The 115,065-nt window shown below is 62.8% G+C and carries 103 protein-coding genes (2 of these 103 cut by a window edge); 42 read left to right on the top strand and 61 right to left on the bottom strand.

The genetic code is table 11. The features are described 5' to 3' along the window. On the top strand, positions 1-180 hold the final stretch of the coding sequence (locus CGS25_RS01320; protein WP_101674297.1) for a homoserine kinase. Its footprint begins 765 nt before the window's first position; only the last 180 of its 945 coding nucleotides appear in the window; its start codon lies off the left edge, out of view; it ends in the stop codon at positions 178-180. On the opposite strand, the gene CGS25_RS01315 is transcribed toward CGS25_RS01320, so the two are convergent. Both CGS25_RS01315 and CGS25_RS01310 read right to left on the bottom strand, forming a co-directional pair. Continuing rightward, a complete protein-coding gene (locus tag CGS25_RS01315) occupies positions 177-1,262 on the bottom strand; it encodes a cellulase-like family protein (RefSeq protein WP_089033814.1) in 1,086 nt (361 codons plus the stop codon). The genes CGS25_RS01320 and CGS25_RS01315 overlap by 4 nt on opposite strands. 124 nt (positions 1,263-1,386) lie before the next feature. After that, on the bottom strand, positions 1,387-2,280 hold the full coding sequence (locus tag CGS25_RS01310; RefSeq protein WP_157933759.1) for a metal ABC transporter substrate-binding protein: 894 nt from the start codon (positions 2,278-2,280) through the stop codon (positions 1,387-1,389). 112 nt (positions 2,281-2,392) lie between these two features. On the opposite strand from CGS25_RS01310, the gene znuC reads away from it, so the two are divergent. From znuC to CGS25_RS01295, 3 genes are read left to right on the top strand one after another with little or no spacing between them, the layout of a single operon-like run. After that, the gene (gene znuC / locus CGS25_RS01305; RefSeq protein WP_089033816.1) at positions 2,393-3,205 is read left to right on the top strand and encodes a zinc ABC transporter ATP-binding protein ZnuC; all 813 of its coding nucleotides are present in this window, start codon (positions 2,393-2,395) and stop codon (positions 3,203-3,205) included. Then, positions 3,198-3,983, top strand: coding sequence for a zinc ABC transporter permease subunit ZnuB (gene znuB / locus CGS25_RS01300; RefSeq protein WP_101674295.1), 786 nt, complete (start codon positions 3,198-3,200; stop codon positions 3,981-3,983). Before znuC ends, znuB begins: the two co-directional genes overlap by 8 nt. A 24-nt stretch (positions 3,984-4,007) precedes the next feature. Then, on the top strand, positions 4,008-5,315 hold the full coding sequence (locus CGS25_RS01295; protein WP_101674294.1) for an MATE family efflux transporter: 1,308 nt from the start codon (positions 4,008-4,010) through the stop codon (positions 5,313-5,315). A gap of 137 nt (positions 5,316-5,452) precedes the next feature. Here the strand turns inward: CGS25_RS01295 and CGS25_RS01290 are convergent, their stop codons facing one another. From CGS25_RS01290 to rd, 4 genes are all read right to left on the bottom strand, one after another. Further along, positions 5,453-6,064, bottom strand: a complete 612-nt coding sequence (locus CGS25_RS01290; protein WP_101674293.1) for a hypothetical protein — start codon at positions 6,062-6,064, stop codon at positions 5,453-5,455. 265 nt (positions 6,065-6,329) lie between these two features. Beyond that, positions 6,330-6,710, bottom strand: a complete 381-nt coding sequence (locus tag CGS25_RS01285) for a hypothetical protein (protein ID WP_089033820.1) — start codon at positions 6,708-6,710, stop codon at positions 6,330-6,332. Between the two features lie 31 nt (positions 6,711-6,741). After that, the gene (locus tag CGS25_RS01280; protein WP_101674292.1) at positions 6,742-7,905 is read right to left on the bottom strand and encodes an FAD-dependent oxidoreductase; all 1,164 of its coding nucleotides are present in this window, start codon (positions 7,903-7,905) and stop codon (positions 6,742-6,744) included. 47 nt (positions 7,906-7,952) lie between these two features. Further along, positions 7,953-8,117, bottom strand: coding sequence for a rubredoxin (rd, locus tag CGS25_RS01275; protein WP_067608246.1), 165 nt, complete (start codon positions 8,115-8,117; stop codon positions 7,953-7,955). Positions 8,118-8,304: 187 nt separating this feature from the next. On the opposite strand from rd, the gene CGS25_RS01270 reads away from it, so the two are divergent. The 4 genes from CGS25_RS01270 (at position 8,305) to phoR (ending at position 11,996) form a co-directional block, all read left to right on the top strand. Further along, on the top strand, positions 8,305-8,838 hold the full coding sequence (locus CGS25_RS01270) for a chorismate--pyruvate lyase family protein (protein ID WP_101674291.1): 534 nt from the start codon (positions 8,305-8,307) through the stop codon (positions 8,836-8,838). A gap of 52 nt (positions 8,839-8,890) precedes the next feature. Beyond that, positions 8,891-9,778, top strand: a complete 888-nt coding sequence (ubiA, locus tag CGS25_RS01265) for a 4-hydroxybenzoate octaprenyltransferase (protein WP_089033823.1) — start codon at positions 8,891-8,893, stop codon at positions 9,776-9,778. A 112-nt stretch (positions 9,779-9,890) separates the two neighbouring features. Continuing rightward, the gene (phoB, locus tag CGS25_RS01260) at positions 9,891-10,595 is read left to right on the top strand and encodes a phosphate regulon transcriptional regulator PhoB (protein ID WP_089033824.1); all 705 of its coding nucleotides are present in this window, start codon (positions 9,891-9,893) and stop codon (positions 10,593-10,595) included. A gap of 105 nt (positions 10,596-10,700) precedes the next feature. After that, on the top strand, positions 10,701-11,996 hold the full coding sequence (gene phoR, locus CGS25_RS01255; protein WP_101674290.1) for a phosphate regulon sensor histidine kinase PhoR: 1,296 nt from the start codon (positions 10,701-10,703) through the stop codon (positions 11,994-11,996). A 97-nt stretch (positions 11,997-12,093) separates the two neighbouring features. On the opposite strand, the gene CGS25_RS01250 is transcribed toward phoR, so the two are convergent. Then, positions 12,094-12,300 carry a SlyX family protein gene (locus CGS25_RS01250; RefSeq protein ID WP_089033826.1) on the bottom strand — a complete coding sequence of 69 codons (207 nt, stop codon included), beginning with the start codon at positions 12,298-12,300 and terminating at the stop codon, positions 12,094-12,096. Between the two features lie 272 nt (positions 12,301-12,572). Here CGS25_RS01250 and CGS25_RS01245 point away from each other — a divergent pair, with 272 nt between their 5' ends. From CGS25_RS01245 to CGS25_RS01235, 3 genes are all read left to right on the top strand, one after another. Further along, positions 12,573-13,133 (top strand): TMEM165/GDT1 family protein, encoded by a 561-nt coding sequence (locus CGS25_RS01245; RefSeq protein WP_101674289.1) that lies wholly within the window; start codon positions 12,573-12,575, stop codon positions 13,131-13,133. 48 nt (positions 13,134-13,181) lie between these two features. Then, complete coding sequence (locus tag CGS25_RS01240; RefSeq protein WP_089033828.1) at positions 13,182-13,721, top strand: YaeQ family protein; 540 nt, start codon at positions 13,182-13,184, stop codon at positions 13,719-13,721. 99 nt (positions 13,722-13,820) lie between these two features. Continuing rightward, complete coding sequence (locus CGS25_RS01235) at positions 13,821-14,381, top strand: HdeD family acid-resistance protein (protein WP_089033829.1); 561 nt, start codon at positions 13,821-13,823, stop codon at positions 14,379-14,381. 102 nt (positions 14,382-14,483) lie between these two features. Here the strand turns inward: CGS25_RS01235 and arsH are convergent, their stop codons facing one another. The 9 genes from arsH to CGS25_RS01190 all read right to left on the bottom strand — a co-directional run bounded on the left by arsH (position 14,484) and on the right by CGS25_RS01190 (position 23,483). Next, a complete protein-coding gene (gene arsH, locus CGS25_RS01230) occupies positions 14,484-15,188 on the bottom strand; it encodes an arsenical resistance protein ArsH (protein ID WP_101674288.1) in 705 nt (234 codons plus the stop codon). 112 nt (positions 15,189-15,300) lie between these two features. Next, positions 15,301-16,590, bottom strand: coding sequence for an arsenic transporter (locus CGS25_RS01225; RefSeq protein WP_101674287.1), 1,290 nt, complete (start codon positions 16,588-16,590; stop codon positions 15,301-15,303). Positions 16,591-16,629: 39 nt separating this feature from the next. After that, a complete protein-coding gene (locus CGS25_RS01220) occupies positions 16,630-17,133 on the bottom strand; it encodes an arsenate reductase ArsC (protein ID WP_101674286.1) in 504 nt (167 codons plus the stop codon). 25 nt (positions 17,134-17,158) lie between these two features. Continuing rightward, entirely contained in the window at positions 17,159-17,476 is a 318-nt protein-coding gene (locus tag CGS25_RS01215) for a metalloregulator ArsR/SmtB family transcription factor (RefSeq protein WP_089033833.1), read from the bottom strand. 217 nt (positions 17,477-17,693) lie between these two features. Continuing rightward, positions 17,694-18,410 carry a phosphate signaling complex protein PhoU gene (phoU, locus tag CGS25_RS01210; protein ID WP_089033834.1) on the bottom strand — a complete coding sequence of 239 codons (717 nt, stop codon included), beginning with the start codon at positions 18,408-18,410 and terminating at the stop codon, positions 17,694-17,696. Positions 18,411-18,689: 279 nt separating this feature from the next. After that, complete coding sequence (gene pstB / locus CGS25_RS01205; protein WP_089033835.1) at positions 18,690-19,580, bottom strand: phosphate ABC transporter ATP-binding protein PstB; 891 nt, start codon at positions 19,578-19,580, stop codon at positions 18,690-18,692. A gap of 12 nt (positions 19,581-19,592) precedes the next feature. Then, the gene (pstA, locus tag CGS25_RS01200) at positions 19,593-20,861 is read right to left on the bottom strand and encodes a phosphate ABC transporter permease PstA (RefSeq protein WP_089034628.1); all 1,269 of its coding nucleotides are present in this window, start codon (positions 20,859-20,861) and stop codon (positions 19,593-19,595) included. 34 nt (positions 20,862-20,895) lie between these two features. Next, positions 20,896-22,284, bottom strand: coding sequence for a phosphate ABC transporter permease subunit PstC (gene pstC / locus CGS25_RS01195; protein WP_101674285.1), 1,389 nt, complete (start codon positions 22,282-22,284; stop codon positions 20,896-20,898). Between the two features lie 155 nt (positions 22,285-22,439). Further along, the gene (locus CGS25_RS01190) at positions 22,440-23,483 is read right to left on the bottom strand and encodes a PstS family phosphate ABC transporter substrate-binding protein (protein WP_101674339.1); all 1,044 of its coding nucleotides are present in this window, start codon (positions 23,481-23,483) and stop codon (positions 22,440-22,442) included. Positions 23,484-23,757: 274 nt separating this feature from the next. Between CGS25_RS01190 and CGS25_RS01185 the strand changes: the two genes are divergently transcribed. From CGS25_RS01185 to CGS25_RS01175, 3 genes are read left to right on the top strand one after another with little or no spacing between them, the layout of a single operon-like run. Continuing rightward, positions 23,758-24,321 carry a TRAP transporter small permease subunit gene (locus CGS25_RS01185; protein ID WP_232802191.1) on the top strand — a complete coding sequence of 188 codons (564 nt, stop codon included), beginning with the start codon at positions 23,758-23,760 and terminating at the stop codon, positions 24,319-24,321. Then, positions 24,312-25,682, top strand: a complete 1,371-nt coding sequence (locus CGS25_RS01180) for a TRAP transporter large permease (protein WP_089033837.1) — start codon at positions 24,312-24,314, stop codon at positions 25,680-25,682. Before CGS25_RS01185 ends, CGS25_RS01180 begins: the two co-directional genes overlap by 10 nt. Positions 25,683-25,690: 8 nt before the next feature. Further along, positions 25,691-26,086, top strand: a complete 396-nt coding sequence (locus tag CGS25_RS01175) for an acyl-CoA thioesterase (RefSeq protein ID WP_089033838.1) — start codon at positions 25,691-25,693, stop codon at positions 26,084-26,086. Between the two features lie 190 nt (positions 26,087-26,276). On the opposite strand, the gene CGS25_RS01170 is transcribed toward CGS25_RS01175, so the two are convergent. Both CGS25_RS01170 and uvrD read right to left on the bottom strand, forming a co-directional pair. Then, complete coding sequence (locus CGS25_RS01170; protein WP_101674284.1) at positions 26,277-27,437, bottom strand: TRAP transporter substrate-binding protein; 1,161 nt, start codon at positions 27,435-27,437, stop codon at positions 26,277-26,279. 57 nt (positions 27,438-27,494) lie between these two features. Then, complete coding sequence (gene uvrD / locus CGS25_RS01165) at positions 27,495-29,651, bottom strand: DNA helicase II (protein ID WP_089034631.1); 2,157 nt, start codon at positions 29,649-29,651, stop codon at positions 27,495-27,497. Positions 29,652-29,982: 331 nt separating this feature from the next. On the opposite strand from uvrD, the gene CGS25_RS01160 reads away from it, so the two are divergent. Then, positions 29,983-32,859: a putative bifunctional diguanylate cyclase/phosphodiesterase gene (locus CGS25_RS01160; protein ID WP_232802189.1), complete on the top strand. Its 2,877-nt coding sequence runs from the start codon at positions 29,983-29,985 to the stop codon at positions 32,857-32,859. 212 nt (positions 32,860-33,071) lie between these two features. Here CGS25_RS01160 and CGS25_RS01155 read toward each other — a convergent pair whose 3' ends face one another. Next, entirely contained in the window at positions 33,072-34,052 is a 981-nt protein-coding gene (locus CGS25_RS01155; RefSeq protein WP_101674282.1) for a hypothetical protein, read from the bottom strand. Between the two features lie 90 nt (positions 34,053-34,142). On the opposite strand from CGS25_RS01155, the gene CGS25_RS01150 reads away from it, so the two are divergent. After that, the gene (locus tag CGS25_RS01150) at positions 34,143-34,988 is read left to right on the top strand and encodes a metal-dependent hydrolase (protein WP_101674281.1); all 846 of its coding nucleotides are present in this window, start codon (positions 34,143-34,145) and stop codon (positions 34,986-34,988) included. Positions 34,989-35,756: 768 nt separating this feature from the next. Here CGS25_RS01150 and CGS25_RS01145 read toward each other — a convergent pair. Continuing rightward, positions 35,757-38,087: a mechanosensitive ion channel domain-containing protein gene (locus CGS25_RS01145; protein ID WP_232802187.1), complete on the bottom strand. Its 2,331-nt coding sequence runs from the start codon at positions 38,085-38,087 to the stop codon at positions 35,757-35,759. Between the two features lie 478 nt (positions 38,088-38,565). Between CGS25_RS01145 and CGS25_RS01140 the strand changes: the two genes are divergently transcribed. Both CGS25_RS01140 and CGS25_RS01135 read left to right on the top strand, forming a co-directional pair. After that, positions 38,566-40,305 carry an SDR family oxidoreductase gene (locus CGS25_RS01140; protein ID WP_101674280.1) on the top strand — a complete coding sequence of 580 codons (1,740 nt, stop codon included), beginning with the start codon at positions 38,566-38,568 and terminating at the stop codon, positions 40,303-40,305. 67 nt (positions 40,306-40,372) lie between these two features. Then, on the top strand, positions 40,373-41,215 hold the full coding sequence (locus tag CGS25_RS01135; protein ID WP_089033844.1) for a MerR family transcriptional regulator: 843 nt from the start codon (positions 40,373-40,375) through the stop codon (positions 41,213-41,215). Between the two features lie 6 nt (positions 41,216-41,221). Here the strand turns inward: CGS25_RS01135 and CGS25_RS18925 are convergent, their stop codons facing one another. Then, the gene (locus CGS25_RS18925; RefSeq protein ID WP_157933758.1) at positions 41,222-41,374 is read right to left on the bottom strand and encodes a hypothetical protein; all 153 of its coding nucleotides are present in this window, start codon (positions 41,372-41,374) and stop codon (positions 41,222-41,224) included. A gap of 233 nt (positions 41,375-41,607) precedes the next feature. Here CGS25_RS18925 and CGS25_RS01130 point away from each other — a divergent pair, with 233 nt between their 5' ends. The 3 genes from CGS25_RS01130 (at position 41,608) to CGS25_RS01120 (ending at position 46,971) form a co-directional block, all read left to right on the top strand. Next, complete coding sequence (locus CGS25_RS01130) at positions 41,608-44,715, top strand: penicillin acylase family protein (protein ID WP_101674279.1); 3,108 nt, start codon at positions 41,608-41,610, stop codon at positions 44,713-44,715. A gap of 96 nt (positions 44,716-44,811) precedes the next feature. Further along, positions 44,812-45,867, top strand: a complete 1,056-nt coding sequence (locus CGS25_RS01125) for a saccharopine dehydrogenase family protein (protein ID WP_089033846.1) — start codon at positions 44,812-44,814, stop codon at positions 45,865-45,867. Positions 45,868-45,993: 126 nt separating this feature from the next. Next, the gene (locus CGS25_RS01120) at positions 45,994-46,971 is read left to right on the top strand and encodes an NADPH:quinone oxidoreductase family protein (RefSeq protein WP_101674278.1); all 978 of its coding nucleotides are present in this window, start codon (positions 45,994-45,996) and stop codon (positions 46,969-46,971) included. A gap of 103 nt (positions 46,972-47,074) precedes the next feature. On the opposite strand, the gene CGS25_RS01115 is transcribed toward CGS25_RS01120, so the two are convergent. Continuing rightward, a complete protein-coding gene (locus tag CGS25_RS01115) occupies positions 47,075-47,527 on the bottom strand; it encodes an acyl-CoA thioesterase (RefSeq protein ID WP_101674277.1) in 453 nt (150 codons plus the stop codon). 8 nt (positions 47,528-47,535) lie between these two features. Beyond that, on the bottom strand, positions 47,536-48,738 hold the full coding sequence (locus CGS25_RS01110; protein ID WP_232802185.1) for an ABC transporter substrate-binding protein: 1,203 nt from the start codon (positions 48,736-48,738) through the stop codon (positions 47,536-47,538). Positions 48,739-48,972: 234 nt separating this feature from the next. Between CGS25_RS01110 and CGS25_RS01105 the strand changes: the two genes are divergently transcribed. Beyond that, entirely contained in the window at positions 48,973-50,583 is a 1,611-nt protein-coding gene (locus CGS25_RS01105) for a class I adenylate-forming enzyme family protein (RefSeq protein ID WP_101674275.1), read from the top strand. Between the two features lie 199 nt (positions 50,584-50,782). Here the strand turns inward: CGS25_RS01105 and CGS25_RS01100 are convergent, their stop codons facing one another. Together CGS25_RS01100 and mscL are read right to left on the bottom strand one after the other, a co-directional pair. Continuing rightward, positions 50,783-52,180 carry a phospholipase D family protein gene (locus CGS25_RS01100; protein ID WP_101674274.1) on the bottom strand — a complete coding sequence of 466 codons (1,398 nt, stop codon included), beginning with the start codon at positions 52,178-52,180 and terminating at the stop codon, positions 50,783-50,785. A 75-nt stretch (positions 52,181-52,255) separates the two neighbouring features. Further along, positions 52,256-52,693: a large conductance mechanosensitive channel protein MscL gene (gene mscL / locus CGS25_RS01095; RefSeq protein ID WP_089033852.1), complete on the bottom strand. Its 438-nt coding sequence runs from the start codon at positions 52,691-52,693 to the stop codon at positions 52,256-52,258. Positions 52,694-52,902: 209 nt separating this feature from the next. Here mscL and msrA point away from each other — a divergent pair, with 209 nt between their 5' ends. Next, positions 52,903-53,997, top strand: coding sequence for a peptide-methionine (S)-S-oxide reductase MsrA (gene msrA / locus CGS25_RS01090; RefSeq protein WP_101674273.1), 1,095 nt, complete (start codon positions 52,903-52,905; stop codon positions 53,995-53,997). An 8-nt stretch (positions 53,998-54,005) separates the two neighbouring features. Here msrA and CGS25_RS01085 read toward each other — a convergent pair whose 3' ends face one another. The 16 genes from CGS25_RS01085 to mnmG form a co-directional block, all read right to left on the bottom strand. Next, positions 54,006-54,677: a haloacid dehalogenase type II gene (locus CGS25_RS01085; protein ID WP_157933757.1), complete on the bottom strand. Its 672-nt coding sequence runs from the start codon at positions 54,675-54,677 to the stop codon at positions 54,006-54,008. A 67-nt stretch (positions 54,678-54,744) separates the two neighbouring features. Then, positions 54,745-56,574: a glutamine--fructose-6-phosphate transaminase (isomerizing) gene (gene glmS / locus CGS25_RS01080; protein WP_101674271.1), complete on the bottom strand. Its 1,830-nt coding sequence runs from the start codon at positions 56,572-56,574 to the stop codon at positions 54,745-54,747. Positions 56,575-56,598: 24 nt separating this feature from the next. After that, a complete protein-coding gene (gene glmU, locus CGS25_RS01075; protein WP_101674270.1) occupies positions 56,599-57,957 on the bottom strand; it encodes a bifunctional UDP-N-acetylglucosamine diphosphorylase/glucosamine-1-phosphate N-acetyltransferase GlmU in 1,359 nt (452 codons plus the stop codon). 151 nt (positions 57,958-58,108) lie between these two features. Further along, positions 58,109-58,534, bottom strand: coding sequence for a F0F1 ATP synthase subunit epsilon (locus tag CGS25_RS01070; protein WP_089033857.1), 426 nt, complete (start codon positions 58,532-58,534; stop codon positions 58,109-58,111). 21 nt (positions 58,535-58,555) lie between these two features. Continuing rightward, positions 58,556-59,941, bottom strand: coding sequence for a F0F1 ATP synthase subunit beta (atpD, locus tag CGS25_RS01065; protein ID WP_089033858.1), 1,386 nt, complete (start codon positions 59,939-59,941; stop codon positions 58,556-58,558). Positions 59,942-60,003: 62 nt separating this feature from the next. Next, positions 60,004-60,864, bottom strand: a complete 861-nt coding sequence (gene atpG / locus CGS25_RS01060) for a F0F1 ATP synthase subunit gamma (RefSeq protein WP_089033859.1) — start codon at positions 60,862-60,864, stop codon at positions 60,004-60,006. A 23-nt stretch (positions 60,865-60,887) separates the two neighbouring features. Further along, positions 60,888-62,432, bottom strand: coding sequence for a F0F1 ATP synthase subunit alpha (atpA, locus tag CGS25_RS01055; RefSeq protein WP_089033860.1), 1,545 nt, complete (start codon positions 62,430-62,432; stop codon positions 60,888-60,890). Between the two features lie 16 nt (positions 62,433-62,448). After that, positions 62,449-62,985, bottom strand: coding sequence for a F0F1 ATP synthase subunit delta (locus CGS25_RS01050; protein WP_089033861.1), 537 nt, complete (start codon positions 62,983-62,985; stop codon positions 62,449-62,451). A 19-nt stretch (positions 62,986-63,004) separates the two neighbouring features. Further along, positions 63,005-63,475, bottom strand: a complete 471-nt coding sequence (locus tag CGS25_RS01045; protein WP_089033862.1) for a F0F1 ATP synthase subunit B — start codon at positions 63,473-63,475, stop codon at positions 63,005-63,007. A gap of 64 nt (positions 63,476-63,539) precedes the next feature. Next, positions 63,540-63,761 (bottom strand): F0F1 ATP synthase subunit C, encoded by a 222-nt coding sequence (atpE, locus tag CGS25_RS01040; RefSeq protein WP_067607387.1) that lies wholly within the window; start codon positions 63,759-63,761, stop codon positions 63,540-63,542. Positions 63,762-63,809: 48 nt separating this feature from the next. Next, on the bottom strand, positions 63,810-64,718 hold the full coding sequence (atpB, locus tag CGS25_RS01035; protein WP_089033863.1) for a F0F1 ATP synthase subunit A: 909 nt from the start codon (positions 64,716-64,718) through the stop codon (positions 63,810-63,812). Between the two features lie 24 nt (positions 64,719-64,742). Continuing rightward, positions 64,743-65,123: an ATP synthase subunit I gene (locus CGS25_RS01030; RefSeq protein ID WP_101674269.1), complete on the bottom strand. Its 381-nt coding sequence runs from the start codon at positions 65,121-65,123 to the stop codon at positions 64,743-64,745. 501 nt (positions 65,124-65,624) lie between these two features. Then, complete coding sequence (locus tag CGS25_RS01025) at positions 65,625-66,542, bottom strand: ParB/RepB/Spo0J family partition protein (protein ID WP_101674268.1); 918 nt, start codon at positions 66,540-66,542, stop codon at positions 65,625-65,627. A gap of 13 nt (positions 66,543-66,555) precedes the next feature. Continuing rightward, positions 66,556-67,371, bottom strand: a complete 816-nt coding sequence (locus CGS25_RS01020) for a ParA family protein (protein WP_089033865.1) — start codon at positions 67,369-67,371, stop codon at positions 66,556-66,558. Between the two features lie 9 nt (positions 67,372-67,380). Then, complete coding sequence (rsmG, locus tag CGS25_RS01015) at positions 67,381-68,007, bottom strand: 16S rRNA (guanine(527)-N(7))-methyltransferase RsmG (protein WP_089033866.1); 627 nt, start codon at positions 68,005-68,007, stop codon at positions 67,381-67,383. Continuing rightward, entirely contained in the window at positions 68,004-69,890 is a 1,887-nt protein-coding gene (gene mnmG / locus CGS25_RS01010) for a tRNA uridine-5-carboxymethylaminomethyl(34) synthesis enzyme MnmG (protein ID WP_101674267.1), read from the bottom strand. The genes rsmG and mnmG overlap by 4 nt, the downstream gene beginning before the upstream one ends. Positions 69,891-70,110: 220 nt before the next feature. Between mnmG and CGS25_RS01005 the strand changes: the two genes are divergently transcribed. From CGS25_RS01005 to CGS25_RS00995, 3 genes are all read left to right on the top strand, one after another. Next, positions 70,111-71,817, top strand: a complete 1,707-nt coding sequence (locus CGS25_RS01005) for a potassium/proton antiporter (protein ID WP_232802183.1) — start codon at positions 70,111-70,113, stop codon at positions 71,815-71,817. Between the two features lie 223 nt (positions 71,818-72,040). After that, the gene (locus CGS25_RS01000; protein ID WP_101674266.1) at positions 72,041-72,859 is read left to right on the top strand and encodes an SDR family NAD(P)-dependent oxidoreductase; all 819 of its coding nucleotides are present in this window, start codon (positions 72,041-72,043) and stop codon (positions 72,857-72,859) included. Positions 72,860-73,037: 178 nt separating this feature from the next. Further along, positions 73,038-74,852, top strand: coding sequence for an acyl-CoA dehydrogenase C-terminal domain-containing protein (locus tag CGS25_RS00995; RefSeq protein WP_101674265.1), 1,815 nt, complete (start codon positions 73,038-73,040; stop codon positions 74,850-74,852). Positions 74,853-74,886: 34 nt separating this feature from the next. Here the strand turns inward: CGS25_RS00995 and CGS25_RS00990 are convergent, their stop codons facing one another. Next, positions 74,887-75,477, bottom strand: a complete 591-nt coding sequence (locus tag CGS25_RS00990) for an HAD family hydrolase (protein ID WP_101674264.1) — start codon at positions 75,475-75,477, stop codon at positions 74,887-74,889. 61 nt (positions 75,478-75,538) lie between these two features. After that, positions 75,539-75,916, bottom strand: a complete 378-nt coding sequence (locus CGS25_RS00985; RefSeq protein WP_232802182.1) for a MarR family transcriptional regulator — start codon at positions 75,914-75,916, stop codon at positions 75,539-75,541. A 354-nt stretch (positions 75,917-76,270) separates the two neighbouring features. Between CGS25_RS00985 and CGS25_RS00980 the strand changes: the two genes are divergently transcribed. The 3 genes from CGS25_RS00980 (at position 76,271) to CGS25_RS00970 (ending at position 79,267) form a co-directional block, all read left to right on the top strand. After that, positions 76,271-77,671 carry a WS/DGAT/MGAT family O-acyltransferase gene (locus tag CGS25_RS00980; RefSeq protein ID WP_101674263.1) on the top strand — a complete coding sequence of 467 codons (1,401 nt, stop codon included), beginning with the start codon at positions 76,271-76,273 and terminating at the stop codon, positions 77,669-77,671. Between the two features lie 208 nt (positions 77,672-77,879). Next, a complete protein-coding gene (gene cspE, locus CGS25_RS00975) occupies positions 77,880-78,083 on the top strand; it encodes a transcription antiterminator/RNA stability regulator CspE (protein ID WP_089033873.1) in 204 nt (67 codons plus the stop codon). A gap of 83 nt (positions 78,084-78,166) precedes the next feature. After that, positions 78,167-79,267: a glutathione S-transferase family protein gene (locus CGS25_RS00970; RefSeq protein ID WP_198588657.1), complete on the top strand. Its 1,101-nt coding sequence runs from the start codon at positions 78,167-78,169 to the stop codon at positions 79,265-79,267. Between the two features lie 6 nt (positions 79,268-79,273). Here CGS25_RS00970 and gdhA read toward each other — a convergent pair whose 3' ends face one another. The 5 genes from gdhA to CGS25_RS00945 all read right to left on the bottom strand — a co-directional run bounded on the left by gdhA (position 79,274) and on the right by CGS25_RS00945 (position 85,925). Further along, positions 79,274-80,611, bottom strand: a complete 1,338-nt coding sequence (gene gdhA / locus CGS25_RS00965; RefSeq protein WP_101674261.1) for an NADP-specific glutamate dehydrogenase — start codon at positions 80,609-80,611, stop codon at positions 79,274-79,276. A gap of 70 nt (positions 80,612-80,681) precedes the next feature. Next, positions 80,682-81,356 carry a M48 family metallopeptidase gene (locus tag CGS25_RS00960; RefSeq protein WP_232802180.1) on the bottom strand — a complete coding sequence of 225 codons (675 nt, stop codon included), beginning with the start codon at positions 81,354-81,356 and terminating at the stop codon, positions 80,682-80,684. Positions 81,357-81,358: 2 nt separating this feature from the next. Then, a complete protein-coding gene (locus tag CGS25_RS00955) occupies positions 81,359-82,456 on the bottom strand; it encodes an efflux RND transporter periplasmic adaptor subunit (RefSeq protein ID WP_089033876.1) in 1,098 nt (365 codons plus the stop codon). A 317-nt stretch (positions 82,457-82,773) separates the two neighbouring features. Next, entirely contained in the window at positions 82,774-84,408 is a 1,635-nt protein-coding gene (locus tag CGS25_RS00950) for a fatty acid--CoA ligase (RefSeq protein WP_101674260.1), read from the bottom strand. Positions 84,409-84,557: 149 nt separating this feature from the next. Continuing rightward, positions 84,558-85,925, bottom strand: a complete 1,368-nt coding sequence (locus CGS25_RS00945; RefSeq protein WP_101674259.1) for a class II fumarate hydratase — start codon at positions 85,923-85,925, stop codon at positions 84,558-84,560. Positions 85,926-86,154: 229 nt separating this feature from the next. On the opposite strand from CGS25_RS00945, the gene CGS25_RS00940 reads away from it, so the two are divergent. Continuing rightward, positions 86,155-87,411 carry a DUF2254 domain-containing protein gene (locus tag CGS25_RS00940; RefSeq protein ID WP_101674258.1) on the top strand — a complete coding sequence of 419 codons (1,257 nt, stop codon included), beginning with the start codon at positions 86,155-86,157 and terminating at the stop codon, positions 87,409-87,411. Positions 87,412-87,414: 3 nt separating this feature from the next. Here the strand turns inward: CGS25_RS00940 and CGS25_RS00935 are convergent, their stop codons facing one another. The 5 genes from CGS25_RS00935 to rpmH all read right to left on the bottom strand — a co-directional run bounded on the left by CGS25_RS00935 (position 87,415) and on the right by rpmH (position 92,533). Beyond that, positions 87,415-88,446: a GGDEF domain-containing protein gene (locus CGS25_RS00935; protein ID WP_157933756.1), complete on the bottom strand. Its 1,032-nt coding sequence runs from the start codon at positions 88,444-88,446 to the stop codon at positions 87,415-87,417. 233 nt (positions 88,447-88,679) lie between these two features. After that, complete coding sequence (gene mnmE / locus CGS25_RS00930; protein ID WP_101674257.1) at positions 88,680-90,053, bottom strand: tRNA uridine-5-carboxymethylaminomethyl(34) synthesis GTPase MnmE; 1,374 nt, start codon at positions 90,051-90,053, stop codon at positions 88,680-88,682. 124 nt (positions 90,054-90,177) lie between these two features. Then, on the bottom strand, positions 90,178-91,923 hold the full coding sequence (gene yidC / locus CGS25_RS00925; protein WP_089033882.1) for a membrane protein insertase YidC: 1,746 nt from the start codon (positions 91,921-91,923) through the stop codon (positions 90,178-90,180). A gap of 42 nt (positions 91,924-91,965) precedes the next feature. Next, positions 91,966-92,355 (bottom strand): ribonuclease P protein component, encoded by a 390-nt coding sequence (gene rnpA / locus CGS25_RS00920; protein ID WP_101674256.1) that lies wholly within the window; start codon positions 92,353-92,355, stop codon positions 91,966-91,968. 43 nt (positions 92,356-92,398) lie between these two features. Then, the gene (gene rpmH, locus CGS25_RS00915; protein WP_089033884.1) at positions 92,399-92,533 is read right to left on the bottom strand and encodes a 50S ribosomal protein L34; all 135 of its coding nucleotides are present in this window, start codon (positions 92,531-92,533) and stop codon (positions 92,399-92,401) included. 450 nt (positions 92,534-92,983) lie between these two features. On the opposite strand from rpmH, the gene dnaA reads away from it, so the two are divergent. The 5 genes from dnaA (at position 92,984) to CGS25_RS00890 (ending at position 99,698) form a co-directional block, all read left to right on the top strand. After that, positions 92,984-94,369, top strand: coding sequence for a chromosomal replication initiator protein DnaA (gene dnaA, locus CGS25_RS00910; RefSeq protein ID WP_089033885.1), 1,386 nt, complete (start codon positions 92,984-92,986; stop codon positions 94,367-94,369). A gap of 22 nt (positions 94,370-94,391) precedes the next feature. Further along, entirely contained in the window at positions 94,392-95,492 is a 1,101-nt protein-coding gene (gene dnaN / locus CGS25_RS00905) for a DNA polymerase III subunit beta (protein WP_089033886.1), read from the top strand. A 64-nt stretch (positions 95,493-95,556) separates the two neighbouring features. Continuing rightward, positions 95,557-96,657: a DNA replication/repair protein RecF gene (gene recF, locus CGS25_RS00900; protein WP_101674255.1), complete on the top strand. Its 1,101-nt coding sequence runs from the start codon at positions 95,557-95,559 to the stop codon at positions 96,655-96,657. Between the two features lie 10 nt (positions 96,658-96,667). Continuing rightward, positions 96,668-99,082 (top strand): DNA topoisomerase (ATP-hydrolyzing) subunit B, encoded by a 2,415-nt coding sequence (gyrB, locus tag CGS25_RS00895; protein WP_089033888.1) that lies wholly within the window; start codon positions 96,668-96,670, stop codon positions 99,080-99,082. Positions 99,083-99,293: 211 nt separating this feature from the next. Next, complete coding sequence (locus tag CGS25_RS00890; protein WP_101674254.1) at positions 99,294-99,698, top strand: OsmC family protein; 405 nt, start codon at positions 99,294-99,296, stop codon at positions 99,696-99,698. Positions 99,699-99,777: 79 nt separating this feature from the next. On the opposite strand, the gene CGS25_RS00885 is transcribed toward CGS25_RS00890, so the two are convergent. The 6 genes from CGS25_RS00885 to glyQ all read right to left on the bottom strand — a co-directional run bounded on the left by CGS25_RS00885 (position 99,778) and on the right by glyQ (position 105,625). Beyond that, a complete protein-coding gene (locus CGS25_RS00885; protein ID WP_089033890.1) occupies positions 99,778-100,140 on the bottom strand; it encodes an H-NS histone family protein in 363 nt (120 codons plus the stop codon). Positions 100,141-100,310: 170 nt separating this feature from the next. Beyond that, complete coding sequence (locus CGS25_RS00880) at positions 100,311-101,072, bottom strand: lysophospholipid acyltransferase family protein (protein ID WP_089033891.1); 762 nt, start codon at positions 101,070-101,072, stop codon at positions 100,311-100,313. Next, positions 101,069-101,620 (bottom strand): D-glycero-beta-D-manno-heptose 1,7-bisphosphate 7-phosphatase, encoded by a 552-nt coding sequence (gene gmhB / locus CGS25_RS00875; protein WP_101674253.1) that lies wholly within the window; start codon positions 101,618-101,620, stop codon positions 101,069-101,071. Before gmhB ends, CGS25_RS00880 begins: the two co-directional genes overlap by 4 nt. A 37-nt stretch (positions 101,621-101,657) precedes the next feature. Further along, a complete protein-coding gene (locus CGS25_RS00870) occupies positions 101,658-102,452 on the bottom strand; it encodes an SDR family NAD(P)-dependent oxidoreductase (RefSeq protein ID WP_089033893.1) in 795 nt (264 codons plus the stop codon). Between the two features lie 108 nt (positions 102,453-102,560). Beyond that, a complete protein-coding gene (gene glyS / locus CGS25_RS00865) occupies positions 102,561-104,633 on the bottom strand; it encodes a glycine--tRNA ligase subunit beta (protein WP_101674252.1) in 2,073 nt (690 codons plus the stop codon). Continuing rightward, on the bottom strand, positions 104,633-105,625 hold the full coding sequence (gene glyQ, locus CGS25_RS00860; protein WP_089033895.1) for a glycine--tRNA ligase subunit alpha: 993 nt from the start codon (positions 105,623-105,625) through the stop codon (positions 104,633-104,635). Before glyQ ends, glyS begins: the two co-directional genes overlap by 1 nt. A gap of 199 nt (positions 105,626-105,824) precedes the next feature. Here glyQ and CGS25_RS00855 point away from each other — a divergent pair, with 199 nt between their 5' ends. The 5 genes from CGS25_RS00855 (at position 105,825) to rloA3 (ending at position 110,480) form a co-directional block, all read left to right on the top strand. Next, positions 105,825-106,388, top strand: a complete 564-nt coding sequence (locus CGS25_RS00855) for a DNA-3-methyladenine glycosylase I (RefSeq protein ID WP_101674251.1) — start codon at positions 105,825-105,827, stop codon at positions 106,386-106,388. Positions 106,389-106,523: 135 nt separating this feature from the next. Continuing rightward, positions 106,524-107,246: a glutamine amidotransferase gene (locus CGS25_RS00850; protein WP_089033897.1), complete on the top strand. Its 723-nt coding sequence runs from the start codon at positions 106,524-106,526 to the stop codon at positions 107,244-107,246. 72 nt (positions 107,247-107,318) lie between these two features. Continuing rightward, positions 107,319-107,984 (top strand): acyltransferase, encoded by a 666-nt coding sequence (locus CGS25_RS00845; protein ID WP_101674250.1) that lies wholly within the window; start codon positions 107,319-107,321, stop codon positions 107,982-107,984. Further along, positions 107,981-109,852 (top strand): MFS transporter, encoded by a 1,872-nt coding sequence (locus CGS25_RS00840; protein ID WP_101674249.1) that lies wholly within the window; start codon positions 107,981-107,983, stop codon positions 109,850-109,852. Before CGS25_RS00845 ends, CGS25_RS00840 begins: the two co-directional genes overlap by 4 nt. Before the next feature lie 61 nt (positions 109,853-109,913). Continuing rightward, positions 109,914-110,480, top strand: coding sequence for a retropepsin-like aspartic peptidase RloA3 (rloA3, locus tag CGS25_RS00835; protein ID WP_232802178.1), 567 nt, complete (start codon positions 109,914-109,916; stop codon positions 110,478-110,480). A 65-nt stretch (positions 110,481-110,545) separates the two neighbouring features. Here rloA3 and CGS25_RS00830 read toward each other — a convergent pair whose 3' ends face one another. Together CGS25_RS00830 and CGS25_RS00825 are read right to left on the bottom strand one after the other, a co-directional pair. After that, positions 110,546-111,217, bottom strand: coding sequence for a fumarylacetoacetate hydrolase family protein (locus tag CGS25_RS00830; RefSeq protein ID WP_101674247.1), 672 nt, complete (start codon positions 111,215-111,217; stop codon positions 110,546-110,548). A gap of 76 nt (positions 111,218-111,293) precedes the next feature. Beyond that, positions 111,294-112,688, bottom strand: coding sequence for an FAD-binding oxidoreductase (locus CGS25_RS00825; RefSeq protein ID WP_089033902.1), 1,395 nt, complete (start codon positions 112,686-112,688; stop codon positions 111,294-111,296). A 118-nt stretch (positions 112,689-112,806) separates the two neighbouring features. On the opposite strand from CGS25_RS00825, the gene serA reads away from it, so the two are divergent. Together serA and CGS25_RS00815 are read left to right on the top strand one after the other, a co-directional pair. Then, positions 112,807-114,036 (top strand): phosphoglycerate dehydrogenase, encoded by a 1,230-nt coding sequence (gene serA, locus CGS25_RS00820; RefSeq protein ID WP_101674246.1) that lies wholly within the window; start codon positions 112,807-112,809, stop codon positions 114,034-114,036. 185 nt (positions 114,037-114,221) lie between these two features. After that, positions 114,222-115,065, top strand: the 5' portion of a protein-coding gene (locus CGS25_RS00815; RefSeq protein WP_101674245.1) for a COG3014 family protein. The gene runs 518 nt beyond the window's last position; only the first 844 of its 1,362 coding nucleotides appear in the window; its start codon is at positions 114,222-114,224; the stop codon falls past the right edge of the window.

Below are 115,065 nucleotides of genomic sequence, written 5' to 3'. Positions count from 1 at the left end.
TCGATACTGGCTCTGGCCCTGGCGGTGGCGGCGTTGCGCTTCTGGTTGTCGCGGCTGGCCGGGCCGGTGTCCGAGCAATCCGAAGGCGAAGGCAGTAAAGACCCTTCCGAGTTCGCGCGCATATTCGGCTACCGGTTCAGCGCCCTGGGCGGCGTGGAGGCGTCGGCGCCGTTTGGTTAACGCCCCGGGCCGGTGATAATCAGGTGGTTCAACCGCGCCAGCCAGTCCACCTGCCGCCACAGCCAGGGCGTGTGCGGGCGCGCCAGGCTGGTCGGGGTGATCACCGAGACGCCGTCTTCCACCGCCCGGGCCACCACCGCCTCGGTGAACGCCGCCCAGCGGCGCGGCGGTGAGTCTGGTTCACCGGCAACGCTCAGATAGCCCTCTCCGAGCACCGGCTGCAGGCGGCGCAGGCGGGCGAAGGCGAGGCGCCGGTTGAGCTGGTCCTGAATCCGCTCGCGCCAATGATCGCCGGTGGTTTCCAACAACGCCTGGTGCACCGGCGCGGTCAGCCGGCGGCGCAGCGCGTCCGGCACCGGCAAGCCGGCGCCGCTGACCAGCCGGAAGCGCGGATCGTCATCCAGCCACACGCCCAGATCCAGGAAATCCAGTTCACTGGTGTCCAACTGGCGCAGCGCCTCGCAGTGGCCAGCGGCGGCGCTCAATCCGAAGCTGATCTGGGGGAACAGCGCCCTTAGCGCACGCGGCACCTCCAGCAGATAGCGCTCCACCGCGCGCTCCTGTTCGCCGCTCCAGCGTTCCGGTAAGCCACGCTGGGGGGCGCGGTCGAACAGGCGGCGGGTGACACCGTGGCTCCATGGCGGGAACGGAAAATGATGCGCGAAATCCACCGCCACGATGGTGTCCAGATAGCCCCAACGCCGAGCCAGCTCCAGCGTCTGGGCCCAGACATCGACGTAATCGGCGGGGCGGCGCACAAACGAGCGTCGGGCACGGCTGTCGGGCACAAAGAAGCCGCTGAACCAGAGTTTGATGTCGCGGTCGCGGGCGGCGCCCAACAGCCGTTGAAACGCTTTGCGGATTTCCACGGTGTGCGCGCCGGCGACGATTCTCCGGCGCCGGTCCGCCTCGGGCAGGATTTCGCAACGGTCCAGGTGGACACCATTGAGCGGAGTGGCGAGCAGGTGGGGATAGGGGTCCAGACGCACGGCATTGAAGCCGCGCGCGCGGGTTTCATCCAGCATTCTCTCCACGGCGCCGTAATCGCGACACAGCGGCCAGGCGTAATCCCAGCACGTCATCGCGAGTCGTCCGCCGTCCGCCAGCCGCAGCCCCATCAATCACCTCGAAGCAGGAAACGCATCAGCATACCGGTTTCCTTGCATGGCTCAATGGGCCCGGCCGGAACCGCGCCCGGCGCGCCGGTCAGGCCGGGCCCAGACATTCGCGCAGGGCGGTGGCGGTGCCCTCTAACCAGGCGGTGTAACCGCCTGAATGGTCGCGCCCGAGCGGGTCCAGCGGCCGCAGCCGACAGGCCGGGCACAGGCGGCGCAACAGGTCCGCCTGGGCTTCCGGTTCGACCACCGCGCAGGCCAGCCCCTGTTGCTTCACGGTGGCGGCCAGCGCCACGAAACGACGGCTGCTGGGGCCGGCACCAAGACGCTCGCTGACGATCACCGGGTCGCGCAGGCCAAAGTGCCGCTGAAAATACGCCCAGGGGTGGTGATAGGTCAGCCAGGGCACCGCTTGCAGTGGCGCCAGCCACGCGCGGATGGTCGCGTCACTGGCGTCCAGCGCGGCCAGAAACGCCGCCGGTTGGCCGGCCGGCGGCGGCGGGTCCTGGCGCTCGCCCAGCGCCCGCGCCAGCGCCGCCATGTTGTCCGGGTCCAGCCACAGGTGCGGGTCGACCTGGCCGTGATGATCGTGTTCGTGATGGTCGTGGCCGTGCTGCGCAGGGTCGTCGTCATGATCGTGGCCACCCTCACGGCGCACCACTCCGGGCAGGTCCAACAGCGCCAGACTGGGCCCGTCACGCTCCTTGACCAGCGCCGCCACCGCCGGCTCCGCGTCGGCGCCCAGCCACACCAGCAGATCGGCCTGGCGCAGGGTGAGAATCTGGCGCGGCGAGAGCATCGGGTGGTGCGGGCTCTGGTTGGCTTCCAGCAGGGTCACCACCCGGGCGTGTTCGCCGTACAGCTGGCGCAGCACCATCGCCAACGGCTCCACGCTGGCTACCAGGGTGGGCGGCGCCGGCGCCGCCCGCGCCACGGTCGAGACGGTGCCCAGCAGGGCGATCAGTAGCAGCAGTGTAACGCGCATCAAGGGCCGTCCAGGGTTGGCGATGAGGGCTGGCGAAAAAAGCCTCCGGAAAGAGACCGTCGCGGGAATGAAATAATATATCATACGGGTTTCACTGATTGGCCGGATTTCTATGACCGCACCGCTGGTCACCGTGGAAGAGGTCGCCCTGAGCCTGGGCGGCCACCCGGTGCTCGAAGACGTTTCGCTGACCCTGGAACCGGGCCGCATCACCACCTTGATCGGTCCCAATGGCGCCGGCAAAAGTACCCTGGCGCGCTTGATCCTGGGGCTGATGCAACCCGACCGTGGGCGTATCCGCCGGCGTACCGGGCTGCGCGTGGGGTACATGCCGCAGCGGCTCAGCGTGGACGAAAGCCTGCCGCTCACCGTGGACCGCTTCCTGTGGCTGGGCGCCCCGGGGCGCACCCGGACCCGCCGCGAGGCGCTGGCGCGCACCGGCGTGGCGCACCTGCGCCAGCGGCCGGTGCGGCAGCTTTCCGGCGGCGAACTGCAACGGGTGCTGCTGGCCCGTGCCCTGCTGCGCCAGCCGGACCTGCTGGTGCTCGATGAGCCCGCCCAGGGCGTCGATGTGGCCGGGCAAGACGCGCTCTACGGTCTGCTCAACGAAGTCCGCGACCAGCGCGGCTGTGGCATTCTGTTGATCTCCCACGATCTGCATCTGGTGATGGCGCGCACCGATCAGGTGGTGTGTCTGCATCACCATGTGTGCTGCTCGGGCACCCCCGAGGCGGTCAGCCGCGACCCCAGCTACCAGCGCTTGTTCGGCCTGCCCGGCCCGGCCACCAACCTGGCGGTCTACACCCACGACCACGACCATGACCACGGCCTCAGCGGTGGCGTGAGCGGTGACGTGAGTAGTGACGTGAGTAGTGACGGACACGGCGATCACGAGCACCACCACCACGGGGATCACCATGATTGAACTGCTTGCTCCGGCGCTGCTGGCGGGCCTGGCAGTGGCCCTGGTGGCCGGGCCGATGGGCGCCTTCGTGGTGTGGCGGCGAATGGCCTTTTTTGGCGACACCCTGGCCCACGGCGCCCTGCTCGGCGCGGCCCTGGCCCTGGCGCTGGACGTCAATCTGTACCTGGCGGTGGTGGTGATTTGCCTGGCCATCGCCGCCGCCCTGGTGGGCCTGCAACAGCAGCGTCAGATCGCCGGCGACACCCTGCTGGGCATTGTCGCGCACACCACGCTGGCGTTGGGGGTGATCGCCCTGAGCCTGCAGAAAACCGTGCAGGTGGATCTGATGGCCTACCTGTTCGGCGATCTGCTGGCGGTCAACTGGCGCGATGTCGCCGCCCTGTGGGGCGGCGCGGCGGTGATCCTGGCGCTGCTCGCCTGGCAGTGGCGCGCCCTGTTGAGCATTACCGTCAATGAAGAGCTGGCCAGGGTGGAAGGGATCGCCGTGACCCGCACTCGCATGCTGCTGATGTTGCTGCTGGCGCTGCTGATCGCCGGCGCCATTCGTACCGTGGGCGTGCTGCTGATTACCTCGCTGCTGGTGATCCCCGCCGCCGGTGCGCGCCGGCTGTCGCGCACCCCGGAACAGATGGCGCTGATCGCCAGCGCCATTGGCCTGCTGGCGGTCAACCTGGGGCTGACACTGAGCTGGTACGCGGACACCCCGGTGGGGCCGTCCATCGTGGTGGCCGCCGCCGCTCTGTTCGTCGCCACGCTGCTGCGCTCGCCGCGCTCATGACGCTCTTTTCATGACTGTCGTTTCATGAACGGGCTGGACCGACGCATCTGGGCGCTGGCCTGGCCGCTGTTGCTGGCCAACATGAGCGCGCCGCTGCTGGGCCTGGTGGACACCGCCGTGGTCGGCCATTTGCCGTCGCCGTCTTATCTGGCGGCGGTGGCGCTGGGCGGCAACTTCTTCATGTTTCTGTATTTTTCCTTCAATTTCCTGCGCATGGGCACCACGGGTTTTACCGCCCAGGCACGGGGCGCGGGCGACAATACCCTGGTGGTGTTGCTGCGCGCGCTGCTGCTGGCCGGGCTGGTCGGCGTAGCGCTGGTGGCGTTACACGTACCGCTGCGGGAGCTGGGCCTGTGGCTGCTCGGCGGCAGCCCCGAGGTGCGGAGCCTGGCGCGGGAGTACATTGATCTGCGCGTGCTCGGAGCGCCGGCGGCGCTGGGTAATTTCGCCTTGATCGGTTTTGCCATTGGTGTGCATCGCACCCGGGTGGCGCTGAAAATGACGGTGTTGATGCACCTGGCCAACGCCCTGCTCGACGTGCTGCTGGTGCAGGTGTGGCACTTCGATGTGCGCGGCGTCGCCGCCGCCAGCGCCGCCGCGGAATATCTGGGCCTGGCCGGCGGCCTGTTCTGGCTGCGCGAGGAAATCTTCGGCGCCGCCTGGCGGGCACGGCCGCGCGGCGCCCTGTGGCAACCCACGGCGATGCTGCGGCTGCTGGCGGTGAACCGGGATATTTTCGTGCGCAGCCTGGCGCTGCTCAGCGTGTTCTTCTTTTTCGCCGCCCAGGGCGCCCGCCTGGGCGACACCATTCTGGCCGCCAACGCGGTGCTGATTACATTTCTATTGCTGCTGAGCAACCTTCTCGACGGCTTCGCCAACGCCGCCGAAGCCCTGGTCGGTGAGGCACTCGGCGGCGGCCGGGCGCGGGATCTGAAACGGGCGGTGGCGGCCACCGGCAAATGGTCGGCGATCATCGCGCTGGCCGGGTTGCTCGGCTTCGCCCTGGGCGGCGCGGCGCTGATCCGGCTGCGCACCGATCTGCCATCGGTGCGCGCCACCGCCATCGACTATCTGCCCTGGATGCTGCTGCTGCCGATCACCGCCAGCGCCGGCTTCTGGCTGGACGGCGTGTTCGTCGGCGCCACCCTGGCGCGCTCGATGAGAAACACCATGCTGGTGGCCACCGGCCTGTTCTTCCCGGTTTGGTGGTTCACCAGCGCCTGGGGCAACCACGGCCTGTGGCTGGCGATGAACACGATGATGGCCAGCCGGGGGGTGTTGATGGGGTGGGTCTGGGTTCGAGGGAAAAACAAGTTAAAAGTTGAAAGTTGAAAGGAGCGCTCGCTGCCTCTATCCGGTGATGGATTGTCCGCAAACATCGATGCAACCCACCACCGCAGCGCGGCGCACTCCGTTGGTGCCGGCGCGGCAGGTGACGCGTTTTAACTTTTAACTTTTAACTTTTAACTTCACTTCCCCAGCGCGCCATCTTTGCGCAACCGGTCCGCCAGATCGCCGGCGTAGCCGCGTGCCGCTTTTTTCAGGCTGGTGGGGTTGATGAGCCGCGACTGGGCCTGCCAGACGGCGGCGTCGCTGCCGACCCGATAGAGGGTGCTTTGCATGTAGTAATCCTGGTTTTCCACGTAGTAGCCGGGCTGGTAGACGGTGTCGTAGGAGGCACCCACGGAGCTGCCGAAATCGCTGCCACGGGCCAGGTGGCCAGGCACGTAATCGGCGCGCACGTCCGCTTTCAGGAACGAGGCCACCAGCACGCCATCGGCGCCAGCGGCTTTCACCGCCTGCTCGGCGCGGGCGCGCAGATCGTCGCTGCCGGACACGTCGCCAATCTTCTGGTGGGCCAGCACCGCTTGCACGCCCTGGCCGCTGAGCGCCTTGCCAAGGGCATCCTCCACCGCCACCCGGGCGTCGTCGTCGCTGAGCAGAGCAATCACGAACAACCGCTGAAAATGCGGCTTGGGCTCGACCTTGGCGTGCCAGCCGGAGGTCACTTCGGTGGGGGGGGCGCAGGCGCTGAGCAGCGCGGCGAACAGAACGAGCAGAACAAAACGGGGGGTGCGCATGGCGGACTTCCTGGTCGGCGACGAAGGCGTGGCTCAACACCACGCTTCCATCCTACCGCCCGTGAACGCCGAGGCAATAGCGGTTTGGCGCTGGACGCTGGACGCTGGACGCTGGACGCTGGACGCCAGATGCTAGACCCGTGACTCATCGCGGTCCACGACACGAGGAAGACCACCTACGCAGCCGCAACGCCTTCCGTGAAGGGTTTTGATCTTAGCGTCTAGCGTCTAGCGTCCGGCGTCCGGCGTCCGCCCCATCGAAGCCCTAACGTTTGCTCTTGCCCGGAGCGATGAACTTCATCAGCGTCATGAACCACATCAGATGACCCGGGTCGCCTTCCACCTTGATGTCGCCGGCCTGCATGCCTTCCATGAACGCCATCTGGTTTTTTCCGGCGGCCTGCAGGGTGCGGAAAGCGTAGTCGGCGTCTTTGAAGTTGAGCGTCACCGACGGGGCCGGGTTGAGCCCGTGGTGGCTTTCCACCCGGGCGGGGCGGAAGTGATACCAGCGTGCCACCGAACCGTCAAAGGTGCGCCACTGCATGATCACATCGCGGTTTTCCAGTTGTCCCCGAAAGCCCGGGTTGCGCCGTGCCAGCCACACCAGCCGCCAGCCCAGCAGCAGCAGTATCAAACGGAATTTCATCGCGTTCTCCTTGTGGCGGCCGGCGGCGCCGTTATGGCATCAGAGCCGGCAGCTCCTTATTGAGCTTCATCTTTTCCTTGATCGCCTCGCCGGTAAGCGCGTAACCGCGCAGCTTGCCGTCGCGGTCCTCGAACAGCGCCGTCACATCGTTGCCGTTTTCCTCGATGCGCCACTCACCTTCAACCTCATCGGGCACCGGGCACACCACCACCGGGCAGGCCGGGGTTTTGATGGTCACCGGCATCACTCCGTAGCTGACCGGCGTGACCTCGCCGGCCAGTGTCTTGGCCAGCGCCCGGGCACTGGCCATCAAGGGCAGCACATAGGGCAGCACGTGGCCACCCACTTCGGCGCAGTCGCCCAGTGCATAGACCTTGTCGGCACTGGTGCGCAGGGTCTGGTCGGTGAGGATGCCGCGATTGGTGTTCAGCCCCGCCTGTTTGGCCAGGTCGATGCGAGGTCGCAAGCCGATGGCGGAGAGCACCGCATCGGATTCAATATGGCTGCCATCGGACAGCTCGGTAACCAGCATGTCCCTTTCGCCTGGCCCGCCGTGGCGATGATGCACCGCCTTGGCGAGCGGGCCAAAATGGAACGTCACACCCAGCTCTTCCAGGCCCCGACCCACGGCGGCGGAGGCCGGTTCGGGCAGCAGCATCGGCAGACAACGCCCCACCGGCTCCACCAGGCTGACCTGGAAACCGCCGTTACTCAGGTCGTTGGCGAATTCACAGCCGATCAGGCCGCCGCCGAGAATGGTGACGCTCTTTTTGCCCTCCAGGGCCTGGCGGAAGCGGCCGTAATCGATCAGATCGTTGACCGAAAACACCTCGCCCACGGCGTCGCCTTCCAGCGGCGGGGTCCAGGTGTCCGCCCCCAGCGCCAGCACCAGCGCGCTGTAATCCAGATGATCGTCGGGCAGCAGCACCCGTTGTTTGGCGGTGTCGATGCCGGCCACGTGCACGTGGGTGCGTACCGTCACGTTAAACTGTTCAGCGACCTGCTCGGCATTCGCCATGGCCAGTTCGTCGGCGCTCTTTTGCTTGGTGAAACCGGTGGAAAGCATCGGCTTGGAGTAGCTGCGGCCGTCGTCGGCGGTGAGCACCACCACTGGCGTTTCCTTATCGAGCTTGCGGAATTCCTTGAGCGTGTTGAAGCCGGCCAGGCCGGAGCCGATGATCACGATTGGGTTCATGGCGAAGTCCTTGGGTCAGGCGGTGAGCGAAACGCGAATCAGCAACCTTAGATTTCCACCATCTCGAAATCTTCCTTGCCGACGCCGCAATCGGGGCAGACCCAATCGTCGGGGATATCATCCCATTTGGTGCCCGGCTCAATGCCCTCTTCGGGCAGACCTTCTTCTTCATCGTAGATGAAGCCACAAACCACGCATTCCCACTTCTTCATGAGCAACCTCTGAAATCATCTTATCGGGCGCGCCGCCGCATGCGGGGCCGCCAGGGGCCCGCTAACGTAGCCACGGGCGCGGCAAAAATCAATGACAGTGCGGAATGGCAGAGTGGCCAATCCCGGCTTGCCGGCGCCGGCGGCTTGGGCCATAGTGCCGCCGCCCGCGTTATGCTGAGCAACCACTATGCCAAATACCGCGCTGCGCGCCGACCTCCAATGGCGCGAGCTTGATACCCTGACCCTGCCGCCGGCGGTCCGCGACTGGCTGTCGGACCCCGGTTCGCTGACCGCGCGGCTGCGCCGCCATGGGCGTTTCCAAGTGCGCCCCGGCGCCTCCCGGGTGGGCTTGCCGGAACCCGCCGAACGCCGCCTGCTGGGGCACAGCGGCCGGCGCTGGGCGCTGATCCGCGAAGTGATCCTGCTGCTCGACGGCGAGCCGGCGGTGGAAGCACGCAGTGTGTTGCCGCTGACCACGCTGAACCAGGCCAATCGCGGCCTCGGCCATATGGGCAGCCGCTCGCTGGGCAGCGAACTGTATCGCCGCCCGGCCGCCGAGCGCGATCAGGTGTGGGCGCGCCTGGGCACCACGCCCCATGGCCGCGGCCCCTGCTGGGGCCGTCAATCGCGCTTTCTCAAGCGCGGCCGCCCGCTGCTGGTGGCCGAGTATTTCCTGCCCGGCGTGTGGCAACGCCTGGGCGAGACAGTGGACCGTATCTGAGCGCGCCCCGGGCCGGTAACATGGCGGCTCGGGACATAGATCAGAGGTTTTCATGTTCGCCTTCGTTGAGCACCGTTACCCGCCACTCTGGCCCTGGATTCAGTTGATGCGCCTGGATCGGCCGATCGGCAGCATGCTGCTGATGTGGCCAACCCTGTGGGCGCTGTGGATCGCCGCCGACGGCACCCCGGGCCTGAAGAACATCGTTATCTTCGTGCTCGGCGTTTACGTGATGCGCGCCGCCGGCTGCGTCATCAATGACTACGCCGACCGCCACTTCGATGGCGCGGTGGAGCGCACCCGTGGCCGGCCACTGGCCACCGGCGCGCTGAGCGGCAAGCAGGCACTGATCCTGTTTTGCGTGCTCGGGCTGGTGGCGCTGGTGCTGGTGCTGTTTCTCAACCGCTTCACCCTGATGCTGTCGTTTGGCGGGCTGGGCCTGGCGGTGCTCTATCCGTTCACCAAGCGCTTCACCTATTTGCCACAAATGTTTCTTGGCGCCGCCTTCAGTTGGGCGATTCCCATGGCGTTCGCCGCCGAGACCGAGAGCGTGCCGCAGATCGCCTGGCTGCTGTTCATCACCAACCTGTTGTGGACGGTGGCGTACGACACCGAGTACGCCATGTGCGACCGGGAAGACGATCTGCAACTGGGCATCAAAAGCACCGCGATCCTGTTCGGCGACCTGGACCGCCTGATGATCGGCCTGCTGCAATTGTTGACCCTGGCGGCCTTGTTACTGGCCGGCAAACAGCTCGGCTTCACCTGGCCCTGGTACCTGGGCGTGGCGGGCATGGCGGCTTGCTTTGTTCACCAGCAGTTGCGCATCCGTTATCGCGAGCGCTGGCCCAGCTTCCACGCTTTTCTGAACAACCACTGGGCCGGGGCCAGCGTGTTCGCCGGGCTGTATTTCCACTATTTGATCGCCGGGCCGGCCTGAACGGCGGCGTGGACGGCGCGCCGCGCGCTGAACAAACTGGCTAAGTTGTCATAAGGGTGTCATAAAAAAGCCATCTAATAGGGCCTGATAAATGGCAACCCAGAGATCCGCCATGTCCCGAAATCGTATTTTGATCGTCGATGATGAACCGGCCATCCGCGAAATGGTGGCGGTGGCCCTTGAGCTGGCCGACTTCGAGGTGCTGGAAGCGGAAACCGCCCAGCAAGCCCACGAGCGCATTGTCGATGAGCGCCCTGATCTGGTGCTGCTGGACTGGATGCTGCCCTCGGTGAGCGGCATCGAACTGGCGCGCCGCCTCAAGCGCGACGAGGGCACCAGCGAGGTGCCGATCATCATGCTCACCGCGAAAAGCGAAGAGGACAACAAGATCCAGGGCCTGGATGTGGGCGCCGACGATTACATCACCAAGCCGTTTTCCACCCGCGAGCTGATTTCGCGCATCAAGGCGGTGCTGCGCCGCTCCTCGCTGAGCGCGGCGGAAAAGGCCATCGATGTGGAAGGCCTGTGTCTGGACCCGGTCAGCCACCGCATCAGTGCCCACGAGCGGCCGGTGGACATGGGCCCCACCGAATACCGCCTGCTGGAGTTCTTTATGAGCCACCAGGAGCGCGCCTATTCACGCACCCAATTGCTTGACCAGGTATGGGGCGCCAACGTTTACGTGGAAGACCGCACCATCGACGTGCACATCCGCCGTTTGCGCAAGGCCCTGGCGCCGCACGGCTTCGACGGCTTTATCCAGACCGTGCGGGGCACCGGCTACCGCTTCTCCGCCAAGACCAGCGAGCTGACCTGAACCGTGACGCCCCCGGATTTTCGGGCTAGGCTGCCGGCTGACAGTCCGGCCTAGAGAACAGCAATGGCAGCAGCAATGGCGGCAGCAAAGAAAGGAAGCGCGGGCATGAAAGCCAGCCTCGCCAAGGAAGTGAACCGCATCATCATGCTGATGCTGGCCTCATTGGCCGCCGCGGTGTTGGCCGGCCATTTATGGCCCCTGGTGGCGGGGCCGGTGCTGTACATTATCTGGAGCACCCGCCAGCTGTTCGCGCTGTACGCCTGGCTGGTGCGCGAGGAACACACCGAGCCGCCGGACAGCGTCGGCTTGTGGGGCGAGTTCTACACCCGCCTTGAACACCTTTTCCAACAAGAGCGCCGCGCCCAGGAAAACCTGCAGGGCATCATCGGGCGCGCCCAGCAATCGGTGAACGCCCTGGAAGACGTGGTGGTGCTGATCGACCGGCATGGCTACCTGGAATACTGGAACCCGGCCGCCGGTCGCCATCTGGGCTTCCGTCAGGAGCAGGATCTGGGCCAGCCGTTGACCAATCTGATTCGCCACCCGCGCTTCGCCGAATACCTGGCCAAAGGCGATTTCCACGAACCCCTGGAACTGCCGTCACCGGTGGATGACAACCGCATTCTGCAACTGCGGGTCACGGAATTCGGCCTCGGCGATCAGTTGATTCTGGCCCGCGACGTGACCCGGCTTCACCACCTGGAAGAAATGCGCAAGGATTTCGTCGCCAACGTCAGCCATGAATTAAAAACGCCACTGACGGTGCTGAAAGGCTACCTGGAAACCCTGCTTGCCACGGTGCCCGAGGAGCAGGGCCGGCTGCGGCGGGCATTGACCCAGATGGATGCCCAGAGCCAGCGCATGGAAGCGCTGGTGCAGGATCTGCTGTTGCTGTCGCGGTTGGAAAACACCGAGGCGGACCAAAGCCGCGAACAGGCGGTGAGCGTGCACGGCATGCTTAAACGAATGCGCGAAAGCGCCCTGGCCCTGGCGCCGGAAAAACAGCAACGGATTGATCTGGACCTGGAGCAAGACGCGGACACCCGCCTGATCGCTAACCCCGCGGAGCTGGAAAGCGCCTTCGGCAATCTGATCACCAACGCGGTGAAATACACCCCCGCCGGCGGGCACCTGCGCATCCGCTGGTGGCGCGACGACCAGGGCGCCCATTTCTCGGTCAACGACAACGGCGTCGGCATCGACCCCAAACACATTCCCCGCCTTACCGAACGCTTCTACCGGCCGGACAACAGCCGCGTCACCCACACCGGCGGCACCGGCCTGGGCCTGGCGATCGTCAAACACGTAATGATCCGCCACAACGGCAAACTGGAAATCAAAAGCGAAATCGGCCGGGGCAGTACGTTTACTTGTCACTTTCCGGTAGAAAGAATCGCTTAGGGACAAGCCGCAAGCTACAAGCTACAAGCTACAAGCTACAAGCTACAACGAACCTTTCTCAGCTTGCGGCTTGCGGCTTGCGGCTCCTCCCTGCCGGCTAATAATGCGGCGGCGGGGCGTCTTCGATGCGCAGAGTGCTGACTTCCTCATTCAGCTCCACCAGCCGTTCCACCAGTTTGCGGCAGGCGGTTTCCAACTCGTCGATCTTGCGTTGCTGGTCGCTGACGATGCGGTTCAGGCTGGTGACCAGGTCTTCCTGGTAGGCAAGTTTGGTTTCGATGTCGAGAAAACGGTCTTCGCTCATGGAGGTCTCCTGGCCGGGCGCCCGATTATACCCTCTGCCGGCATAACCACGCTTGCGCCGGGGTCATTCTCTGGCTAAAGTTGCCTCCGTCTTAGGGGAGTAGTCGCTTGGGCGCCCCGCCCTTGACGGTCATCAACACATTTGCGCCTCATGCGCATGGTGGCCGTGTCCTCGGATTGACGAGACCTGAGACACTATCTGCATTCCGCGGGGGCGGGATCGGTGGATGGTGTCTCTGGTATTCGCTTGATCCCGCCCCTGAGAGCCTCTCGATGCTAGCTTCATTGGATGCCTTCGCCTCTTCCACCCTGCTGGTGGCCATTGGCGAAATCGGCGATAAGACACAACTGCTGTCTCTCGCTCTGGTCTGCCGATACCGCAAGCCCTGGCCCATTCTTGCTGGCGTGATCATCGCCACCCTGGTTAACCATGGCCTTTCCGTGTGGTTCGGGGAATGGCTGAGCACGCACATCCCCAGCGACTGGTTGAAGTGGATTCTGGGCATTGGCTTTATTGCCCTGGGGCTGTGGATGCTGATCCCGGACAAAGACGAAGAAGTGAAAGGTGAAGGTCGCTTCGGCCCCTTCCTGACCGCCCTGGTGTTGTTCTTTATCGCCGAGATCGGCGACAAGACCCAACTTGCCACCGTTGCCCTGGCGGTGCGTTTCCAGGACTTCTGGGCCGTGCTACTGGGCACCACCACGGGTATGATCGCGGCCAATCTGCCGGTGATCTGGGTGGCCCACCGTCTCGCCAGCGCCCGCTTTGAAATCTGGGCGCACCGGGTCAGCGCCGTTCTGTTCATTGCCTTCGGTATCTGGGCACTGGTGTAAATCCTGGCGTGCAAGCGCGATGCGTGCAGCCCGCAAACGAGTATTGCCATGGCCCTGAAAGCCACCATTCATAAAGCGGAACTGACGATCTCGGACATGGACCGGGATTACTACGCCACTCACGCCCTCACGGTGGCGTTGCATCCGTCTGAAACCGAAGCGCGCATGATGCTGCGGCTGATGGCCTTCGCCTTGCATGCCAATCAGGATCTGGCGTTTACCCGCGGCATCTCAAGCGGCGACGAACCGGACCTGTGGCAGCGCAACCCGGACGGCACCCTGGCGCACTGGATTGAGCTGGGCCAACCCGACGAAAAGCGGCTGCGCAAGGCGTGCGGGCTGGCCCGCCAGGTGACGCTGTACTGCTACGGCCGCCAGGCGCCGATGGTATGGTGGCAAAGCCATGGCAATGCCCTGGCGCGCCTGGACAACCTCTGCGTGCGCCACGTCACCGACGCCAGCGAACAAGCGCTGGCGGCACTGGTGAGCCGGCAGATGCGCTTGAACGCGTTGATCCAGGACGGCCAGCTGTGGTTCGGCGACGACGCCCACAACGTGGCGGTGGAACTGGAGAACTGGAAGGCTTAAGACTTAAGGCGTGTTCAGTGGTCAGTGTCGTGCCGCTGTCTGTTATCGGCGCAACCGGCGCGCTATGGTGGGATTTCTTTTCGGTTGAGGAGGCACAGCATGCAGCCGCGGCAACCGCGTATCCGCGACCTCTTGGAAACGCTGGCCCGGCGCTGGCGGGGCCTGCTGGCGGTCGGCATCGTACTGGTGTTGCTCGGCACCCTGGGCCTGGGCGCGGTCGGGCTGTTCACCCTGGTGGGGGTGATCTGGTTCGGCGCCCTGCTGCTCACCGCCGGCGTGATCCAGATGTTGCATGCCTTCCGCACCCCCGGGCTGCCACGCAGCCTGACCATGCTGCTGATCGGTTTGCTGTACGTGGCGCTGGGCGTCTATGTGATGGCCCAGCCAGGCATCGCCTCGGCGGCGCTGACGCTGGTGGTGGCGCTCGGCATCGGCGCCATTGCGCTGCTGCGTCTGTGGCTGGCGTTCGAACTGAGCCGCGTCAGTCGCGCCCTGTGGCCGGCTGTCAGCGGGCTCGTCGGCCTGGTGCTGGCGTTGCTGATTTTCCTGCGCTGGCCGGAATCCAGCGACTGGGTGATCGGCCTGTTCCTGGCCATCGAATTGATCATGAACGGTTGGATGCTGATCATGGTGGCGCTGGCGGCGCGGCAGAGGCAGTAGGCCGGTACGGCTCACGCTGCAAGCCTCAAGCGGCAAGCGGCAAGCTACAGGCGCGGCCAGCTGTTGCAGCTTGTAGCTTGAGACTTGCGGCCCCCTTCCCCCCTACATCGACCGCTGATTGACCCGTTGGGAAACCTGGGCGGCGCTTTCCTTGCGCTCGGAGTAACGGTCGGTGAGGTAATCGCTGCGCTCGCGGGTCAGCCAGGTGAATTTGAGCAGTTCTTCCATCACGTCGACAATGCGGTCGTAGTACGGCGAGGGCTTCATGCGGTTGTTGTCGTCGAATTCCAGGAACGCCTTGGGCACCGACGACTGATTGGGGATCGTGATCATGCGCATCCAGCGCCCCAGTACGCGCAACTGATTAACGGTATTGAACGATTGCGAGCCGCCGCACACCTGCATCACCGCCAGGGTTTTTCCCTGAGTGGGCCGCATGCCGCCCAGCGCCAGGGGTATCCAGTCTATCTGCGCTTTCATAATGCCGGTCATGGCGCCATGGCGCTCCGGTGAGCACCAGACCATACCTTGCGCCCAGTTCGCCAGATCGCGCAGCTCCGCCACTTTCGCGTGGGCCTCGGGCTCGCCGTCGGGCAACGGCAGGCCGCGCGGGTCGAACACCCGCACCTCGGCGCCCATTGCCCGCAGCAAGCGGGCCGCCTCTTCAGTGACCAGGCGGCTGAACGAGCGCTCCCGCAGCGAGCCATAGAGCATCAGTATGCGCGGCGCCCCCCCGCCGCCAGCGCCCAGGCGCCGCAGGTCGAGGGCCGGCAACAGGTCAGCCTTCAGGTTGGGCAAATCGTTCACGGTTTTCTCCACAATGTTCAGCCAGCGTCACGAATTGCACGCTCGAAGTAGGCCTCGAGTGACCAGTGCGAGCTCTTGTCGTTTGAAGCTTGCGGCTTGCGGCTTGCGGCTTCTAACGAATCACCGCCAGCCACCCGGCCAGCGCCAGCAGCGTGGCGGTCAGTACCGGCAGGGTCAGCACAATACCGATGCGGAAATAATAGCCCCAGGTGATGGTCATGCCCTTGCGCGCCAGCACGTGCAGCCACAGCAAGGTGGCGAGGCTGCCGATCGGGGTGATCTTGGGCCCCAGGTCGCTGCCGATCACGTTGGCGTAGATCATCGCCTCGCGGCTCAGGTCGGCGGCCTGGCTGGCGTCGATGGACAGCGCCACCACCAGGACCGCGGGCAGATTGTTCATGACCGAGGACAAGCCGGCGGCGATGTAACCGGTGCCCAGCGTAACCAGCCACAGATCCTGGCGGGCGAGCAGATTGAGGCCATCGGCAATCACATCGGTCAGCCCGGCGTTGCGCAGGCCGTAGACCACCAGATACATGCCCAGGGAAAACACCACGATGTTCCAAGGCGCGCCACGCAGCACCTTGACGGTGGAAATGTGCTCGCCACGGCGGGCAATCACGAACAACACCAGCGCGCCAAGCGCGGCGATGGCGCTGACCGGCACGCCCAGCGGCTCGGCGATGAAAAAGCCCGCCAGCAACAGCCCCAACACCCACCAGCCCGCTTTGAAGGTGGCCGGGTCGCGGATCGCGTCGGCCGGCTTTCTTAGCCGGGCCAGGTCGTAGCCGGCGGGGATGTCGCGGCGGAACATCCACCACAGCACGGTCAGCGACGCGACCACCGAAACCAGATTCACCGCCCCCATCACCGCCGCGTATTCGCCAAAACCGATTCGGAAAAAGTCGGCGGACACGATGTTGACCAGATTGGACACCACCAGCGGCAGGCTGGCGGTGTCGGCGATAAAGCCCGCGGCCATGATGAACGCCAGAGTAGCGGCCGGGCCGAACCCCAGTGCCAGCAGCATCTCAAACACAATCGGGGTGAGAATCAGCGCCGCGCCATCGTTGGCGAACACCGCCGAGACCAGGGCACCGAGCAACACCACGGCCACCAGCAGGCGTGGTCCACGACCGCCGCCCCAACGCGCCACGTGCAGCGCCGACCATTCGAAGAAACCGGCCTCGTCGAGCAGCAGACTGATGATGATGATGGCGATGAACGTGAAGGTTGCGTTCCAGACAATCTGCCACACCGCCGGAATATCACCGGGGTGAATCACCCCGGTGAGCATCGCCACCAGGGCGCCGGCCGCCGCGCTCCAGCCAATACCGAGCCCCTTGGGCTGCCAGATCACCAGCGTCAGAGTGACAATAAAAATGGCCGCGGCAAGCAGCATGGTGCTCTCCCTTTATCACGACGGCCGATGCCGCCAATTTCAAGCTGACGTGCGCGCTGAATGGCTTTCGTGGATTTTCCGCAGCCAGGCGGTGAGCGCCAGTGGGCGCAGTGTTTCCAGCTCCAGCTCGAGCAGGCTGACGAGGCGCGCCTGCAAAGCCTGATACGTGGCCTCGAACGCCGCGTCAATCCGCTCATCACTGCCGCGCGCGGCGGCCGGGTCCGGCAAGCCCCAATGGCTCTTGCTGGTGTCGGCCAGCCAGATCGGACAGGCCTCGCCGGCGGCGGCGTCGCATACCGTGATCACCGCATCGAAATGCTCGCCTTCGAGGTCGTCCATGGATTTCGAGCTCGGCGCGGCGACCGGCACCCCATGGCCTGCCAGCACCGCCAGGGCGCGCGGGTGCACCTCGCCGGTGGGGTGGCTGCCGGCGCTGTGCGCGCGCAGACGACCCGCGCCCAGATGATTGGCCAGCGCTTCGGCAATGATCGAGCGGCAGGAGTTGCCGGTGCAAAGAAACAGAAGGTTCAGAGGCATTTCCATTCCACTCTCCAGGGTTTCTCCAGGGTTATCCGCAAAGCGTGGCCGGCACGCACAGACCGAGTTGCGCGCGGGCCGGCTCGGCAAGGGTTTCAATCACGGTGCGCGCCCAATCGGGCAAGGCCGGGTTGAGGCGGTAATGCATCCAGGTGCCCTGCCGCCGCGCCACCACCAGCTCGCACCCGCGCAACTGCGCCAAATGGCGGGAAACAGTCGACTGCGGCGCGCCCAGCGCGGCAACCAGATCACACACGCAGATTTCCGAGTCGGTCCGCATCAGGCAAATCAACCCCAGGCGCAGATCATCGCCGAGGCACTTGCAAAGCCGGGTTGGGCTGAGATCCATGGCGCTTCCTTTATCCGTATATTCGGAATAACGGATATATTAGCCTAAAGAAAACCAAGAAGAAATAGAGCACAGCTGCCCTGACGGGACGCCCTGCGTGTAGACAGGCTTACAAGCTGCAAGCCCCAAGCTGCAAGGGCCGCTACGTAGCACCTTTTTAGCTTGAGGCTTGTAGCTTGGAGCATGCGGCTCGGGGCCTGCAGGCCCCCGCCGGTGTTCAGTCTTTCTTAACCTGCTTCTGCATCTCATCGACGGAGATGTGCCGCACGTCCTTACCTTTGACCAGGTAAATAACCTGCTCGGCGATGTTGCGGGCGTGGTCGCCGATGCGTTCCAGGGCGCGCAACGACCAGATGATGTTGAGCACCCGGGAAATGGCGCGCGGGTCTTCCATCATGAAGGTCACCAGCGAGCGCATCGCGGAGCGGTATTCCAGGTCCACTTCGTTGTCTTCGGCGGCCACGTCCAGGGCTTTGTCGGCGTCGAAACGGGCGAAGGCATCCAGAGTATCGCGCAGCATGTTGCGCACGTGGTTGCCAATGTGGCGCACTTCCACGTAACCGCGCGGCGATTCGCCCTGTTCGGAAAGCTGCAACGCCATGGCGGCGATCTTGGCTGATTCATCGCCGATGCGTTCCAGGTCGGACACCGCTTTCGACACCGCGATGATCAATCGCAGGTCCGAAGCAGCGGGCTGACGCAGGGCAAGCACCCGGGCGCACTCTTCGTCGATCTGTATTTCCAACTGATCGACTTTTTCCTCGGTGTGCATCACTTTTTCAGCCAGGCCAGAGTCGGCGTGTAACAACGACTCGAGCGCATCCACCACCTGTTTTTCAACCAGTCCGCCCATCTCCATTAAATGGTTGCGGATCGACTCCAGGGCTTCGTTGAACTGGGACGAACTGTGTTGGCCGAAATGCATGCGATCCATAACGGGTCTCTCCTAGGGCCTGTTCACACTAATTTTGATGGTCGCGCCGGAGGCCGTTTTCGCGCAAGCCAAGGCGCGGTGAGCGCGGTGTGGGCCGCCACACAAGCGAATCGCAACGCGGGGTTGCGCGAAAACGGTCCCGGCCCTTCGGGTTGCGCCCCAAAGCGGGCCAGGCAGTGTTGCTCGTCGGTTATTTAGCATACTAAACCTCTCTTCTCGCGCCTTGCCTGGCCCGCTTTGGGACAGCAACGCGGCCATCAAAATTAGTGTGAACAGGCCCTAACCGAACCGGCCGGTGATGTAGGCTTCGGTAAGAGCGTGCTCGGGCTTGGTGAACACCGTGTCGGTATCGTTCACCTCGATCAATCGACCCAGGTGGAAGTACGCGGTGCGATGGGAAACCCGGGCCGCCTGCTGCATGGAGTGGGTGACGATGGCGATGGTGTAGGACTCGGTAAGCTCGGCAATCAACTCCTCGATCTTCGCCGTGGCGATCGGGTCAAGCGCCGAACAGGGCTCATCCATCAGCACCACTTCCGGGCTCACGGCGATGGTGCGGGCGATGCACAAGCGCTGCTGCTGGCCGCCGGAAAGGCCGGTGCCAGGCGCGTGCAGGCGGTCCTTCACTTCGTCCCACAGGCCAGCCTTGCGCAGACTGGTCTCGACCATTTCATCCAGGTCGTATTTTTTGTCCGCCAGGCCATGCAGGCGCGGTCCATATGCCACATTGTCGTAGATCGATTTGGGAAACGGGTTGGGCTTTTGGAACACCATGCCGACGCGCGCGCGCAGTTCCACCACGTCCATCTTCGAGTCGTAAAGATCCTGGCGCTCAAGGAACAATTCACCGTTCACCCGACAAATATCGATGGTGTCATTCATACGATTCAGTGAACGCAGGAATGTGGATTTGCCGCAACCGGACGGGCCGATCAACGCAATCACTTCGTTCTTGCCGATGTCCAGGCTGACATTGTGGATCGCCTGGTTGTCGGCGTAGAACACATTGACGTCACGCAATCGCATTTTCGGATCATCAAGAAACGGATGGCCGACGGTGTGCTCGGGATAGGGGGTATCTTGCATCGCGGGTCGGTGATCCTTGTCTTGCGTTGCCGGCGTGCGGCCGGCCTCGGCATCGCGGTTATCCAGTGATTGGGCGGTATCCATGGGCATCGCTCCTTACCAGCGGCGTTCAAGGCGTTTACGCAGTATCACCGCCAGCGTATTCATGGTGATCAGGAAGGCCAGCAGCACCATGATCGCCGCCGACGTCATGGCCACGAAGGCCTGTTCGGGGCTGTCCGCCCATAGATAAATCTGCACCGGCAACACGGTGGCGGGATCAAGTGGCCCGCCGGGCACGTCGACGATAAAGGCAACCATGCCAATCAGCAAAAGCGGCGCGGTTTCGCCGAGCGCCTGGGCCATGCCGATGATGGCGCCGGTGAGCATGCCCGGCATCGCTAGAGGCAGCACGTGATGCAACACCACCTGCATGCGCGAGGCTCCGAGCCCGAGGGCCGCTTCGCGGATCGAGGGCGGCACGGTTTTGATCGCCGCGCGGCTGGAGATAATGATGGTCGGCAAGGTCATCAGTGTCAGCACCACGGCGCCCAGCACCGGCACCGAGCGTGGCATGCCGAACACGTTCAGGAAGATCGCCAGCCCCAACAGGCCGAAGATGATCGAAGGCACCGCCGCCAAGTTGTTGATGTTCACCTCGATGAAATCGGTGAAGCGATTGCGCGGTGCGAATTCTTCCAGGTAAATCGCCGCCGCCACGCCGATCGGGAACGACAGACACAGCGTTACCAGCATGGTCAGGAATGAACCCACCACGGCGCCCCAGATGCCGGCCATCTCCGGCTCCCGGGAATCACCATGGGTAAAAAACGAGGCATTGAAACGGCGCTCGGTGTCACCGTCGCGCTCCAGTTCTGCCAACCATTGCTGTTGTTGCTCGGTAAGCCGTGAATCGGCACGGCCACGCTCGCCGGCTTTCAAAAACAGATCGGCATCGTCGTCGGCGAGCAGCCACAATGAATGGCTCTGGCCCAGCCAGCCGGGGTGTTCGACAAGCTGGTCGCGCAGCTGGTAGGCGGAGCCGACGCTGACCAGTTCGTTAAGCTCGCGCCGTTGCTGGCGGTCTTGCACGTTGGCAAAGCGCGCCTGCAGTGCCTGCTTGACGATGCCGTCGAAGTTGGCGTAATCGAGCTGCTCTTTGTCGCTGGCGTTGTCCACGCCCAGGGTGTCGCGGTCAAAGGTGACCTCGAGCTTGATGTAATGCTCGAAGAAGGCGCTGTGCCCTTTACCAATGATGTCCGTGAACAGTATCAGCAACGCCAGCAAGCCGATGCAGATCGACAGCACGCCATAGAAACGAAAGCGTTTTTCCGCGCGATAACGGCGCGCCAGGCTTTTGCGCACTTGCACGGTGGTCGGGCTCACGGTGGCAGCCTCTTCGCCGGCCGGGTGACTGGACTTATTCATACTGCTCCCGATACTTTCTGACGATGTGCAGGGCGAGCACGTTGAGGGCCAGGGTGGTGATAAACAGCATCAGGCCCAGGGCGAACGCCGCCAGGGTCTTGGCACTGTCGAACTCCTGGTCGCCGGTCAGCAGGGTGACGATCTGCACGGTCACCGTGGTTACCGCGTCCAGCGGATTGGCGGTGAGGTTGGCGGCCAGGCCAGCGGCCATCACCACGATCATGGTTTCACCGATGGCCCGCGACGCGGCCAGAAGAACGCCGCCCATGATCCCCGGCAACGCCGCCGGAATCACCACCTTGCGGATCGTTTCGGACTTGGTGGCGCCCAGCCCCAGGGAGCCATCGCGCATCACCTGGGGCACCGCGGTGATCACATCGTCGGCCAGCGACGAAACAAACGGGATGATCATCACGCCCATCACCAGGCCCGCCGCCAGCGCCGATTCCGACGCCACGTCCAGCCCCAGACTCTCGCCCAGGCCACGAATAAACGGCGCCACCGTCAGCGCGGCGAAAAAGCCATACACCACGGTCGGCACCCCGGCCAGGATCTCCAGCGCCGGCTTGGCGAACGAGCGCACCCAGGGGCGCGCGTATTCGGCCAGATAAATCGCCGACATCAGCCCCACCGGCACCGCCACCAGCAACGCGATGGCGGAAATCATCATGGTGCCCAAAAACAGCGGCACCGCGCCAAACGCCCCGGACGACGCCACCTGATCGGCACGCAACGCGGTTTGCGGACTCCAGTGCACCCCGAACAGAAACTCCATGGGTGACACTTTATGGAAGAAGCGGATCGACTCGAACAACACCGACAACACGATGCCCACGGTGGTGAGAATCGCCACCAGTGCGCACAGCATGAACAAGCCGCGCAGAATGCGCTCGACCTGCTCGCGGGCGCGCAACCTCGGCGAAATGCGCGCCCAGCCCCAGGCGGCGCCAAACATGGCGGCGGCCAGCACCGCCACCGCCAGCGCCAACCGATTGATGCCACGCAGGCCGACCAGGCGATCGGCGGCGGCGGCCAGCTCCGGCGCCACCGAGCCCCTCGGCAGCGCGCCACTGGCGACGTTCTGGATCTGCGTGATCAGCAAACCGCGCGCCCCCGGGGATGGCGGGCGCAGCCCCTCGGGCAGGCCGCCGATCACCAACTGACGGATCAGGGTGTCATCCAGAACCATCCACAGGCCGAGTACCACCAGCGCCGGGATCGCGCACCACAAGGCCACGCGCATGGCGTAATAGAATGGCAGGGATTGCAGGTGGCGAATGCCCCCCAATGGCCGGGCCAGCGCCACCGAGCGGCGCAGCCCCAGGTAATAGGCCAGCGCCACCAATATCAGTACCAGCAGCAGCAGATTGCCGGTTTGCATTCAACGACTCCCGTTCAGGATTTTCTCGCCCAAGCCGCCGGGCTTGGGCGAGAAAACCGCTATTTTCAACTCAACCGTGACGCAAACGGCCCGACAACATCGGCTGCCGGGCTGTTCGGGTGCGCATCCCTGCGCTGTCTCGCCTTGCGTCCTGCTCAGAGTTCCTTGCCGGTCATCGGCGCCAGGCTCTGGGCCTGCTTGGCCATTTTCGCACGCTCGTCGTCGGGCAGCGGAATCATACCCTTGTCGGCGAGGTAACCTTCGGGGCCCCAGGCGCGCTCGCTGGTGAACTCCTTCACGTAGCCCTCAATGCCAGGCACCACGCCCACGTGCGCTTTCTTCACGTAGAAGTAGAGAGAGCGGGACACCGGGTAATCGGCGCTGGAAATGGTCTCGAAGGTGGGGGCCACGCCATTGATGTGCGCACCTTGTACCTTGCCGCGGTTCTGGTCCAGGAACGAGAACCCGAAGATCCCCAGAGCACCGTGGTTGGCGACCAGCTTCTGCACGATCAAGTTGTCGTTTTCGCCGGCTTCCACGAAGGCGCCGTCTTCACGAATACTGCGGCAGACGCTTTCGAACTTGTCTTCGTCTTTCTCTTTCAGCGCCTTGACGCTGGGTACTTGCTTGCAGCCGCCTTCCATGGCCAGTTCGTTGAAGGCATCGCGGGTGCCGGAGGTGGGCGGCGGGCCCAGCACTTCGATCTTCATGTCCGGCAGTTCCGGATTGACCTGCTTCCAGGTTTTATAAGGGTTGGCCACCAGCTTGTCACCGCCCTTCGGGTCCGGCACTTCCTTGGCCAGCGCCAGGAAGATGTCCTTGAGGGTCAGATCAATGTGCTTGGCTTCGGCGGAATTGGCCAGCACGATGCCGTCATAGCCAATCACGACTTCGGTGATCTCTTTGGTGCCGTTCTTCTGGCACATCTCGAATTCCGAGCTCTTCATGCGCCGCGACGCGTTGGTGATGTCCGGCGTGTCGGTGCCCACGCCCTGGCAGAACAGCTTAAAGCCGCCGCCGGAGCCGGTGGATTCGATTTTCGGGGTCGGCTGGCCGCTGCTGCGGCCAAAGCGCTCGGCCACCACGGTGGCGAACGGGTAGACCGTCGATGAGCCGACAATGGAGATGGTGTCGCGGGCCAAGGCGGTGGCCGGGGCACCGGCCAGGGCCACGGCGGCAACCGCCCCGGCAATAATCATGTTGGTTTTCAGTTTCACGATCAGACTCCTGGTTATTTGGGCCGGCATTCCCCCCGCCGGCGGATTCGATCAGCCAGCCAAAGACTAGGCGGTGTTTGTGACAGGCAAGTGACAGGCCACCCGCAAGATGGCATTTTGCAGGCCCGCCCACCGCGCTACGCCGGCACTTTGCTGACCCGGAGGCCCGGTATCCGTATAATCGCGCTCAATTCGACGTCGAAGAGCGCCACCTTTACCTTTCTTGCGGGGGGCCGGTGCGCGCCAAGGAAGTTCCGTGATCTCACAACGACAACAATATCTGCTGCGCTGGCAGCGCCGTCTGACCGCTCTGAGCTGCTCCGTCGGCCACTTGTGTGCCTGGTTTTCCCTGCTGATGGTGATATTAATGGTGCTGGTGGTGGTTTTGCGCTACTTCTTCGGCATCGGCAACATTGCCCTTCAGGAAAGCATCACCTACCTGCACGCCGCCCTGTTCACGCTAGCCGCCGCTTATACACTGGCCCTGGATGAGCATGTCCGGGTGGACGTCTTCTACCAGCATTTCAGCCCCCGCCGCAACGCCCTGGTCAATGTGCTTGGCACCCTGCTGCTGTTGATGCCGGTCAGCCTGGCCATTCTGCTGCTGAGCTGGGATTACGTGCTGCGCAGTTGGGCCGGCCTGGAGAACTCCGACAACGGCGGGTTGCCGCTGGTGTTCGTGCTCAAAACGCTGCTGCTGGTGCTGCCGGTGATGCTGATTTTGCAGGGCATCGCCGATCTGATCCGCCACGGGCTGGTGTTGGCCGGCAACACACCACCGCCGGTGGCCCAGCACGATGAGGGGGACGCATGGAATTGATCCCCCTGGGCATGTTCGTGGTGGCGTGTCTGGTGCTTCTGACCGGCTACCCGGTGGCGTTTTGTCTGGGCGGCACGGCGCTGATGTTCGCGCTCGGCGGCCTCGTCGCCGGTGTGATTTCGCCCTCGGACCTGACCTACCTGCCCGGCCGCCTGTACGGCATTATCGAGAACACCAGCCTGCTGGCGGTGCCGCTGTTCGTGTTCATGGGCGTAATGCTGGAAAAATCGAAAGTGGCCGAGAAACTGCTGGCCAGCATGGGCCGGCTGATGGGCCGGCTGCCCGGCGGCCTGGGGCTGGCGATCGTGATTGTCGGCGCCCTGCTGGCCGCCAGCACCGGCATCGTCGGCGCCACCGTGGTCACCATGGGCCTGCTGTCGCTGCCCACCATGCTGCGCTATGGCTATAACCCGCGCCTGGCCACCGGTCTGATCTGCGCCACCGGCACCCTCGGCCAGATCATTCCGCCCTCGATCGCGCTGGTGCTGCTGGGCGATGTGCTGGGCACCGCCTACCAGGAGGCACAGCTGCGCCAGGGCATCTGGTCACTGGACACGGTGTCGGTGGGCGACCTGTTCGTCGGCTCGATGATTCCGGGTCTGATTCTGGTGGCCATGTACCTGATTTACGTGATGGTGATCAGTTGGCTGAAACCGGAGCAGGCACCACCGGTGAGCCAGCCCGGCACCGAAGACGGCAAGCCGATTTCGCTGATCGAGGGGCTGCTTGCGCCACTGGTACTGATCATCGCCGTGCTGGGTTCCATCCTGGGCGGTTACGCCACCCCCACGGAAGCCGCCGGCGTGGGCGCGTTCGGCGCCCTGTTGCTGGCAATGATGAATCGCCATCTTGACCGTCACATTCTTCGCGAAGTGGTACGCAGCACCACCCGCGTGACCACCATGGTGTTTATGATCCTGATCGGCGCCAGCCTGTTTTCGCTGGTGTTCCGCGCCTTCGGCGGCGATGAAGTGGTGCAGCATTTCTTCGACAACATGCCCGGCGGCGTGGTCGGCGCCACGCTGGTGGTGATGCTGGTGATCTTCCTGCTCGGCTTCATTCTCGATTTCGTGGAGATCACCTTCGTGGTGGTGCCCATTGTCGGCCCGGTGCTGCTGGGCATGGGGCTGGACCCGATCTGGCTGGGGGTAATGATCGCATTGAACCTGCAGACCTCATTCCTGACCCCGCCATTCGGTTTCGCGCTGTTTTATCTACGCGGCGTGGCACCACCGGAAGTGCGTACCGCCGACATCTACAAAGGCGTGATACCCTTTATTCTGATTCAGTTGACCATGCTCGGCATTCTTGGCCTGTTCCCTCAGCTGGCCACCTGGCTGCCGGGTCTTTTATACGGATAAATAACAACATGACTGATCATTCTCTCGACGACATGCCTCAGCCGATAGGCACCCTGGCGCTGCAAACCATCGCCATGCCTCAGAACGCCAACTGGAACGGCGACATCTTCGGCGGCTGGCTGGTTTCACAGATGGATCTGGCCGGGTCGGTGACCGCCCGCGCCACGGCCAAGGGGCGGGTGGCCACGGTGGCCATCGATTCCATGGCATTCCTGCGCCCGGTACCGGTGGGCGCGGTGGTCAGCTGCTACACCCAATTGCAGGACATCGGCCGCAGTTCCATGCAGATTCTGGTGGAGGTGTGGATACGCGAAGACCTGGGCGGCCTGGCCAAAGTCACCGAAGGCCACTTTACGTTCGTGGCCATCGATGAGAATGGTCGCACCCGGGCGGTGCGGGGGTAGAACGCTAGACGCCGGACGCCTGACGCCGGACGCTAAAACCCCCTGGTTTCAGAGCGATGCGGCTACGCAAAGAGCGTTTGCGCAGCCGCAATGCCTTCCGTCTCGGGTTTTGACTTTAGCGTCCGGCGTCCGGCGTCAGGCGTCAGGCGTCAGGCGTCCAGCGTCCAGCGTGCGCCGCCCCAGGCGGCGCTTAAATATCCTCCTCACGACCCAGCACACGAGAGCGTGCGTTGAGCGCGGCCTGCTCGGCCACCGCGATCGACGGCAGGATGCTGTCGCGGAAGCTGCGGTAAGAGTCATACACCTTGCTGGCTTCCGGGTTGTTGGCGACCAGGTCGGCGACCACCTTGTCGCTGGTCTCCTTGAGCGCCATCAACACGTCTTCGGGCAGGCGCCGCAGTTTGACGCCGTGCTCGTCCACCAGCTGCTTGAGGGCATCCGCGTTGCGGGCGGTGAACTCGTCGTAGATGCGCTGGTTTTCCGCCTCGGCGGCGTTGGCGATGATCGACTGCAGGTCCGCGGGCAGGCCGTCCCACTGTTCCTTGTTGATGGTCAGTTCCAGCATGGCGCCGGGTTCCTGCCAGCTGGGGTAGTAGTAATACTTGACCACCTTGTACAGGCCGAAGGCGAGATCGTTGTACGGGCTGACCCAGTCGGCGGCATCCAGCGCGCCGGTCTGCAGGGCAGTGAACACCTCGCCGCCGGGCATCTGCACCGGGATCGCGCCGAGCCGCTGGATCACTTCACCGGCCAGGCCGGGCATGCGGATCTTCAGGCCCTTGATGTCCTCCAGGCTGTTGATTTCCTTGTTGAACCAGCCGGCCATCTGGCTGCCGCTGTTGCCGCAGGCGAACGGTTTCATGTTGAACTGGGCGTACAGTTCGTCCCACAGCGCCTGACCACCACCAAAGTTGACCCAGGCGTTGAGTTCCTGGCCGGTCATGCCGAACGGCACGGCGGTGAAGAACTGGGTGGCCGGGTGCTTGCCTTTCCAGTAATAGGAGGCGGCGTGGCCCATCTGCGCACTGCCGGAGCGCACCGCGTCGAACACGCCCATGGCCGGCACCAGCTCACCGGCGCCGTGCACCTTGATCTTCATGCGGCCATTGGTCATTTTCTCGACCCGCTCGGCGAACCGGTTGGCGCCGGTGCCCAGGCCCGGGTAGTTGCGCGGCCAGGTGGTGACCATGTCCCACTCGTAGGTCTTGGCGCCGTCCTGACCCTGGCCGGTGCCCGCGGCGGCGGTGCTGGCGGCGTCTTGTTTGGCCGGCTCTTCTTTCTGGCCACAGGCGGCCAGCGCGGTGGCGCCCAGCCCCAGCCCCAGGGCGGAAACGAACTTACGACGATCCATTGACTCTCTCCCACTCTTTGTTGTTTTCGCCCCACTGCGGAGCGTCTGACTTCTTTTCTAAATCACTTCCAGCCGCGCGTACTGGCTGACCAGCCACTTGGTGCCCGCGTCGTCAAAATTGATCTGCAGACGGGCGTTGGGCCCCTGTCCCTCGAAGTGCAAAATAGTACCCTCGCCAAATTTCGGATGCACCACCCGCGCCCCCAGGGTCACCCCGTTGGATTCTTCCTGGCGCACCGTGCCGCGCCGGCCCACCGGCCGGCTGATGGCGGCGCGGGTGCGCACTTCCTCGATCAGCTCGGCGGGAATTTCACGCAGAAAACGGCTTGGCGCATTGAGGGTGTCGTTGCCATAAAGCCGGCGGCTCTCCGCGTGGGTCAGGTACAGCTCGCGCATGGCGCGGGTCACGCCTACGTAGCACAGCCGGCGCTCCTCGGCGAGACGGGCCGGGTCGTCGGAGGACATCTGGTGGGGAAACAACCCCTCTTCCAAGCCAGTGATGAACACCACCGGAAACTCCAGGCCCTTGGCGGAATGCAACGTCATCATCTGCACCGCGTCCTCATGGGCGTCCGCCTGCCCCTCACCGGATTCCAGCGCGGCATGGTCAAGAAAGGCAAGCAGCGGGTCTTCTTCACCCTCTTCGTCGCCGAACTGGCGGGTGGCGGAGACCAGTTCGTGCAGGTTGTCCAGGCGCTGCTGGGCCTTCTCGCCTTTTTCCTGACCGTGATAATCCAGCAAGCCGCTGGCGGCGATCACGTGTTCGGTGGTTTCCGCCAGGTTCAGTGGCCCGGTGTCCGCCTGTAACTGGTCGATCAATTGCAGGAACACCAGCAGGGCATTGCTGGCGCGGGCGGTGACCAGCCGCTCGTTGACCAGGGCGGTGGCCGCTTCCCACAGCGACACGCCACGCTGGCGCGCCAGATCGCGCAGCGTCTCCAGGGTTTTATTGCCAATCCCACGGGTGGGGGTGTTCACCACCCGTTCGAAGGCGGCGTCGGCGTGCCGGTTGCCCAGCAGGCGCAGATAGGCCAGCGCGTTCTTGATCTCGGCGCGCTCGAAGAAGCGCTGCCCGCCGTAGATGCGATAGGGAATACCGGCCTGCAAAAACGCCTCTTCCAGCACCCGCGACTGGGCGTTGGAGCGATACAGCACCGCCACGTCGCGGCGCAGCCCGCCCTGCTGGCTGTGGGTGTCCACTTTACCGGCGATAAAACGGGCTTCGTCCACCTCATTGAAACCGGCGTACAGGCGAATCGGTTCACCGTCACCACCGTCGGTCCACAGTTGTTTGCCAAGACGATCGCTGTTGTTGCCGATCACCGCGTTGGCGGCGTTGAGAATGGTGCCGGAGGAGCGATAGTTCTGCTCCAGGCGCACGGTGCGGGTGTCCGGGAAATCGCGGCTGAATTTGTGGATGTTCTCGATCTTGGCGCCGCGCCAGCCGTAGATCGACTGATCGTCGTCGCCGACGATGGTCACCGCGTTATCGTTATTGGCGAGCAACCGCAGCCAGGCGTACTGAATCGAGTTGGTGTCCTGGAATTCGTCCACCAGAATGTGGCGGAAGCGACGCTGGTAATGGCCGCGCAGCTCATCGTTGTCGCGGAACAACTCCAGCACCCGCAACAGCATCTCGTTGAAATCCACCAGGCCACCGCGCTCACAGGCCTCTTCGTAGCCGGTGTAGATCCTGCGCATGGTCTCCAGGAACAAATCGCCGGCGGCCACGTCCATGTGCGCGGCGCGCAGGCCTTCGTCTTTCTGGCCGTTGATAAACCAGGTGGCCTGACGGGCCGGCCAGCGCTGCTCATCCAGGCCCAGCTCGCGAATCACCCGCTTGACCAGCCGCTGCTGATCGTCCGCGTCGATGATCTCGAAGCTCTGCGGCAGCCGTGCCTCCTGCCAGTGGGCACGCAGCAGACGATGGGCGATACCGTGGAAGGTGCCCACCCACATGCCGCTGGCGGGCATCTCCAGCAACTGCTCGATGCGGCCACGCATTTCGGCGGCGGCTTTGTTGGTGAACGTCACGGCGAGAATACCGAACGGGGAAGCCTGGCCGGTGGCGATCTGCCAGGCGATACGGTGCACCAGCACCCGGGTTTTACCCGAGCCGGCGCCCGCCAATACCAGTAAATGGCGATCTTCGGCGGCCACCGCGTCGCGTTGGGCCGGATTCAAACCATCGATCAGGGAAGTCACATCATCCATGGCGGCTAAGTCTACCAGAACGCAGCCACCAGGCGGCACGTCAATCGCCCCGCAAACCGCACCGATCAGGGTTTGCACGGGGCTTGCGCAGGCGGCTTTTCGCAGCCAACGGGTGGCGATCATCGCGAAACCGCCGTGCGGGGGTCATTTTCGCCAACACGGCGGATTCGGTTTCCCTTCCCGGTGGGGCTGGGTAAACTGCCAAAAAACGCAGGACGTCGAGCGAGCGCTCTCGCCAGGTCCGTGTGCATCAGCACCACCGGGGAGTACGGCCCCGGGCCGCACTGATCGGAGCACGCGCAGCGAGACTCCCGAGCCTGGAACCTGACCCGTGCCTACGTCATCACAGACACCGTCCAATAAGCAGCAGCAAGCGGTCATCCGCGCGCAGTGCCAGCACCTCAACTCCGGGTTGAGAGGGATGAATATCCTTGAGGTGATGGCGGTGCTGGTGGTGCTGTGGTCGTATTGGGAAACTCCGGCACCGCGCGCGTTGATGCTGCCCTGGGCGGCGTTGGTGGCGACGCTGGTGTTGCTGCGGGTGATCTGGCTGATGCTGCGCCGCAATCATTTCCAGGACGACGCCCCAGCGCGCCGGCGGTTGTCCGTGGCGATTCTCGCCACCGCGGTGACCATGGGCGCCGGCGGCCTGCTGCTCAACCCGCTGGATTCCATGCTCAGCAGCAGCATGCTGTACGCGCAGTTGACCATGAGCTGCATCGGCATTGGCCTGAGTATCGTTGCGCTGGCCGCCTACAGCAGCCATTTGCCCACCGTGATGCTGTATCAGTTCTGCCTGCTGGCGCCGGTGTGCGTGCAGTTGGGGCTGGCCAACGGCAACGAACCGGCCCTGGTGGCGATGCTGGTGGCCACCGCCGGCTTTCTGCTGGTGGCGGCGCGGCGCATCAACCTGACCACCCACCAGGCCCTGGATCTGCAAACCAGCAACACCGCGCTGATTGATTATCTGGACCGCGCCCGCGCCAACGCCGAGGCCCTTAATGAAAAGCTCGCCGAGGAAATCTGCGAGCGCAAGGAAGCGCGGCGGCGGCTGCAGGAGGCCAACGACCGGCTCGAATCCATGGTCAGCGACCGCACCCACGCGCTGGAGCAGGCCAACCGCGACCTCAGCGCCACCAGCGAACGCCTGCAACTGGCGCTGGACGCCAGCAACATCGGCCTGTGGGACTGGAATCTGAGCACCGGCACCAACTACCACACCAACTTTGATCGGCTGCTCGGCTACGAGAGCGAGTATTTCCGCAATTTCTTCGGCGACTTGCAGCAACTGGTGCACCCGGATGATTTCCCGGCCATTCGCCGCGCCATGCTGTCGCATTTTCGCAGCGAGACGCACCGCTACCACGCCATTTACCGGTTGCGTCACGCCAAGGGGCACTGGTGCTGGATCGAAGACGAGGGCCGCGTGGTGGAATGGAGCGCGGTGGGCCAGGCCACGCGCATGATCGGCACGCGCCGGGACATCACCGCCACCCGCGATGCTCAGGAGCAGCAACGGCTGGCCGCCACCGTGTTCGAGAACGCGCCGGAGGGCATTTTCATTCTCGACCACCATTTCCGCTTCCTGGCGGTGAACGCCCGCTTCGAGCAGATCACCGGCTACCGGGAATCCGAAGTGCTGGGCTTCAAGGTCACCGACAGCGAGCACGCCGAGCGCAGCCGTGACAACTACCGAACCGTGACCCGGGCGTTGCGCCGGCACGGCTTCTGGGAAGGGGAAATCAGCGAGCGACGCCGCAACGGGCAAATGTTCCCGGAGTGGCTTCAGATCAGTTCGGTGCTCGATGAAAAGCAGCGGGTGATTCGCTATGTGGGGATGATCTCCGATCTGACCTCGCGCAAGGAAGCCGAAGAGCGGGTGCAGTTTCTCTCCAACTACGACCGCCTGACCGGGCTGCCCAACCGCACGCTGTTTCGAGAACGGCTGCAGAAGTCGTTAACGGTGGCGCGGGTGAACCGGGAGAAAGCGGCCCTGTTGATGATCGACCTGGATCGCTTCAAACCGATCAACGAAAGCCTTGGCCATGAGATCGGTGACCGTTTGCTGAAACTGGCCGCCGAACGCATCTGCCAAAGCGGCGTCAACGATGAAAACCTGGCCCGGGTGGGCGGCGATGAATTCACCCTGGTGCTGGAATCCTGCGCCAGCGAGACCCAGATCGGCGCGGTCTGTCAGCGCATCATCAACGTGATGAAAAAGCCGTTTCTGATCGACGGTCACGAGCTTCTGCTGGGCGCCAGCATTGGCATCAGCGTGTTCCCGAACACCGCCACCGAGGCGCAGGCCATGATCAATCAGGCCGATCTGGCGGTGCACCAGGCGAAGCGCAGCGGTGGCAACAATTACCAGTTTTACCGCACCGGCATGCAGATGGCCTCGGTGGAACAACTGGCGCTGGAAACCAGCCTGCGCAAGGCGATTTTCAAGAACGAGTTCGTGGTGCACTACCAGCCGAAGATGGACCTGGCCGACAACACCATCTCCGCGGTGGAGGCGCTGGTGCGTTGGCAACACCCGACCATGGGCCTGCTGCCGCCGTCGGAGTTCATTCCCCTGGCCGAGGAGTCCGGCTTGATCTCGGCGATCGGCGAACTGGTTCTGGAGCGCGCCTGCCGCCAGGCGCGGCAGTGGTATCAGCACGGTCTGGGCGATATCCGGGTGTCGGTGAATCTGTCCGCGCACCAGTTCCGCAAGGGCAATCTGGCGGACGTGATCGACCGTATTCTGGAACTCACCGACCTGCCCGCCCGCCTGCTTGAGCTGGAGCTTACCGAAAGCCTGATCATGGAGGATCTGGATCAGAACATCGCCCTGCTGGAGCGGCTCAGGGCCCGTGGGGTGGGGCTTTCCCTGGACGACTTCGGCACCGGCTACTCATCACTGAACTACCTCAAACGCTTCCCGGTGGACACGCTCAAGATCGACCGCTCTTTCATCACCGACCTGGACCACAGCCCCGACGACGCCGCCATCACCAAGGCCATCATCGAGATGGCGCACAGCCTCAACATGAGCGTGGTGGCGGAGGGCGTGGAGACCCACCAGCATCTGGAAATCCTGCGCGACATGGGGTGCGACAGCATTCAAGGCTACCTGATCAGCAAGCCGGTGGCCGAAGACCTGCTGCTGGACCTGCTGCGTCGTCAAAGGCCGTTGATCGGCGCCCCCGGACCGGGACCGGCTTAGAAGGATACAGGATTCAGGATTCAGGATTCAGGATTCAGGATTCAGGATTCAGGATTCAGGATTATCAGTGTGGCGTTAAGCGTTGCGAGCGCAACGGCTTTTTCTTATTTTCTTTCTTTTTTTACCCGGCCGAATGGCCTTTCAGCGCGGGGCACGGCGTGCCTGTTCAGACACCTCTCCCCGCGCCTGTATCCTTCATCCTGCATCGCTCTTTATAACAGAGCCAAGGTTTCGGGCTTGAAGAAGAACGGCTCCAGGTGGCGGCGCAGCCAGGCATCCAGCAGGCCCCGCTCGCGCAGCAGTTCCACCACCGGCGGCGCAAACCGGCGGGCGTCGTCGAGCAGGTCATCACGCTGAATACCGACTTCATCGATCATCTCCACCAGCGTGGTGCGGCCATAGGTCTCGAAGAACGCGCCGATGGCGGTGTCCAGCAGGGTGGCAAAATACTCACTGCGGCGAAACTGTCGCCAGAAATCGTAGCCGATCACGAACAGTTCCTGGATGTCCTCGCTGCTCAACAGTTCACGCAGCTCGGTGACCGGGCGTTCGGAGAATTCCTGCCAGGCCACCAGAATCAGTTCGCGCAACGACGCCACATTGTCGTCACTGTATAACCAGGGGTCGGCCATCAGCGCCCGCACCCGTTCGATCAGCCACTCCTGGAGACGCACCTCCAGACTCGCCCGCCAGCGCGCCGGCATGCGCTGGCCGACCAGACCGCGCACGCTCTCGGGAATGCCCTGATGCAGCCAGGTTTTCACACCCAGCTGGGCGCCGCCGGCGAGCAGCGCCAGGAGCACCGGGTTACGGCTCAGCCAGCCGATGCCGCGCCGTGACAGGGGAATTTCCAGAATCTTATCGAGCAGGGCGGTGATGGTGGCTTCATCGACCACCTCGCCAATGCTGCGCTGCTCCTGAATGCCGTGATGGTAAAGCCGCTCCACCAGATCGCCGACCAGCTCGGGAATGCCACCGCCCAGCTCCATCTGCACCGCGTATTTACGCACCGTGGTATTGATCTGTTCGGCGCTCACCACCTCGTCCAGACGCACCGTGGCGGCCTGCGCCAACAGGGCATCCAGCTCCTGCTCCAGCCAGGCGTCCAGGTGCGCCGGCGCCAGCTGCTCCTGGAAGTGCGCCACCAGGGCGTCGAGTAAACGACTTGCCTTTTTGTGTTTATCGTCTGTCACTGCTGCCAACCCCTTCTAGAAAAACCACTTGCCGTATGTTTGACCAAAGGTATCATTGAGTAATGTAACAATCATTAGAGGTACGTGATCATGGCCATCAATATACTGCCGACACGCCGCAATCTGCACTTCAATCTGGACGCCGCCAAGGCCCTCGACTGGCACCGCGATGGCCGCAATGTGAGCCAGTTTCTCAATACGCTGAGCCTGTTTTTCCCGGTGGGCGAACGCTTCTTTATCGACAGCGTGCGCCACTACCGTGACCGGGTCCAGGACCCGGATCTGAAAAAAGCGGTGGCCGCCTTTATCGGTCAGGAAGCCATGCACGGCCGCGAGCACGAAGAGTATAACGAGCACGTGGCCCGGGCCGGCGTGCCGATTGACGCCCAGGAAAGGTCGGTGGCGGCGCTACTGAAACAGATCCAGAAACGCACCCCCGCCGCTTTCCAACTGGCCGGTACCGTGGCCCTTGAGCACCTCACCGCGATCCTCGCCGACGGGCTGCTCAGCCTGCCGGAAATTCTCGACGGCGCCGATGAAGGTTACCAGGCCCTGTGGAACTGGCATGCCCTGGAAGAGACCGAACACAAGGCGGTGGCGTTCGATGTTTACCGACAGGTGGTGGGCTCCGATGACCAGCCCGGCGCCTACGCGCTGCGCAGCTTTTCGCTGGTGCTTTCCACGTCGGTGTTCTTCGCCCTGTTCGTGCCTTTCTACCTGAACAACGTACGCGTTAGTGGCGGCCTGTTCGATGGCAAATCCTGGCGCGCCGTGATGCGCCACAGCCTGGGCAAACGCGGCATTTTCCGTTATAGCGCGCGCGCCTGGCTGGACTGGTTCAAACCCGGTTTTCACCCGTGGGACCACGACAACCGTGAGTTCCTGGAGCAATTCGACACCCTGGTGGCCCCCGCCCTGCAGCGCGACGCCGCCTGATACCTGCCCTGCGCCTGAACGCATCCTTCGGCCGGCTTATGCCGGCCTTTTTTATGGTTCTTCGCGCTTTAGCGGGAAGCGACTTTCCTGGATCGTGATTGGGTGGGCAGCTTGATTGGGGACGCGGGACAAGGGCGGTGCCTTCCGGGACCGCTCGAGCCATCCCTGGCCGCTGTTTGTTTGGCCATCCCTGGCCAAACAGCTCTCTCCAGGCACCGCCCTTGTCCCGCTCACTGAGCAGCGTCACCGCCACGGGTCCATAGCACCGCCAGGACCGTGACGGCCCGGTCGTGCCGCTCTGGAGGGCCCTCCCCCTTGTTGTGTCGCCGAGGCGTGGGAAATTGATAGGGTCAGTTGGCCAGGGACGGCCAACTGAGGCGGCGGACGACAGGATGTCGTCTCGTCGCCGACCCGGCCACCAATTTCCCGCGACTCGGGAACCCGAAGGGCGACACAACGGGGTGTCCTTCTTTGCCTACTTTCTTGGACAAGCAAGAAAGTAGGACGCCCAACAGGGCGTCAGCGGCGATGGGAAATGGATCGGCATTGAGTCAATTCCCGCTATTCCGCGATGAACCTTTTTTATGCTGCCCGGATTAACCTCGGGTCGCGCCCACATCGGCGGCTCCGCCCGGCCCTGGCTGTTTAAGCGCGGCGGTGAATGTGATTCGCCCTGACACAACTTCGCCCTGACACAACAAAGGCGCCCTGAGGCGCCTTTGTTGGCGGTTGCGCGGGCGGCCCGAAACGCCGCCCGCCGGCCACGACTCAGGCTTTACCGTCACCGTCGCCGTTCTGAGTGTCCACCACGCGGTGCTCATCGCCGAGCACGCGGATGTTGGCCGGCGGCGCCTTGCCGTCCCGGTCCTCGCCAAAGTACAGCGTGGTGTGCGGGAACGGAATCTCAATGCCTGCTTTATCGAAGTAGATCTTGACCAGCCGGTTGTAGGCACGCCCCACCGCCCATTGATTGCCTGGGGTAGTCTTGATCACCACCCGGATATTCACCGAGCTGTCCGCCAGAGCGGTTACCCCGGCCACCGTCATCGGTGCCAGGATATTGTCCTTATGCGGCCCTTCCTTGAGTTCTTCGAAGGCGGCTTCCAGTTGAACGATGGCATCGTCGATGCTCTCGCGATAACCAATGCCGTACTCACCCACATGATTGCCGTACTCGCGGGTGAAGTTGGACACCGCGTCCACCGAAGAGAACGGAATAATATGGAAGGTACCGTACAAATCACGCAGGGAAACCGAGCGGATGCCGACCCGTTCCACGGTGCCCGAATTGCCCCCGGCGCTGACGAAATCGCCGGTGTTCATGGCATTCTCAAGCTGAATAAAGACACCGGTAATAACGTCCTGCACCAGCTTCTGCGCGCCAAAGCCGACCGCCAGACCCAGCACCCCGGCACCGGCGATCAGCGGTCCGATGTTAATGCCGATCTCGGAGAGCACGATCATCACGGTCATGATGATGATGGTGATCGCCAGCGTGGTATGGAACAGCCCCAACAGCGTTTCGGCGCGCGCCGCCGCCGCCGGGCTGGTGTTCTCCCGTGGGCTCAGGCGCTGCTCGATCAGGCTCGCCAGACCAATCCAGATGGCCCCGGCGACAATCAGGATCAGCAGAATGTGCAGCAGCACGGCCACCGCGTGGGCGCCGGCTTCGGTGGCGTACCAGGCGGCCAGGTCATAGACCTGCCAGGCATCCAGGGACAACAGCACCACCAGAATCAGAATCAGGGCGCGGATCACCTTAAGCGCCGTGGGCACGTACAGATTTACCCGGGTTTGCAGCCTCGGCATGCTGGTGTTGAGCCGCTCCGAGAGCACGATTTCCTTGCCGATCAACTGGCCGAGCACCACCGCCACCAACATCCCGACGCCGGCATAGATCAGGGTTTTAAGCGTGGCCAGGGCGACGAACGGCAAGGCCGTATCCGGGTTGATCACGGTGACCCCGAACACGATCAGCGCGTAAACCAGCGCCAGCAGATGCCAGGTGCGCCCCAGCAAACGCAGCAACAGCCGCCCCGGGCCGCTGGCCTGTTCGGCCTTGGCGAACAGCGCGTGGCGCACCACGGCACGCTTGCGGATCACCACGACCGCCGCGTACAGCAGCGCCACCAGCATGATCAGGGTGCCGACACTGGCGCCCAGCGCGGGGGAAAGATTGAAGTTGATGATCGGCACCAGCACCAGCATGCCGTAGCCGATCCAACCCGCCAGGTTGGCCAGAAAACGGTTCACATAATGGGCCTGGTCGGCCTGCACCGGCATCAGCCGCAGGCTGTCGTAGCGGGCGGCGAACACCATGCGCAGCGCCGCCTTGACCAGCTCGACGATCAAAAAGGCATTCAGAAACAGGGAGAATCGCGTTTCCATGGTGCCCGATTCGCCAATCATAAAAGTGGCGATCAGCCCGCCGGCGGTGTACGCCAGCGCCACCACAATCAGGTCCACCACCGCGGCCACCAGCACGCCAAGCAGGGTGCGCAGCATGGCCATTTTTTCCGAGCCGTGGGCGCACCACCGGCTCAGCCCTCGGAATATCGGTGCGGCAACGGCGCGCAGCACAAAGAACACCACGAAGGTGCCAACAATGACGATGGCGAGATGAATCGCCGCGCGCGTCACCGCGGCGCTGTCGATGCGCGGCCCGGCATCACTCACCTGATCGGCGCCGGTCAGCCCGGCCACGGCGGTCAGCAGGGCGTCCACATTGTTGCCCATGTTGCTGGCCACGTTGGCGGTGGCCTCGGCAAGCCGGCGCGCGAACGAGACCTGCTCGGCGCTCTGGCCACTGGGCGCTTCGGCGGCGATGGTTTCTGGCGGCACTTCACCTTGCACGCCCAGGGGTTCGCTGGCGGCATCGCCGCCGCGCGCGGCTTGCAGTGCCCGCAGCTCATCAATCAGGGCCTGACGGCTGCCTTCGTTTTCGAGAATGTCCGCCAGGGCCGCATAGCCCGGCGCTTCGGCAGTCCCGCCGTGGGCGGCTTGCGGCTGCGCCTGCGCACTGGCCAATGGCGCATGCAGCAGCACCAGCAAGGTGAGCAAGCCCAGCAGGCCCGTCTTAATGACACGAAGTGTAGGCACTCTTACAACCCTCCCTAGGAGTGAAACCTGTTTCTTTCAGCGACGCTGCCGCTCTGACAACAGCGCAAAAAACCCTAACCGGCTCGGCGGCACTAACGAGTGAAGGCTACGCCAAGACGATCCGTTTTTCATTTTCAGCGGATAAAAAGCAAAACCCCGCAGAGCTTGTCGCGATCCGGTGGCGAACCCAAGGCGTGAAAATTAAAATCTTGTAATCACTGCCCTGCTTCCCGGCGCCCCGGGCGATTGGCCGCAAGGGCCAGGGCGGGGGTTTCCGGGACCAATGGCGCCCTTTGACTATTACATCGGTTGATGTAAATGTTAACAGCCCGCATCGGCCCGTGCCGTCAGGCCGGCCGGGCTCACCGGCTAATGGCCCGGCCAGCCAAAACACCGACAATGGCACTGCCCGCTGTCCCCGGCTGGCTTGCTCTTCATTGCCTATATTGCCTATATTGCCTATCAAGGAGGCTGCCTGATGGAGCCCTGGCAACACCGCACCGTGACCCGCGACGGCGTCAATATCGCCACTCGTCGCCGCGGCGACCCGCAACGCCCCACGGTCCTGTTCGTGCACGGCTATCCGGACAACAGCGAAGTCTGGGACGCGGTCACCGAGGCGTTGGGCGATCAGGATTACCACCTGGTGACCTACGATGTGCGCGGCGCCGGCGCGTCCTCCGCCCCCGCCGGGCTGGCCGCCTACAAACTGGCGCAATTGCGCGATGACCTGTTCGCGGTGATCGACTCGGTGAGCCCCGGCCGGCCGGTGCATCTGGTGGCCCACGACTGGGGCTCGATACAAAGCTGGGAGGCGGTCACCGAAGCCGGCGCCGAGCGCCGCATCGCCTCTTACACCAGCCTGTCCGGGCCCTGCCTGGACCATGTTGGCGCAAACCTGCGCGAGACCGGCGCCGGCGATCTGGCCGGCAGCCTCGGTCAGCTTGCCAAAAGCTGGTACATCGGCGCCTTCCATGTGCCGGGGCTGGCGCCGATGGCCTGGAAGCTGGGCCTCGGCGACGCCTGGCCGGCCCTGCTGCGGCGCACCGAGCGGATCAGCGCGCCGGTCAACCCCACCCAGACCCGCGACGGCACCCAGGGCATCGCGCTTTACCGGGCCAACATGCTGCCGTGCCTGCGCCATCCCCGCGAGCGCCACACCACCATCCCGGTGCAGTTGCTGGTCGCCCGCCGCGACCGCTATGTGGGCCCGGCCCTGGCGGATCTGGCCAGCCGCTGGTGTGGCGCGCTGTGGCGCCGTGAATTGAACACCGGCCATTGGGGCCCGCTGCTCAGCCACCCGGCGCTGACCGCGCGCTATCTGCGCGAGTTCATTGATCATCTGGAGGGCGCGCCGGCGAACCCGGCATTGCGCCGCGCCCGGGTCACCCGCGATCAAAAAGAGCACAGCGGCAAGCTGGTGGTGATCACCGGCTCCGGCTCCGGCATCGGCCGGGAAACGGCGCTGGCGTTCGGCGAGCGTGGTGCCACCGTGTTGTGCACCGACATCGACACCGACGCCGCCGAGCGCACCGCCGAGCTGATCCGTGTTACCGGCGGCAACGCCCTGAGCCGCAAGGCCGACGTCGGCAATGCCCGTTCCATGGAAGCGCTGGCCCGCTACGTGGACAAACACCTGGGCGCGCCGGACGTGCTGGTCAATAACGCCGGCATTGGCCTGGCCGGCCCGCTGCTGGAAACCAGCGTGGCGGACTGGAAACAGGTGCTGGATGTGAATCTGTGGGGCGTGATCCACGGTTGCCGGCTGTTCGGCAAGCAGATGATTGAGCAGGCAAAGGGCGGGCATATCGTCAACGTGTCCTCGGCCTCCGCCTATCTGCCCTCGCGGGTGCTGCCCGCCTATGCCACCAGCAAATCGGCGGTGTTGATGCTCACCGAATGCCTGCGCGCGGAACTGGCCGACCAGGGCATCGGCGTGTCCGCCATTTGCCCGGGCATTATCGACACGCCCATCACCGGCCGCACCCGCTTTGTCGGCGTCGACGATCAGGAACAGGGCCGGCGCCGCGACGCCGCCCGGCGCTTCTATCAGCGCCGTGGCTTTACCCCGGACCGGGTCGCCGAGGCCATCGTCGCGGCGGTGCGCGATAACCGCGCCGAAGTGCCGGTGAGCGTGGAAGCCACCGGTATGCGCCTGGTGGGCCGGCTGGCACCGACCCTGGCGCGGCGGCTGGCGCGCCTGGAAATGAACCTGTAACACCCACTGTCAGGGGGGCGTAACGCGCTCCCTGGCGCCCCGAGGGCAACCGCTTTATCATCGCCTCATGAGCTCATCACGCAAAACACCCGCTGCCATCCTCCGCACTCTGCGCCAGACTTCCCCGAAACCCGGGGCCGGCGCGCCCAACCTGGAAAAGCGCGAGGAATTCACCATCGATGAACTGGCCCGCGAGGCCGGTTCCACGGTGCGTAACGTGCGTGCCTACCAGGATCGCGGCCTGTTGCCGCCCCCAGAGAAGCGCGGTCGCACCGGCATTTATACCGACGTGCACCTGGCTCGCCTGAAGATCATCGGCGCGCTGCTCGAGCGGGGCTACACGCTCAATAACATCCGCGACCTGCTCAACGCCTGGGAAGAGGGCCGCGATCTCAATGATGTGCTGGGCCTGGAAGTGGCGGTGACCTCCTGGCGCAATCCGGAAGTGCCTTCCTATCTGGATTATCAGAATCTGCTTGAGGACTTCGGCGACAACATTACCCCGGAAGTGATGACCAAGGCGGTCAGCCTGGGTTACATCATTCCCGAGGGCATGCGCCTGCGCGTGCCCTACCCGCGCATCTACAACGCCGGCAAGGAGCTGGTGGAAGCGGGCGTGCCGCTGGACGCGGTGCTCACCCATGTGCGCCTGGTGCGCCAGGAAGTGGACAAGCTCGCCGAGCGCTTCATCAGCATGATCGCCCAGCACATCATCGACGAGAAATACGGCGAGAACAGCCTGCCCGAAGGCGAGGACGTACCCCGCCTGGCGGAATTCATCACCCGCATCCGCCCGCTCGCCGAAGCGGTGGTCAACGACGAACTGGGCCGGGTGCTGGAAACCAGCATCAACAAGATTCTCGTCGACCGCCTGGAAAACGTGCTCGCCCATCTGGAGAAGCATCACTAGGCGGATTCAAGCTTCAAGCTTCAAGCTTATCAAGGTGGCGTTGGGCGTTGTGAGCGCAACGGCTTTTTTCTTATCTTCTTTCTTTTTTCTGCTCGCCAAATGACCTTTCAGCGCGGGCACGGCACACCCTCTCCCCGCGCCTGTGCCCTTCATCGTCATTCCCCGATCCACCCGGAACCACAGCAGCGGTATTCCACGCCAACAGAATCATTGACGCGAACGGCGTAGACAAAGGGTCCCAGAGCAACCTATTACGGCGCGTTTCGTTTCGCTGCATTTTTGTGTCGGCGTCTCCCGGCGCCGGAACCGTCGTGCCATTCTGGCACGTCTGTACCGATGTATAGCCATGGACGGCGGCCACCAAAAACAACAAAGACATTGCCGGAGGCCCCATGAGCCGCAGGTTGACCGTACCCGTATTGATGCTTGCCGCGTTGCTGACCGCCTGTGGAGGCGGTGGCGGCGGCGGTTCCGCCAGCACCCCGACCCCCAACGAGCCCAATCCGGGCACGCCGCCCCCCGAGGGCCCGAGCACACCAGAAGCCCGGCCCAGCCAGGTCTCCGCGCCCTACGCCGATTACGGCCGTGTGTTCAATATTCTGCCCCCGGGTCAGGACGACAACGGTGGCCTGGCCAACCTGACCGCCGATGTCCCCGGGCTCGGCGACCTGATCAGTACCCTGCTTGATGATCTGGTCGCCGAGACTGGCCTGGTGCCGGCACTCAGCAAAGAGCCGCATTTCGATGACCAATTGGCACTCTACGACGCGCTCTCTTCAAGCCCGCCGGGGCTCAGCGACGACCAGATCGTCGATTACTTCAAGCGCGCGCCGATCAGCGCGCCGGACGCCGGCAACTGGGAGAGCGAACAGGTGGTGGAAGAGGGGCCGATCAAGGTATCGATCAAACGCGATGCCTACGGCGTGCCTCACATCTTCGGCGACACCCGCGCCGACGCGCTGTTCGGCACCGGCTATGTGACCGCCGCCGATCGCCTGTTCCTGCTCGACGTGCTGCGCCGCGCCGGGCGCGGCGAGCTGTCCCGTTTTCTCGGCCCGGCGGATTTTTCCTTTGACCGCGACATCGCCCTGGACGCGCCCTACCGGGAGCAGGACCGCACCGCGCAAATCGCCAACGCGGTGGCGCGCTTCGGCGACGATGGCGCCCAGATTTACACCGATTCCACCCATTTCGTGGATGGCCTCAATCGCTATGTGAGCGATGTGCAAAGCGGTCTGCTCAAAGCACCGATCGAATACCTGGGCCTGGGGGTGCAACTGGAACCGTTCGTGATCGAGGATGTGGTCGCCATCGCCACCCTGATCCAGGGCATCTTCGCCGGCGGCGGCGGCGACGAGCAGAACAACGTGCTGCTGCTGCAAACGCTGCGCGAGCAAACCGGCTCCGATCAGGCCGCCTGCGACCTGTGGCGCGATCTGCGCCACGCCACCGACGCCGATTCCACGGTCACCACCGAGCTGTCGTTCGCCACCCAGTCACCACCGGCCATCGACGAAGCGCTGTGTCCGCTGTCCGGCGAGCTGGCCGGACGTTTCCCCGGCGCGGTGCTGTTCGACGCCGGCACCTATCAGGCCTATCAGCCGCTTACCGTGGAACCGTGCGGCCGGCCCGGGCAGACCACCTGCCCCACGGCCATTGGCAATTTGCCCGCCCTGCCGGGCACCGGCGTGGTCGGCGGCCTGCTCGACGCCGTCGGTGATTTGCTCGGCGGCCTGCTGTCGCTGGCCTCCAGCGACAGCGCGCCGGACCTGGCCAGCCGCTGGGCGCGGGTGGAAATCGAAACGCATCGGTTGTGGCGCCACTGGCGCGCGCCGGCGCCCGAGGCGGCACCGTCCCGGACCACATTGAGCGATGCCCAGCGGCTGGCCTTGCGCGCCAAGGTCGGCAATCTGGTGGCCGGCCTGGACGGGCTGCGTGACGGCTTCCCGAATGCCATTTCCAACGCTCTGCTGCTCAGTGGCGAGCACACCGCCAGCGGTCGTCCGATGGCGGTGTTTGGCCCGCAAACCAGCTACTTCGTGCCACAACTGCTGCTGGAAATGTCGGTCAACGGCGGCGACATCCACACCCGGGGCATGACCTTCACCGGCCTGCCCTATGTGGTGATCGGCCGCGGCCCGGACTTTGCCTGGAGCGCCACCTCTGGCAGTTCCGATCTCGCCGACGTGCGCGTGGTGCGGCTGTGCAACGGCGGTGACGGCTACCAGTTGGCCGGTGCCTGCAAACCGTTCGACGTGATCGAGGACCAGTGGCCGGCACGCTGGAACGTGGCGGTGCCCACCGACGACCCGGCGGCCATCGGCCAGAACTTCGCCGTGCATCGCCGCGCTCTGCGCACCGCCGAATACGGCCCGGTGATCGGCTACGCCGCCGTGAACGGCCAGCCGGTGGCGCTGACCCGCCAGCGCAGCACCTATTTCGCGGAGCTGGACACCGCGCTGCCGTTCCTGCTCGCCACCCGCAACGACGTTCACGACGTTCAGAGCTTCTACGACGTGTTCAATTACACCACCGGCAGCTTCAACTGGTTCTACATCGATGACCGCGACGTCGCCTACTTCCACGCCGGGCTCTACCCGCAACGGGCCGAAGGCGTGCACCCGGAACTGCCCAGTTGGGGCAATGGCCAGTACGACTGGCAGGGCTTTATCGGCCAGGACGCCCACCCCCACGAAGCCAATCCGCCGCGTGGCTACCTGGCCAGTTGGAACAACCGCCCGGCGCGAGACTGGTGGGCCGCCGACGGCAACGCCAGCTTCGGCCCGGTGCACCGCAACGACATGCTTGAGGTACGGCTGCGCGATCTGGTGGATCAGGGCGGCGTGACGCTGGCCAATCTGGTCGAGGCCATGGGCGACGCCGCCACCGTGGATCTGCGCGGTCAGGAAGTGCTGCCACGCGCCCTGGACCTGCTGGAAAGCGCGTCGCTGACCGCCGACCAAGGCAGCGCCGTGACCCTGCTGCGCGACTGGATCGACAATCAGGCACAACGCCGCGACCGCGACGCCAACGATGATTACGACGACGAGGCGGCCGTGGCGCTGATGGACGCCTGGTACCCACGCATGATCGAGACGCTGTTGCCCCAGCTCACCGCCGTGGAAGACGACGACAGCCAGGGCTTCGTGCTGATGGAGCGTGATAACCAGCCCGGCGAGATGGGCTCGGCCTATCAGAAAGGCTATTACGGCTACCTGCAGAGGGTGCTCGACCAGGCGCTGGGCGCCAGCGAACACCCTTACCAGCGGCTGCGCTGCGCCGACAGCGACACGGCCGAAGCCTGTCGGACGGCCCTCGCCACCAGCCTGGACCAAGCGCTGGAAGACCTGGGCGGCCTCGCCAGCCAAAACAGTTGGAACGTGGACGAACAAGCCGACGCCATCCAACACCGCGCCATCGGCCTTTCCAGCGTGCCCGCCATTCACTGGCAGAACCGCCCCACCTTCCAGCAGGTGGTGGAATTCACCAACCACCGCTGACCGGCCCTCCTTTCACAGCGAGCGGTTCCAACATCGATTTGCGCCGTGCCACAATCGACGTTGGACCGCTCCTTCGGCGGGCAACAGGACAACGACATGCGCTGGATGATTTACGGTGCCAATGGCTACACCGGTGAGTTGATCGCCCGGGCCGCCCGTGGCCAGGGCCTCAAACCGGTACTGGCCGGGCGGCGCGAGGCCGGGGTGGCGCCGCTGGCGGAACAAGAAGGTCTGGAATACCGGGTGTTTGGCCTGGATGACGTGGCGCTGGTGGCGGACGAACTGGCCGACATTGATCTGGTGATCCATTGCGCCGGCCCGTTCTCGGCCACCAGCGCGCCGATGCTGGAAGCCTGCCTGCGCGCCGGCACCCACTATCTGGACATCACCGGTGAAGTGGCGGTGTTCGAGCATCTGTTCGCCCAGGCTGAGCGAATTCGCGCGGCGGGCATCGTGGCTTGTCCGGGCGTGGGCATGGACGTGATCCCCACCGATTGCGTGGCCGCGAAGCTCAAGGAGGAACTGCCAGACGCCACCCACCTTTCGCTGGGCTTTTCGACCCGTTCCGGGCTGTCGCCGGGCACCGCCAAATCCACCGTCGAGGGCCTGGCTCAGGGCGGGCGCGCCCGCATTCGCGGCGAGCTGTGCGAGGTACCTTTGGCCTGGAAGGTGCGGCGGCTGGATTTCGGCGATGGCCCGCGCTGGGCGATGACCATCCCCTGGGGCGACGTCAGCACCGCCTGGCACACCACCGGCATCGCCAACATCCAGGTGTACATCCCCTCCCCTCGCTGGTTTATCTGGGCCGCCAAGGCCGGCAACCTGACTCGCCCGCTGCTGGGCCGGCGCTCGATTCAGGATTTTCTGAAAGCCCAGGTGGAGCGCCGCGTCAGCGGTCCGGACGAAGCCACCCGGGAGCGCCAGCCCACCTATATATGGGGCGAAGCCCGCAACGGCGCCGGCCAGCAGCGGGTGGTGCGCATCCGCACCGCCAACGGCTATTCCCTGACCGTGCACGGCGCCCTGGCGGTGCGCCGTCATATCGAAGAACACTCGCCGGCGCCGGGCTGCTACACTCCAGCTCGACTTTGTGGTCTGGAACTGGTGGAACAATTGTCAGGTTCCGGACGTTTCGAAGTAAGCGAGCGCTAACACACACTTCCTCTTGATAAGTGTGGCTTATAGTATCCGATCATTCTTATGCATTTGTTTAATCACAAGGCCGACGTTAGCGTGTCGGTTTCGTAAATCTGCTTCAATCATTTCGGGAGAGTATCCATGCGCGCCATTCTGTGTAAGGAACTGGGGCCGGCGGACAAGCTGGTGATCGAAGACGTACCGTCTCCGCAGGTCAGCGGCGACGGGGTCAAGGTGAAGGTGAAAGCGGCCGGCCTGAACTTCCCCGACACCCTGATTATCCAGGGCAAGTACCAGATCAAACCGGAGTTGCCGTTTTCTCCGGGCGGCGAAATGGCCGGTGAGATCATGGAAGTAGGCCCCGAAGTGAAGCACCTGAAGCCCGGCCAGCGGGTAATGGGCTTGACCGGCTACGGTTCTTTCGCCGAAGAAATGGTGGTCTCCGCGAACCGGGTGATTCCAGTACCGGACGGCATGAAGGATGAAACCGCCGCCGCCTTCAGCATGGTCTACGGCACCAGCTACCACGCCCTTAAACAGCGCGCCAACATTCAGCCCGGCGAGACGCTGCTGGTGCTGGGCGCCAGCGGCGGCGTCGGTCTGGCCGCGGTGGAGCTGGGCAAAGCGATGGGGGCCGTGGTGATCGCCGCCGCCAGCACCGACGACAAACTGCAGGTGGCCAAGGAAGCCGGCGCCGACGACCTGATCAACTACACCGATGAAGACCTCAAGGACGCGCTGAAAAGCCGTTACCCCCAGGGCATCGATGTGATCTACGACCCGGTGGGCGATCGCTTCACCGAGCCGGCTTTGCGCAACATGGCCTGGAATGGTCGCTTCCTGATCGTCGGCTTCGCCGCCGGCGAGATCCCCAAGATTCCCGCCAACCTGACCCTGCTCAAGGGCTGCAGCGTGGTCGGTGTGTTCTGGGGCGCGTTCACCGCCAAGGAACCCAAGGAACACCTGCAAAACGTGAAAGAACTGATGCAGCTGTTCAGCGACGGTAAGATTAATCCGCGCGTCAGCGAGGTGTTCCCCTTCGAGCAATACGAAGACGCCCTCGCCGCGCTCTCCTCACGCCGCGCCAAAGGCAAGGTGGTGTTGAAGGTCAGCGACTGAACCGGCTGGCCCAAAGTTGAAGGTTGAAGGTTAAAAGTTGAAACGCGGGCATGGCGCCTCCGCTCTGCAAAGGCCGTGCCCGCGCCCTTTCAACGTTTAACTTTTAACTTTTAACTCCCCCACTCTGATCCACCATCTTCCCAGCCGCGCCCTCTTGCAAAGCGGTGCGCAGGTCGTCGGGCACGCGGGTTTTCTCGAACGGCTCGGTGGTCATCATCACGTACACCGCTTCCGCCCGGCACAGGTTCTCGCCGCTGCTGGCGTTGACGATCTGGTGCTCCAGGCTGAACGAGGTGTTGCCCAGGTGCAGGGTGCGCACACGCACCTCCAGGATGTCATCAAAACGCGCCGAGGCCTGCCATTCCAGTGTCAACTTGACCACCTGATTGTCCAGCCCGCGCTCCAGCAGGGCGGTGTAATCCCGCCCCAGCGAGCGCATGAACTCGGTCATCGCCAGATCCACGTAATCGGCGTAGCGGGCGTTGAACACCACCTGTTGCGCATCGCATTCGCTGTAGCGCACCCGAAGGCGGTAGCGGAACGGTTGATCGGTCATGAAAACTCCTATTCCAGTTGCAAGGGTTTGCCGGCATCGCGCCGCGCCTGCTGCCACTGAGCCAGGGTCGGGGCGGCGTCCTCACCGGACATCACACTGATGATCTCAAAGAAATTCTGCCGGTATTCATCCTTCATCACCTGGTCGCGCGCCTTGATGCGCACGGCGTAGACACTTTGCACATTCTGGTGGTCGAACGCCCGCCAGATCTGTTCGTCCTTGAGCAGGGAGTAACGGTGGCCCTCCAGCGCCTGGCGCACCGCGGCGCTGTCAAAACGGCCGGCCCGTTCCACCGCGTCTTTCCATTGATAAATGATGCTGTACGCGGACGCCGCCGACGTCGACGGCCGGGTGCGATAACGGCTGGAGAACGCCTCCACGAATTGCCGTCCGCGCGGGTAATCAAACTGCAGCGGCACGTTCCAGGTCCACGGCGAAGCGCCGATCACACCGGCCATGATAAAGGGTCCGGCCTGCTCCACCATGCTCAATGTCAGATTCGGCACCACGATCTGCATGCGCTCGGACAACCCCAGTTGCTGGGCGATGCGCATGCCATGCACCATCTGTTCACCAAACAGCACCAACACCAGCACCTTGGCGTCGCTTTGCGCGGCCCGCTTCATGGCCTCCTGGATCTCGTGATACCGGCCGCCGGGAAACGGCACCCGCACACTTTGGTGGCGGTCCGCCTTTTCGGTACCGGTGAAGGCGCGCATCGACGCCTCGGTGGTGTGGCCCCAGGTGTAATCGGCGGTAACGTAAAAGTAGGTCTGATCCCGGTGCTCCTGACGCAGGTAGTCGCCCAGCACCCGCGCCGCCATCCAGGCGCTGTAGCACTCCCGGAACAGGCCCTGGTGGCCATCCTTGCCGGTGGTATCGTTGGAATAGGTGAGCGTACCGAAATAAAGCAGGTCATGCTTGCGGGCCTGCTGGCTGGCGGCAATCGCCACCGCGCTGGAGGAGCCTCCGAACAGCATGGCGGCGCCCTCGGCGGCCAGCGCATCCACATTGGCCCGGGCCCGATCCACCTGGGACGCCGAATCCCGGTCGATCAACCGCAGTGGCCGGTCCAGCACCCCGCCGGCGGCACTGATCTCATCAATGGCCATCAGGGCACCGCGCTTCTGCATCAGGCCCTCTTCCCGATACTCCCCCGAGTGGGGGTAATTCAGCCCCAGCTTCACCGGTACCGCTGCGTGAGCGCCCATGGCAAGCAAGCTGAATATCCCGCACAACACTGGTTTCAGTGACTTGAACATCTGTCGTCCCCCGTTTTTATTATCGTCTCCCTCCTACTAGCACAGTCCCCCGGTAAGGCGTTATTAGCCTTAGGTCAGACGGTCGCCGAGAAAGCGTGACCGGCCGGTATTGAGAAGCGTCATACCGAGGAGTATCCTTTTCGGCCAAATTTAAAACAAAGTTCCATTATAAGGGAGAGCAGCATGACCGCGGTGAGTGAAGCGATGCCCGTTTACGCCCCCCAGGTGGCGGATGAAGCCTTTGTGTCCGTCCCCGAGCGCCTGCGCCACTGGGCGTCCGTTCAGGGCGAACGTCCCGCGGTCCACGACGAGACCGGCATGCTCACCTGGGGTCAACTGGTGGACAACGTGAACCAGGTGGCCAATCGCCTGCGCGCCGCCGGTCTGCGCCGCGGCGACACGGTCGCTGGCCTGTCCGAGAACAGCGCCCGCTACCTGACCCTGTTCCTGGGCACCCTGTCCGCCGGCGGCTGCATGGTACCGCTGTCGGGAATGGCCGCCGGCCCAACCCTGGCGCTGATGGTCAACGACTGCGACGCGCGCTTCCTGTTTGTCTCCGAGAAGCACCGCGAACTGATCACCCCGCTGCTCGGCGATCTCGGCAATGTGGCCCCGGAACAGCGCGTCAGCCTGGATTTCGAAGCCGACGGCTGGACTTCCTTCGCCGACTGGCTGGGCGACGCCTCCAGCGAGGCCCCCGATCACGTCCCGAGCCTGGATGACCCGTTCAATATCATCTACAGCTCCGGCACCACCGGCGTCCCCAAGGGCATTTTGCACGACCATCGTCTGCGCGCCCGCCAGATGGCCCGGGTCGAGGTGCTTGGCTACGATCAGGAGGCGGTGAACCTGATCTCCACACCGCTGTATTCCAATACCACCCTGGTGTCGGTCCTGCCGACCCTGTTCGGCGGCGGCACGCTGGTGACGATGGGCAAGTTCGACTCGCACCGCTGGCTGGAGCTGGCCCAGGAGCACCGGGTCACGCACACCATGCTGGTGCCGGTGCAGTATCAGCGCATCCTCAACGAACCGGACTTCGATTCGTTCGATCTGAGCAGCTTCAAGGTAAAGTTTTCCACCAGCGCGCCGCTGCGCGCCCATATCATCGCCGACGCGATGAAGCGCTGGCCGGGCAACATCATCGAGTTTTACGGCCTCACCGAGGGCGGTGTGACCACCACCCTCAACTGCGCGGAGAATCCCACTAAATGGGCCACCGTGGGCAAAGCCAGCCCGGGCTGCGAGCTGCGCATCATCGGCGAGGACCTCAAGGAACTGCCGGCCGGCGAGATCGGTGAAATCGTTGGCCGCAGCGGCGCCATGATGCGCGGCTACTACAAGCGCGAAGACAAAACCAGCGAGCTGCTGTGGACCAGCGCGGACGGCGAGGTGTTCTACCGTACCGGCGACATGGGCCGCCTCGACGAAGACGGTTTCCTGTCGGTGCTGGATCGCCGCAAGGACATGATCATCTCCGGCGGTTTCAACATCTACGCCGAAGATCTCGAAAAAGTGCTGCTCAAGCACGATGACGTGATCGACGCCGCGGTGATCGCGGTGCCCAGCGAGCAGTGGGGCGAAACCCCGCTCGGCCTGATCGTGCGCCGCCCGGGCGCCGACACCAGCCCGGACACGATCCGCGACTGGGCCAACGCCCAGCTCGGCAAAGGGCAGCGTCTGTCCCAGGTGGAACTGCGCGACGACCTGCCACGCAGCACCATCGGCAAGATTCTCAAACGCGAACTGCGCGACCCGTATTGGAAGGAGCAGGCGCAGACTGAGCGGGAATGAGAGGTTGCGCAACACGCAGCACGCACGCGCTTCGCGCTACACGCCTGCACGCTAAAGTCAAAACCCGGCTCTTCCGGCATTGCGGCTACGCATCTGGACCGGTTATCGCGCACAACCAAGATGGAACGGTTGGCTCTAAGCGTGCAAGCGTGCTGCGTGTAGCGCGAAGCGCGTGCGTGTTGCGCGCCAGCGCATTACGTCAAAGCAAATTCTCAATCGGCAGCAACGAGAACAGCCTCGACGCCAGCCGTCGGGGCACCGAGACCTGGGGTTCGTGACGGTGTAGAAAAGGGCGGTTGTGGTCGCCTCCGCCCCAGCGCAGCGCGCCGTCCTGTTCGATGACCCGGTAGCTGCTTTGCGGCGCCATGCCCTCCTCCACGAACGTGGCCGCTTCGCTGGCGAGTGTTTCGCTGTACAGGTAATAGCCCATCTCGGTATTGAGATTGACCGAGCGCGGGTCCAGGTTGAACGAGCCGACGAACAATTCGTGGCGGTCCAGCACCATTGCTTTGGTGTGCAGGCTGGCCTTTGAGCGGCCGCGCAGCAGTCGGGTCTGGCGGAGCATGGCGCGGGCGTTGGGTTGCAGTTCATGCACTTCCACGCCGGCTTTCAGCAGTCCCGGGCGGTAGCGGGCGTAGGCCGCGTGGGCGGCGATCACGTCGTTGGTGGCCAGGCTGTTGGTAAGCAGCGCCACCCGGCAGCCATGGCGATGCAAGCCGCCCAGCGCCGCCACGAAATCGTCGCCGGGAATAAAGTAACTGGCCTCAATCAGTATTTCGCGCAAGGAGCGGCGCCCGAGCAGGCGGGCCAGTTGATCGCCCATCAGCCGCTGGGGCAGGCCCTTGGCTTTGTCCGGCGGGTCAAACAACAGCGCCGCCGGGGCGCTGATCTGCCGCTGATCCGCCGCCGCCAGGATCGCTTCCAGTCGGCGCGGATCACGCCGGTCCTGATAGGGGAAATGCTCCAGGCCCTCTCGCCAGGCCTCAAGCTGACGCCAGAGCCGCTCCGCGTTGATCGCTGAGCGCGGCCTGAGGCTCTTCAGCTTTACCGTGATATCGCTGTGCCAGTAACTGTCGAAAGCCGCCTGGGTGTCGGCGACGATCGGCCCGCGTGCATACAGGTCCAGATCGCGGAAATTCGACCCCGCGTGCACACCAAAATACTGATCGGAGATGTTGCGCCCACCGACGATGGCGCGCTCGCCATCCACGATCCAGGCTTTGTTGTGCATGCGGTGGTTGAGGCGGGGGGCGTGGTAGAGCCATTGAATAAAGTGCTTGTAACGCCCGCGAAACGGATTGAACAGGCGCACGTCCACGTTTGGATGGGTGTTCAGCGCCGCCCATTTCACGTCCCGGCCCAGTCGGTTGGCATGATCGAGCAGCAGCCGCACGCGCACCCCTCGCCGGGCGGCTTCCAGCACACGGTAGACGAGCAGTTTGCCGACCGTGTCGTCGTCCCAGATGTAGTACTGCAAATCCAGGGTCTTGCGCGCCAGCCGGGCGCTGGCGACGCGCAGCAGAAAGGCTTCGCGGCTGCTGTCCACCAGACAAAAGCGGGAGTGATTCAGCGCCGGGGTACCATTCTTTTCGCTCACAACGGATACGCCCGCGCCGCGCGCGGCCGCCGTGGTGCCCCGTTCTGAACGAAGTGCGGCTGCCGCCGCGCCTTATTACCCACGCTTGAGGCTGTCGCGGATCTCACGCAGCAGAAGAACGTCTTCCGGGGTGGCGGGAGTGGGTGTTTCTTCCACCGGGGCGGCCGCTTCTTCCTTGCGTTTGAGGCGGTTGATGCCGCGCACCAGGAAGAACACCGCCCAGGCCACGATCAGGAAGCTGATCACGTTATTAATGAACATGCCGTAATTCAGCGTGACCGCGCCGGCGGCCTGCGCGTCGGCCAGGGTGGCGTAATCGCCGGCGCCCTTGAGCACCACGAACAGATCGGCGAAGTCCACATCGGAGATCAGCAGGCCGATCGGCGGCATGATGATGTCAGACACCAGGCTTTTGACGATGGTGGTGAAGGCGCCACCGATGATGATCCCCACCGCCATGTCCACCATATTGCCGCGGACCGCGAACTCACGAAATTCCTTGATGATTGCCATCTTTATTCTCCATTGCTCCGGCCCGGGCGAGCCTGCGAAAAACATGTTAGCCCGGATGGCGAAGCGGAGAAACGTCTTCTCGCCATATCCACGCGCGGCGGCGCACAGTGAAGGGGCCCGTCGGCTCATGCGGCCCGCCGATGTAACCCGCCTATGTAACAAACGGGGCCCGGCGGCATCCAACCGGTATCTTGTTGAGGAGACAGGTGATGAAACGTATTTTGGCTGTACTGCTACTGCTGAGCGCCGGACAAGCGTTCGCGGCACAAGCCACCGCTGTGTTCGCCGGCGGCTGCTTCTGGTGTACCGAATCGGATTTCGAAAAGCTCGAGGGCGTGTCCGAGGTGATCAGCGGCTACGCCGGTGGCGACGTCGCCAACCCCACCTACGGACAGGTTTCGGCGGGCGGCACCGGCCACGCCGAGGCGGTGAAGGTAGTCTATGACCCGGCGGTGGTGAGCTATGACAATCTGCTCACCTGGTTCTGGCGCCACGTGGACCCCACCGACGCCAACGGCCAATTCGTTGACCGGGGCAAGCAGTACCGCAGCGAAATCTTCTACCAGAACGACGCTGAGGAGAAACAGGCCGGGGCGTCCAAACAGGCGCTGGCCAACAGCGGTCGTTTCGATAAGCCCATCGTCACTGAAATCGTGCCGCTGAAGGCCTTCTACCCCGCCGAGGAGTACCACCAGAACTACTACAAGAATCACGCGGTGCGCTACAAGTTCTACCGCTTTAACTCCGGCCGCGACCAGTTCCTGGACCAGCACTGGAGCCACCCGGACGAGCGGCCCTGGAAAACCGAGGAAGAAGAGGAAGAAGAAGAGGCGGTGTCATTGGGCGCGCCATGGGAAGGCGCCGACCGCTTTAAACGACCCAGCGACGAGGTGCTCAAAGCGGCGCTGCCCGAGGAAAGCTATGCCGTGGCCCGCGAGGATGACACCGAACCGGCCCACAACAATGCCTACTGGGACAACCAGCGTGAGGGCATCTACGTGGACGTGGTCAGCGGCGAGCCGTTGTTCTCTTCCACGGACCAGTACCATTCCGGTACCGGCTGGCCCAGCTTCACCCGGCCCATCGACGATACCGCCGTGACCCTGCACGACGACAATCTGCTGTGGATGACCCGCACCGAAGTGCGCAGCCGTTACGCGGATTCGCATCTCGGCCATGTGTTCGACGATGGCCCGGAACCCACCGGTAAGCGCTGGTGCATGAACTCCGCGGCCATGCAGTTCATCCCCAAGGAGAAGATGAAAGAGCTGGGCTATGGGGAATACCTGACGTTGTTCAAATAGCAACGCAGCTAGCCGGAGGCAGCGAGTAACTGATCAGCCACCGCATTCAGATCCGCGCCGGTCATGTCCGGTGTCGCCCCACTGGGATTGAGAACCTTGCCGGGCCGTGCCACGAAGGCGGTGCGGCAGCCGGCTCGGGCGGCTCCGGTCAGATCCCAGCCATGGGCCGCGATCATCGTCATTGCCTCCGGTTCCACCGCCAGTTGGCCAGCCACCCACCGATAGGCCGCCACCGCCGGCTTGTAGTTGCGCTTCGTTTGCACCGTGAGCACGCGGTCAAAATAATTCCTGAGGCCGGCGTGGTCCAGTTGCGTCGCCAACGCCTCGTCGGTGCCATTACTGAAAGCAACCAGGCTGAACCCGGCGTTGCGAAGCCGCGCCAACGCAGCGGGCACCTCGGGGTGAGCCGGCAGGTGGGTCAGCGCTTGGATGAGCGCGCCCTGGTCGGCATCACTGACCGGGAAACCGTGAACTCGGCCCAGCGCCACCAGCGCCGCCTTGGCGAGCACACCGAAAGGCTGATAATCACCATTGACGGTGTCCACCAGCCAACTTTCCTTAAGGATCGAAAACCATTCGCCCCTCAAACCGGGCCGATTGCTGAGCCGTTCGAACAACGGGTTCATGGCCGCCATGTCGAGCAGCGTCTCGTTGACGTCGAAAATCAGAGGATCAGGCATAACAGGCTCCCGGGGAGTGGGTTTCTCCGGGAGCATACAGGAACCATGCCGGTATCGGCCCTCGCGGTTATTCCACGGTCACCGATTTGGCCAGGTTACGGGGCTGATCCACGTCGGTGCCGCGCAGCACCGCCACGTGATAGCTGAGCAATTGCAGCGGCACGGTGTAGACGATCGGCGCGATGATCTCCGGCACCGCCGGCATGGTCAGCACATGAATGCCCTCGCCGGCGGTGACCTTGGCTTTCTTGTCGGCGAACAGATAAAGCTCGCCCCCGCGTGCGCGCACTTCCTGGAGATTGGATTTCAGTTTCTCCAAGAGTTCATCGTTGGGGGCCACCGCCACCACCGGCATTTCCTTATCCACCAGCGCCAGCGGGCCGTGCTTGAGCTCGCCGGCCGGATACGCCTCGGCGTGGATGTAGGAGATTTCCTTGAGCTTGAGCGCGCCTTCCATGGCCACCGGGAAATGCACGCCCCGGCCCAGGAACAGAGTGTGGTTTTTTTCCACGAAAGCCCGCGACAATTCGCGGATCGGTGTGTCCAGCGAGGCGGCCTGCTCCAGCAGGTTGGGCAGCTGGCGCAATTCGTCGAGCACCGATTCGATGCGCTCGTCGGTCAACCCTTTGCGGCGGCCCAGCGCCAGCACCAGCATCAACAGGCCGGCGAGCTGGGTGGTGAACGCCTTGGTGGAGGCCACCCCGATTTCCGGGCCGGCCTTGGTCAGGAAGGTCAGCTCCGATTCGCGCACCAGTGAGGAGCCGTCCACGTTGCACACCGCCAGCCGACCCACGTACTCGGAAGTGTGGGTATCGCGCAGCGCGGCCAGGGTGTCGGCGGTTTCGCCGCTTTGCGAAATGGTCACGAACAGGGTGCCTTCCGGCACCACGTGCTGGCGGTAGCGGAATTCACTGGCCACTTCCACCTGACAGGGAATCCCCGCCAGCGCTTCCATCCAGTAACGCGCCACCATGCCAGCGTGATAGCTGGTGCCACAGGCAACGATCTGAACCGATTTTACCCGATCAAAAATCGCTGCCGCTTGTTCGCCGAAGGCCTCACTGACCGCCTGCGGTGAATCGATACGGCCTTCCAAGGTGCGCTGAATCGCCGCCGGCTGCTCGAAGATTTCCTTCTGCATGTAGTGGCGGTACTCGCCCTTCTCCGCGTCCTCATGGGTGCTGTCGAACTGGTGTTCCTTGCGGCTGACCGGCTCGCCGTTGACGTCGGTGACGGTGACCTGATCGGCGCGCACGTCCACCAGGTCGCCTTCATCGAGGAACAGAAAGCGGTTGGTCACCGGCAACAAGGCCAGGTGATCCGAGGCGACGTAGTTCTCATCAATCCCCAGGCCTACCACCAGCGGCGAGCCGCTGCGCACCGCCACCAGATGATCCGGCTCGCTTTCGTGGATCACCGCCAGGGCATAGGCGCCGTGCAGCCGCTTCACCGTGTGCTGCAGAGCGCTGAACAGGTCGCCACGCTTTTCCAGTTCCTGGTGCACCAGATGCACCACCACCTCGGTGTCGGTTTCGGATTCGAACCGGTAGCCGTCCTGCTCCAGCTCTTCTTTGAGCTCCTGGAAGTTCTCGATGATGCCGTTGTGCACCAGCGCCAGGCCGTTGCCGGACATGTGCGGGTGGGCGTTTTCCTCGGAAGGGCGACCGTGGGTGGCCCAGCGGGTATGGGCGATGCCGGTGAAGCCGGTGGCGCCAGCCTCGCGGGCCGCTTGTTCCAGCGCGGCCACCTTGCCCTGGCGGCGCACCCGTTGCAGGCCGTCCTTATTCAACAGCGCCACACCGGCGCTGTCATAGCCACGGTATTCGAGGCGCTTGAGGCCGGTGATCAGAATATTGGACACATTACGATGGGCAACCGCCCCGACAATTCCACACATGGGTTCTTCCTTTTCCGCCAGGGCCTACTTCTTGCTGGGTCGAGGCCAGTTGTCCACATTGCGCTGTTGGCCACGGGCCACCGCCAGGCCGTTGTCCGGCACATCCTTGGTGACCACGCTGCCGGCACCCACGGTGGCATTCTCGCCGATGGTTACCGGCGCCACCAGCGCCGAGTTGGAACCGATAAAGGCTCCGTCCTTCATGGTGGTCTGGAACTTGTTCACACCGTCGTAGTTACAGGTAATGGTGCCCGCGCCCACATTGACGTTACGGCCAACGCGGCTGTCACCGATGTAGGACAGGTGATTGACCTTGGAGCCTTCGCCAATCTGGGACTTCTTGGTTTCCACAAAGTTGCCGACCTTGGCCCGCGCGGCCAGTTCGGTGCCCGGGCGCAGCCGCGCGAACGGCCCCACCTGGCAGTGCTCGCCGACCACCGCGCCGTCAATCACCGAGTGGGCCTCGACCACCGTACCGGCGCCCAGGGTGGCGTTGCGGATCAGGCAGTTCGGGCCCACCCGCACACCGGTGCCGATGGTCACATCGCCCTCCAGGATCACGTTGACGTCGATCACCACGTCATTGGCCACGGTGGCCCGGCCACGCACGTCCAGGCGCGCGGGATCGAGCAAGGTCACGCCTTCGCGCATCAGGGTGTCCGCTTGCACGCGCTGGTAGACGCGCTCCAGACGGGCCAGTTGCAGGCGGTCGTTGACGCCATCCACCTCCCAAGCGAACGCCGGCTGGCTGGCGGCCACGGTGAGGCCCGCGTCCACCGCCATGGCGATCAGGTCGGTGAGGTAATACTCGCCCTGGGCGTTGCTGTTGGAGAGGCGCGGCAGGCTGTCGTTCAAAAAGCGCCGGGTGCAGGCCAGAATGCCAGTATTGATCTCGGCGATCCTGAGCTCTTCGTCGCTGGCGTCTTTTTGCTCGACGATGCGCACCACGGCGCCCTGCTCGTTGCGCACGATGCGGCCGTAACCCGAGGGATCGTCGGGGGTCAGCGTCATCAACGCCAGGGTGTGATCGTTCACCGTGGCGACAAAATCACGCAGCGTGTCCGGGCGGATCAACGGCACGTCACCGTACAGCACCAGCACCACGTCCTCTTCCAGTTCCGGCAGCGCCTGGGCCACCGCGTGGCCGGTGCCAAGCTGCTCGGCCTGCTCCGCCCAGCGCAGCCGCTCGCCACTGACCTGCTCGCGCACGCGCTCGCCGCCGTGACCGTATACGATCACGGTGTTGGCGGGCTCCAGCGCGGCGGCGGCCTCGACCACATGCTGCACCATCGGCCGGCCGGCGATCGGGTGAAGCACCTTGGGCAGCTCGGATTTCATGCGGGTTCCCTTGCCCGCGGCCAGAATCACAACGGCTAGACTCATGCTCGTATTCCTTGATTCCCGGTGACTTTTCCCGACCGCGTGGCACAGCCCGGATCACCATGACTGAAAACAAAAAAGGGTAGCCCAAGGCTACCCTTTTTAAATGCACCGTTTGCAAAATCCCGCAAAACACAGGACTTCAAGCCGGGCCTTACCGTTTCGCCATTTTCTTGATCTGCTCGATGGTGCGCAGGCGAGCGGTGGCCTCGGCCAGGGTGGCGGCGGCACGGGTGTAATCCATCTCGGTGTTCTTGCCTTCCAGGGCTTCCTTGGCGCGCTGCTTGGCCTGCTCGGCTTCCGCCTGGTCCATGTCCTGGGCGCGGTCGGCGGTATCCGCCAGCACCGTCACCAGTTTCGGCTGCACTTCCAGAAAGCCGCCGGAAACGTAGAACACTTCCTCGTTGCCGTCCTGAGTCTTGATTCGAACCGGGCCGGGCTTGAGGCGGGTCAGCAGCGGAGCGTGGCCGGGCATCACACCCAGGTCACCTTCCACGCCGGACGCCACCACCAGCTCAACCAGGCCGGAAAACAGCTGCTTTTCTGCGCTAACGATATCGCAATGCACGGTCATCGCCATTTGCGTTCCTCCCCGTGCAGGTTATTTGCCACCACGTTTGTTGTAGGCCTCTACAACTTCGTCGATGGAGCCCTTCATGTAGAAGTCCTGCTCGGGGATGTGATCGTAATCACCGCCGAGAATGCCCTGGAAGGAACGGATCGTGTCTTTCAGGGAAACATACTTGCCCGGTGAACCGGTGAACACTTCCGCCACGAAGAACGGCTGGGACAGGAAGCGTTCGATCTTACGAGCCCGGGAAACGGTGAGCTTATCTTCTTCGGACAGCTCGTCCATGCCCAGGATCGCAATGATGTCCTTCAGTTCCTTGTACCGTTGTAGCACGGTTTGCACGCCACGGGCAGCCTCGTAGTGCTCCTGACCGATCACCAGCGGGTCGAGCTGGCGGGAGGTGGAGTCGAGCGGGTCGATCGCCGGGTAAATACCCTTGGAGGCGATGTCACGGCTGAGTACCACGGTGGCGTCCAGGTGGGCGAAGGTGGTGGCCGGGGACGGGTCGGTCAAGTCATCCGCGGGCACGTATACCGCCTGTACAGAGGTAATGGAACCGGTCTTGGTGGAGGTGATCCGCTCCTGCAGAACGCCCATCTCTTCCGCCAGGGTCGGCTGGTAACCCACCGCGGAGGGCATCCGGCCGAGCAGCGCGGACACTTCGGTACCGGCCAGGGTGTAACGGTAGATGTTGTCCACGAAGAACAGCACGTCGCGGCCTTCGTCCCGGAACTTCTCGGCCATGGTCAGACCGGTCAGCGCCACGCGCAAACGGTTGCCCGGCGGCTCGTTCATCTGACCGTAAACCAGCGACACTTTGTCCAGTACGTTGGAATCCTTCATCTCGTGGTAGAAGTCGTTACCCTCACGGGTACGCTCACCCACGCCGGCGAACACGGAGAAGCCGGAGTGCTCGATCGCGATGTTACGGATCAGCTCCATCATGTTCACGGTCTTGCCCACGCCGGCGCCGCCGAACAGGCCAACCTTACCGCCCTTGGCGAACGGGCAGACCAGGTCGATCACCTTGATGCCGGTTTCCAGCAGCTCGTTGGAGGCGGCCTGGTCCGCGTAAGAGGGAGCGGCACGGTGAATCGACATGCGCTCTTCTTCGCCGATCGGGCCGGCTTCGTCGATCGGGCGACCGAGTACATCCATGATCCGGCCCAGGGTGGCGGTGCCCACCGGAACCTGGATCGGCTCGCGGGTATCGGTCACGTCCAGACCCCGCTTCAGGCCCTCGGTGGAACCCATCGCGATGGTCCGCACCACGCCATCACCCAACTGCTGCTGAACTTCCAGCGTGGTTTCGGTACCGTCCACGGTGAGAGCGTCATACACCTTGGGTACGTTCTCGCGCGGAAACTCGACGTCGATTACAGCACCGATGATCTGAACAATACGACCGCTACTCATGCTTGCTTCCTCTTAACTTGCGTTTTTCGCCGCGTTAACCAGGTTATTTGTTTGCCGGTTCGCTATACCGCGGCGGCACCACCAACGATTTCGGAAATTTCCTGCGTAATGGCGGCCTGACGGGCCTTGTTGTACACCAGCTGAAGATCACGAATGATATCGCCGGCGTTGTCGCTGGCCGCCTTCATGGCCACCATCCGAGCCGCCTGCTCACTCGCATTGTTCTCCACTACGCCTTGATACACCTGGGATTCGATAAACCGCACCAGCAGCGAATCAAGCAGCTCCTTGGGCGCCGGTTCATAGATGTAGTCCCAGTGGTGTTGCAGCTCTTCGTCCTGGGAAGGCTCCAGCGGCAGCAACCGGATCGTCTTGGGCGTCTGCGTCATGGTGTTGACGAACTCGTTGTACACCACGTACAGGTGATCGATCTCACCTTCTTCGTAGGCATCCAGCATCACCTTGATGGAGCCGATCAGATCGCTCAGGTGAGGGGTGTCGCCCATGCCGTTGACGGTGGCTTGCACGTCACCGCCCACACTCTTGAAGAAGGTAATGCCCTTGGAACCCACTAGGCAGTAACGCACTTTCGCGCCTTTTTCTTCCCATTCACGAGCGCCTTTCACCACGCTCTTGAGCAGGTTCACGTTGAGGCCACCGCAGAGACCCCGGTCGGAGGTCACCACGATGTAACCCACGTTCTTGACGTCGCGTTCCTGCAGGTAGATATGCCGGTATTCCAGATCAGCATTGGCAAGATGAGCAACCACCTGACGCATGCGTGATGCGTAGGGTTTGCTGGCGGCCATGCGCTCCTGCGCACGGCGCATCTTGCTGGCCGCCACCATCTCCATGGCACGAGTAATCTTCTTCGTGCTCTGGACACTAGCGATCTTGCCTTTGATCTCTTTACCGCTAGCCATAGGACTAATCCTTTCTTAGCGAATTACCAGGTTTGGGTGGCCTTGAACTTCTCGATCGCCTCTTTGATACCGGCTTCGATGTCGTCGTTGTAGTCACCCTTTTCGTTGATTTTTTCCATCAACGCTTTGTGTTCGCTGTTCATGTAATCCAGCAGAGCGGCTTCGAAATCGCCGATCTTGCTCAGCTCGACACCTTTCAGGTAGCCGTTGTTGGCGGCGTAAAGAACCACGCCCATTTCGGCCACACTTTGCGGGCTGTATTGCTTCTGCTTCATCAGCTCGGTGACCGCCTGACCGTGCTCGAGCTGATCGCGGGTGGCGTCGTCGAGATCGGAAGCGAACTGCGCGAAAGCCGCCAGTTCACGGTACTGAGCCAGAGCCAGACGAATACCGCCGCCGAGCTTCTTGATGATCTTGGTCTGAGCGGCGCCACCGACCCGGGATACCGACACACCGGCGTTCATCGCCGGGCGAATGCCGGAGTTGAACAGGTCGGTTTCCAGGAAGATCTGGCCATCGGTGATGGAGATCACGTTGGTGGGTACGAACGCGGACACGTCACCGGCCTGGGTTTCAATGATCGGCAACGCGGTCAGGGAACCGGTTTTGCCTTTCACTTTGCCGTCAGTGAATTTCTCGACGTAGTCTTCGTTTACCTTGGCGGCGCGTTCCAGCAGACGGGAGTGCAGATAGAACACGTCACCGGGGTAAGCTTCACGACCCGGCGGACGGCGCAGCAGCAGGGATATCTGACGATACGCCCAGGCCTGCTTGGTGAGATCATCGTAAACGATCAGGGCGTCTTCGCCGCGATCGCGGAAGTATTCGCCCATGGCGCAACCGGCGAAGGGCGCCAGGAACTGCATGGAAGCGGGATCGGACGCGGAAGCGGCAACGATGATGGTGTTGTCCATGGCGCCGTGCTCTTCGAGCTTGCGCACCACACCGGCGATGGTGGACTGCTTCTGGCCGATGGCCACGTAGATACACTTAATACCAGAGTTCTTCTGGTTAATGATGGTATCCACGGCGACGGCGGTCTTACCGATCTGGCGGTCACCGATGATCAGCTCACGCTGGCCACGGCCGATCGGGGTCATCGAGTCGATGGACTTCAGACCGGTCTGCACCGGCTGGTTCACTTCACGACGCCAGATTACGCCGGGCGCGACTTTTTCCACCGCGTCGGTGACGGCGGCGTTGATCGGGCCCTTGCCATCCACCGGGTTACCCAGAGCGTCGACCACGCGGCCGAGCAGTTCCGGGCCCACCGGCACTTCCAGAATGCGGCCGGTACAGCGGACTTTCTGGCCTTCGGCCAGGCTCAGGTAATCGCCCAGTACCACGGCACCCACGGAATCCTGCTCGAGGTTAAGGGCCATGCCAAAGACGCCGCCCTCGAACTCGATCATCTCGCCGAACATCACGTCGGCCAGACCATGAATGCGCACGATACCGTCGGATACGGACACTACCGTACCTTCATTCCGTGCCTCGGTGGAGGTATCAAGTTTCGCGATGCGCGACTTGATAATCTCGCTGATTTCGGACGGGTTGAGTTGCTGCATCTCTAATCCCTCAAACTCAAGAGTTCAGTTGCTCTGCCAGACGGGTAAGCCGGCCGCGCACACTGCCATCAATTACGGTATCGCCGGCTCGCACCAGCACGCCTCCAATGAGTGCCTGATCCACGGATGTGGAAACGTGCACCTCCTGGCCCAGACGCTCTTTGAGCACACTGACCAGCTTGTCGGTTTCGGCGTCTTCCAGTTCGAACGCGGAGATCAACTCCACGTCGGTAATCCGCTGATCGGCGGCCAGGAAGTCGTGGAACAGCGCCACCACGACGGGCAACAGCGGCAAGCGCTTGTTGCTCGCCATCTGGGCGAGAAAGTTGCGGACGCTCTCATCGAGATCGTCACCGCAAACCGCCACGAACGCCTCAACCTGCTTATCGCTGTCGAGTCCCGGTTGGTCCAGGTAGGTACGCATGGTGGCATCACGCGCCACCGCCGCTGCCAGGCCCAGCATCTTTTCCCACTCCCCCAGCGCGTTCTGCTCTTTCGCGAACAAAAACGCGGCCTTGGCGTAGGGGCGTGCGATGGTGGTCAATTCAGCCATGGGGTGCCATCCGTAGCACTCAGAGTTCAGCCGCCACTTCGTCGAGCAGCTGCTTGTGGGCGTCCCGGTTTACTTCCCGGCCGAGCACTTTCTCAGCGCCGGCGAGAGCCAGGGCGGCCACTTCTTTACGCAGCTCCTCACGAGCCCGATTGATCTCTTGATCAATCTCGGATTGCGCCTTGGCGATCAGACGCTCACCTTCGATGCGTGCCTGGCCCTTGGACTCTTCCACAATCTGATTGGCCCGCTTGTTCGCCTGCTCAATAATCTCGGCCGCCTTTTCTTTGGCTTCCTTAAGATTGGCAGACGCCTTTTCCTGCGCCAGAACCAGATCACGTTCCGCCCGATCCGCGGCGCTCAGGCCCTCGGCAATCTTCTGTTTACGTTCTTCCAGCGCCCGGGAAATGGGCGGCCAGACAAACTTCATGCAGAAGGCGACGAACAGGAAGAACCAAATGGCCTGGCCAATTAGTGTCGCATTAATGTTCATGCCAACACCTCAATCCGCGTTGCATAGATTTCCCAGAATCGGGGCTTGTTTTGATAAGCGCGATTTACTGGAAAATCAGCAGGAACGCGATGGCGATACCGATGATCGGAACAGCATCCAGCAGACCGGCGATGATGAACATGCGGGTTTGCAGCATCGGGCCCAGCTCCGGCTGGCGCGCTACGGATTCCAGGAACCGGCCACCCATCAGACCGAAGCCGATACCGGCGCCGATGCCCGCCATGCCAGCAACCAGTGCCGCCGCGAGAAGGTTCACATCTTCCATTTTACACTCCCGTTAAGTGCTTCAGTTGAGTTAAGAAATCAGTGTGGATCAGTGCTCTTCCACCGCCATGCTCAGATAAACAATGGTCAGCACCATGAAAATAAACGCTTGCAGGGTGATCACCAGGATATGGAACACCGCCCATGGCCAGGCGGCGACCGCCTGCCAGGTGCCCATCATGCCGGCCACCAGGATGAACACGAATTCACCCGCGTACATGTTGCCGAACAGCCGCAAGCCCAGGGAAACCGGTTTCGCCAGCAGGGCGATCACTTCCAGGACCAGGTTGATCGGCAGCAGAATCAATTTACCCAGCAGGCCGTTGGCCTCGAAGGGTTTGAAGCTCAGTTCACCCAGGAAACCGCCCACGCCCTTGACCTTGATGCTGTAGAAAATCACCAGCAGGAACACGGAGATCGACATCGACAGGGTAATGTTGGGATCGGTGGTGGGCACGATACGGAAATAGGCTTCGTGGGCGGACCAGCCGAAGAAATGCACCATGATCCACTGGAAGGTCATCGGCACCACGTCCACGGGGATCAGATCCATCAGGTTCATCAGGAACACCCAGCAGAAGATCACCAGCGACAGCGGTGCGATCAGCTTGCTCTTGCCATGGAACGAATCGCGCACCTGGGTGTCGATGAATTCGATGATGATCTCGACGAAGTTCATGAACCCGGAAGGCACGCCAGCACTGGCTTTGCGGGCGCCCAGCCAGAACAGCAGGCACATGATGATACCCAGGCCACCGGACCAGGCGAGCGAATCCACGTGGAACGCCATGAAGCCCATGTCGGAGGCTTCCTGGCCGTTGCAGGCGAAGGTCCAGGTGGCGTCGGTCAGAGTCTGTTCGTGACCGTGACAGCTACGGTCATAGCCGGCGGGCAGCTGGCCATAGGTGAGATTGCCCAGATGGTGCTTGATGTACTCGCTGGCGGAGCTCGCTGCCATATCGATACCTACAGTCAGTCCAGTCTAGTCGTCTTGCCGGTCCGTTTCCCGGGCCCCGGCATTCTCCAGGCGCGCGACCTGAATCCAACCGGCGATCTGCGCCAGCAGGAACCCGAAAAACAAACCCATTACATGTATTAGCTCGCGCATGGACGGCACCTTCGAAAAGGTGAGCCAGAACAGGGCCAGCATGATGGCCACTGTTCCAGCTTCCGCGCGCATGGCGGCTGTCGCCATGCGCTTGGGCGCGCGATTGCCCGGGTGCAGCCACACTTGGAAGCCACCCCAGGCATAAGCGATCAGGCTGATGGCGCCGCCCCAGGCGGCCGCCAGGCCAGTACCAGGACCGGCGACCAGCGCCGCTACCGTGGCGGCAACCACCACCGCGATAAGCTGGGCGCGCATCAAGCCCCAGAACAGTGTTCTGCGGGCTCTTTCATCGAAACTGGCCACCGTGCTCCCGTGTTTAGCTGCTGACGCCGCCGAAGCTTGCTGTCAGGAGAAGGTCGCGGGCACCCCCTGATCTTTGGCGCGGGGAAGTATATGGGGAAGGTATGGTGGTATCAACCGGTGAGGCACGAATGTTTGTCCCGAATAGACCGGAAGCGGTGCAAAATTTGAACAGACGCACCAATATATACAAAACTCGGCGGACTGTTTGTCGTGAGGGAGGTCAAAATTACGCCTGCTCCGCGCTTGCGTCAAGCAGGTTGATGTGGCGGCGGGCGAGGCGGGATTCGGGTCTTTCGAGGGAGGACAGTCTCAAGTGACAAGCCTCAAGCGACAAGCTGCAACGGACCTCTTTCAGCATGTAGCTTGAGGCTTGTCACTTGCAGCTCTCACCCGCAAAGCAAGGCATGGAACCCGGCGTGGCCTCGGCTATCCCCACGCGTCTCCCGGCCGCTGCTATTTTATGTGCGCGAGAATGCCGTCGAGCTCATCCAGGCTGTTGTAGCTGATCACCAGCCGGCCCTTGCCGCCGTTGCCCTGCTGAACCTGCACCGGCGCGCCCAGGCGCTCGGAGAGGTCGTTGATCAGGTGACGAACGTTGGGGTCTTCCTTGGCGGCGGCCGGGCGCGCCGGTTTGGCTTTTTCGAATTCGCGCACCAGGGCTTCGGTCTGACGCACGGACAACCCCTTGGCGACCACCACCCGGGCCGCTTCGACCTGCTTCATGCCGGTGAGCGCCAACAGGGCGCGGGCGTGGCCCATCTCCAGATCGCCGTGCTCGAGCAGTTTTTTGACGTCCGCCTCGAGGCTCATCAGGCGCAACAGATTGGTGACCATGGCGCGGGATTTGCCCACCGCGTCGGCGACCTGCTGGTGGGTGAGGCCGAATTCCTCTTTCAAGCGGGACAATGCCAGCGCTTCTTCCATGGGGTTGAGGTTTTCGCGCTGGATGTTCTCGATCAGCGCCATGGCGATGGCGGCTTCATCGGGGACTTCGCGGATCACCGCCGGAATGGTGGCCAGCTCGGCCATTTGCGCGGCCCGCCAGCGCCGCTCGCCGGCGATGATCTCATAGCGGTTATCGCCCATCGGGCGCACCACGATCGGCTGCATCACGCCCTGGGCACGGATCGATTCGGCAAGCTCTTCGAGCGCGTCCGCGGACATGTCCTTGCGCGGCTGATACCGGCCCCGCTGCATCACCTCCACCGGCAGATGACGAAGATCGCCGTCGCGGGGAACACGCTGGCCGTCACTGGAACTCTGCGTCGCCTCGGCGTCGACACTGACCTCATCGGGGTGCAGGTGAGCGGCGTTGCTGCTCAGCAGCGCATCCAGGCCCTTGCTCAATCCGCGTTTACGCTTTGCCGCCATAATCGACTCTCACTTATGCCTGGGATTGAGGGGGCTGGGCGGGCACCGCCCGGTTCTGCATGGCGTGCTCACGGCGCAGAATCTCGCCGGCCAGAGCCAGGTAGCTCACCGCGCCACGGGATTTGGCGTCATAGGTGATTACCGGCGCGCCATGGCTGGGCGCTTCGGCCAGCCGCACATTGCGGGGAATAATCGTGCGGTAGACTTTGTCTCCAAAGTGGCTGATCAACTGGTTGGAGACATCGTTGGAGAGGCTGTTGCGCGGATCGTACATGGTGCGCAACAGGCCGCCGATATGAAGCTTGGGGTTAAGCACCGTGCGGATCTTCTCGATGGTGTTCATCAGCGAGGTCAGACCTTCCAGCGCGTAATACTCGCACTGGATCGGCACGATCACCGAATCCGCCGCGGTCAGCGCGTTGACGGTGAGCATGTTCAACGACGGCGGGCAGTCGATGATCACGTAATCGTAGCGCTCGCGGATGCGCGCCAGGGCGTTGCGCAGCCGGAACTCCTTGCTCTTGAGATCAAGCAGCTGCACCTCGGCGGCGGTCAGGTCACCGTTGGCGGCGATCAGATCGAAGCCGGAATGCTCCGGCGTGGCCACCACCGCCTGCTCCACGTCCACGTCGCCAATCAGCACTTCGTGGATGGTGTACTCCGGCTCGTATTTGTCCACGCCAGCGCCGCTGGTGGCATTGCCCTGGGGATCGATGTCCACCAGCAACACCCGCTTGCGGGTGGCGGCCAGGGACGCCGCCAGGTTCACGCTGCTGGTGGTTTTGCCCACTCCACCTTTCTGGTTGGCAACGGCAAAAACGGTGGTCACTGCGTTCTCCTAGGGCCTGGGCTGTTCTCGGCGAGCAATCACCAATACGCGCGCCTCCGCCAGACCGGGCACCGCAAGCGGTTCAACCCGGGTGCGCCAACCGGCTGGCACGGCGGCCAGTTCCTGCTCCGCGGCGGCGGCTTTCATGGCCAGAATACGGGTGCTCCCGGTGATCAGGGGCGCCAGCACCTCCAGCATATCCGGCAAGGCGGCAAACGCACGGCTGATGATCTGTGATGGAGCATTACGGTACTGTTCCACGCGGGCGTGCACAACCTCCACGTTGCCCAGGCCCAGCTCACGGCGGGCCTGATTGACGAAGCGGGTTTTCTTGCCGTTGCTGTCGAGCAGCACGAAGCGGCGGGCCGGCAGAGCAATGGCCAGGGGAATGCCGGGCAAGCCGGCGCCGGTGCCCACGTCCAGGGTGTCCTGGTCGTGCAGGTGCGGCAGCACCGCCAGCGAGTCGAGCAAATGGCGGGTCACCATCTCGGCGCCGTCGCGCACCGCGGTCAGGTTATAGGCCTGGTTCCACTTTACCAGCAGATCCCGGTAGGCGAGCAGCGCCTCGCGCTGCCCGGCGTCCAGTTCCAGGCCCAGCCCGGCCAGGCCGTTGGCGAGCACGGTGGCGTCGCTCATGCCTGGCAGGCCACCTGATGCTGGTGCTTTTTCAAGTAAATCAGCAGCAGTGAAATCGCCGCTGGCGTGACGCCGGGAATGCGCCCCGCCTGGCCCACGGTCCCGGGGCGCACTTCCGCCAGCTTCTGGCGCACCTCGTTGGAGAGCCCCTTGACGCCAGCGTAGTCAAAATCGGCGGGCAACCGTTGCGTCTCGGCGGCGCGCAGTCTGGCGATCTCGGTTTCCTGACGGTCGATGTAACCGGCGTATTTGGCGGCGATCTCCACCTGCTCGATGACCGCGTCGTCGACGCTGTCCAGACCGACCGCATCACTGAGCATCCGGTAATCCAGCTCCGGGCGCTTGAGCAACTCCATCAGGTTGTACTCGTGGGTCAAAGGCTTGTCGATCAAACCGTTAACACGCTCCGCCTCGGCGGTGTTCGGCCGCACCCAGGTCGCTTTAAGCCGTGCCTGCTCTTTTTCCATGCCTTCACGTTTGGCGCAAAACACCGCCCAGCGCTGGTCGTCCACCAGACCCAGCTCGCGGCCCTTTTCGGTGAGCCGCAGGTCGGCATTGTCTTCGCGCAACAGCAGCCGGTACTCGGCGCGGCTGGTGAACATACGATAGGGCTCGCGGGTGCCCATGGTGATCAGGTCGTCGACCAGCACCCCGGTGTAGGCTTCGTCCCGGCGTGGCGTCCAAGCGTCTTTCTCCTGGCTCAGCAGTGCCGCGTTCAACCCCGCCAGCAACCCTTGCGCACCGGCTTCTTCATAGCCGGTGGTGCCGTTGATCTGGCCGGCGAAGAACAAACCGGGCATGTGCCGGGTTTCCAGGCTGTGCTTGAGGTCCTGGGGATTGAAGTAATCGTATTCGATGGCGTAGCCAGGGCGCGTGATGCGCGCGTTCTCGAACCCGCGAATAGAGCGCACCGCTTCGATCTGGGTATCGAACGGCAGGCTGGTGGAGATGCCATTGGGGTACAGCTCGACGGTGTCCAGGCCTTCCGGTTCCACGAAAATCTGGTGGCTGTTCTTATCCGGATAGCGGTTTACCTTATCTTCGATCGAGGGGCAATAACGCGGGCCGGTGCCCTCGATCACCCCGGTGAACATCGGGCTGCGGTCAAAGCCGGAGCGGATGATCTCGTGGGTGCGTTCATTGGTGTGGGTGATGTAGCAGCAGATCTGGCGCGGGTGTTGCTCCACCTTGCCCAGGTAGCTCATCACCGGCGTCGGCGTGTCGCCCCACTGCTCTTCCATCACCGAGAAATCCACGGTCTTGCCGTCGATGCGCGGCGGCGTGCCGGTTTTCAGGCGATCAACCCGGAACGGCAACTCTCGCAGCCGCCGGGCCAGGGCGTTGGAGGGCTGATCCCCGGCGCGGCCACCCTGATGATTGTCCAGGCCAACGTGGATCACGCCGCCGAGAAAAGTGCCGGCGGTCAGCACCACGGCGTCGGCGCGAAAATGCAGGCCCATGTTGGTGATGGCGCCAACACAGCGGCCGTTTTCCACGATCAGGTCATCGACCGCCTGCTGGAACAGGGTCAGGTTCGGCTGGCTTTCCAGAATGCCGCGAATCGCCGCCTTATAACGCACCCGGTCGGCCTGGGCGCGGGTGGCGCGCACCGCCGGGCCCTTGCGGGCATTGAGCACACGAAACTGGATGCCGCCCAGATCGGTGGCGCGGGCCATGGCGCCGCCGAGGGCATCGATTTCACGCACCAGATGGCTTTTGCCAATGCCGCCGATGGCCGGATTACAGCTCATTTGACCCAGGGTTTCGATATTATGGGTCAGAAGCACCGTATCCACGCCCATGCGCGCGGCCGCCAGGGCCGCTTCGGTGCCGGCGTGGCCGCCGCCAATCACAATGACGCCGAATCGCTGGGGGTATTGCATAGGAACTCGCTCGCGCAGAACCGCTGTATAAATGGAATCCGCTGTACAAAATCTGGTCAACAGGGCGCGCTAGTATAGTCTTGTGGCTGGGAAAATAAAGGTGCCAAGACCACCGCGATACAAACCGCCACTGGCGATGAAAACGCGATTCGCCTCATGAGTTGATCGGCGATTGTCTATATAATGGACCGGCGTTGCTTTCCACTTTGATATTCCAGGAGTGCATTTGGAGTCGTTGAACCTTTTCCTGCTGATTGGCACCGGGCTGATGTTCGTGGGCCTTTTGCTGGGCAGCCTGGGCAGCCGCATCGGCGTGCCTTCTCTGCTGGTCTTTTTGCTGGTCGGCATGGCCGCCGGCGAAGACGGGCTGGGCGGTATTCAATTCGACGATTTCTCGCTGGCTTATGTGGTCAGCAACATCGCCCTGGCGGTGATTCTTCTGGACGGTGGTTTGCGCACCCAGTTAAGCACCTTCCGGCTGGCGCTTAAGCCAGCGCTTACCCTGGCGACACTGGGCGTGGCGATATCCGCCGCCATGGTCGGCGCGTTCAGCACCTGGCTGATCGGCATTGACTGGCGCCTGGGTCTGCTGCTCGGCGGCATTATCGGCTCCACCGACGCCGCCGCCGTGTTCAATGTGATCAAGGGCGCCGGCGTCACCATCAACGAGCGGGTCGCGGCGACCCTGGAAATTGAATCCGGCCTCAACGACCCGATGGCGATCTTTATCACCCTGATGCTGGTGACGGTGCTGGTGGAGCCGGATGTGGGGTTCGGCTGGACCATGCTGCTGACCCTGGTGCAGCAGTTCGGATTGGGCATCGTCATGGGGCTGACCCTGGGCGCGCTGCTCAGCGAAATTCTGCTGCGCGTGCGCGGCAACGAGGGCCTGCACGCCTTGTTGCTGTGCAGCGGCGGCGCCATGGTGTTCGCCCTCACCAACCTGGCCGGCGGCAGCGGCTTTCTGGCCATTTACCTGGCCGGCCTGGTGGCCGGCAACCGCCGCGGCGGCACCGGCGACAACGTACTGCGCTCGATGGACTCCATGGCCTGGCTGGCGCAATCCGGCATGTTTTTGATGATGGGGCTGCTGATTACCCCGGCGGAGCTGGGCAATCGGCTGGTCGATGCACTGCTGGTGGCCTTCTTCCTGATGCTGATCGCGCGGCCGGTGTCGGTGTGGCTGAGCCTGATTCCGTTCCGTTTCACCTGGCGCGAAAAAACCTTTATTTCCTGGACCGGCCTGCGCGGCGCGGTGCCGATTGTTCTGGCGGTGTTCCCGCTGCTCGCCGGGGTCGCCCAGACCCGCCTGCTGTTCGACATCACCCTGGTGGTGGTGCTGATCTCCCTGCTCGCCCAGGGCACCAGCCTGCGTTACATGGCGCGCAAACTGAAAGTCTCGGTGCCCGCCACCACCGCGCCCCGGCAAATGCTGCCGCTGGCCTCGACCAGCAACCGCTACGTGATCCAGTTCGAGGTGGACGCCGGCGCCAAGGCCGAAGGCCAGCGGCTCAGCGCCATCACCAGCCAGCGCATCACGCCATTGCTGATTATTCGTGACAAGGAGTTCCGCAACCTGGCGGAGGACCCCACCATCCAGGCCGGCGATCTGGTGACCTGGCTGGCACCGGTGGGTGAGCGGGATTATCTCTCCGATCTGTGCCATAAGATGTCCAAGGACGAAAAGCGCTTCTTCGGCACCTTTTTCGTGCGCGGCAGTGTGCCCGTGGAACAGCTGGTGGCGGTGTACGGCATGGAAGAGCTCGACCCGCTGCTGCACGGCCTGACCGTGGAGGCGGTGTTCGAGCGCCACTTCGGCCACAACGCGGTGGTCGGTGATACCGTACGCTTGGGGGGCATGAAACTGCGCGCGCGCACCGTCGAGCAGGGCCGGGCGATTCTGGTCGGTATCAAGCTGCCGAAATAGGGGGCAGTTGAAGGTTAAAAGTTAAAAGTTAAAAGTTAAAACGCGGGTGGGCGCTTCAGGGGCCGCGAGGCTGTGCCCGCGCTCAAAGGAAAGCCAACCAGAGCCCGGCCGCAGGCCGCGCCCAAACCACTCGGCTACGACCTTTCAACTTTTAACTTTCAACCGCCTCCCCACTCCATCGCCGCGCCGATACCGTCATCTTGACCCCTACTCCGAGGTGCCCATGGCCCAGTTCTCCAATCACCGTGTTCTGATTACCGGCTCCGGGGCGGGCATTGGCCGTCTGATGGCGGAAAAGCTCGCCGGTCACGGCGCCGAGGTGGTGGTGACCGCCCGCCGCATCGCCGCCGCCCGCGAGGTGGTGGAGCGTATTCGCAACGCCGGCGGGCGCGCCCATGCCTACAGCCTGGACGTGAGCAAGCCCGGCACCCTCACCAAGCTGCGCGATCAGATTCACCAGGAGCTCGGGCCGATCTCGATTCTGATCAACAACGCCGGCGTGGTGTTTGGCGGCGAGTTCGAACAGGTGCCGCTGGAGAAACACCTGGCTACTTTCAAGGTCAACAGCGAAGGCCTGATGGCCTGCACTCACACGTTCATGGACGACCTGATCCGCGCGCCTCGCGGCCATCTGGTCAATATCGCCAGCGCCTCGGCGTTCATCGGCCTGCCCTATGGCAGCAGCTACGCCGCCAGCAAATGGGCGGTAGTCGGGTTTTCCGAATCACTGCGCCTGGAACTGGCCGAGCGCGGCATCCGCAACGTTAAAGTCACCACGGTGTGCCCCAGTTACATCGCCACCGGCATGTTCAAGGGCGTGAAAGCGCCGATGTTCTCACCCATGCTGACCCCGGATCGGGTGGTGGAAAGCATCCTGCGCGGCATCAGCCGGGGCGAGGCGTTCGTGATCGAGCCGCCCATGGCCCGTTCGGTGGAATTGCTCAAAGGCGTGCTGCCCCGCAAGCTCTGGGACGAACTGGCCAGGAGAACGGGTGTTTCCACTTCGATGTACAGTTGGAAAGGCAAGAAAAAAGATGAATAGGTCGTCATAAAAGCGCCTTCCAACACCGATTTGCCTGCCTCCATGGCCCCGCCTGATTCACTTTAAAGCCGCTCTTCACGGCCTGTCCGTCAATGTCAGTCAACGACTGTTCGCTAACAATGCCGGCTGACTTCAGCGGGCCTTCGGCTCGCGTCCGATATTTTGACGAGGGTGTGTTATGCCGGCGTACAAGGCCCCCCTGCGCGACATGCGCTTTTTGATCAACGAAGTGTTCGATTTCGAGAGCCACTACAAGACCCTGCCCAACGGCGAGGAAGCCACCCCGGACATGGTGGAAGCGATTCTCGGCGAAATGGCCAGGCTGTGCGAAAACACCATTGCGCCGCTCTACCAGAGCGGTGATGAAGAAGGCTGCCAGCTCGAGGACGGCCAGGTGCGTACCCCCAAAGGGTATAAAGAGGCCTATCAGGAATACGTGGCCGGTGGTTGGCAGGGGCTTTCTCACCCTCAGGAATTCGGCGGCCAGGGCCTGCCGATGTCGCTGAACCTGTTCAAGCAGGAAATGATGGGCGCCGCCAACTGGTCGTTCGCCATGTACCCGGGGCTTTCCCTGGGCGCCATGAACACCATCCAGTTGCACGGCAGCGACGAACAGAAAGAGGTCTACCTGAGCCGGCTCACCGAGGGCACCTGGGCGGGCACCATGTGCCTCACCGAACCGCAGTGCGGCACCGATCTGGGCCAGGTGAAAACCAAGGCCGAACCCCAGCAAGACGGCTCCTATATGCTGTCCGGCACCAAGATCTTCATTTCCTCCGGCGACCACGATCTCACTGAAAACATCGTGCACATCGTGCTGGCGCGCCTGCCGGACGCGCCCAAGGGCACCAAGGGCATCTCCCTGTTCATCGTGCCCAAATACCTGCCCGGCCAGATCGGCGAAAGCAACGGCGTGACCTGTGGCTCCCTGGAAAAGAAGATGGGCATCAAGGCCTCCGCCACCTGCGTGATCAACTTCGACGGGGCCACCGGTTATCTGATCGGCCCGGCCAACCAGGGCCTGGAGTGCATGTTCACCTTTATGAACTCGGCACGCATCGGCACCGCCTGCCAGGGCATCGCCCACGCCGAACTGGCCTATCAGGGCTCACTGCCCTACGCCAAGGAACGCCGCTCAATGCGCGCGTTGTCCGGCAAGAAAGACCCGGATTCGGTGGCCGATGCACTGATCCACCACGGCGATGTGCGCCGTATGCTGCTCAAGCAGAAGGCGATCGCCGAGGGCGGCCGGGCGATGATCTACTTCGCCGCTCAGTACGCGGACAATATGATTTCCGGCATCCTCGAAGACGACAAGGACAAGTACGACCGCTGGGACAGCGAGCTGGGTTTCCTGACGCCGATCCTCAAAGGCTTTCTCACCGAGAAGGGCCTGGAGGCGGCCAACGATGCCATGCAGGTGTTCGGCGGCCACGGTTACATCAAGGAGCACGGCATGGAGCAGATCGCGCGGGACGCGCGCATCGCCACGCTCTATGAAGGCACCACCGGTATCCAGGGCCTGGATCTGCTGGGGCGTAAGGTGCTGCTCTCAAGCCGTGGCAAATGCGTGCGCGATTTTTCCAAGAAGCTGGTCGGCTTTGGCCGCAAGAATCTGGGCAACAGCACCCTGAGACCGTTCGCCTGGAAGCTGCTGAAGATCGCCGCGGAGTGGAATTACATGACCACCCGCATCATGCTGATCGCCGCCAAGGACCGGGAAATGGTGGGCACCGCCAGCCACGATTTCCTGATGTATTCCGGCTACGCGATGATGGCGTATTTCTGGGCTCTGCAAGCGCAAGTGGCTCTGGATAAGCTGGAAAATGGCGGCAATGAGCCGGCCGAGTTCTATCAGGCCAAGCTGGCCACCGCGGAGTTCTTTTTCGAGCGCATGCTGCCCGCCGCCAAAGGCCACGCCGAGGCTGCGTTGAAATCCACCAAAAGCACCATGCAGTTGTCGGCGGAGCATTTCTCGTTCGATTACGAATAGGCCGTTGTGTCAGGCGCCGGCCCATGGCGCCTGATTACCCGGGCGGGGTCACCACCCAATCGAGCAGTGTCTCAAGGCGATCCACCACCAGGTCCGCGTCGGCGGCGAATCGTTGGTTGCGGCCATTGCAGTACAGCACCGCGACCATGCCGGCATTGCGAGCCGCCTGCAGATCGTAAATGAAATCCCCCACGTACAAGGTGCGCGAAGGCACCAGCGCCAGGGTCCGGGTGATCCTCAATAGCCCGTCGGGATCGGGTTTGGCGGCACAGTCCTCACGGGTCAGTATCAGCTCCACCGACAGCCCCAGAGTGGCCCGGGTGCGGGCCACGGCGGCGCGGCTGTTGCGGGTCAGAATGGCGGTGGGCACGGCGTGGTCATGCAGGCGTTCGAGCAGCGCCTGGGCGCCGTCGATCCAGGTTGCCGACGCGGCACCTTGCATCTCATGACGATCAATAATGGTGCGCGAGCGCTCGATCCGGCGCGGGTCACTCAAGGTGGCCAGATGTTCGAGCACCCCTTCGCCTTCGGGAAACCCCAGTTCGCGGCGCAGGGCGGCGAAATCCAGGTTGGAATCCACCAGGGTACCGTCCAGGTCGAACACCACGGCGTCATATCGGCTCATGACGGCGACCGGCGGGCCCGGCACGTTTGCTGAGGGGCGTCATGGTCGTGACCGTCGGCGATCAGCGGAACACCGCGCGGGCTTCGAAGGTTTGCAGCGAGGCGTCGAGAAAATCCTCGATGGTTTTGATCAATGCCGGCGCCATGGTAATGCGGCGGCGGCGGCGATCTTCGCTGTCGATGCATTCGCTGAGCAGGCCGCGCTCAATGGCGGTCTGCACGTATTTTACCGCGGTGCGGTGACTGACCTTGGGCATGAACCCGTACAATTCCGTCTTCGTGAAGGCGCGGTCGCGGGCCAGCCACATGCGGGTAAAAAGATCCGAATAGTTCAGATCGTAAAACACTTCATCACCAAACAGCGCGCCCCAATGGGCATCGGATTCCTGCAGCGCCACGACAAAAGCGCGGCGGCGGCGATCGGCGTATTTTCTTGGCATTGCTTCCCTTCCCCAAACGGCTGTTGGCGGGGCCTGTCGCTCCGCCAGGCCATGCGATTATGGCGTTGATGTTACCGGAGAATGGCCACCGGCTCGACGTTTACGCCCGCGCGAGGGCCAATGCACCACTATGACAATGCCCGATAATCCCCGCCCCCGCGCTCACTGGCAGATTTCTTGCACGGCTTTGGGGCAAAGACGCCGGCCCCATCATGGAACCCCGCCACGCGGGGGGCGTCGTAACAGTAAGGCACGGCCAGGCCATGGCGGCTCTGCTACCATGATCCGGCACGCCAAGGAGACTGGGTTCGCCGGTGCGCCACCGGTACCGACCCATAACAAAAAGAGGATGGCATGAAAGCGTTAACCCCGGTGGATCAGCTGTTTCTTTACCTGGAAAAGCGCCAGCAGCCCATGCATGTGGCGGGTCTGCAGCTGTTTTCGTTCCCCGAGGGGAGCGGCCCCAAGTACGTCAGCGAACTGGCGCAATCGATCCGCGATTACTGCTGTCCGGAACCGCCGTTCAATCAACGGCTGGTGCGCCGATTTGGCCAGTATCACTGGGATGAAGATCAGCACTTCGACATGGATCACCACTTCCGCCACGAAGCCCTGCCCAAACCCGGGCGCATTCGCGAGTTGCTGTCGCTGGTGTCCGCGGAGCATTCCAACCTGCTCGATCGGGAACGCCCGTTGTGGGAGGCCCATTTGATCGAGGGCATTCGCGGGCGGCAGTTTGCTCTTTATACCAAGGTGCACCATTCCATGGTCGACGGTATTTCGGCGATGCGCATGGGCATGAGAGCGCTGTCCTCGGACCCGGAACGCCGTGACCTGCCGCCGGTGTGGGCCTATAAGCCGAGCAACCGCCGCCGGCCGTTGCCGAGCAACCCGGTGGACGCGGTCAGCAGCCTGGCGCGGCTGACCGCCGGCGTCAGCAAGCAGATCGCCACCGTGCCGGCGCTGGCCCGGGAGATCTACAAGGTCGGACAGAAAGCCAAGGACGACCCCAACTTCGTTTCCATCTTTCAGGCCCCGGATACCATCTTCAACCAATGCATCACCGGCTCACGGCGCTTCGCCGCCCAGAGTTACTCGCTGCCACGGCTGAAGAAGCTTTCCGAAGCGTTCAACTGCACCATCAATGACGTGGTGCTGAGCATGTGTGGCCATGCCCTGCGCGAGTATCTGATCAGCCAGAACGCCCTGCCTGATCGGCCCCTGATCGCCATGGTGCCCATGTCTCTGCGCAAGGATGACAGCGCCGGTGGCAATCAGATCGCCATGATTCTGGCCAATCTGGGCACCCACATTTGCGACCCCGCCAACCGCCTGCGGGTGGTCCAGGCATCGGTCAAAGAGGCCAAGAAGCGCTTCGCGCAAATGAGCAGCGAAGAGATCCTCAACTTCACCGCTCTGAGCATGGCGCCCACCGGTCTCAATCTGCTCACCGGCCTGGCGCCGAAATGGCGCGCCTTCAATGTCATCATCTCCAACGTGCCCGGCCCCCGCGAGCCGCTGTATTGGAACGGTGCCCGCCTGGAGGGCATGTACCCAGTATCGATCGTGCTGGATCGCATTGCCCTGAACATGACGCTGACCAGCTACCGCGACCAGATCGAGTTCGGATTGATCGCCTGCCGCCGCACGGTGCCCTCCATGCAGCGCCTGCTGGATTATCTCGAGCAGTCCATTCGCGACCTGGAAATCGCGGCGGGTATAAATAACCCCGCCCCGAATCGGCGCCAGCGATGACCCGAAACAGGGCCACCAGGAAGGGCCCGCCCCCCTCAAAAAAACCTGTAGTCGGAGCAAAAAAAAGGAGGTAGAGTCGAAATAGCTGCAGATTACGGCAGTGGTTCAGTTTGGTAGTTGCCTTCCCCGCGTGAAGCCGAAGAAGTCTCCGAACACCCCCTCCTGGTTTGCAAGCAACACCCCATCAGTTTTTTGAGGTATACATTCAATGGCTACTGGTACCGTTAAATGGTTCAACGAGTCCAAGGGTTTTGGTTTCATTTCCCAGGATGACGGTGGCGCGGACGTTTTCGTTCATTTCAGCGCAATCAACGGCTCTGGTTTCCGCACCCTCGCGGAAGGCCAGAAAGTCAGCTTTGATATCCAGCAAGGTCCGAAAGGTCCGCAAGCGGCGAACGTCGTCGCTGAGTAAAGAGCGCCGAGGCGCACAAAAAACCCCACGGCATGTGGGGTTTTTTGTGCGCGCCTGCCGACCCTGTCTCCAATGAGATCGCAATGACAACAACAACCCTGCTTTACGGCGCCGAGGTGAGCTATTTCACCGGCAAAGTGCGTGCTTATCTGCGCTGGGCCGATATCCCCTTCCAGGAAATCATCGCCTCCGCCCAGGTCTACAAAACCGTGATTCTGCCCGCCGTGGGGGTGCCGGTTATTCCGGTGCTGCGCACCCAGGACGATCGCATCCTGCAGGACACCACGGTGATCATCGACACCCTGGATGCGCAACGCCCGGCCACCGCGCCATCGGTGTACCCGGCCACGCCACTGCGCAAGCTGGTGGCCCTGATGCTGGAAGCCTACGGCGATGAATGGCTGGTGATTCCGGCCATGCATTACCGGTGGCACTACGATCGTGATTGGGCGATGGGTGAGTTCGGCGCCTTGAACGCGCCCGATGCCTCGCCGGAAGAGCAGTTCGCCATTGGCCAGAAGCGCGCGGTGCCGTTTTCCCGGGCGGCCAGCCTGCTAGGCGCCACGCCGGAAATGAAAGGCGCCGTGGAGAGTGCCTATGAAGGGCTACTGGCCGAACTCGACGCGCATTTCGCCGAGCACGCCGCCCTACTCGGCACGCAGGCAACGATGGCGGATTTTGGTCTGATCGGGCCGCTCTATGCCCATCTTTACCGCGATCCGACGCCCGGCGAACTGATGCACCGGCTGGCGCCGAACGTGGTGCGCTGGGTGGAACAGGTGCAGTTTCAGCCGGAGGCGCTGAGAAAACCGTTGGACGACGGCGACCAGATTCCGGCCACACTGCTGCCGATCCTGCAACGCATGGCCCGCGAGCAGTTACCGGCGATGGCGGACGCGGCCCGCCACGTCAGCGCCTGGATGGCGGAGCACCCCGGCGAGACCCTGCCCCGGGCGCTGGGTGACCACGAATTCCTGCTCGAAGGGCAGCGCGGCAGGCGCATTATCCGGCCCTACAGCCTGTGGATGATACAGCGCATCCGTGATCATCTGAGCGCTCTGGATACCGCCGACCGGGACAACGCGGACGCCTTTTTGCGCTCCATCGGCGCCGATCTGCTGATCGACTTTCCGGATACGCCCCGGCTGGTTCAGGACAAACTGTCGGTGCGACCGGCATCCTAGAGAACGTTACAGGATGCCCTGCCCGCGCATCGCTTCCGCGACGCGACTGAACCCGGCCACCGCCGCGCCGGTCTCGTAGTCCGGCGGGCCGCCGTGATCACCACCGCCGTGTTCCACGCACTGGCGGTGGATGTTCTCCATCAGGCCGTACAAACGGCGGTCCACCTCGCTGGCCGACCAATACTCCCGCAGGCTGTTCTGGCTCATTTCCAGGCCACTGACCGCCACGCCGCCGGCGTTGGCCGCCTTACCCGGCGCGTACCCGAGCCCCGCCTCGCGCACCACCGCCACCGCGCCGGCGGTACAGGGCATGTTCGCGCCTTCCAGCAGCCACCGGCAGCCGCCCTTCACCAGGGCGCGGGCGTCGTGCTGATCAAGCTCATTCTGGGTGGCGCACGGCAAGGCAACGTCACAGGCCCGGGCCCAGGGTTTTTCGTTTTCGTGGTAACTCACCCCGGTTGCCTGCCCGGCCAGATCCGCCACGCCGCCACCGTTCGCCTTGATCCGCGCCAGTTCGCCGACCTGCTCGGCGTCAAAGCCCTGCTGCCGGTGAATCAGCCCGCGCGAATCGGACAGTGTTACCACCCGCGCGCCCATCTCAATGGCTTTTAAAGCCGCATGCCGGGCCACACTGCCGGCGCCGGAAACCGCCACCGCCTTGCCCTCCAGCGTGTCGTCCTGACAGCGGAGCGCCTGCTGGGCGAAATACACCAAGCCATAGCCGGTGGCTTCGGGGCGCAGCGCACTGCCCCCGAAGGTGGGGCCCTTACCGGTCAGCGTGCCGCTGAAGGTGCCACTGAGCTTTCGATACATACCAAACAGGTAACCCACCTCCCGTGTCCCCACGCCCATATCACCGGCGGGTACATCAATGTCCGGGCCGATATGGCGGTACAGTTCGCTCATGAACGCCTGGCAGAACCGCATGATTTCCCCGTCGCTGCGTCCTTTGGGATCAAAGTCCGAGCCGCCTTTACCGGCGCCCAAAGGCAGCCCGGTGAGAGCGTTCTTAATGGTTTGTTCCAGGGCCAGAAACCGCAGAATGTCCAGGTTGACGGAGGGATGAAAACGCAAACCGCCTTTATAGGGCCCCAGCGCTCCGTTCATCTGTACCCGGTAACCGCGGTTAACCCGGGTAGCACCGTGATCGTCGACCCAGGTCACGCGGAAGATCACCGTGCGCTCCGGCTCCAATAAGCGTTCCAGAAGAGCGGAATCGGCGATCTCGGGATGGTCCTTGAGATAACCGTCTAGGCTGCCGAGCAGACCTTTAGCCGCCTGGCGAAAGTGAGTGTCGTGGGGGTCGCGCTGTTCGAGACGTTGAATCACTGCGTTGATATCCATGCCCCATGGATAACGGGGCCAGGGTGAATATCAAGTTATCGCCGCTTTAAAAAGCGTAAAAAATCGATGTTCATGCGCCGGTTTCGGGCTCTTCCAGCCGCCGCTTACGGGCACGCCAATCCGGCATGCGCCGGTCCATCAGGGCGTGGAATTGCGGGCCATGGTGCATGAACTCCAAATGACACAGCTCATGCATCACCACGTAATCGATCACGTCCGGCGCGAACGCCATCAGCGCCAGGTTCAGGTTGATGTAACCGCGCGCGGACAACGAGCCCCAACGTGTGCGCATGCGTTTCACGCGCAGCACCGGCAGGCGGTGGCCGCGCTCGGCGAACCAGAAAAACTGGCGCTCGATGCTGTTCTGAAACTGCTGCCGGGCAAGCCGGCGCCACCAGGCGTGCACCGCCTCGCAAACCTGGTCTTCGTCATCGGGTTCGGGCACCAGCACGCACAATTCGTTCTGATGGCTAGATACCCGCACGCGGGCACCGTAATCCACATTCAGCAGCAGGGTCTCGCCCAGATACCGGCAGGGGTCGCCGTGCCGCCAGCGCGGACGCGGGCGGGAGGCGGCCTTACGTTGCTGGTCATGGATCCAGATCCGCCGTTCGTCGACAAAAGCTTCCACCCGGTGGCGGGCGAGCCGCAGGGGAGCGCGTACCTGCACCCGGCCATCGGCGAACACCCGCACCTCCAGGGTACGCCGGCGCGAGCGGACCAGTTCATAATCCAGCGCCGCCACGATCAGGCCGGCTGCCCTGAGGTGGGCGGTTCGTCGACAAATCCCTCCTGATGTCCGATCACCTGCACCGGCGTACCGCTGGTCAACGCATCGTGACCACTGACAATCACCTGATCACCCTGCTTAAGCCCGGCGAGGATTTCCACCCAGCCCTGGTAAGCGGAACCCAGGGAGACCGCGCGCTTTTGCGCCAGATCCTTAATCACCGTGAATACATAATTGGCTTCGCCATCGGTGACCACCGCCGTGACCGGAATCATCAACACTTCCGCCTGTTCCAGCTGCACGGCCACCTGCAAGGTTTCTCCAGGACGCAGCCGCCCATCCGCATTATCCAGCCGCGCTTTCACCGTCAGGTTACGCTCACCGGCGTTGCCCTGGGGCCCCATCAAAGTCAGGGTGGCGGGAAAAACCCGGCCAGGTTGTTTGTCGCTGGTGACCCGCGCCGGCAGGCCCGGATGCAAAGAGGCCAGATAGTGACCCGGCAACTGAAAAATGATGTCCAGGTTACGAATGCTGTCCAGGGAGGTAATCGCGCTGCCCGCGCTCAGTAACTCGCCTTGTTTGATTTGGCGCAATCCGAGCACGCCATCGAACGGCGCGCGGATGTCGTGGTTGTCCAGAGCGGCGCGGCTTGATTCCACCAGCGCCAGAGCGTCCTCACTGGCGCGCTTGAGCGCGGCCAGCGCCGGCGACGACGAGGGGCCGGCGCTGAGCGATTCCCGATAGGCGCTTTGGTAATCGGACAGGGCCTTTTGATGGGCAACGCGCGCCGCTTCCAGCTCGGCGCGCGCATCGTGGCTGTCCAGCGTCACCAAAGCATCACCGGCGTTCACCACCTGCGCTTCTTTAAAGTGAATCTTTTCAACCCGGCCTCCCACCTCGGTGAGCAAAATCACCGCACGGCTGGCGCGGGCGGTGCCGGGTACGTTCACCTCGCGGCTCACCGGCCCCGCGGCCAGCGTCATGACCGTTACGGCGGCAACCGGCGGCGCGCCGTCGGGTCTCGCATCCGAGATGTCCGCGTTGCCAACAAGCCCCCACCACAGCACCAGGGCGACTGCCATCACCACCGCCAGGCTTGCGATCACTCGCCGCATGTTCTCTCCAAAATTGATCAGACGTTATGAGTGCGCCGGAGCGCTCCGGACAGGCTGAATGTGGGGTTGGTCAGCGGCATGGGCCAATGGACCACCAGATTGGCGTCCCGGTCGCGGAAGGTTACACCGTTTTGCGTATGGGTGAGTGAAGATAACGCGGCGGCGGTGGAAAAACAGCCCGGGCACGTAAAAAGGCGCGTTGCCGCCACGCCCGCGCAAGACTGGTCGGAGGTCTGGCGTGCGCCCCATCGCCCATCAACCGCACCGGGTAAACGGCCGGTATCCGCCGCTTACCCGGTTGAAACCGACCCTTGGCGTTACACCATTTCGGCGCGCATCTTTTTCTTGTCCAGCTTGCCCACCGAGGTGCGCGGCAATTCATCCACGAACACGACCCGGTCGGGAATGCCGTAGCGGCTGATTTCGCCCTTGTCCGCGTAGCCGGTAATCAGATCCTTGATCGACTGCTCGTCGACCTGACCGCTCTTCACCACCAGCGCCACCGGCCGCTCGCCCCATTTCGGGTCGGGCACACCCACCACCGCGCATTCGCCCACACCTTCGTGTTGCAGAATCAGGCTCTCCAGATCCAGAGAGGACACCCACTCACCGCCGGTTTTGATCACATCCTTGATGCGGTCGGTGATTTTCAGCCAGCCGTCGCCGTCAATCACACCGATATCGCCGGTGTGCATCCAGCCCCCTTTCCACAGTGCTTCGGAGTTGTCTTTATCCTTCAGGTACCCCTGCGTCAGCCACGGCGCGCGCAGCACCAGTTCACCCTGGGTTTTGCCATCGTGGGGGAGTTCGTTCATGTCGGCATCGACGATGCGCATTTCCACCATGGGCGCCGGCCGGCCGGTGCGGCTGCGATATTCCGCCTGGGTTTCCAGGTCGGCGTCTTCCAGCTCGGGGGGCAACAACGCCACGGAAATAAACGGGCAGGTCTCACTCATGCCGTAGCCGGCATAGATATCAATGCCGCGCGCCAGCGCCGCCTTGGCCAGCGACTTGGGCAGCGCGGAACCGCCGATGATCACCTTCCAGTTACTCAGATCCAGGCTCTTGGCGGCTTCCGCCTGCAACAGCATCTGGATAATAGTGGGCACGCAGTGCGAGAACGTGACCTTTTCGGTGACCAGCAGCTTGAGAAGGGTTTCCGGCACATAACGGCCCGGGTAAACCTGCTTCACGCCCAGCAATGTGGCCACGTAAGGCACGCCCCAGGCGTGCACGTGGAACATCGGCGTGATCGGCATGTAGACATCGCCCTGGTTCATCCGGCCATGACCGGTACCGGAAAGCATGGAGCGCGCGGCGAAGGTATGAACCACCAGTTGCTTGTGGGAAAAGTACACGCCCTTGGGCAAGCCGGTGGTGCCGGTGGTGTAGAAGGTGGTGGCGCGGGTGTTTTCATCCAGCAGCGGAAAGTCGAATGTTTCCGGCGCCTTGGCCAGCAACGCCTCGTACTCACCGGCCAGCGCCAGGGAGCTGCTCGCCTCGCCGTCTTCGTCGTCCAGCAGAACGTAGTGTTTGACCGTCTCGACGCGGTCCTTGAGTTCTTCCAGCACCGGCAGAAACTCGCGGTTCACCAGAATCACATCGTCTTCGGCGTGATTCAGGGTGTAGAGAATCTGTTCCGGGCTGAGACGCACGTTCACGGTGTGCAGCACCGCGCCCATCATCGGAATGGCGAAGAACGCTTCCAGGTAACGGTTGCTGTCCCAATCCATCACCGCCACGGTGTCACCCGGCTTCACACCCAGCCCGGCCAGGGCCCCGGCCAGACGGTGCACGCGCTCGTTCAAATCACGATAGGTCATGCGCCGGCGGTCGGCGTAAACGATCTCCTGGCCTGGAGCACCACGCACGCCGGCTTCCAGAATGGCGTTGATGAGCAGTGGCGATTCCACCGCTTCGGCGGTGCGCTTGATGGTCAGGTCTTTACTCATGATGGATCTCCGTCACCTTGTTGTAATGTCCTCCGCTGCGAGCCTAAAAACACCGGGGACATGAATAATTCGGTGGCAAAGACTCGCACAGCACGGCGCGTTCGTCATCTCCGGAACCGGCCGGTCGCGCTGTTTACTGGCACCTGGCGTCAGGGCCCGGTGAGCTTCAGAGGATCGAGCAACCGCTCCAGTTCATCGCGCCCCAGATCAGTGCGCTGCTCGGCGACGTCAATCACCGGCTGGCCGGTCTTGAACGCTTCCTTGGCGATCGCGGAGGCTTTCTCATAGCCAATCACCGGGTTCAGGGCGGTGACCAGAATCGGGTTCTTACCAACGCCTTCGGCGAGATGCTCTTGATTCCAGGTCATGCCTTCTATCGCCTGGTCGGCCAGGTTGCGGCAGCTGTTGGCCAGCCAGCCGGTCATGTCCAACAGGTTGGTGGCGACCAGCGGCAACATCACGTTGAGCTGGAAATTGCCACTTTGCGCCGCCACCGTGTTGGCCTGATCAAGGCCGATCACCTGGGCCGCCACCATGGTGGCGGATTCGCAGATCACCGGATTGACCTTGCCGGGCATGATCGATGAACCGGGCTGAGTGGCCGGCAATTGCAATTCCGCCAGACCATGAATCGGGCCGGAATTCATCCAGCGCAGATCGTTGCTGATTTTCATCAGCACCACCGCCAGACCGCGCAGCGCCCCCGACAACGCCAGCGGCGCGTCCACCGCGCTCTGCGCGACGGCGGGGAACGGCAGCGCCGTGTAGGGGTGGCCGCTTTCGTCCGCCAGGGTGGCCGCGAACCGCGCGGCGAACTGCGGGTGCGCATTGATGCCGGTGCCCACCGCGGTGCCGCCCTGGGGCAAGGCGTGCAGGTCATCGCGGGCCCGGGCCAGCCGCTGGCTGGCGTTCTGCAACTGCAACACCCAGGTGCGCAGTTCCTGCTCCACGGTCACCGGCATGGCATCCATCAGATGGGTGCGGCCGGTTTTCACGATTTCCCGCCCTTCGCGGGCGCGCAGGCCGAGAGTCGCGATCAAATGCTCCAGATCGGGCAGCAGCTGGTCGGTCACCGCCGTCACCGACGCCACGTGAATGGCGGTGGGAATGGTGTCGTTGCTGCTCTGGCCAAGATTGACGTCGTCGTTGGGGTGCACCTGCACACCCGCTTCCTGGCACAGATGGGCAATCACCTCGTTGACGTTCATGTTGGTGCTGGTGCCCGATCCGGTCTGGAAGATGTCCACCGGAAACTGATCCAGGTGATTGCCATCAAGCAGATTGTTGCAGGCGCCGACAATCGCCGCCCTCTTCTCTTCGTCCAGTTCACCGAGGTCGGCGTTGGCCTGGGCGGCGCAACGCTTAAGGCTTACCAGCGCCTGAATAAACCGGGCAGGCAGGCCGCGGCCGCTGATCGGAAAGTTATTCACCGCCCTCTGCGTCTGGGCGCCCCAGCGGGCTTCCACCGGAACCTCGACTTCGCCCAGGGAATCCTTTTCCACTCGCATCTCGCTCATCGGAGTCTCCATTAACGTGGGTGGCAATCAGTATCGATAAGGCCCGGGCCACCGTCCAGCGACGCACCGCGCATCTTACCGATAGAGTGATTCAATACCGGGCCGGCGGACAACCCGGTAAACGCCAGAAGGTTGGTCCGGCCGCGACGTCTACCGATGTCCAGGCTTTCGAAGGGGCGCCAATCCGGTATCCTGCGGTGATCAGGATAAATCGGGGAGCGCACGGCGAATGATTTCAAAATGGCAGTGGCTGCTGTCACAACTGTCCCGGCAACTGTGGCTGCGGGCTTCACTGTTCGCGGTCCTGGCGGTGGCCAGCGCTCTTCTGGCGATTCTCGCCCAACGCATTCTGCCAGCCGATTTGCCGGTGGCCATCGGCGCCGACTCGGTGGGAAGCATTCTCAACATTCTCGCTTCCAGCATGCTGGCGGTCACTACCTTTTCACTCAGCGTCATGGTCTCCGCCTACAGCGCGGCCACCTCCAATGTGACGCCTCGCGCCACCCGGCTGCTGATGCAGGACACCACCACCCAGAATGTGCTTTCCACCTTCATCGGCACTTTTCTGTTCAGCCTGGTGGGCATCGTGGCATTGAGCACCGGTATTTATGGTGAAGCCGGCCGGCTGCTTTTGTTCGCGGTGACGGTGGCGGTGATTATCCTGATCGTGGTCACCATTCTGCGCTGGATCGATCATTTATCCCGGTTCGGCCGTGTCGGCGAGACCACTGAGCGCGTCGAGGATGCGGCGCTCACCGCCAGCCGCCGGCGCATGGACAACCCCTGTCTGGGCGGGCTGCCTCTGCCCGCGGACGCCCGGCCTCCACCGGAAGCCAGGCCGGTGCTGCCTCCCCGGGTGGGTTACGTGCAGCACCTGGATGTGGCGGCGCTGGCACACTGCGCCAAAGCGTTCGACGGAGAAATCTGGGTCGCCTGCCTGCCGGGGAATTTTGTCGATCCGAGCCGACCTCTGGCCTGGCTGCTGGGGGACAGCGACGATGAACACGTCGAACAGGCGCTGGGGGCATTTACCCTCGGCCGCGAACGATCCTTCGATCAGGACCCCCGGTTCGGCCTATCGGTGATGGCGGAGATCGCTTCCCGGGCCTTGTCGCCGGCGGTCAACGACCCGGGCACCGCCATTGATGTGCTGGGCCGGGCTGTGCGCGTACTGCTGGCGTGGGTGCCTGACGGGGAACCGACCGAGCCCGAACCACCCTACCCGCGAGTGCGGGTGCCGGCGGTGCGCCTGGAAGATCTGTTCGACGATGTGTTTTCGCCCATTGCCCGCGACGGCGCCAGCCTGCTTGAGGTGCAGGTTCGCCTGCAGAAATCCCTGGCCGTGCTGGCCAGAAACGGCGGTCCGACCTTTCTACCCTGCTGCCAGGCACAAGCGAGCCACGCCTTACAGTATGCCCGGGACGGCCTGGCGATCGACCAGGAAAAGAACCGGCTGGCGACGCTTTTCGAACAGCTCTGGTCGTGACGCTCAGCCGCTGACGACCGCATTGCGCCCGGATTGCTTGGCGCTGTACAGGCGCGCGTCGGCGACCCGGTAGAGCGCGTCCAGGGTTTCATTGCCACCCTGCCATTGCGCCACGCCGATGCTGCAGGTCATCGGCACGCGGATGTCGCCTTGCCGATACGCTTCCGAGGCGATCAGGCCACGCAGTTTTTCCGCCACGACACCGGCCTCCCGCAGGCCGGTGTCCGGCAGCAACACGGTGAATTCCTCGCCCCCTACCCGGCAGGCCAGGTCAGTGGCGCGCAGCCGCCGGCGCAACAGCGCGGCCACATGGATCAACACCCGGTCACCGACCTGATGGCCCTGGGTGTCGTTGATGCGCTTGAACCAGTCCAGGTCCAGCACCAGCAGGGACAACGGCGCGCCCAGCCGGATCGCCCGGGTTTTCTCGTATTCAAAGGTTTCGCGAAAGCGATACAAATTGGCCAGCCCGGTCAGCGGGTCCGTGGAGGCCAGCCTCATCAGGTCCACCCGGGTCAGTTCACTGCCCCGTTCATAGGCATGGGTGAACGCCAGCGTGGCTACCCCGGAGATCAGAATATTGGCCATCGTAACGGTATTGATAAAATCCGGGTTGCCCGCGTATTTGGTTAAGAAAATCACCAGCGCCGTGAGCATATAGAACGACGCCACCAGCAACCCCAGATGGCGGCCCAGCAGCAGGTGGCTGAGCACCGGAATGATATAGGCCCAGAGGAACACCGTGGGCAGCGTCCTGGGCAAAGCCATGGCCAGCATCATCAGGCTCAGGAAGGGCAGCAGATAGACCAGCGTCCAGAACCGCAGCCGCCGGGTGCGGCCGATCACCCACAGCAAGATCAATGAGAAAAAAGACGCCAGCAGTTCCAGGCCGCCGAGCAAATAAACGCCACGCTGCAGGTTGATGACACAGAACAGCACCCCGGAGAGCGCCGTGGTGATCATCAGGGTTTTCAGCAAAAGACGGCGCTGAAAGCGATCCCTGTAGTGCGTCGGGTCACCCTGGCTTTCCCCCATGGCCCACCTCTCAAACTGATTATTCTTGGTTCCCATCGGCGGGCGCCCCAAGCGCCACACCCTGGCTTGCACGGTTGTGCCTCCCGTCCGCGTACCACGCCGGGCTCCCGGTAATGAAACCGGGAACGCCACAGCAAGAATGATACCGTTACCCCCGGAAGGGCCGGAACGGCGTGGCAACCTCTGAACCACGCCCCGCAAAACCATCGGGGCGTTATTCAGAGGTTGCCGTGTTACTTACCAATGCAGAAGGACGAGAATATACGCCCTAAAAGATCGTCCGCCGTGAAGGCACCAGTAATCTCTTCCAAGGCCTGCTGGGCGGCACGCAAATCCTCGGCGAGCAATTCACCGGCGGCGTGGCCAAGCAGTTGCCGGCGTCCGTTGTCGAGCGCGGCCAGGGCCTGCTGCAAGGCGGTAATGTGGCGGCGGCGGGCGGAAAAGCGCCCCTGCTCCGCGCCCTGATAGCCGGCGGCGTGTTTCAAATGGGCGCGCAGGTCGGGCAACCCGGCGCCGGTGGCCGCGGAGATCACGAAGGTATCGCGATAATCCGGCGAGGCGCCGGCGGCCATGCCGCTGACGTCCGCTTTATTGAGCACCCGGGTGATGGGCAGGTCCAGGTCATCCAGCTGCTGCTGGCTTTGCGGCAGCAACGCCGGCAGGTTATCCAGATCCTCGGGGAAATCGGCGGAATCCACCACCACCAGCAAGCGGTCGGCCTTGCGGATTTCCGCGAAGGCGCGGCGAATGCCCTCTTGCTCAATGCGGTCCGGGCTGTCGCGCAGGCCGGCGGTGTCGATCAGATTGAGCGGCATGCCATCCAGCTGAATCGCTTCGCGCAGCACATCCCGGGTGGTACCCGCGACCTCGGTGACAATGGCCGCGTCATAGCCGGCCAGCGCGTTCATCAGCGACGACTTCCCGGCGTTGGGGCGGCCGGCGATCACCAGCGTCAGCCCTTCGCGCACCAACCGCCCCTGCTCGGCGCTGGCCAACACCGTCCGCGCTTGGGTGATCAGCGCCTGGAGATCATCGGCGACCCCACCCTCGGAGAGGAAATCGATTTCTTCCTCGGGAAAATCGATGGCCGCCTCCACATAGATACGCAGCGCAATCAACTGCTCTACCAGCGTGTTCACTTCCCGGGAGAACACCCCCTGCAAGGAATGCAGGGCGGCGCGAGCCGAGGCGCGGGTGCCAGCGTCGATCAGATCGGCGATCGCCTCTGCCTGGGTCAGGTCCATTTTGTCGTTCAGAAAGGCGCGCTGCGAGAACTCCCCGGCCTGGGCCGGGCGGGCGCCGTGGTGAACACAGGTCTCCACCAGGAGATCCAGAATCACCGGGCCACCATGGCCTTGCAGTTCCACCACTTCTTCGCCGGTGAACGAATGGGGCGCGGGAAACCACACCACCAGGCCTTCGTCGATCACCTGGCCTTGGCGGTCGGTAAAGCGGGCAAAATGCACTGTTCGTGGGGAAAGGGTTCGCTCACCGACGACCTGAAGCGCGATTTCCCGGGCACGGGTTCCGGAAAGGCGCACCACGCCCACTCCACCCCGGCCGGGGGCGGTGGCGACGGCGACGATGGTCTCGGAGACGTTGGACATGGCGGTTCAATGCAGCGGGGTTGCGATCAAGGCCGGGGCGGTCTCATTCCAGTGTTTATTCGCTCGGCGGCTACTTTACCGTGTTCCTGTCCGGACACAAAAAAAGGGGCCGAAGCCCCTTTTTCTACTCGCGTTCAATGCGGCGGGTAATGATCCACTGTTGAGTGATCGACAACAGGTTGTTGGTCAGCCAGTAGAGCACCAGACCAGCCGGGAACCACAACATGAACACCGCGAACACCAGGGGCATGTACTTCATCACCTGGGCCTGGGTGGGGTCCGCCGGCGCCGGGTTGAGGCGCGTCTGCAGGAACATGGACGCGCCCATCAGAATCGGCAGTACGAAGTAAGGGTCCATCACCGACAGGTCGTTGATCCACAGGAAGAACGGCGCCTGACGCAGCTCCACCGACTCCAGCAGCACATAGTAGAGCGCGATGAACACCGGCATTTGCACGATCATCGGCAGACAGCCGCCCAGCGGATTGATCTTCTCGCGCTGGAACAACTTCATCGTTTCCTGCTGCTGGCGCTGCTTGTCGGACTTGAACTCTTCCTTGATGCGCTGCATTTCCGGCGCCACCTTACGCATCTTGCCCATGGAGCGATAGCTGGTGGCGCTGAGTTTGAAGAACAGGGACTTGATGATGAAGGTGAGCAGGATAATCGCCACGCCCCAGTTGCCGACCCCGAAGCCCAGGTCAATATCCAGACCGAACACCGACACCTTGCCGCTTTGCAGGAACACCAGCAGGGCAAAGATCGGCTGGGAAATAAACCACAGCCAGCCGTAATCGACGGTCATGTTCAGGCCCGGGCTGATCGACTCAAGCCGGTCCTGGATCTTCGGGCCGGTGTACAGCTCGGCGTAAAGCACTTTCTCTTCGCCGGGCTTCACTTCCATCTGCGGGGATACGAACCGCAGCAGGAACTGGTCACTCTTCGGCTGATAGACAGTGGAATAGGTGTAATTGACCTGCGGGTCGGGAACCCAGGCGGACAGGAAGTAATGCTGGATCATCGCCACCCAGCCACCTTCCTGGGTGATCTTCAGCGGCTGCTCTTTCATGTCATCGAAGCGCAGCTTGTTGTACGGCTTATCCTGGCTCCAGTAGGCCGCGCCCAGATAGGTGGGCATCGGTGCGAAACCACGGTGGGACACGCCCGGATCGTCACTGCCGTCGCGTTTGATCTGCCCGTAGAGCGCGCCTTGCCAGGTCTGCGCGGACTGGTTGCGCACGATATGGCTGACGCGCACCAGATAACTGCCGCGCTCAAAGGTATACCGCTTGACGATCTGTACGCCGTTGCCCTGCTCCAGGGTCAGGTCGACGTTCAGTTCTTTCTCGCCTTCGCCCAGCTGGTAGCTGTTTTGCGCCGCGTTCCAAGTGGGTCGCCCCGCGGCGGTGTCGGTGCCGTTCTTGCCGACCAGGCCGCTCTGCACCATATAAGTATGGGTGGCGTCGTTCTGCATCAGCACGAAGGGCTGATCGGGGGTGTTCACGTGGCGGGGGTATTTGGGCAGAGCCACCCGCACGATGTCGCCGCCCTTGGGATTGATTCGGAACGACAGCACATCGGTGCTGACACGGATGGTGTTGTCTCGGTTACCAGCATTGTCCGCCTGCCCGGTGGCGGGGGGCGTGACGCTGGAAGGCTGCTTGCCGTCTTCGGCGAGATCCGGCACCGCGGCGCTGTTGTCACTGTGGGGTTCGGGAAGAAGGTCGCCATCGCCATGATCACCCGGCGCGGCCGCCTGTTGTTCCGTGGCGACGGTTTGCGGCGAGATATAGTCCCGCTGCCAGGCCTGAATCATCAGGTAAGAGACAACGGCAATGCCGGTGATAACGAGCGCGCGGGGGATATCCATAGTCAGATTAGATTTCTGGCGTGAAAAGCGGACGGCAGTTTCTCAGTCTTGCCCACGCTTGGCAAGCAACTTGTCCAGGAGGCACTCCAGCTCGGGAGTGAGGGAACGTCCTCCTTTCTCGGGACAGGAACCGCGAAGAAGGATAATCAGATCAAGGCCGGCCAGCTGCTGTTGGCGCAATCGGAATTGCTCGCGAGCCCGGCGTTTGATCGCGCCGCGATCAACGGCTTTGCGCGCCTTTTTTTTACCGATCACCAGACCCAGCCGGGCCTGATTAAGGGTATTGCGCCGCGCGAGAATCAGAAAATACCGATCGGAAACACGCCCGTCCGGGGCGTCGAACACGGCCTGGAATTCACTGGCGCTCAGCAACCGTTGTGAGCGGGTAAAGCAGAGGGACTCTGAAGGAGCTGGCGCTGATGGGTTAACCATTCGTCAATATACGAAAGGTGAAGTCATCAGCGCACACAGCAACTTATGCCGACAGGCGCTTACGGCCTTTGGCACGACGGGCTGCAAGAATTTTGCGGCCGCTTTTGGTAGCCATGCGGGCGCGAAAGCCGTGGTTGCGCTTGCGCTTCAGATTGCTCGGCTGGAATGTCCGTTTCATGGCGTCATCCCCAAGTGGAATACGGAGTCGAAAGAGGGCGCGGATAATAGCCCTGGCATGGGGGGTTGTCAACGGGTTCGGGTTTCATGCGATGCACTACAAACAGATTTAAGTATTTAAATGTTTTTAGTGATAGTAGTAGTTATAGGGGAAGCCCCTTTCTGTGGAAAACCCTGGAATCATTAATGGAATCAGTGAGATGGCGTGTGGGTAACCCACGTACAGCTGTGTGTAAGTTCTGGTGACAGTATGCGGATAAGCGGTGACAGAGTGTGGATGGAATCCGCCCACCGGTTTGTCCCCAGGGTTCAAGACCGCTCGCGCACAGGGTTATGGCCGTGGTTATCCACAGGCTGAAGGCCCCGAAAAATCCGGGCCGGGCTGTGGATAATTGCAGCCTTGAGGGTATAGAATGCGACGTTCAATTCACGGTTTGGCAAAGGCGGGGAAGTGTCCGAGGATCTTTGGAATCGCTGTCTGACGCGGCTCGAGGACGAATTGCCGTCACAGCAGTTCAACATGTGGATACGGCCTTTGCAGGTGACCGCATCCGGAGACGGTGCCGAATTGACCCTGTTCGCGCCCAACCGGTTCGTGGTGGACTGGGTTCGTGATAAGTTTCTGGAGCGCATCGGCGAGGTGCTTGGCGAGTTGCAAACGGGCCCCTTGCCGCAGCTCCGGATCGAGGTGGGCAGCTCACGCATGCAGCCGCCCGCGGTGGAGCCCCGGCAGCCCCCGCCCCGGGAACCCGAAGGCGCCCTCGAGAGGCGGCCCAGGAGCGCTCCAGCGGAGCTTGGCGGCGCGGCCAAGCATCGCAGTAACCTGAACACCGGGTTCACCTTCCTGACCTTTGTGGAGGGCAAGTCGAACCGCATGGCCAGCGCGGCCGCCCAGCAGGTGGCGGAGAATCCCGCCAGCCATGGTTATAACCCGCTTCTTCTATATGGCGGCGTGGGCCTGGGTAAGACCCACCTGATGCACGCGGTGGGCAACGAGCTGTTGCGGCGCAACCCGAACGCCAAGGTGGTCTACCTGCACAGCGAGCGTTTCGTGGCGGATATGATCTCGGCTTTGCGCAACAAGACCATCAACGAGTTCAAACGCTTCTACCGATCGGTGGACGCGTTGCTGATCGATGATATACAGTTTTTTGCAGGTAAAGAGCAGTCGCAGGAAGAGTTCTTTCACACCTTCAATGCGTTGCTTGAGAACGGTCAGCAGATCATCCTCACCTGCGATAAGTTTCCCAAAGAGGTGGACGGCCTGGAGGAGCGGCTTAAAAGCCGGTTCGGGTGGGGCCTGTCGCAGCCGTTGGAGCCGCCGGAGCTAGAGACCCGGGTGGCGATTCTGAAGAAAAAGGCCGAGGAAGCCCGGGTGGAGCTTCCCAACGATGCCGCCTTTTTTATTGCCCAGCGCATACGTTCCAACGTGCGGGAGCTGGAGGGGGCGTTGCGCCGGGTGATTGCCCATGTGCGCTTCACCGGTGAGCAGATTGATGTGGGCCTGATCAAGGAAGCCCTCAAGGACCTGATCGCATTGCAGGCCCGGCAGATCAGTATTGATAATATTCAGCGCACCGTCGCTGAGTATTACAAGATCAAAGTGCCCGACCTGCATTCGCCCCGCCGGACTCGGTCGGTGGCGAGACCGCGTCAGGTGGCGATGGCGCTCTCCAAGGAGCTCACCAGCCACAGTCTGCCTGAGATCGGCGAGAATTTCGGGGGCCGCGACCACACCACGGTGTTGCATGCATGCCGCAAAGTGCTGCAACTTCGCGAGACCAACCCGGAAATAGAAGAAGACTATCAAAACCTGTTACGGACCTTGACGTCCTGATCACTGACAATGGGAAAGCGACATGAAATTCTCCATCAACCGTGAGCAACTGCTTAAGCCTCTTCAGCAGGTGGCCGCGGTGGTTGAAAAACGCCAGACCCTGCCGGTCCTGTCCAACGTGCTTATGGAAGTGAGCGATGGCCAGCTTTCCCTGACCGGAACGGATCTCGAACTGGAGCTGGTGGCGCGCCTGGTCCTGGAAGGGGAGCACCAGGGTGGCGAGACTACCGTGCCGGCCCGCAAGCTGGTGGACATCGCCAAGAGCCTGCCCGCGGAGGCGGACATTCGTTTCGAGGTGGACGGTGAGAGAATGCTGGTGCGCTCCGGGCGCAGCCGTTTTACCTTATCCACGCTGCCGGCATCGGAATTTCCCAACCAGGACGAAGACAACAGTGGCTCGGTGTTGGAGATCGCGCCGGGCACCCTGCGTCAGTTGATCGAACATACCGCTTTCTCCATGGCTCAGCAGGATGTCCGTTACTACCTGAACGGCATGTTGTTCGAGCTGCGCCCGGACATGCTTCGGGCGGTCTCCACCGACGGCCACCGCCTGGCGCTCTGTGACGCTACCCTGGAAGGCCAGAATCAGGAAGCCGCGGTGATTCTGCCGCGCAAGGGCGTGATGGAGCTGTCACGGATTCTCGGTGATGCCGGCGAGAACGTGCGTTTCACCCTGGGCCGCAACCACGTTCGTATCGTCGTGGGCAGCATTACCTTTACCTCGAAGCTGGTGGACGGCAAGTTCCCGGAGTACGAGAGGGTGATTCCCAAGGACGGCTCCCGCACGGTCATCGCTGACCGGGATACCCTGCGCCAGGCCCTCAGCCGGGTGGCGATTCTCTCCAATGAGAAATATCGTGGCGTTCGCGTGCAGTTGTCCGAAGGCAGCTTGCGCATCGTTGCCAACAACCCGGAGCAGGAAGAAGCGGAAGAAGAAGTATCGGTGGATTTCGGCGGCAGCCCGCTGGAAATCGGCTTTAACGTCAGCTACTTGTTGGATGTGCTCAATACCGTGAACGGCAGCCAGGTGCAGCTGGAGTTGGGCGACAGCAACAGCAGTGCCCTGGTCACGGACCCGGAACAGCCGTCGGCGCTGTACGTCGTTATGCCGATGCGTCTGTAACGCCTGCGGGCCGGGCAGCGGCTTCCCTTCGGGGAGTGTCGGCCCGGCCAACCCCCCTCCCCCGATGCTTGCCTCCCTCCGCCTCACCGACTTCCGAAATTATCAGCAGGCCCATTTCGAGCCCGGCCCGGGGCTGAATATCGTGTTCGGCGATAACGGCAGCGGCAAGACCAGCCTGTTGGAGGCGATCTACTTTATTGGCAGTGGCGGCCGCTCCTTCCGGGGTGGAAGGCTCTCCCGGCTGGTAAAGGACGGAGCGGCATCCGCGACGTTGTTCGCGGAGGTGGAAGCCGGCGGGGGGCTGCACCGGTTGGGTGTCAGGCGGGCGCCTTCGGGTATTGAGTCGTTGAAACTGGATGGTGCCACGCCGGCCGCGCTCAGCGATGTGGCCGCCCTTCTACCGGTGTTGGCTCTGCATCCTCAGTCGGTGGAGCTTGTTTTTGGCGCCTCCGCGCTGCGCCGCCGTTTTCTGGATTGGGGAATGTTCCACGTGGAACATTCTTTCCTGCCTGTCTGGAAAGAGGCCAGCCTGGCCCTGAGACAGAGAAACGCCCTGCTCCGTTCGGGCAAGGTAGGACCGAGGGAGCTGCTCTACTGGGACCAGAAACTCTCCGCCAGTTCTGATAGTATTGACCAGCTACGCAGAGCGTACTTGGCGCGCTTAAAAGCCCACTGGCTGGAGATACTCAGGCTTCTGGCGCCCGGCCTGAAAGGCGGCGTGGCCCTTCAAACGGGTCTGCGCCCTGGCGAGAGTTATCTGTCCGCCCTGGAGCGTACCCGGGACGAGGACTTCCGGAGAGGGTTTACCCATACCGGATTCCACCGCTCCGATTTGAAGATCACCGTCGATGGTACGGTGGCTCGGGATCGGGTTTCCCGTGGCCAGGCAAAGATTCTTGCCTATGCCATGGTGTTGTCCCAGCTGCCGTTGATTGCCCAGGCGGGCAAAGTGTGCACTCTTCTGGTGGACGATTTGGGCTCGGAGTTGGATCAGGAGCATCGAAGTACTCTGCTTCGGTATCTGGCATCGGGCAGTCATCAAACGCTCATTACCGCGGTGGATCGGGAACAACTGGCCCCCGCGGGGCTTGGAAACAGCAGTGCTGAGGCCAGAATGTTCCACGTGGAACATGGTCGGGTTCAGCGGATATCGTTCGATTCATAAAGGGAAAGACATGGCGGAGAAAAACTACGATTCATCCAGCATTAAAGTGCTGAAGGGTCTGGACGCCGTACGCAAACGTCCTGGCATGTATATCGGCGATACGGATGACGGCACCGGCCTTCACCATATGGTCTTCGAAGTGGTCGATAACTCCATCGATGAGGCTCTGGCCGGTCACTGCTCGGAGATCAAGGTGACGATTCACCCGGATGAGTCGATCTCCGTCTCCGATAACGGGCGCGGTATTCCCGTGGACATCCATGAAGAGGAAGGCGTCAGCGCTGCCCAGGTAATTATGACGGTGCTGCACGCCGGCGGTAAATTCGACGATAACTCCTATAAGGTCTCTGGCGGCTTGCACGGTGTTGGGGTTTCGGTGGTGAATGCCCTGTCCGAAAGCCTCAAACTGACCATTCGCCGCAATGGCAGCGTCTACGAGCAGCGCTACGTACATGGGGTGCCGGAAAAGCCCATGGATGTGGTCGGCAGCACCGACAGCACCGGCACCGCCGTGCATTTTCGCCCGTCCGCCGAGACCTTTACCAACATCAAGTTTCATTACGACATTCTGGCCAAACGCCTGCGCGAGTTGAGCTTTCTGAACTCCGGGGTGCGCATTCATCTCAACGATGAACGCTCCGGCGATGAAGATATCTTCCAGTACGACGGCGGCCTGAGCGCCTTCGTGACCTACCTGAACCAGAATAAGACCGCGCTCAACGAAGTGTTTCACTTCCAGCTGGAACGGGAAGACGGCATTGGGGTGGAAGTGGCGATGCAGTGGAACGACTCCTACCAGGAGAACCTGTTCTGCTTCACCAACAACATTCCCCAGCGGGACGGCGGCACCCATTTGGCGGGCTTCCGGGCCGCATTAACCCGTTCTCTGAACAACTACATGGACAAAGAAGGGTTTCTCAAGAAAGAGAAAGCCAGCCCCACCGGTGACGATGCTCGTGAAGGGCTGACCGCGGTGATTTCGGTGAAAGTACCGGACCCGAAGTTCTCCAGCCAAACCAAGGACAAACTGGTTTCCTCCGAGGTGAAGAGCGCGGTGGAACAGACCATGGCGGAGAAGTTCCAGGACTATCTGCTCGAACACCCCAGCGAATCCAAGGTGATCGTTCAAAAGATCATCGATGCCGCCCGTGCCCGGGACGCCGCCCGCAAAGCCCGCGATATGACCCGGCGTAAGGGAGCCCTGGACATCGCCGGGCTGCCTGGCAAGCTGGCCGACTGCCAGGAAAAAGACCCGGCGCTGTCCGAGTTGTACATCGTGGAGGGTGACTCCGCCGGCGGGTCCGCCAAACAGGGCCGGGACCGGAAATATCAAGCGATTCTGCCGCTCAAGGGTAAGATCCTGAACGTGGAGAAAGCCCGTTTCGACAAGATGCTGTCTTCCCAGGAAGTAGGCACGCTGATTACCGCTCTGGGCTGTGGTATCGGCCGTGACGAGTACAACATCGAGAAGCTGCGTTATCACCGCATCATCATCATGACCGATGCGGACGTGGATGGCTCCCACATCCGCACTCTGCTACTGACCTTCTTCTTCCGGCAAATGCCGGAGTTGGTGACCCGGGGTTACATCTACATTGCTCAGCCGCCGCTGTACAAGGTCAAGAAGGGCAAGCAGGAAACCTACATCAAGGACGACCCGGCGCTGGAGGACTATCTGACCACCCTGGCGCTGGACAAAACCGCGCTTTACCCTGGCGATGACGCTCCGCCGATCAGCGGTGAGCCGCTGGCGAACCTGATCGACGAATACCGCAAGGTAATGAAGATCGTGGACCGGCAATCGCGGGTGTTCCCCGCGGTGGTGCTTGAGCAAATGATCTATATGTCCTCGCTGACCAGCGAGCGCCACACCGATCAGGCCTTTATGGCTCAGTGGTGTCAGCAATTGGGCGAGCGCGTGCAACGGCTGACCGACGGCACTCAGCATTACACCATTACCGCGGAAGCGGATGCGGAGCGGGGTCTGTTCCTGCCACGTGTGCAAGTACTCGCTCACGGTATACCCCGTGAATACCGTGTATCTTTGGAATTTCTCCAATCCCCGGATTACGCAAAAATCCGCCATTTGGGAGAAAAACTGGAAGGCCTTCTCGCCGCGGACGCGGCGATTGAGCGTGGCGAAAGCCGCCGCCCGATCCGCCATTTCGCCGAAGCGTTGGACTGGCTGATGCAACAGGCTCGCCGGGGCACCAGCGTGCAACGCTACAAAGGGCTGGGTGAGATGAACGCCGACCAGTTGTGGGAGACGACCATGGACCCGGAATCCCGCCGTATGCTCCAGGTGACGGTGGAAGACGCGATTGCCGCGGACCAGATCTTCACCACCCTGATGGGCGACGACGTGGACCCGCGTCGTCAATTCATCGAATCCAACGCGCTGCAGGTCTCCAACCTGGACATCTGATCGAAAGGCGCGCGGGCCCCGGCCCGCGCGCTCTCCAGATTGCATCACCCTGCCCCGCTTTTGCCTGACCCGGTCTGGCTGACCCGATCTGGCTGTCACTTTCCGAACTGTTCTTTCTCAGCCCGGGCAAGTGCGTTCCCCTATGTCCGGGGCGGGGGTATCGTAAGGGGAATATCCAAGGGCACGTTTCCCTGAGCCATAAGGAGCGCATATGGACACCCCCACGGTCACGGTCGCTGACACCGGCACGCCTTATCGGATGGAAATCAGTGATGGCGGCCATCGCTGGTTCGCGGACGAGCCACAGGCGGTGGGCGGTGGCGACAGCGCGCCCACGCCGATGCATTTGTTGTGCTCGAGCCTGGGCGCCTGCACCGCGATCACCCTGCGCATGTACGCGGCCCGTAAACAATGGCCGCTGGAGAGTCTGGAGGTGAAGGTGACGATGAATCCCGAAGGTAAACCGGAAGACGGCTCTACCCTGCTGGTGAGGCGGATCACATTACACGGTGGGCTGGATCAGGAGCAACGCAGCAGGTTGCTGCAAATCGCCAATGCCTGTCCGACGCATAAAATCCTGTCGGGCAGTATAGAGATTGACAGCGCGTTGATTTAAACGGGCCGTCGGTAAATAGCAAAATGGCCGCTGTGAATAAACGAGCCGGTGAATCCGCGAAACACCGGCCCGTCGGGGATCACACTTCGAAGCTTTCCAGGCTGGCGCCATTTTCCAGTGCTTCGCGCAGCCAAACCGGGCGCTTGCCACGGCCGGTCCAGGTCTGCGAGCTGTCCACCGGATTGCGGTACTTGACCCGAGCCGGTTTGCGCACACCCGCCGCCTTGGGCTTTTTACGGGCGCCTTTGCGAGCCGCTTTCTTACGGGTGGTTTTCTCCTGAAGCAGCTCTTCCACGGATACGCCGAGATCCTTGGCGATTTTCCCAATTTCAGCCTGGGCGTTCTTCACCGCATCCATGCGTTTCTTTTCGAGCTTTTTCTGAGCCTGTTTAATCAGCTTTTCCAGTTCATCAACGGAAAGAGCGTCAAGATTAATATCCATCGGGGGTATTCCTGTTCAGTGAACTCGGCTATCCGGCGCAAACTGTAATTACTATCCGGGTGAAAGGCAATTATCGACGAGCGTTTTTGTTCAATCAATCAATAAAAAACATTAATATCTGGACATCGTTTTAACATTTCATCGGCCGTTAACGGGGCCCGGCGGCCCGCTCAATCGGAACCTGGTGTTTTCCACTGGCCGGGATAGTTCGCTTCGATCCAGTCGCGAACCGCCGCGCTGACCGCCTTGGTATCGCCGCTTTCGGTGGCGATCGGCGGGCTGAAGCGCAACGTGATCTCGCCGGGCAGACGCAGCCCGGAACGGGCCGGCCAGCAATCGCCGCTGTTGTGTGACACCGCGATGATCGGCACCTTACTGCGGCAGGCGAGCAGCGCGCCACCGTGATTGAAATGCCCAAGGGTGCCCGGCGGCTGTCGCGTGCCTTCCGGGTAGATGACCACCGGGATGCCGCGCTTGAGGCGGTCATCGCCCTGGCTGAGCACGGCTTTGAGCGCCGCTCGGCCTTTGCTGCGATCGATCTTGATCGGATTGAGCATCGCCAGCCCCCAACCAAAGAAAGGCAACCACAGCAGTTCCCGTTTCAACACCATCGCCTGCGGAGAGACCAGGATCTGCATATAAAACGTCTCCCAGCTGCTCTGGTGGTTGGACATCAGCACCACCGGCTGATCGGGAATGTTTTCATAGCCTTCGATATTGATGCGCACGCCGTTCAGGACGCCCAGCAGCCACATGGCGAAACGGGTCCACAGGTTGACGAAACGGTACCGCTTTTCAAACGACAGAAACGGGCAGATCAATACACAGAGAATGCTGTGAACAATGCCGGTGAGATTATAAAGAATAAAAAAGAGGGCGCTGCGTACGCGGATGCCAGGAGTAATACGGACATCGCCGGCGGCTTGGTTCATGGAGCATCCTTGAGAAACTGATCGACGAACCCGGCGAGGGTGTCATGCACCTCCACCGGGCCCAGGTCCGCGGGCAGGCCTTTTTCCAGGGTCCGCCGGCCTTTACCGGTGAGCACCAGAACCGGACGGCAGCCACGGGCTGCTCCTGCCTGAAGGTCTCTAAGACTATCACCGACCATGGGGCAATGGGTGACATCGCCATAATCGGCAACAATTTGGTCCACCAGGCCGGCCTTCGGTTTGCGGCACGGGCAATCGTCATCGGGCCCGTGGGGGCACACGTACAGGCCGTCCAGGTGGGCGCCGTGGGTGGCCAGGTGGCGATTCATTTTATCGTGGATCGCCGCCAGGACATCAAGGTCATAATAGCCCCGCGCCACCCCGGACTGGTTGGTGGCCAACACCACCTGGTAGCCGGCCCGATTGAGTCGGGCGACGGCCTCGGCGCTGCCAGGCAGCGGCAGCCATTCCGCCGGCGATTTAATATAGGCGTCGGAGTCTTCGTTGATGACGCCGTCCCGGTCGAGAATAATCAGGCGGTTTTGCATTCAAAAGCCTTTGCTGTGGTAACGGACCCGGGGCCGGTCAGGCCATGGTGTCCACGATGCCTCCCTCCACGCGCAAGGCGGCGCCGGTGGTGGCGGAAGCCTGTGGCGAAGCCAGGTACACCACCATATTGGCGACTTCCTCCACGTCGGCCACCCGATGGATGATGGAGCTGGGGCGGTTTTCCTCGATAAAGCGCTCTTCCATTTCCGCGCCGCTCAGGCCGCGCTCCTCGGCCATCTCCTGAAGCATTTTACCGACCCCCTCGGAGCGGGTCGGGCCGGGCAGCACCGCGTTCACGGTGACGCGGGTGCCGGTGAGCACCTTGGCCAACCCCCGCGAGATCGACTGCACCGCTGTTTTGGTCATGCCGTAGTGCACCATTTCGGTGGGGATATTGAGCGCGGATTCACTGGAAAGAAACAGCACCCGGCCCCAATCCCGATCACGCATGCCCTGGGCGTAGTGCCGGGACAGGCGCACCGCGCTCATCACGTTGACCTGGAAAAAACTTTCCCAGTCGTGATCCTCGATTTCAAAAAAGGGCGTGGGTTTAAAAATCCCCACGTTGTTGACCAGAATGTCCGCCTCCGGGTGGGCGGCAATCAGCGCCTGGCAGCCTTCGGCGGTGCCCAGGTCGGCGGCGACCCCTTCGGCGTGGATGTCGGGGAAGGCCTTGGTCAGGCTGGCGAGCGCCTGATCCACCCGGTCACGTTCACGACCAGTGATCACCACATCGGCGCCGGCGGCGGCCAGCCCCCGGGCGATGCCAAAACCGATCCCCGCCGTGGAGCCGGAGATCACCGCTTTTTTTCCAGATAGGTCGATGCGCATGGAACGCTCCTTGTCAGTGTGATCCTTCCCTGGTGGTGTCTGTGAGGCCGGATCTCAAGGCAGGGGCGTGCCGGCACGCCGCCGCCAAGGCGGCGGCACCGGGCCGGCTTATTCCTGCAGCAGGCTGATGTCCGCCACGTTGAGGAACAGATCGCGCAAAAAGGTCAGCAACGCCAGACGGTTAGCGCGCACCGCCGGGTCTTCGGCCATCACCATCACCTGGTCGAAGAAGGCGTCCACCGGCTCGCGCAATTCGGCCAGCATGGCCAGGACCGACTGGTAGTCGCCCTGTTCCAAAAGGGGCTCGGAACGTTCGTAGGCATCCACCACCAGATCGGTGAGGGTCTGCTCGGCGGGCTCTTCCAGCAGGGCGCCGTCGATTTCCTCCGGTGGCGCCTGTTCCAGCTTGGCGAGAATGTTGGACACGCGCTTATTGGCGGCGGCCAGCGCTTGGGCTTCGTCGCGCTGCTGGAAGGCGGCCACGGCGTTCACCCGGCGGTCGAAATCCAACGGCCTGCGGCAGGCGTCGTCGATGGCCAGCACCGACAGAATCACCGGCGTGGCGATGCCCTGCTCCTGGTACATGGCGCGGTAGCGGCCCTTGATAAAGTCGTAGGCGTCCTGAACGTGGGCGGAGTCGATTTTGCCACTGAGAGACTGGGCGGCTTCGTGGAGAAGCTCGTAGATATCCAGGTCCAGCTGGTTTTCGATAATAATGCGCAACACGCCCAGGGTGGCGCGGCGCAGCGCGTAGGGGTCCTTGGTGCCCGTGGGTTTCTGGCCGATGCCGAAAATGCCCACCAGGGTGTCGATCTTGTCGGCCAGGGACACCGCCATGCCGGTCTTGCTGCGCGGCAGGGCGTCGCCAGCGAAACGGGGCAGATACTGCTCGTACAGGGCCTCGGCGACGTCGTCCGGCTGGCCTTCGCGGCGTGCCAGATAGTAGCCCATGATTCCCTGCATGGTGTCGAACTCGTACACCATTTCGCTGTTCAAATCGGCTTTGCTGAGCTCACCGGCCAGCTTGGCGAGGGCGCTGTCGCCACCAATCTGGTTGGCGATCACACTGGCCAGCCGGCCGATGCGCTGGCATTTGTCCGCCAGGGTGCCCAGTTTCTGCTGGAATACCACCTGGGCGAGGCCGTCGGCGTGCCGCGCCAACGGCTTTTTGCAGTCGTTGTCGTAGAAGAAGGCGGCGTCGGCGAGACGCGGGCGGATCACCTTCTCGTTGCCCGCGATCACCTGCCGCGGGTCGCGGGATTCGATGTTGCTGATGGTGATAAAGGTGGACATCAGCTTGCCGTCGGCGTCGAGGACCGAAAAATATTTCTGATGCTCTTCCATGGCGCTGATCAGCGCCTCTTGGGGCACGCGCAGAAAATCCACGTCGAAACCGCCGGCCAGCGCCACCGGCCACTCCACCAGGGCGGTGACTTCGTCGAGCAGTTCCGGGTTGATCTGCGCGGTGCCGCCGGCCTGTTTGCCAGCGGCGATGGTCTGTTCCTCGATCAGTGCTTTACGGCGATCGAAATCGGCGATCACGTGGCCTTCTTGCTCCAGTCGCTGTGCGTACTCGCCGGCGTTGGCCAGTTCGATGGCGCCGGGCGCGTGAAAGCGGTGGCCGTAACTGGTGCGGCCGGTCGGCAGATCAAGCAATTCAAAAGGCACGGTCTGGTCGCCGAACAGCGCCACCAGCCAGTGGGCCGGGCGCACGAATTGAACGTGGCGGCGGCCCCAGCGCATGCGCTTGGGGATCGGCAGTTTCTGAATCGCCTGGGCCAGAAAATCGGCGACCAGATCGGCGGTCGGTTTGCCTTGTTCGGTGATTTTCGCCACCAGGCGTTCACCCTTGCCGGTGTCCTGGCGATCGAGCTGGTCGACGCTCAGGCCCAGCGAGGCGGCGAAGCCTTCGGCCGCTTTGGTGGGCTTGCCGTCCTGGTCAAAAGCCGCCTGCACCGCCGGGCCCTGGCGCTCCACGTCCCGGTCGGCTTGCTTTTCGTCCAGATCGCGCACCAGCACCGCCAGGCGGCGGGGGGTGGCGAAGCGCTCCACGGCGCCGTGGCGCAGGCCGGCTTCATCCAGCTGCCGCACGAATTCGTCGCTGAGTGCCGCGCTCAGCGCGGGCAGGGCCTTCGGGGGCAGCTCTTCGGTCCCCAGTTCGATCAGTAAATCTCGGGACATTATGGGTTCCCCCCCTTCTTGGTGTTCTTCTTCGCCTGCTTCTCATCCTGCTTGCGCAGTTCGGTCTCGACTTCCTCGCGCAGGGCGGCATCGGCCATCGGGAAGCCCATCCGCCGGCGCGTGTCGAAATAGGCCTGAGCCACCGCGCGGGCCAGGGTGCGCACGCGCAGAATAAAGCGCTGCCGCTCGGTGACCGAGATCGCTTTGCGCGCATCCAGCAGGTTAAAGGTATGGGAGGCTTTGAGAACGTATTCATAGGCGGGCAATGCCAGCCCCGCTTCGATCAGCTTGCCGGATTCGCGCTCGAACAAATCGAATTGTTCAAACAGCGCGTCCACGTTGGCGTGCTCGAAATTGAACGTGGACATCTCGATTTCGTTTTGCAGGAACACATCGCCGTAGGTGACTTTGCCAAACGGGCCATCGGACCACACCAGGTCGTAGACCGAATCCACACCTTGCAGATACATGGCCAGGCGCTCCAGGCCATAGGTGATCTCGCCGGTCACCGGGTAGCAGTCGATGCCGCCGACCTGCTGGAAGTAGGTGAACTGGGTCACTTCCATGCCGTTGAGCCAGATTTCCCAACCCAGCCCCCAGGCGCCCAGGGTGGGTGATTCCCAGTTGTCCTCGACAAAGCGGATATCGTGGGTCAGCGGATCAAAGCCCAGCCGGCGCAGGGAGTTCAGATACAGCTCCTGAATGTTATCCGGCGATGGCTTCAACACCACCTGGAACTGGTAGTAGTGCTGCAAGCGGTTGGGGTTCTCGCCATAGCGGCCATCGGTGGGCCGGCGTGAAGGCTGCACATAGGCACTGTTCCAGTTCTCCGGGCCGATGGCGCGTAGAAAGGTGGAAGGGTGGAACGTGCCGGCCCCGACTTCCAGATCCAGGGGCTGCACCACCACGCAACCCTGCTCCGCCCAATATTGCTGCAAAGCCAGAATCAGGCCCTGGAAGGTTGTGACATCCGCTTGCGGTTGATCCGCCATGACTGTTCCCGTTGTTCCAAGCATTTGAGTGTTTCGAGGCACGCCAACTGAACCGCGCGGCGTGCAAAATCGAGGGGCAAGTATAGCGTCACCCCGGGGCCGGTGATACCGTGAGCCCTTGATTCCACGGGCTGTTTTCAAGCCCGCCGCGCGATCCCCGCCGGCCGGCCGGGCGCCGCCTTTAACCTGGAGATGCCTGATGGAACGCTGCCCCTGGTGTGGCACCGATCCCCTCTACGTGGCCTATCACGATCAGGAGTGGGGGGTGCCCGAGCACGACGAACGTCGGTTGTTCGAGTTCTTGTTGCTGGAAGGGGCCCAGGCCGGGCTGAGCTGGATCACGGTATTGCGCAAACGGGAAAATTACCGGCAGGCGATGGACGGTTTCGATCCGGAAAAAATCGCCCGTTACGACGACGCCAGAATCGCGAAGCTGCTCGGCAACGCCGGGCTGATCCGCAATCGCCTGAAAATGCGCGCGGCGGTGGACAACGCCCGCGCCTGGCTGGCCCTGCGCGAAGCCGGCTCGAGCCTGGATCGCCTGCTTTGGGATTTCGTGGATGGCGAACCGCGAATCAATCAATTTCGTGACGTCGCCGAGGTGCCGGCGGTCACGCCCACCGCCGAGGCGATCAGCCGGGATTTGAAAAAGCGGGGCTTCCGCTTTGTCGGCCCGACCATCATGTATGCCTTTATGCAGGCCGCCGGCCTGGTCAATGACCATCTGGTGAGCTGTCATCGCCACGCCGCTCTGGTCCGCTGAGCAACGCTCTGCGCGCCCGGTCACATTTTTTTGCTCGCTTTTACGCTGAGTCACGGAAGCTGGTACGGCCTTTGCTCAGTAAGTCTCCATGAACGGAATGTCCAGAAACGGAAGCCTGGAACGGAGGCCCCACCAGTGAAACCGATACTGATTGTCAAAGCCGGCAGCACTTTCCCCAGCCTGAAGCAGCATTATGGTGATTTCGAGCAGTGGATCGCCCACGGTCTGGGCGATGGCATTCCGATCCAGGTGACGGACGCGCTGGCCGATTCGCCATTGCCGGAAATCGCCGATCTGGGCGGGGTAGTGATCAGTGGCTCGCACGCCATGGTCAGTGATGAACTGCCCTGGATGCGTCGTCTGGTGCGTTGGCTGGAACGGGCGATTGCGCCGGGCGAGACATTGCCGGTGCTGGGCATCTGCTTCGGCCATCAGTTGCTGGCGCGGCTGCTCGGCGGCGAAGTCGCGGACCACCCTCTGGGCATGGAGGTGGGCACGGTGGCCCTGCGCCTCACCGAGGCGGCCCGTGCCGATGCCCTGTTTTCGGGGCTTTGGCAGCAGCCCTGGGTGCAAATGATGCACCGGCAATCGGTGCTCAGCGCACCGCCCGGCGTGCAGGTGCTGGCCAGCACCGGCCATGACAGCTGCCAGGCGTTCCGCTATGGCAACTCGGTATGGGGGTGCCAGTTCCATCCGGAATTCAGTGCCGACGTGACACGCGCCTACGTTCAGGCGATGCGTGGTCACGGGCTCAGCGACCAGCAGGCCGACGACGCCCTGCCCCACGTTCGCGAGTGCCCCCAGGCCGCCGGGCTGCTGGGTGAGTTCGTGCGCTGCGTGGAGCCCGCCGCGGCCTGATTCTGGCCTGCCACGGTGCTGGTGGCGGGTCCATGGGGTAGCATGCGCTCAACGCAACCAATGCGAACCGCCATGAGTGATCCCTATCGCCAGCAGCATCAGCGCCGGCTGTCCTACATGCCCTGGCTCTATGCGCGCCTGAAACCACGCCATCGGCAATGGGCCCTGCCCTGGCAAGAGATGGTGCAGGCTGAGTTGCAGCGCCTCGAAACGGTGCGCTTCGGCGCGCACTGTTTTGTCGCTCCGGAGGCGCACCTGTTCGCCGAACCGGGGCGTGACATAGAAGTTGGCGCTCACACACATATCGCCGCCGAATGTGTTCTGCATGGCCCCATTCGACTGGGTGACGGCGTTAGCCTGAACCATCATGTCACCCTGGAAGGGGGCGCCGCCGGCATCGACATCGGTGACGAGACCCGCATCGCCTCCTATTGCACCCTGTACGCCTTCGATCACGGCCTCGACGCCGCACGGCCGATCCGCGCGCAACCGGTTACCTCCAGGGGCATTCGTATCGGCCGGGACGTCTGGCTGGGTGCCCGGGTGGGCGTGGTCGATGGCGTACGGATTGGCGATCACGCCGTGGTGGGCATGGGTGCGGTGGTGACCCGGGATGTGCCACCCTGGACCATTGTCGCCGGCAATCCGGCGCGCCCGATCGGCCGGCGGCCGGGTGCGCCGCCAGTGACTCGGGACCCGGCCCCCGACGATTTCCCGTCAAGGAATAACCAAGCATGAGCGACCGCGTATTTTCCCTGCTGGCGAAACGCCGGTTCGGGCCGTTCTTTTTCACCCAGTTTCTGGGTGCCTTCAACGACAACGTGTTCCGCCAGGCGCTGATCTTGCTGATCGCCTCGGGGGTGGTGGCCAGTGTTGACGTGAACACCCTTAACAATCTGGCCCTGGCCATGTTCATTCTGCCGTTTTTTCTGTTTTCGGCGCTGGCCGGCCAGGTGGCGGACAAATACGAGAAAGCCTGGTTGTTGCGTAAGATCAAATTCGCGGAAATCATCATCATGGCCTGCGCCGGCGCCGCGTTCTTTTTCAACGCGGTGTACGCTCTGCTGGCGCTGCTGTTTCTGATGGGCTTGCAGTCCACGTTCTTCGGCCCGATCAAGTATTCGATCATTCCACAAAGCCTTTCCAGCAAGGAGCTGGTGTCCGGCAACGCCCTGGTGGAGATGGGCACCTTCCTGGCCATTCTGCTCGGCTCGATCTCCGGTGTTCTATTGAAAATGGACGCCGCCAGCCCGGCAATCATCGCCGGCGCGGTGGTGGGTCTGGCGGCGCTGGGCTACCTGTGCGCGCGGATGATTCCCTCGGCGCCGGCGGCGGACAGCACTCTCAAGCTGAACTGGAACCTGTGGGCGGAAACCTGGCGCATTGTCGGCCACGCCCGCCGCATCGAATCGGTGTGGATCTCGGTGCTGGGGATCTCCTGGTTCTGGTTTCTCGGCGCCGCCTACACCACTCAGCTAAAGGTTTACGTGGATGACTACCTGCTGGGTACCGACGGCTTGTACGCGCTGCTGCTGGGCACGTTTTCCGTGGGCATCGGATTGGGCTCGTTCTTGTGTGAAAAAATGTCCGGCCAACGGGTCGAGCTGGGTCTGGTGCCACTGGGTTCAATCGGCCTGAGTGCGTTTGGTATCGACTTGTTTTTTTCCTACGCGGGTCTGCCCCACGGCGTCACCATGGCGATCAGTAATTTTGTCGTCGAACCCGCCGGTGTGCGCGTGCTGATCGATCTGCTTGGCATCGGGGTGTTCGGCGGGTTCTACATCGTGCCCCTGTTCGCATTTATTCAGCAGCGGGCGGATCAGCGTTATCTGTCCAGAATCATCGCCGCCAACAATATTCTTAATTCGCTGTTCATGGTGGGCTCCGCGGTGGCCGGCATGCTGTTGGTGGGCGTGTTTGATCTTAGCGTGCCACAGTTTTTCCTGGTGCTGGCGGTGGCCAACGTGGCGGTGGCGATCTACATCTACACGGTGGTGCCGGAATTTTTGATTCGTCTGCTGATCTGGATGCTGACCAACACCCTGTACCGGGTGAAACGGGAAGGGTTGGAAAACATTCCCGACCAGGGCGCCTGCCTGTTGGTGTGCAACCATGTCAGCTATGTGGATGCCCTGCTGATCGGCGGCTCGGTGCGGCGCCCGGCGCGTTTTGTCATGGCCAAGCCGATCTACGACCTGCCGCTGATGAATATTCTGTTCCGTACCGGGAAAACCATCCCCATCGACAGCAAGGAACGTAACCCCGAGGTCTATCAGGCCGCTTTCCGGCGCATTCGCGAAGAACTGGAGGACGGCCAGGTGGTGTGCCTGTTCCCGGAAGGCAAGCTGACCAGCGACGGCGAACTGGCGGAATTCAAAAGCGGCATGGAAAAAATTGTAAAGGAAACGCCGGTACCGGTAATTCCCATGGCGCTTTCCGGTCTATGGGGTAGTTTCTTCAGTCATAAGGGCGGCCCGGCGCTGAGCCGGCCGCCGAAGCGCTTCTGGTCGCGCATCAAACTCAGCGTTGGCACGGCGGTGGCGCCACAGGCGGTCAACCGTGAACAGATACGTCAGGCGGTGTTGTCATTACGCGAACGACCGTGAGCGCCGTCGAAGGCGTGCAACTAACAACGTGCAACGAACGAAAATGGAACAGGAGATTTCCGTGAAAAACCTTGCTTACGCTTCATTGATCGCGATTGGCGCGCTGGCCGCGGGTGCCACCGCGCACGCGGAAACCGCCGATAAGGATGTGTTCGGTTGGGTGGAAAAAGTGTCCATCGAGCCCTGGGGCGCGGAACTGAAAGCGAAGCTGGACACCGGCGCATTGACCTCAAGCATGCACGCCACCGACATCAAGGTTTATGAAAAAGACGGCGAGGACTGGGTCAGCTTTACCGTTGATGTGGAAGATCAGCGCAGCGGTGAAAAAGTGAAAAAGCACTATAAAAAACCGCTCTATCGTGATCTCACCGTGCGTGGCGCCGGTGGCCGGGATGAACGCCCGGTGGTGCTGATGAAAGTGTGCGCGGGCGGCACTATCCATGAAGAGCAATTCAGCCTGCGGGACCGCGAAGAGATGATTTATCCGGTGCTGTTTGGGCGACGCACCATCCAGCATCTGGGTGTGGTGGACGTGACCCGGACCTTTATCAACGATCCTGAATGCACCAAGGATTCGCCGGTACAGGTCTTTGATCCGGACGAGTCCGATGAAGACATTGGTGATTGATCAGAAATTACAAAGAAAAAATCTTCGCGGCGCCAAACGGCGCCGTGAAAGTGTTGCCAGGTTAATCACCTCACCTCGCTGAATACCTGCAGGATGTTGCCCAGCCGGGCGGTCAGTTTGTCGCCTGCGTGCAGCGGTCCGACCCCCGCCGGTGTGCCGGTAAAGATCAGGTCGCCGGGTTCCAGGGTAAAAACGTGGCTGATCCGCGCAATCAGATCAAAGGTGGGGAACAGCATCTGCCCGGTGTGGCCGTGCTGGCGCTGCTCGCCGTTGATCTCCAGTGAGACCTCGAGATTCTGACGCACGGAAACGCCGCGTGCGTCGATAAACCCGGACATCGGAGCACTGCCGTCGAACGCCTTGGCGCGTTCCCAGGGCTGGCCTTTTTCTTTCAGAACACTCTGCACATCACGCAAGGTCAGATCCAGACCAATGCCATAGGCCTTGATCGCGTAGCGGATGCGCTCCAGGTCGGTTTCCGCGCGCAGCCGCTCGCCGATCATCACCACCATTTCCACCTCATGGTGCACCTGCCCCTGGCCGGTGGGCAGCACCACGGCTTCGTGCAGGCTGCAAAAAGCGCTGGCGGGCTTGATAAACAGCAACGGCTCGCTGGGAATTTCACTGCCCATCTCACGAGCATGTTCCGCGTAATTGCGGCCAACGCACACCGCCTTACCCAGCGGCATATCCATGGGCGTGCCGTCGATCCAGCGGTGAAGGTATTCTGGGGTCATGGATGTTCCTGACTGAATTTCAGTGGAATAATTTTACGCTACACGCTACACGCTACACGCTACACGCTACAAGCTACTAAGCGTCGAACAGCTTGCCCGGGTTCATCACGTTGTTCGGATCGAATACATTTTTCACCGCTTTCATGCAGGCGATTTCTTCCGGGCTGCGTGAGTAGTGGAGATACGGCTTCTTGGTCATGCCAACGCCGTGCTCCGCGGAAATCGAACCGTTGTACTTCTCGACGATTTCGAACACCCACTTGGAGACGTCGCCGCATTTTTTGAAAAAGTCTTCCTTGGCCAGGTCGGCGGGTTTGAGAATGTTCAGGTGCATGTTGCCGTCGCCGATGTGGCCGAACCAGACAATCTCAAAATCCGGGTACGCATCCCGCACCACCTGATCCACGTCTTCGACAAAGCGCGGTACTTTGGACACGCTCACCGAGATGTCGTTTTTGTAAGGTGTGTGCGGGGCGATCGATTCGGAGATGCGTTCGCGCAATTGCCAGAGTTGATCGAGCTGCTGCAACGACTGGCTCATGACGCCATCAAGCACCCAGCCCTGCGCCACGCAATGTTCGAAGATCGCCATGGCCCGGTCGGCGGTGTGCTCGGAGAGCTGTTCGAACTCCAACAGACAGTAGAACGGGCATTCGCTTTCAAACGGCCGGGCGACCCCGTGTTCGAGCACATGGGCCATCGCTTTGTCGGAAAAAAACTCGAACGCGGTCAGGTCGATTTCCTGCTGGAAGGCGTGCAGTACCTTCATTACCTCGCCGAAGCCGGGCACGCCGAGCACCAGGGCGGTCAGATCGCGTGGCGCCCGGGCCAGGCGCACGGTGGCTTCCACCACGAAGCCCAGGGTGCCTTCGGAGCCGATAAACAAATGCCGGAAGTCGTAGCCGGTGGCGTTCTTGATCAGGCCCTTGTTCAGCTCCAGCAACTCGCCACGGCCGGTCACCACTTTCAGCCCGGTGATCCAGTCGCGGGTCATGCCGTAGCGGATCACCTTGATGCCACCGGCGTTGGTGTTGATGTTGCCGCCAATCTGGCTGGAGCCGGCGGAGGCGAAATCCACCGGGTAGAACAGGCCTTTTCCCTCGGCGAACTCCTGGAGCTGCTGGGTGATCAGGCCGGGCTGCACGGTGACCGCGCGGTCGTACTCGTTGAAATCGAGCACCCGGTTCATGCGGTCGAACGCCACCACCACTTCGCCGTTGGCGGCCACCGCCCCGGCGGACAGCCCGGTACGGCCGCCGGAGGGCACCAGATGCAGGCCATGTTCGTTGGCGATCTCGACGATCTGCTGCACTTCCTCGATGGTCTCCGGCAGCGCCACGGCGCTGGGTGCCGGTGCCCAGACCTTGGTCCAGTCGACACCGTATTGCTGCGCGCTCTGCGCGTCGGTGAGGCAGCGTTTGCCGAGCAGCTCGGTCAATTGGGCCAGGGCGGCGTGGGCTAAGGCGGTCATCGGCAGCTCCAAATATGCTCAACACGAGATGAGCGGAAGTCCCGCTCGGGGTGGGTCTATTCCAGGGCGCGCTATGATACCATACGCGCCCATTTAACCGGCTACAGAGACCCGCCCCATGGCCAATACCTCTCTTGAGAAGGACAAGATCCGCATTCTTCTGCTCGAGGGCATCCACCAGAACTCGGTGGATAATCTCAAGGCCCACGGCTACACCAATGTGGAGCAGGTGGCCACCGCCCTGACCGGCGATGACCTGAAGCATGCCATCAAGGACGCCCATTTCGTGGGCATCCGCTCGCGCACGCAGCTCACCGAAGAGGTGTTCGAAGCGGCCGAGAAGCTGATCGGGGTCGGCTGTTTCTGTATCGGTACCAACCAGGTGGATCTCAAGGCCGCGCTCAAGCGGGGCATCCCGGTGTTCAATGCGCCCTATTCCAACACCCGTTCGGTCGCCGAACTGGTGATCGCGCACACCGTGAACCTGATGCGCGGCATTCCCGAGCGCAATGCCTCCGCCCACCGTGGCGGCTGGTTGAAGTCCGCCAAGGACAGCTACGAAATTCGCGGCAAAAAGCTGGGTCTGGTCGGTTACGGCAACATCGGCGCTCAGGTGTCGGTGCTCGCCGAGGCGATGGGCATGAAGGTCTATTTCTACGATGTGGTCGCCAAGCTGCCGCTGGGCAACGCCACCCAGGTGAGCAGCCTCAATGAGCTGCTCGGCCTGGCCGATGTGGTCAGCCTGCACGTGCCGGACACCGCCGGCACCCGTTGGATGATCAAGGAAGAGCAGATTCGGGCAATGAAGCCGAAGAGCTACCTGATCAACTACGCGCGCGGCAAGGTGGTGGACATCGACGCGCTGGCCGCCGCCATTAAGGACGGCCACCTGTTGGGTGCCGCCATCGACGTATTCCCCGAGGAGCCGAAAGGCAACGACGACGAATTCGTCAGCCCGCTGCGCGAATTCGACAACGTGATCCTGACCCCGCACATCGGCGGCTCCACCCAGGAAGCCCAGGAAAACATTGGCACCGAGGTGTCCGAGAAGCTGATTCGTTATTCCGACAATGGCTCCACCCTGAGCGCGGTGAATTTCCCGGAAGTGGCGCTGCCGTCGCATCCGGACATGGATCGGCTGCTGCACATCCACAAGAACATTCCCGGCGTGCTCAGCCAGATCAACGCGGTGTTTTCCGACAACGACATCAACATCGGTGGTCAGTACCTGCAAACCAACGAGGACATCGGCTACGTGGTAATCGACGTCAACAAGGGTTGCAGCCAGCTGGCGATCGAGAAGCTGCGCACCATCGAGGGCACCATCCGCACGCGGGTGCTTTTCTAAGCCGTCGATGGCTCGACAATAAACCGGTGCCGGGCTACCTTGCCGGCACCGGTTTTTTTATTGGTTCACCGTGGATTGGCGGGTGTGCTCTGAGTTGCCCCGGGGTGGGCCGATTCCCAACCCGTCGCGAAGAGCTTGTTTATCGCGGGCCGGAACGGCCCTGGAGCCAGGGAAGTCTTGCATCGATGCGAGTGCTGATCCGCAACGTGGTGTTGTGCGTGTGTCTGGCCACGCTGCTGGCCGGTTGCGCCACCCGTTCACTGTTCCAACCCTACCCAAGCCAGGCGCAAAGCTGGAAGAGCGCGCTGGGGCCGAGCGGTGGGGCGAGCGCCATAAAGCGTCTTCAGGACGGCGCGGAGAGCCGTGATGGGGTGCTCTATTTGCAGGAGCTGGGGCGGGTGGAGCAACTGGCCGGCGATGACCGGGCCAGCCGTGATGCCTTCGCCGGGGCCTTCGTGCATTACCAGCAAAATGACGAGGCGGCGCGTCTGCGCGCTTCGTCGCTGGTGTCCAATACCGGCGCCCTGCTGATCAACGACAACGCCCGCCCCTACGTTGCCCCGGACTATGAGCGGATCTATGCGCACGCTTACCAGGCGTTGAATTACTGGGCCGATGGCGATGTCACCGGCACCGCCGTGGAGCTGCGCGCCGCCGCCAACGAGCAGCGGGTGGCGGCCAACCGTCGTGATGGCGAGATCGCCGACGCCAACAGCGGCGCGAACGATCTTGATCTGTCCCGCTACCAGGGCTATTTCGAGGGCCTGGACGCCGCCGCCGGCCGCGTCAAGGCCAGTTTCCAGAACGCCTGGACTTTCTATCTGTCGGCGTTGTTCTGGGAAGCCCATGGCGAATACAACGATGCCCTGGTGGATTATAAGAAGGCGCTGGAGATCCAGCCGGATCTGGATTTCATCAAGGAAGACGTGCAGCGCGTATCCCGGTCGCTGGACGGCGCCCGGCCCCTGCGCGGCCAGGGCCTGGTGGCGGTGTTGTTCGAACAGGGATTCGTACCCGAGCGGCAGCCGC

This window comes from Alloalcanivorax mobilis, from assembly GCF_002864685.1.
Lineage (GTDB): Bacteria > Pseudomonadota > Gammaproteobacteria > Pseudomonadales > Alcanivoracaceae > Alloalcanivorax > Alloalcanivorax mobilis.
The sequence above is the reverse complement of the archived record's forward strand: the minus strand, read 5'-3'. Positions and strand labels throughout refer to the sequence as shown.

Excerpts from the sequence above, each read along its gene's own strand:
- CGS25_RS01315 (WP_089033814.1), bottom strand. The coding sequence starts at position 1,262 with ATGACGTGCTGGGATTACGCCTGGCCGCTGTGTCGCGATTACGGCGCC.
- CGS25_RS01310 (WP_157933759.1), bottom strand. The coding sequence starts at position 2,280 with ATGCGCGTTACACTGCTGCTACTGATCGCCCTGCTGGGCACCGTCTCG.
- znuC (WP_089033816.1), top strand. The coding sequence starts at position 2,393 with ATGACCGCACCGCTGGTCACCGTGGAAGAGGTCGCCCTGAGCCTGGGC.
- znuB (WP_101674295.1), top strand. The coding sequence starts at position 3,198 with ATGATTGAACTGCTTGCTCCGGCGCTGCTGGCGGGCCTGGCAGTGGCC.
- CGS25_RS01295 (WP_101674294.1), top strand. The coding sequence starts at position 4,008 with ATGAACGGGCTGGACCGACGCATCTGGGCGCTGGCCTGGCCGCTGTTG.
- CGS25_RS01290 (WP_101674293.1), bottom strand. The coding sequence starts at position 6,064 with ATGCGCACCCCCCGTTTTGTTCTGCTCGTTCTGTTCGCCGCGCTGCTC.
- CGS25_RS01285 (WP_089033820.1), bottom strand. The coding sequence starts at position 6,710 with ATGAAATTCCGTTTGATACTGCTGCTGCTGGGCTGGCGGCTGGTGTGG.
- CGS25_RS01280 (WP_101674292.1), bottom strand. The coding sequence starts at position 7,905 with ATGAACCCAATCGTGATCATCGGCTCCGGCCTGGCCGGCTTCAACACG.
- rd (WP_067608246.1), bottom strand. The coding sequence starts at position 8,117 with ATGAAGAAGTGGGAATGCGTGGTTTGTGGCTTCATCTACGATGAAGAA.
- CGS25_RS01270 (WP_101674291.1), top strand. The coding sequence starts at position 8,305 with ATGCCAAATACCGCGCTGCGCGCCGACCTCCAATGGCGCGAGCTTGAT.
- ubiA (WP_089033823.1), top strand. The coding sequence starts at position 8,891 with ATGTTCGCCTTCGTTGAGCACCGTTACCCGCCACTCTGGCCCTGGATT.
- phoB (WP_089033824.1), top strand. The coding sequence starts at position 9,891 with ATGTCCCGAAATCGTATTTTGATCGTCGATGATGAACCGGCCATCCGC.
- phoR (WP_101674290.1), top strand. The coding sequence starts at position 10,701 with ATGAAAGCCAGCCTCGCCAAGGAAGTGAACCGCATCATCATGCTGATG.
- CGS25_RS01250 (WP_089033826.1), bottom strand. The coding sequence starts at position 12,300 with ATGAGCGAAGACCGTTTTCTCGACATCGAAACCAAACTTGCCTACCAG.
- CGS25_RS01245 (WP_101674289.1), top strand. The coding sequence starts at position 12,573 with ATGCTAGCTTCATTGGATGCCTTCGCCTCTTCCACCCTGCTGGTGGCC.
- CGS25_RS01240 (WP_089033828.1), top strand. The coding sequence starts at position 13,182 with ATGGCCCTGAAAGCCACCATTCATAAAGCGGAACTGACGATCTCGGAC.
- CGS25_RS01235 (WP_089033829.1), top strand. The coding sequence starts at position 13,821 with ATGCAGCCGCGGCAACCGCGTATCCGCGACCTCTTGGAAACGCTGGCC.
- CGS25_RS01225 (WP_101674287.1), bottom strand. The coding sequence starts at position 16,590 with ATGCTGCTTGCCGCGGCCATTTTTATTGTCACTCTGACGCTGGTGATC.
- CGS25_RS01220 (WP_101674286.1), bottom strand. The coding sequence starts at position 17,133 with ATGGAAATGCCTCTGAACCTTCTGTTTCTTTGCACCGGCAACTCCTGC.
- CGS25_RS01215 (WP_089033833.1), bottom strand. The coding sequence starts at position 17,476 with ATGGATCTCAGCCCAACCCGGCTTTGCAAGTGCCTCGGCGATGATCTG.
- phoU (WP_089033834.1), bottom strand. The coding sequence starts at position 18,410 with ATGGATCGCATGCATTTCGGCCAACACAGTTCGTCCCAGTTCAACGAA.
- pstB (WP_089033835.1), bottom strand. The coding sequence starts at position 19,580 with ATGGATACCGCCCAATCACTGGATAACCGCGATGCCGAGGCCGGCCGC.
- pstC (WP_101674285.1), bottom strand. The coding sequence starts at position 22,284 with ATGCAAACCGGCAATCTGCTGCTGCTGGTACTGATATTGGTGGCGCTG.
- CGS25_RS01190 (WP_101674339.1), bottom strand. The coding sequence starts at position 23,483 with ATGATTATTGCCGGGGCGGTTGCCGCCGTGGCCCTGGCCGGTGCCCCG.
- CGS25_RS01180 (WP_089033837.1), top strand. The coding sequence starts at position 24,312 with ATGGAATTGATCCCCCTGGGCATGTTCGTGGTGGCGTGTCTGGTGCTT.
- CGS25_RS01175 (WP_089033838.1), top strand. The coding sequence starts at position 25,691 with ATGACTGATCATTCTCTCGACGACATGCCTCAGCCGATAGGCACCCTG.
- CGS25_RS01170 (WP_101674284.1), bottom strand. The coding sequence starts at position 27,437 with ATGGATCGTCGTAAGTTCGTTTCCGCCCTGGGGCTGGGGCTGGGCGCC.
- uvrD (WP_089034631.1), bottom strand. The coding sequence starts at position 29,651 with ATGGATGATGTGACTTCCCTGATCGATGGTTTGAATCCGGCCCAACGC.
- CGS25_RS01150 (WP_101674281.1), top strand. The coding sequence starts at position 34,143 with ATGGCCATCAATATACTGCCGACACGCCGCAATCTGCACTTCAATCTG.
- CGS25_RS01140 (WP_101674280.1), top strand. The coding sequence starts at position 38,566 with ATGGAGCCCTGGCAACACCGCACCGTGACCCGCGACGGCGTCAATATC.
- CGS25_RS01135 (WP_089033844.1), top strand. The coding sequence starts at position 40,373 with ATGAGCTCATCACGCAAAACACCCGCTGCCATCCTCCGCACTCTGCGC.
- CGS25_RS18925 (WP_157933758.1), bottom strand. The coding sequence starts at position 41,374 with ATGACGATGAAGGGCACAGGCGCGGGGAGAGGGTGTGCCGTGCCCGCG.
- CGS25_RS01130 (WP_101674279.1), top strand. The coding sequence starts at position 41,608 with ATGAGCCGCAGGTTGACCGTACCCGTATTGATGCTTGCCGCGTTGCTG.
- CGS25_RS01125 (WP_089033846.1), top strand. The coding sequence starts at position 44,812 with ATGCGCTGGATGATTTACGGTGCCAATGGCTACACCGGTGAGTTGATC.
- CGS25_RS01120 (WP_101674278.1), top strand. The coding sequence starts at position 45,994 with ATGCGCGCCATTCTGTGTAAGGAACTGGGGCCGGCGGACAAGCTGGTG.
- CGS25_RS01115 (WP_101674277.1), bottom strand. The coding sequence starts at position 47,527 with ATGACCGATCAACCGTTCCGCTACCGCCTTCGGGTGCGCTACAGCGAA.
- CGS25_RS01110 (WP_232802185.1), bottom strand. The coding sequence starts at position 48,738 with ATGGGCGCTCACGCAGCGGTACCGGTGAAGCTGGGGCTGAATTACCCC.
- CGS25_RS01105 (WP_101674275.1), top strand. The coding sequence starts at position 48,973 with ATGACCGCGGTGAGTGAAGCGATGCCCGTTTACGCCCCCCAGGTGGCG.
- mscL (WP_089033852.1), bottom strand. The coding sequence starts at position 52,693 with ATGGCAATCATCAAGGAATTTCGTGAGTTCGCGGTCCGCGGCAATATG.
- msrA (WP_101674273.1), top strand. The coding sequence starts at position 52,903 with ATGAAACGTATTTTGGCTGTACTGCTACTGCTGAGCGCCGGACAAGCG.
- CGS25_RS01085 (WP_157933757.1), bottom strand. The coding sequence starts at position 54,677 with ATGCCTGATCCTCTGATTTTCGACGTCAACGAGACGCTGCTCGACATG.
- glmS (WP_101674271.1), bottom strand. The coding sequence starts at position 56,574 with ATGTGTGGAATTGTCGGGGCGGTTGCCCATCGTAATGTGTCCAATATT.
- glmU (WP_101674270.1), bottom strand. The coding sequence starts at position 57,957 with ATGAGTCTAGCCGTTGTGATTCTGGCCGCGGGCAAGGGAACCCGCATG.
- CGS25_RS01070 (WP_089033857.1), bottom strand. The coding sequence starts at position 58,534 with ATGGCGATGACCGTGCATTGCGATATCGTTAGCGCAGAAAAGCAGCTG.
- atpD (WP_089033858.1), bottom strand. The coding sequence starts at position 59,941 with ATGAGTAGCGGTCGTATTGTTCAGATCATCGGTGCTGTAATCGACGTC.
- atpG (WP_089033859.1), bottom strand. The coding sequence starts at position 60,864 with ATGGCTAGCGGTAAAGAGATCAAAGGCAAGATCGCTAGTGTCCAGAGC.
- atpA (WP_089033860.1), bottom strand. The coding sequence starts at position 62,432 with ATGCAGCAACTCAACCCGTCCGAAATCAGCGAGATTATCAAGTCGCGC.
- CGS25_RS01050 (WP_089033861.1), bottom strand. The coding sequence starts at position 62,985 with ATGGCTGAATTGACCACCATCGCACGCCCCTACGCCAAGGCCGCGTTT.
- CGS25_RS01045 (WP_089033862.1), bottom strand. The coding sequence starts at position 63,475 with ATGAACATTAATGCGACACTAATTGGCCAGGCCATTTGGTTCTTCCTG.
- atpE (WP_067607387.1), bottom strand. The coding sequence starts at position 63,761 with ATGGAAGATGTGAACCTTCTCGCGGCGGCACTGGTTGCTGGCATGGCG.
- atpB (WP_089033863.1), bottom strand. The coding sequence starts at position 64,718 with ATGGCAGCGAGCTCCGCCAGCGAGTACATCAAGCACCATCTGGGCAAT.
- CGS25_RS01030 (WP_101674269.1), bottom strand. The coding sequence starts at position 65,123 with ATGCGCGCCCAGCTTATCGCGGTGGTGGTTGCCGCCACGGTAGCGGCG.
- CGS25_RS01025 (WP_101674268.1), bottom strand. The coding sequence starts at position 66,542 with ATGGCGGCAAAGCGTAAACGCGGATTGAGCAAGGGCCTGGATGCGCTG.
- rsmG (WP_089033866.1), bottom strand. The coding sequence starts at position 68,007 with ATGAGCGACGCCACCGTGCTCGCCAACGGCCTGGCCGGGCTGGGCCTG.
- mnmG (WP_101674267.1), bottom strand. The coding sequence starts at position 69,890 with ATGCAATACCCCCAGCGATTCGGCGTCATTGTGATTGGCGGCGGCCAC.
- CGS25_RS01000 (WP_101674266.1), top strand. The coding sequence starts at position 72,041 with ATGGCCCAGTTCTCCAATCACCGTGTTCTGATTACCGGCTCCGGGGCG.
- CGS25_RS00995 (WP_101674265.1), top strand. The coding sequence starts at position 73,038 with ATGCCGGCGTACAAGGCCCCCCTGCGCGACATGCGCTTTTTGATCAAC.
- CGS25_RS00990 (WP_101674264.1), bottom strand. The coding sequence starts at position 75,477 with ATGAGCCGATATGACGCCGTGGTGTTCGACCTGGACGGTACCCTGGTG.
- CGS25_RS00985 (WP_232802182.1), bottom strand. The coding sequence starts at position 75,916 with ATGCCAAGAAAATACGCCGATCGCCGCCGCCGCGCTTTTGTCGTGGCG.
- CGS25_RS00980 (WP_101674263.1), top strand. The coding sequence starts at position 76,271 with ATGAAAGCGTTAACCCCGGTGGATCAGCTGTTTCTTTACCTGGAAAAG.
- cspE (WP_089033873.1), top strand. The coding sequence starts at position 77,880 with ATGGCTACTGGTACCGTTAAATGGTTCAACGAGTCCAAGGGTTTTGGT.
- CGS25_RS00970 (WP_198588657.1), top strand. The coding sequence starts at position 78,167 with ATGACAACAACAACCCTGCTTTACGGCGCCGAGGTGAGCTATTTCACC.
- gdhA (WP_101674261.1), bottom strand. The coding sequence starts at position 80,611 with ATGGATATCAACGCAGTGATTCAACGTCTCGAACAGCGCGACCCCCAC.
- CGS25_RS00955 (WP_089033876.1), bottom strand. The coding sequence starts at position 82,456 with ATGCGGCGAGTGATCGCAAGCCTGGCGGTGGTGATGGCAGTCGCCCTG.
- CGS25_RS00950 (WP_101674260.1), bottom strand. The coding sequence starts at position 84,408 with ATGAGTAAAGACCTGACCATCAAGCGCACCGCCGAAGCGGTGGAATCG.
- CGS25_RS00945 (WP_101674259.1), bottom strand. The coding sequence starts at position 85,925 with ATGAGCGAGATGCGAGTGGAAAAGGATTCCCTGGGCGAAGTCGAGGTT.
- CGS25_RS00940 (WP_101674258.1), top strand. The coding sequence starts at position 86,155 with ATGATTTCAAAATGGCAGTGGCTGCTGTCACAACTGTCCCGGCAACTG.
- CGS25_RS00935 (WP_157933756.1), bottom strand. The coding sequence starts at position 88,446 with ATGGGGGAAAGCCAGGGTGACCCGACGCACTACAGGGATCGCTTTCAG.
- mnmE (WP_101674257.1), bottom strand. The coding sequence starts at position 90,053 with ATGTCCAACGTCTCCGAGACCATCGTCGCCGTCGCCACCGCCCCCGGC.
- yidC (WP_089033882.1), bottom strand. The coding sequence starts at position 91,923 with ATGGATATCCCCCGCGCGCTCGTTATCACCGGCATTGCCGTTGTCTCT.
- rnpA (WP_101674256.1), bottom strand. The coding sequence starts at position 92,355 with ATGGTTAACCCATCAGCGCCAGCTCCTTCAGAGTCCCTCTGCTTTACC.
- rpmH (WP_089033884.1), bottom strand. The coding sequence starts at position 92,533 with ATGAAACGGACATTCCAGCCGAGCAATCTGAAGCGCAAGCGCAACCAC.
- dnaN (WP_089033886.1), top strand. The coding sequence starts at position 94,392 with ATGAAATTCTCCATCAACCGTGAGCAACTGCTTAAGCCTCTTCAGCAG.
- recF (WP_101674255.1), top strand. The coding sequence starts at position 95,557 with ATGCTTGCCTCCCTCCGCCTCACCGACTTCCGAAATTATCAGCAGGCC.
- gyrB (WP_089033888.1), top strand. The coding sequence starts at position 96,668 with ATGGCGGAGAAAAACTACGATTCATCCAGCATTAAAGTGCTGAAGGGT.
- CGS25_RS00890 (WP_101674254.1), top strand. The coding sequence starts at position 99,294 with ATGGACACCCCCACGGTCACGGTCGCTGACACCGGCACGCCTTATCGG.
- CGS25_RS00885 (WP_089033890.1), bottom strand. The coding sequence starts at position 100,140 with ATGGATATTAATCTTGACGCTCTTTCCGTTGATGAACTGGAAAAGCTG.
- CGS25_RS00880 (WP_089033891.1), bottom strand. The coding sequence starts at position 101,072 with ATGAACCAAGCCGCCGGCGATGTCCGTATTACTCCTGGCATCCGCGTA.
- gmhB (WP_101674253.1), bottom strand. The coding sequence starts at position 101,620 with ATGCAAAACCGCCTGATTATTCTCGACCGGGACGGCGTCATCAACGAA.
- CGS25_RS00870 (WP_089033893.1), bottom strand. The coding sequence starts at position 102,452 with ATGCGCATCGACCTATCTGGAAAAAAAGCGGTGATCTCCGGCTCCACG.
- glyS (WP_101674252.1), bottom strand. The coding sequence starts at position 104,633 with ATGTCCCGAGATTTACTGATCGAACTGGGGACCGAAGAGCTGCCCCCG.
- glyQ (WP_089033895.1), bottom strand. The coding sequence starts at position 105,625 with ATGGCGGATCAACCGCAAGCGGATGTCACAACCTTCCAGGGCCTGATT.
- CGS25_RS00855 (WP_101674251.1), top strand. The coding sequence starts at position 105,825 with ATGGAACGCTGCCCCTGGTGTGGCACCGATCCCCTCTACGTGGCCTAT.
- CGS25_RS00845 (WP_101674250.1), top strand. The coding sequence starts at position 107,319 with ATGAGTGATCCCTATCGCCAGCAGCATCAGCGCCGGCTGTCCTACATG.
- CGS25_RS00840 (WP_101674249.1), top strand. The coding sequence starts at position 107,981 with ATGAGCGACCGCGTATTTTCCCTGCTGGCGAAACGCCGGTTCGGGCCG.
- CGS25_RS00830 (WP_101674247.1), bottom strand. The coding sequence starts at position 111,217 with ATGACCCCAGAATACCTTCACCGCTGGATCGACGGCACGCCCATGGAT.
- CGS25_RS00825 (WP_089033902.1), bottom strand. The coding sequence starts at position 112,688 with ATGACCGCCTTAGCCCACGCCGCCCTGGCCCAATTGACCGAGCTGCTC.
- serA (WP_101674246.1), top strand. The coding sequence starts at position 112,807 with ATGGCCAATACCTCTCTTGAGAAGGACAAGATCCGCATTCTTCTGCTC.